The sequence below is a fragment of the Streptomyces sp. S465 genome, from assembly GCF_026898115.1.
Taxonomy (GTDB): domain Bacteria; phylum Actinomycetota; class Actinomycetes; order Streptomycetales; family Streptomycetaceae; genus Streptomyces; species Streptomyces luomodiensis.
Genome location: NZ_CP114036.1, coordinates 569770 through 683928 on the forward strand (window position 1 = coordinate 569770; position 114159 = coordinate 683928).

The window sequence follows — 114159 nt, forward strand, 5'->3', positions numbered from 1 at the left end:
GTCCGGGTCCAGGCCGGCCGCTCTGGACGGCTCCCGTACCAGCGCGGTCACATGGTGGCCGTGGGCACGGAGCAGCGGGACCAGGGCACGGCCGATCACCCCGGTGGCCCCGGCGACCAGGACACGCGCCGTCATTCCTGGCCCCCGATCCCCATGAGCAGCCGGCAGGCGGGGTCGCCATCCCGCAGGCACGCGGTCGCGCAGTTGCGGGTGAGGTCCACCCCGAGCCCCTCGGACCAGCCGGCGTGGATGTCGGTGCACGGGCATGCGTAGCCGTCGAGGGAACCGGCCATCCGGACCATGGTCACGGCGAAGTTCTGCCGCATGGTCAGCTCGATCTCGCCGCCGGGCAGCACCGCGGTCCCGCCGTCGCGCAGTTCGCCCGGGAACATCCACTCGGCGCAGGCGTCGTACCGGCAGCGGAGTTCCTCAAGGTTCGCTGCGGGCCGTCCGCCGAACTGGCGGGCGATCCGCTTGCCCACCTGGACGGCCACGTAGTGCAGCGCCTCGGCGTTGATCTCGTTGGCCACCGTGTGCCCGAACCTTTTCGCCACCCCCTGGTACCAGCGCGCGTCGTGCAGCCACCACTGCCGGTACACATCCATGGTCCTCGGGCGGGGGCTCGTTGGGTCGGCCGTGGTCATCGCGCCCTCCCGTCCCGTTCGCCGCCCGCCACCCGTGCCTGGAAGCGTCGGCGCATCTCCCGCTTGAGCACCTTGCCGGTGGCTCCCTTCACCACGTCGCCGGCGTCCATCCGCAGCGCCCCGGTGAGCGGCGGCAGGTCCGCGGCGGCCAGCACCCGGTTGACCTCGGCGGTCCAGTGGGCGTCGGCCGTCTCCGCCGCGTCCGCGCGCAGCTGGAGCAGGGCGTAGGCGTCGGCCGTCCCGTCGCCGTCCCAGTCCGCGCGCACGCCCTCCGGCGCGACCGCCACCACCGTGCAGTCCTCCAGCTCGGGCAGTTCGCGCAGCAGCAACTCCTCGGTGCGGGTGCTGAACACGATGCCCGCGCGGGTGCGGATCGCGTCCGGCACCCGGTCCAGGTGGTAGAAGTTGCCTTCCTCGTCCCGGTAGGACAGGTCGCCGGTGAGCCAGTAGCCGCCGAGCCGCAGCTGGTGGAAGGTCAGCGAGTCGTTCCAGTAGCCGGGGGTGAGCGTGGGCGAGCGCACGCCGAGGCGGCCCACTTCGCCGGGCGGCAGCGGGGTGCCGTCCTCGGAGAGCACCGCGGCCTCGGCGAAGCTCATCGGTTTGCCGACACAGCGGGAGTAGGACGACTGGCCGGGCCGGTGTCCGTTGTGGAAGAGCGAGTAGCCGGTCTCCGAGGAGCCGAGTCCGTCGGTGAAGACGGATCCGGGGACCCGGCGCCGCTTCAGGTCCCGGCCGACCGTCTCATGGCTGCCCAGTGCGATCAGCGCCTTGATGTGCGCCTCGTGGGCGGCGTCCCCGGTGTTGTACCACGCCTCCACGCTGGACAGATCGCGGGCGGAGAGGTCCTGGGCCGCCATCTCCCCGTAGGTTCCGGCGAACGCGAACACGGTGGTGGGGCGGAACGACTCCATGGCGTCCAGGACGTCGCCACCGCGCTGGCTGGACAGCAGCAGCACCGGTGAGCGCAGCAGGAAGCCGAAGAGCATGACCGAGATGGCGGCGTTGTGCGAGCCGGGCAGCGCGACCAGCAGCCTGCCCATCGCGGAGCCGACCGACAGCTTCAGCCGGTGCAACTGCGCGTACAGCAGGGTTTCGTGGGTGTGCGGCACGGCCTTGGGCATCCCGGTGGTGCCCGAGGAGTGCGAGATGATGATCGGGTCGGTGGCGTGGTGGGCGTACGGATAGCCGGCCGGGAGGGGCTCGCGGACCCGCGGGATGTCGGCCGCCGTGACGCAGAAGCGGAGGCCCAATTCGGCCCGGTCGGCGGCGAAGACCTCGTGGTGGGCCTGGTCGGTGAGGACGCCCACCGCGCCCTGGCGGCGCACGTACGCCCGGGCGACGTCGGGGCGGAGATTGCCGTTGACGAAGGAGGGGATCGCGCCCAGGGAGGTGAGGGCGAGGAAGTTGACGGCGAACTCGGTGCTGGAGAAGGTCTGGATCGCCACCGGGTCGCGGGGCCGTACGCCCTGTGCGTGGTACCAGCTCGCATAGATCTCGACGACCTCGTGCAGTTCGCCCAGGGTCAGCACCTCGGGGTGGCCGCCGTCCGGGGCCTGCCAGGTGCCGTCGGTCCACAGCGCCTGCTCGTCGAGCGGTCTGCCGTACGCCTTCAGCCGGTGGATCACGTTCCCGGCGCCCAAGGCGGCGTCCTGGCTGATCTGCGCGCGCTCCTGCTTGGTGATCATGGATTCGTTCCTTGGACTCGGGCGGCCAGCTCGACCAGGCCGCGAAGGGCGCCGTACTCGGCCGAGGGGCCGGACGGGATGTCGGTGAGGAGTCGGCGGAGCGGGTCACCCCGGTCGAGCACGATCGCCACGGCCAGGTCCCCGGCGGGCGGGCCGGTGCGCAGCTCGCGGTGGGCCGCGGCGGTGCGCTCGGTGCCGGTCAGCTCGACCCCGATGAGCACCACGCGGTCCAGCTCCGCGTCCTCCAGCAGCAGTTCCGCGGTGGCCAGCAGCTCACCGGCCGGGTCGGCGACGGTGGACAGGCTGAGCAGCGGTCCGGTGACGGCGAAGGTGACGCTGAGCTGTCCGAGGACCGCGTTCGCGGTGCTCTGCATGAACAGCAGCGGATTGTGCGCCTGCCCGGCGACCAGCCGGCGGCTGCCGAGGTCGAGGGTGGTGGCGTCGCCCATGGTGCTGGCCAGGACCATCGCGGTCCTGGAGCCGTCGCCGGGCCGGGCGGTCAGACAGCGCTCGACGGCCTGGTGGACCATCGGGCTGAAGACGGACTCCACGAAACCGGCGACCGGCGGCGCGGAGGCGTCGCAGATCGCGGCGATCATACGCGCTCCAGGAGCAGTGCGGTGTTGGCGCCGCCGAACGCGGCGTTGAGGGTGAGCGCCCGCCGGATGTCGGCCTTGTGCGGCCGGTTCGGCACATAGTCGAGGTCGCAGTCCGGATCCGGTTCGGTGAACCCGGCGGTGGGCGGCAGTACGCCGTCCCGCAGCGCGAGCAGGGTGATCACGAGCTCCACCACTCCGGAGGCCTCCAGCAGATGTCCGGTCGTGCTCTTGGTCGAGCTCACCGGCACCCGGTCCGCGTCCGCGCCGAGGAGCGTGCGCAGCCCCCGGGTCTCGGCGGGGTCGTTGTACTTGGTCGCGGTGCCGTGCGCGTTCACGTAGTCGATCCGCGGGCCGCCCGCCCGCCGCAGGGCCCGCGCGGCGGCGGTGACCAGCCCGGCGCCCTCCGGGTGCGGCCGGGCGATGTGGTGGGCGTCGGAGGCGGCGCCCCAGCCGGTCAGCGCGGCGAGCGCACGCGCCCCCCTGCGCCGGGCGCCCTCGGCCGACTCCAGGACGACGGCGGCGGCCCCGTCCCCGAGGAGCAGTCCGCTGCGGTCGGCGCAGAACGGCCGCATCATCCCGTCGCGGGACAGGGCGAATCCCGAGCCGAACTTGGCCAGGTTCTCCTCCTCCACCAGGTACGCCCCCGCGCAGATCGCGATGTCGGCCCGGCCGGAGGCGATGAGCAGACAGGCGTGCGCGACCGCGGTGGCCGAGGCCACGCACGCGCTGGTGAACGCCAGCCGGGGGCCGCGGACGCCGAGCGTGTCCGCGAGGGTTTCGGCCTGCCACGCGGGCACGGTCTCCGCGGCGCCGACCGGGGGGCCGGGGAGGCCGGGTGGTTCCGTGCCGCGCCAGAAGCGGGTCAGACCGGTGAAGTCACCCGCGGTGCCCACCAGGACGGCGGCCTCCGCGCCGTCTCGCAGCCCGGCCATGCCGACCGCCGCCCCGGCGACATCGGCCAGCACCTCCCGCAGCGGGGCGGCCCCGCCGCCGGTGGCGGCCACGTGGGTCCGGTACGGGCCGGTGTCGAAGCGGGTGATCCGCGCGAACGCGGGACGCCCGTCGAACACGCCCTCCCGCAGCGGGTCCGCCCCGGTACCGAAGGCCGTGCGCACCCCGAACCCGGTCAGCAGCACCTCACGGCTCATCGACGTCCGCCAAGTACGCGGTGATCCGGCGGATCGAGGTGAATTCGGCGAGGAACGCCTCGCTCGGCTCGACCTCCACGCCGTAGCGCAGCTCCAGCTGGTGCAGGAACCACACCAGCCCCAGCGAGTCCAGGGCGAGGTCGGCGTCGTCGTCCAGGTCGGCCGGCAGATCGGAGAAGATCTTGGGGTCGGACAGCAGCTCCCGCACCGCGTCGGCGGTGATCCGCGGCCGGGTCTCGGATTCCGCGGTCATGCCGTGCCGCCCCGCTCGACGACCTCGTTGACCAGGTCGCCCAGGTTCATCGCACCGGCCTGCTCGATATCGCTGTCCGGGAACTTCACACCGAATCGGCGCTCCAGCCGCAGGACCAGTTCGATCAGGCCCAGCGAGTCGATGTCGATTCCGCCGGTGCCCATGGGACTGTCGTCGGTGATCTCATCGGTGTCGAGCGGATGGTTCATGTCCTCGCTGATCGTGCTGAGCACGAATTGGCGGATCTCCTTCTGCAAGGCCGTCTGCATGGTGCGAAACCCTTCTGAGTCGACAAGAAAAAAGAGGCGTCAGCGTTGGGGAGAGCGGGCGAGCAGGGCCTCTCGGCGCCTGATGAGCTTTCCGTTGGAGGTGCGGGGCAGATCGGTCAGGACGTGGACCACGCGGGGCACCTTGTAGTCGGCCAGCCGGTCCCGGCACCAGCGCAGCAGGTCCCCGGCCGCGGGGCCGTCCGGTCCGGTGGCCACATAGGCTTCGGTGGTGCCGGCGTGCACGACCACGGCCCCTCGGACGCCGGGGTGTTCCCGCAGCACGGCTTCCACCTCGGTCAGATCGACCTTGAGGCCGCCGATGACCACGAGGGAGTCGCCACGGCCCAGCAGCCGCACGGCGCCGGAGGCGTCCAGCTCGGCCCGGTCCCGGGTGCGCAGCCAGCCGTCGGCGTACCGGTCGCCGCCGGAGGCGTGCAGATACGGTGAGCCGTCCGGCAGCCACACCTCCAGCTCACCCTCGCGGACGCGGAGCCGCACACCGGGCGCCGCCGGGCCGACGGTGGGCCGCGAGGCGCCGCTCACCTCCATCGCGATGACGCCCGTCTCGGTGGTTCCGTACGATTCGCCGACCCCGACGCCGAACCGGCCGGCGAACCGGGCGGCCGTCTCCGGCGGCATGATCTCCCCTCCGGAGACCGCCGCGCGCAAGGCGGGCAGGGCGGGCAGATCGCGGGCGGTGCTCAGCAGTTCGTAGTGGAACGGCGTGCCGAAGATCGCGTGGACGTCGTGGTGCCCGGCGGCGGCGAGAATGTCCTTGGCCGACACCCGTCGGGCGAACACCGCCGATACGCCCGCGGCCAGGGAGTGCAGCACCCCGGCGATCAGGCCGAAACTGTGCGCGGTCGAGCTGAGCAGCAGCACCCGCTCACCCGCGGTCGGCATCCCCTCGATCCGGGTGAACCGGTCGATCTCGGCCGCCAGGGAGGCCGGGGTCCGCCCGATCACCTTGGGCAGCCCGGTCGAGCCCGAGCTGAACTGCACCAGCCGGTGCTCGGTCGCCGCGGCGCGGCCGCCCGCGCACCGCGAGGTGACCACCTCGTACCGGGGCTCGAAGCTGAGCGGCGAGCGGCCCGCCGTACCCGCGCTGACCAGGAACTGCGGATGGCACAGCGCGCGCAGGGCGTCCACTTCGGACGGTTTGAGCCGGTGGTCGACCAGCATCACCTGGGTACCCAGCCGCCACAGCGCGAACAGCACCTCGATCTGGGTGAGGCTCGGCGGTATCCGCAGCATCACCGTATGCCCCTCGCCGATGCCGTGCCCGGCGAAGACGCCCGCCTCCATGGCCGCGGCGTCCCGGACCTCGGCCCGGCTCACCGGGCGCTCGCCGTGCACGAGGTAGGGCAGCTCGCCGGGATGGGCGTCGAACAGCGTATCGACGAGCTCGCTCATGCCCGCGGCCATCAGTTTTCCTTGCAGAACTCGCCGATGGGAAAGCCCACATGGCGCTGGTCGGTGGCCAGGTAGCCGAGCAGTTCGTCGCCGGGCCGCAGCTCGGTGACGTTGTGCACCTTCCCGCCCGGCCCGAGCACCCGCACATGCCAGTCGTCCTGGACGGTCAGGCTCACCACGACGTCCTCGGCCGACCGCGCGGTGATGGTCAGCAGCGGCCGGGACTCCAGCTTGGCCCGGCCGACGGTGACCGGCCGGGTCCTGCCCTCGGCGTTGACGGCCAGCGTCGTGCTGCCCGAGCGCAGCTCGCTCAGGTAGTTGGTGCGGTTCTCCGGACCGAGCACATAGGAGTGCAGGGCGCCGGCGTTGACCCGGAACGGGCGGGTCGGCATGTACGGCAGCGGATGGGTCTCACTGCAGCACAGGATGAAGCCGGTCGAGTAGGAGCCGACCAGGATGCCCTCGTCCTCGGCGAAATGCGTGCAGGTGTCCACGCACACCCGGTCGCCGAGCCCGTGGTGGTCGATGCCGTCGACGTACAGCGTGGTCAGCCGCAGAGGCTCGGAACCGGCCTCCAGCAGCCGGGCCAGCGCGAACACCTCGTCGGCGTCGGAGGGGGCCAACAGGACGCCGTCCGAGCCGCGTTCCAGCACGTCCAGCACGGTGGCGGCTTCTTCCAGGTCGGCGCAGACGGTGACCAGCTTGCCCGCGGAGCGGTCCGCGGCGGCGAGCACGATCTCCAGGGGGATCTTGGTCGGGTCGGCGAAGCGGACCACGGTGAAGGGCAGTGCGACGGCGGCGGCGCACGCCAGCCGCAGCGACGGTTCGTCGTGTACGTCGACCCAGCCGGCGGTGTCGGCGCCGAGGTCGTGCAGTTGGCCCTCCTCGGTCACCGTCGTGGTGGTGACGGCGGTGACGGTCGGGGGCAGCGACTTCAGGACGGATTCGTCGTCGCAGAGCACACCCCGCATCCGGGTGTGGATGGCGGCGTCCACGACGGACTCCAGCCGTGCCTGCGGAACGCTTCGGAGGTCGATCCATGCGAACTTCATGCGGCTCCTGTCGCAATCGTCGGGGGGTGGGGGGCCGTTCCGGCGTCGACGGCGTGGACGACGGCGGCGAGCCTGCTCACCAGCGAGGCGGGGGAGGGTGCGGAGAAGATCCGGCGGCCGACCGCGAGGCCCCGGCAGCCGGCCAGCATCAACGAGGTCCCGTGACCGATCAGGTCCGAGCCGTCGGGCGGGCCCCCCGCGGCGAGGACCGGCAGGGGGCTGGAGTCCACCACCTCGGCCATCCGTTCCAGGGGCAGCGCGACCGAGGTCTTCACCAGGTCGGCACCGAGGTCCGCGGCGATGTTGACCGCGTGGGCGAGCAGCGCCGGGTCGTGCGGATCGGCGATCCGCGGCCCTCTCGGATAGATCATCGCGAGCAGCGGCATGTTCCAGACGTCGCACGAGGCCGCGACGGTCCCGAGGTCGGCGAGTTGCCGGTGTTCGGTGTCCGAGCCGAGATTCACATGCACGCTCACCGCGTCCGCGCCCAGCCGCACGGCCTCTTCGACCTCGCCGACGAGCACCTTGGCGTCGGCGTCGGCCGCGTGCGCGGTTCCGGCGCTCAGGTGCACCACCAGGGCGCAGTGGCGCAGGATGGCCGGTGCGATGGTGCGCGCCCGGCCCTTGTGCACGATGACCGCGTCCGCGCCGCCGTCCACCACCGCCCGCAGCAGCCCGTTCCAGCGGGCCTGGGGCACCACCGGTCCATCGGACACACTGTGGTCGAGCGGGACGAAGAGATGTCTTCCGTCCCCCACGGCGGAGAGTCTCCGCATCCGGAATGATTTACCAATATCGGTCATGTTCCAGACACACCTCTCCCAACGGGTGGACGGCGCTTCGGGATTACCGGGCCAGAATGACACGCCCTTGCGAAAGCGAGTGGATATTGAATCTCCATAACTTCGCGGTTATGCGGCTCTGAGAAAGTTCTGAGATTTCTCTGACAGGCTGTCCGGCGGCTATTCCGCAAGCGCCGGAACCGCTTTTCCGAGGAGACTGGTATGTCCGCCTTGACCGACCCGGTACACCTCGCGATCGCCTGTCACGGCGGCCGCGGCCACACCGCCAGGCTGGGAGAGGCGGTACGAGCCGGAGCGAGCCGGGTTCCGCACACCGAGGTCACCACCATCCGGGTCGACCGGATCAGCGACCAGGAGTGGCAGCGGCTCGACGACGCCCACGCGATCGTCTTCGGCGCACCCACCTACATGGGCACCGCCTCGTCGGCCTTCCACACCTTCGCCGAGGCGAGCGCCAGGCGCTGGCTCAGCCGCCGCTGGCAGGACAAGCTGGCCGCGGGCTTCACCAACTCCGGCTCGATGGCCGGGGACAAGGCCGGCACCCTGGGCTACTTCGCCACCCTCGCCGCACAGCACGGCATGCTCTGGGTCAGCCTGGGCCTGGCCCCCGGCTGGAACTCCTCCTCCGGCAGCGAGTTCGACCCCAACCGGCTCGGCTTCTACCAGGGCGCGGCGGCGCAGTCCCCCGTGGACGACAGGTCGGGCGCGGTGCACACATCCGACCTCGCCACCGCGGAACACCTCGGACAGCGGGTCGCGGAGCTCACCCGGACCGTCGTCGCGGGCCGGCGAGCGCTGGAGTCGTGAGCCACCGGCCCATGGCGCCGGCCGCCCCCACCGCGGGCGGGCCCGGCGGCGCGGCCGCCCCGGCGCGGCCGTGGTGGACGGTGGCGGTGGCGGTTCTGGCGCAGACGCTGGTCCTGCTGGACAACACGGTCCTCAACGTGACGATGGAGACCCTCGCCGACCCAGTTCGCGGGCTCGGGGCCGGCTCCGCGGACCTGGCCTGGGCCAACGCCTCGTACTCGCTGGTCTTCGCCGCGGGCAGCTTCACCGGAGGCGCTCTGGCCGACCGCTACGGGCCGCGCCGCGTCCTGGTCGCCGGGCTGGTGGTGCTGGCCGCCGCCGCCACGCCGGCCGCGTTCTCGCCCGGGGCCACGGAACTGACCGTCACCCGCGGCTTCATGGGCGCGGGCGGGGCGCTGATCACCCCGGCGACACTGGCGATCGTCACCCGCGGTACCGCGCCCGCCCACCGGACCCGGGCGATCGCCATCTGGGCCTCGGCGGGCGGCGCGGCCGTCGCGCTCGGACCGGTGGTGGGCGGGGCGCTGCTGACCCGGTTCTGGTGGGGATCGGTGTTCCTCGTCAACCTTCCGGTGGTGGCGGTGTGTCTGGCCGGCGCGGCTCTCCTGGTGCCCGAGGTGCGCTATGCCGAGCGCAGGGTGCTCGACGCGTCGGCCCTGGTGCTCTCCGTCCTGGGGCTGGGGCTCGTGGTGTACGGCGTCATCCGGGGCGGCCGCCCGGCCGGCTGGACGAGCCCGGCCGCCCTGCTGCCCCTCGCCGTCGGCCTCGCCCTGCTGGCGGCGCTCGTGGTGACGCAGAGCCGCCGGGAGACACCGGGGTTCGATGTGCGCCTCTTCGCCGAGCCGCGCTTCGCGGGCGGCAGCGTGACCCTGCTGCTGCTCTTCTTCGGCCTGGCCGGACAGCTCTTCTACTGCGCCTTCTACCTGCAAGGGGTGCACGGGCTGTCGGCGCTGGCCGCCGGGGGCGTGATGGCGTCCGCCGCGGGCGGCATCGTCCTCGGCAACCAGGTCTCCCCCGCCCTCTGCCGGCTGCTGACCGTCCGCTGGTGCGCGGTCGCCGGGATACTCCTGGCCGGCCTGACCTTCGGCGGTTACGTGTTCTTCACCGCGGACACCCCGGTGGCCTGGATCGCGGGGGTCCTCTTCGCGCAGGGCGCCGGTATCGGGCTGGTGGTCGCGCCGATGACGGCCGAGATGATGGCCGCCCTGCCGCGGCGGTACACCGGCGCCGGCGCGGCCGTCAGCGCCGCGACCCGGCCGGTGGGCAGCACCCTCGGGGTCGCGGTGCTCGGCTCCGTGCTCGCCACCGCCTACCGCGGGAACATCCGGCCCGCGCTCGACGGACTGGCCCCGGGGACACGGGACCGGGCCATGGACTCCGCGGAGGCCACCCGGGCGGTGGCCAGATCGCTGAACCGGCCCGATCTCCTCGCCGCCGCGAACCGCGCGTATCTGCACGCCATGTACGTCACCGCCACCTGGACGGCGCTGCTGTCCCTGGCCGGCGCCGTACTCGTCATCGGATATTTCCGGCCGCGACCATCACAGACGGAGGCAGCAAGTGGAGATGGATCTGCGCCACCTGCGGATCGTGCTCACCGTAGCTGAGGCGGGCAGCATCAGCCACGCGGCCACCAGACTGAACATCGCGCAATCCGGACTGTCCACGCAGCTCAGACGCATTGAGCAGGAATTCGGCGGTCCGCTGTTCCGCCGCCGCCCACAGGGCGTGGTGCCGACCGAACTCGGCGTCCATGTGCTGGGGCGGGCCCGGGAGCTGCTCGACGAGTTCGGCGATCTGCTCACCACGGCGCGGACGCTGGCCCGGCCGGCCGAACCGCCGCAGGCCGTCGCGCTGGGCGGAGTGGACAATCCGTGGGTGCCGCGGATCGCCGCGCTCATCCGGGAGCGGCTGCCGCACCACGAACAGCTCACCTATCTGGAGCCGTCCTCCCAGGCCGTGCTGGAGCTGCTGCGCACCGAGAAGATCGCGCTCGCGGTCGTCAGCGAGTTCCCGGACGTGGTGGCGCCCCCGGTCCGCGACTTCACCGTCCGCGACCTGGACACCGAACCGGTGCTGATCGGGCTGGCCCCCGGTCACCGGCTGGCCCACCGGCAACGGCTCACCCTCCAAGAACTGGCCGAGGACGTCTGGGTCGCGCCCGGTGACCGCTCGGACGGTCTCGGCCTGAGTCTGCGGATCGCCTGCGAACGCGCCGGGTTCACCCCTCGGTTCCGGTACTTCGGCGCCGACCAGACCACCACGGCGGCCATCGTGAGCGCCGGGAACGCGGTCGGGGTCTTCCTCTCACCGGGCGACCACTGCCAGGGGATCGTGTGGAAGCGACTGGCGAACGGCCGGCTGTGGCGGCGGACGCGGCTGGTGTGGGACGCCGCGTCGCCGCTGGCCGGGCTCGCCGAGGACATCGACAGCGGCGCGCTGGACTGGCGCGGACGGCGCGCCTCGTGAGCCCGGCCACGCGGTCGGTCACCGGCCCGGCCGTGGAACCACCGGCCACCGGCCGGCTCGTGAAACCACCCGTCACCGGCCAGGCGGTGACCGGTCAGGGGCCGGGGGCATCCGTACCCCGGGCGCCCGCGGGGAGGCACGCCGCGCTCGGCCGCGGTCGCGGGATCGTCTCCGCCACCCGCGCCGTCGGCAGTTCGACGGTGAACAGCGCGCCGTCCCCCGGGCGTCCCTCGGCGGTGATCCGCCCCCGATGGCTCTCGACCACCTCACGGGCGAGCGCCAGGCCGAGCCCGAACCGTCTGCCCCGGCCACCGGCGGTGCCCCTGGCGAACCGCTCGAAGATGCGCTCGGCCTCCTCCGGCGGGAACCCGACGCCGGTGTCGCGTACGGACAGCGACACGGTGCCGGGGAGCGGGGCGTCCACGGACACCACGACCTCCCCGCCGGGCGGGGTGTGCCCCATCGCGTTGTCGACCAGCGCGGCGATCACCCGGCGCAGGGCCGGCGCGGTGCCCATCACCACATGCCGCTCCGGCCCGCACCGCAGACGCACGGTCAGCCCCATCGACTGGGCTCGCGCGTCCTCGGCGGTCACCGCCTCCTCCGCGAGGATGTCGAGGTCGACGGGCTCGCAGGAGCCCGGCGACCGGGAGAGCCGCGCGGACAGCAGCAGGTCGTCGATGATGTCGCCGAGCTGGCGCGTTCCGGTCACCAGCCGCTGGAGGTCACCGGCCAGCTGCTGGGGGCTCGCCGAACCGGAACGGCGGGCCAGGAGCTGCGCGCGGGTGTGCAACTGGGTCAGCGGAGTGCGCAGTTCGTGGCTGGCGTCCGCGACGAACCGCCGCTGCCGGTCCAGGGCCTCGGACAGCGGTGTCATGGCGCGCCGCGCGAGCAGGCCGCTGGCGACCGCGACGAGCACCAGGCCGACCGCCTCCGCCGCCGCGAAGGCCAGCAGCAGGTGGTTGCGGTCGGCGCGCTGGAAGCGTTCCCCGTACGCCGCCTGGACGAGCTCCGAGCCGCGCCACGCGGTGCGCACCGTGTACTCCTCACCCCCTCGCTCCACCCGTTCCAGCCTCGGTGAACCGCCCTCGCGGACCGCGTCCAGGCTGGAGGTCACGGGCAGTCCAGCCGGGATACCGGGGGTGCTGCGGACCAACCCGTCCCGCTCCACGGTCATCCACACGCAGACCGGCGGGCTGTCGACGGTGTTGTGCTCGACGCTCCACTGGGTCTCGCGCTCCGCGTCGGCGCGTTGGGCGACCAGGACGACGCAGTAGACGATGGCCCCGACCAGCAACATGATCACCGACATCACCAGCGAGATGCGCAGGGTGATCGTCCACTGGGCGGAGGCGAGCCTGCGCTGTTCGGGGCTGCGGGCCGTACGGCGCGGGAAGAGGGCCGGAAGCGACATCACAGCGTTCCCATCTGGTAGCCGCTCCCGCGTACGGTGCGGACGACATCGCGGCCCAGCTTCCGCCGCAGGTAGTAGACGTAGGTGTCGACGATGGAGTCCGCCGAGGTGTCGGGAAACACGCGTTCGCGCAGGTGTGAGCGGCCGTACACGGTCCTGGGGCCGTCCGCCAGCGTGTGGAGCAACGCGCATTCCCGCAAGGACAGCTCGACGCACCTGCCGTCGGCGAGACGGACCTCGCGGCGCTGGAGGTCGAGCTGTCCGTCGCCGAGCGGAAGGACTTCGGCGTCCGAGAGGCCGCGCCGGTGCAGCGCCCGCACCCTGGCCAGCAGTTCGTCCACCTCGAACGGCTTGACCAGGTAGTCGTCCGCGCCGGAGTCGAGACCGCTGACCCGATCGCCCAGTTCCCCCAGTGCGGTCAGCATCAGGACCCGGGTGGTGAGGCCGACCCGGCGCAACCGCTTCACCAGGTCGAGGCCGTCGATGCCGGGGAGCATGCGGTCGATGACCATCACCTGATGTCGTCGGCTGAGACCCAGATGAAGCCCCCGATGGCCGTCGAACGCCACATCGACGCGGTAACCCTCCGAACTGAACAGTTCGGTCAGCATGTCTGCGGTTTCCCGGTCGTCCTCGACCAGTAACAGCCGTGTCTGATCCGCAGTCGACTGGTCTGTATCGGCTGGATAGATCATCCACTCATCTTGGCAGTCCGGACGCACGGGCGGCGCGCCATGTCCCGGCCACACCAGGATCCGTGCTACACGGCGGGCGCCACCGGCGACAGCTGGGCGTCGCGCCGTACCAGTGCGGCGTAGCGTCCGTCCTTCACCAGCAGCTCCTCGTGGGTGCCGCGCTCGGCGACTCGGCCGCCGTCGAGGACCACGATCTGGTCGGCGTCGCGCACGGTGGACAGCCGGTGGGCGATGGTGATCGTGGTGCGGCCGGCCGAGAGCGCGTCGATGGCCTGCTGCACGGCCTGTTCGGTGCGGGTGTCCAGGGCGCTGGTGGCCTCGTCGAGGATGAGGACGGGCGGGTCGCGCAGAATCGTGCGGGCGATGGCCAGACGCTGCTTCTCGCCGCCGGAGAAGCGGTAGCCGCGCTCTCCGACGAGCGTGTCGTAGCCGTCCGGGAGGGAGGCGATGTGGTCGTGGATCTGGGCGGCCTCGGCCGCCGCCACGATCTCCTCGTCGGTGGCGTCGGGCTTGGCGAAGCGCAGGTTCTCGGCGACCGAGGCGTGGAAGAGATAGGTCTCCTGGGAGACGACGCCGACGGCCCGGGAGAGGGTGTCGAAGTCGAGGTCGCGGACGTCCACCCCGTCGATCAGCACCCGGCCGCCGGTCACGTCGTAGAGCCGTGGCACCAGATAGCTGAGGGTCGTCTTGCCGGAGCCGGTCGGTCCGACGACGGCCAGGCTGCCGCCCGCGGGAACGGTCAGCTCGATGCCGCGCAGGGTGCCCTTCGACGTACCGGGGTTCTCGCTGTCGTAGTCGAAGTCGACGCCGTCGAAGCGGACTTCGCCGCGCACCCGCTCCAGCCGCACCGGTTCGGCGGGCTCGGCGATGTCGATCGGCAGGTCGAGGTATTCGAAGATGCGGGCGAAGAGGGCGAGGGAGGTCTGCATCTGCACACCGGTGGACAGCAGGCTCACGGTGGGGCGGAGCAGCCCCTGCTGGAGCGAGACGAAGGCGACGAGCGTGCCGATGGAGACGGCCGGACCGCCGGCCTGGAGGGCGATTCCCGCGGCCCAGTAGATCAGCGCGGGCATCGCCGCCATGACGACGCCGATGGTGGACATCCGCCAGCGGCCGGCCATGTTGGAGCGCACTTCCAGGCCCACGAGGCGCTCGGACTCCTGGGCGAACTGCTGGGTGAGCGACGCCGACCGGCCCATCGTGCGGCCGAGCAGGATGCCGCTCACCGAGAGGGACTCGGTGACCATCGCGGACATGGCCGCCATCTGCTTCTGGCGCTGTGAGGTGATCTTCTTGCGCTCGGTGCCGACGCGCCGGCTGATCCAGACGAACAGCGGCAGCAGGAGCAGCGAGACGACGGTCAGCCGCCAGTCGAGCGCGAGCATCGCGACGACGGTGGCGACCACGCTGGTGAGGTTGGAGACCAGCGAGGTCGCGGTGGAGGTGACGGTGGCCTGCATACCGCCGATGTCATTGGCAATCCGGGACTGCACCTCGCCGGTGCGGGTGCGGGTGAAGAAGGCGAGCGGCATGCGCTGCAACCGGTCGTAGACGGCGGTGCGCAGATCGTGCATGACCCGCTGGCCGACGGTGGTGGAGATCAGGGTCTGCACGACGCCGAAGACGCTGTTGACGACGGCCGCGGCGATCATGCCGAGGGCGAGCAGGGTGAGCAGACCGGTGCGGCCGTCGGGGATGGCGGTGTCGAGGATCTCCCGGAGCAGGAACGGTGAGGCGACCGAGACCAGCGCGGAGGCGGCGACCAGCAGGCCGACCAGGGCGAGGCGGCCGCGGTAGGGACGGAAGAGGCGGAGGATGCGCCGCACTTGGGCGGGCTGCTCGGACTCCCGGGCGGACGGGGTCCATGACGGGGTGTCGGGGTGCATGGGCTCCTTCTGGAGGCAGGGAGGGCGCCATGGGTGACGGCATGGTGGAGCCGTGGACGCGGCGGCGCGGACTTTCGGAGCATAGCTCATTGTTACCTATGCTCACAATGAACCAGGTCCTGATAAGCTGCGATCATGTCCACCCCCGAGACCTCCGGCCTCCTCGCGGAGCGGCTGCTGCACCTGACCCGCAGACTGCACCGCGCCCAGAAGCGCCATATGGAGCCGCTGGGCATCACCCCCGCCCAGTCCCGCCTGCTGCGCACCGTCGCCCACGGCGACCAGCCGCCGCGGATGGCGGACCTGGCGCGGCGCCTCGAGGTGGTCCCGCGCGCCGTGACGACGCTGGTGGACGCCCTGGAGACGCATGGCTCGGTGCGCCGCGTACCGGATCCGTCCAACCGCCGGGTGGTGCGCGTCGAGCTCACCGACACCGGGCGTGCCACGCTGCGCGCACTGCGCGAGGCACGCCGCTCCGCCGCGGAGGACATCCTGGCACCGCTCAGCGAGCGGCAGCGCGAGGCGCTGGGTGAGCTGCTGGACGCCCTGTCCGGAGCCCCGGACCACCGCTGCTGAGGTGCCGTGCCGCGCTCAGGCGGCCAGATGCGCCTTGTCCCCCATGACCACCACCGGGTGCAGCTTGGGGTCGAGGTTCTTCAGCAGATACTCCATACCGGACTTGGAGAGGCTGACGCAGGCCGAGGTGCCGCTGCCGTGATCCATGTGCAGCCAGATGCTGCCGCCCTTGCTCTGCCCCTCGGGCCGGGTCGGATCGAGCGGTGAGGTGCCCTTGACGCGGTTGTAGTCGATGGCGATGACGTAGTCGAAGTCGGTCCAGTGGGACTTGGGCCAGTAGTGGGGCGCCGCGAAGGAGCCGGAGGAGGTGTACGGCAGCCGGGCGCCGGGGTCGGGCAGCACACCGCCCGCGTCGCTGAGCGTGTAGACGCCGACCGGGCTGCGCTTGTCGCCCTCATGATGGTTCGTCGTCCAGCCGCGCTTGCCGTTGTGCGCCGTCCAACTGCGGGTCCGCTTCCATGCCGTGCCCTCCTTGGTGTAGAGGACCACGGTCGCGTCCGCCGAGTTCACCCCTTTGCCGTAGACCGCCACGACCTGACGGGACTGGTCCGGGATGCGGGACTGGAGCCGGTCTCCCACCTCCGGGATACGCGTGGGATCCGGTGTGGACGCCCCGCCGCGCAGCGCTTGTTTGCCCTGGTCTCCGCCCTTGTCTCCGCCGCTGTCCCCGCCGCCGTCGCCGCAGGCCGAGAGGAGGACGAGGGCAGCGGCGGCCGCGGCCGCCGCGCGCATGGGCATCGTGCCGGAGATTCGCATGTCCCCATGATCCCACCTGCAACGGACAGCGCCGCGTGCGGATTGGCGTGTTCCGGCCGCTCCCCGGAAAACCAGTTGAATTCCACGCCGTGGGAACGTCAACCTTTCACGTCTCCTCCCGGCCCTCCACCGCCCCCGACCTTGGGACGTCATGCACATTCGCGATCTTCCGTATCCCGACCCCGGCCGCCCCGACGTACGGTCAGGTCCGCGGTTACTCCTCTGGCTGGGCAGGAACCAGCTGGGCGGGCAGTGCAAGGCGGCCCTCTGGGGTCTGGTGCACATGGCGGCACTGGTGTCCTTCCCCCTCGCCATCGGCTTTGGTGTGCAGGCGGTCGTGGACCGCTCCGGCGCCCGGCTGGCGATGGCCGGAGCGCTGATGGGGGGACTCACCGTGCTCACCGCGCTGGGGGACGTCATGCTGCACCGCGCGGCGGTCACCAACTGGATCACGGCGGCGGCGCGGCTCCAGCAGCTGCTGGCCCGCAAGGCGGTGGAGCTGGGTTCCGCCCTCACCCGGAAGGTGGCGGCGGGCGAGGTCGTCGCCGTCTCCACGGGCGATGTCGAGAAGATCGGCTGGTTTGTGGAGGCCCTGTCCCGGTTCACGGCGGCCGCGATCACCACCGTCGCGCTCTGCGTGGCCCTGGTGCTCTACCAGCCGGCGCTGGGAGTGGTGGTGGCGGTCGGTGTGCCCGCGCTGGCGCTGGCCGTGCTGCCGCTGCTGCCACGTGCGACGCGCCGGGCCGATGAGCAGCGGGAGAAGGCGGGCCGGGCGACCGAGCTGGCCTCGGACACCGTGGCCGGGCTGCGGGTGCTGCGGGGCATCGGCGGGGAGGAACTGTTCCTGCGCCGCTACCGGAAGGCTTCGCAGGAGGTGCGGAGCGCGGCGGTGCGCAGCGCGCGGATGTGGGCGCTGATCGCGGCCGTGCAGGTCGCGCTGCCGGGGCTGCTGCTGATCGGCGTCGTCTGGTACGGGGCGGCGCTGGCCCGCGACGGCCGGATCGAGGTGGGCGAGCTGGTCACCGTGTACAGCGCGGTGACCTTTCTGCTCTTCCCGCTGCGGCACTTCGAGGAGATCGCCATGGCGTACTCCTTCTCCCGGCCCTCCGCGCGGCGCGCGGCCCGGGTGCTGGCGCTGCGGCGCTCCGCCCCGGAGGGCGGGGCCGCAGCCGCGGGGCACGGGAACGAGCGCCGGGCGGAGCGGGCGGACGCCGCGCCGCTCGGCGGGAATCTGTACGACCCGGCGAGCGGGCTGCTGGCGCCCAGCGGACTGCTGACCGCGGTGGTGTGCGGTGACCCGGACGCGGCGGGGCGGCTGGCGGACCGGCTCGGAGGGCATTCCGCGCAGGAGAGCACGAACGGCACGGACGACCCGGACCGTGCCGGGGCACCGTCGGCGCTGCTGGGCGGGGTCGCCCTGGACGAGGTGGCGCTGTCCACGGCGCGCGCCGCGGTGCTGGTACAGGACAAGGACCCGGTGCTGTTGTCGGGAACGCTCGCCGAGCTCCTGGATGTGCCCAGGTCCGGTGAGGTCTCGGCACAAAAGGCGCTCGAGGCGGCCCAGTGCGGCGATGTGCTGGACGCGCTGGCCCAGGCGTCGGCGGCGGAGTCGGGCGACGCCGACCCCATGCGCACCCGGATCACCGAGCGCGGCCGCTCGCTGTCGGGTGGCCAGCGGCAGCGGCTGGCACTGGCCCGCTCGCTGGTGACCGATCCGGAGGTGCTGGTGCTCGACGAACCGACCTCCGCGGTGGACTCGCACACCGAGGCCCGGATCGCCGAGGGGGTGCGGCGGCTGCGGGCGGGCCGGACGACCGTCGTCCTCACCTCCAGCCCGCTGCTGCTGGACCGGGCCGACCGGGTGGTGTTCGTGCACAAGGGCGTGGCGGCGGCGGTGGGCACCCACCGTGAGCTGCTGGCCACCGATCCCGCGTATCGCGCGGTGGTCACCCGCGAGCCGGACGGCGAGGCCGCCGCGCGGAGGGCCGGGCGGGGCACCGCGCCGACCGGCCACGGTCTCGAGGGCATCGGACGGATCGAGGAACACATCGAGGAGTCGGCATGATCGGCGTGGCACCGCCCGCCTATGACCCGGCGGCACCGGAGTCGGCGACGACGCTGCCGGTCGGCACCCCCAGCACCGTGCGGGCCTATGTGCGTGAGCTGCTGCGGCGGCACCGGGGCGCGTTCACCGTGCTGATGGTCGTCAACGCGACCGCCGTGCTCGCCTCCATGGTCGGCCCGCAGCTGCTGGGCGGCCTGGTCGAGGACCTCTCCACGGGCGAGCGGAACCTCCACATCGGGCGCACTGTGGCGCTGTTCGCCGTGGCGCTGACGGTGCAGACCGTGTTCGTCCGGATGGTCCGGCTGCGCGGGGCGGTGCTGGGCGAGCGGATGCTGGCGGATCTGCGGGAGGACTTTCTCGTACGGTCGGTGAGGCTGCCTCCGGGGGTGCTGGAGCGGGCCGGGACCGGGGATCTGCTGTCCCGGATCACCACCGATATCGACCGGCTGGCCGATGCGATGCGCGAGGCCGTGCCGCAGCTCGCCATCGGCGTGGTGTGGACCGGGCTGCTGCTCGGCGCGCTGACCCTGACCGCTCCTCCCCTGGGTCTGGCGGTGCTGGTGGCGCTTCCGGTGCTGGTGATCGGCTGCCGCTGGTACTACCGGCGCGCGCCGAGCGCCTACCGCTCGGAGGCGGCCGGCTACGCGGCGGTGTCCGCGTCCCTCACCGAGAGCGTGGACGCCGGGCGGACCATCGAGGCCCACCGGCTGGGCGACCGCCGGATCGCCCAGTCCGAGCTGCGCATCCGGCAGTGGACGGCGTGGGAGCGCTATACGCTCTGGCTGCGCTCGGTGCTCTTCCCGGTGATCAATGTCAGCTACACCCTGATCACCGGCTCGGTGCTGGTGATCGGCGGCATGTGTGTGATGCGGGGCTGGATGTCGATCGGCGATCTGACCACCGGGGCGCTGCTGGCCCAGATGCTGGTCGATCCGATCGGGCTGATCCTGCGCTGGTACGACGAGCTTCAGGTGGCACAGGTGTCGCTGGCCCGGATGGTGGGGGTGCGGGAGATCGAGGAGGGCCCCGCCGACGAGGGGGTGGTCCCCGGTGGCCGGGAGGTGCGGGCGGACGAGGTGCGGTTCGGCTACCTCGAGGGCAGCGATGTGCTGCACGAGGTGTCCCTCAAGGTGCCCCCGGGGACGCGGCTGGCGCTGGTGGGCCCGTCCGGGGCGGGGAAGTCCACCCTGGGGCGGCTGCTGGCCGGAATCTACTCCCCGCGCACCGGCAGGGTGACCCTGGGCGGGGCGGAGCTGGCGCGGATGCCGGCCGAGCGGGTCCGCGAGCATGTGGCCCTGGTCAACCAGGAGCACCATGTCTTCGTGGGCTCGCTGCGGGACAATCTGCTGCTGGCCCGCGCCTCCGCCGAGGACGCCGAGCTGTGGGCGGCGCTGGGCGCGGTGGACGCCGACGGCTGGGCCCGCGCGCTGGACGAGGGACTGGACACCGAGGTGGGGTCGGGCGGTTTCGCGCTCACCCCCGCGCAGGCACAGCAGATCGCGCTGGCGCGGCTGGTGCTCGCCGATCCGCATACGCTGGTGCTGGACGAGGCCACCTCGCTGCTGGACCCGCGGGCGGCACGCCATCTGGAGCGGTCGCTGGGCCGGGTGCTGGAGGGCCGGACCGTGGTCGCGATCGCCCACCGGCTGCACACCGCGCATGACGCGGATGTGATCGCCGTGGTCGAGAGCGGCCGGATCACCGAGCTGGGCAGCCATGAGGAACTCCTCGCGGCGGACGGTGCCTATGCCGCGCTGTGGCGCTCCTGGCATCAGTGAGCGGGGCCGGGTCCCGGTGCGGGCGCCCCGGCCCCGCCCGGGGCTCAGATGATGCCGAGGGCGGCCAGCCCGCTCATGCCGCCGAGCACCATGAAGACCGGCATCAGCACCTTCAGCTCGACCCAGCTGCCGGCCCGGAACCGCATCCCCTTCGGCGGGCCGACCGGGTACCAGCGCTTGCGGCCGATCGGGATGGGCCACAGGATCGGGCAGCCGGAGACGGTCAGCGCGTCCCCGATGTCGTGGACCAGGGCGCCGAGGATGATCGGCAGCCCGAGCCAGAGGTACTCCTGGCCCGGTGAGCCGAACAGCCAGTCCGAGCCGTTGCCCGGCTGGTGCAGCACATCGGCGAGGATCCAGGCGCTGGCCGCCCCGAGCAGCCACACCAGGACGTCGCTGGAGACCCGCGCCGCGCGCCACAGCAGTCCCTCGACGGCCAGCACCATGTGGACGAAGAGGATGCCGAGCACCGCCCAGCGGCCGCCGACCATGGCGAGCGCCGAGGCTCCGGCGCCGATCAGCACCGCCCATACCCAGGTGTGGGTGAGCGTGCGGTGGCCGCCCGAGCGGCGCGGGTCGCCCGGCTTCCTGGTGGCCTTGTAGACGGAGTGCGAGATCTTGTCGATCACCTCGCACAGCCCCCGCGAGATGGGTCCGAAGGCCCGCGAGATGGTCGCCGCCTTGTGGTCGAGGTCGGGGGCGAGCGCCGCTCCCGCGCAGATCAGCGCGCCGGCGACCAGCACCGGCCAGGGCATCGCGTGGCCGGCCGCCGCGGCCGCCGCCCCCACCCCCAGCCAGGCCGCCGCTCCGGACAGCGAATGCGCCGGTCCCATCATGGTCGTACCCCGCCCCTGTTCTTTCCCGCGTCCGCACGGGAGTTGACTGCTTCGGCCCGGCCCAGCCTAACGGCGGACGATCTTCGTCCGCACAGCCGGTTCCCGTCCCGGCGGGGAAACCAGGCAGTATAGGGACGTGACTCTTATCGATCAGCTGCCGAGCGACGCCGACCCCGACGCACTCTTCGAGGCGTTCTCCACCTGGGTCGAGGAGCGGGGCATCTCGCTCTACCCCGCCCAGGAGGAAGCGCTGATCGAGGTGGTGTCCGGGGCGAATGTGATCCTGTCCACCCCCACCGGCTCGGGCAAGAGCCTGGTCGCGGCGGGCGCCCACTTCGCCGCGCTCGCCCGGGACGAGGTCACTTTCTACACCGCGCCGATCAAGGCCCTGGTGTCGGAGAAGTTCTTCGAGCTGTGCAAGCTCTTCGGCACCGAGAACGTCGGGATGCTGACCGGGGACGCGTCGGTCAACGCGGACGCGCCGGTGATTTGCTGTACGGCCGAGGTGCTGGCGTCCATCGCCCTGCGGGACGGCAAGGACGCGGATATCGGCCAGGTGGTGATGGACGAGTTCCACTTCTACGCGGAGCCGGACCGGGGCTGGGCGTGGCAGATCCCCCTGCTGGAGCTGGAGCAGGCGCAGTTCATCCTGATGTCGGCGACGCTCGGAGATGTGAGCCGGTTCGAGGAGGACCTGACCCGGCGCACCGGGCGGCCCACCGCGGTCGTACGGTCCGCGACCCGGCCGGTGCCGCTGAGCTACGAATACCGGACGACGCCGCTGACCGAGACGCTGACCGAGCTGCTGGAGACGCAGCAGGCGCCCGTCTACATCGTGCACTTCACCCAGGCGGCGGCGGTCGAGCGGGCCCAGGCGCTGATGAGCATCAATATGTGCACGCGCGCCGAGAAGGACGAGATCGCCTCGCTGATCGGCAACTTCCGCTTCACTACCAAGTTCGGCCGGAACCTGTCCCGTTACGTCCGGCATGGGATCGGCGTGCACCATGCGGGCATGCTGCCCAAGTACCGGCGGCTGGTGGAGAAGCTGGCGCAGGCCGGACTGCTCAAGGTCATCTGCGGTACGGACACCCTGGGCGTGGGCGTCAATGTGCCCATCCGCACGGTGCTGTTCACCGCGCTGACCAAGTACGACGGCCAGCGGGTGCGGACGCTGCGGGCCCGGGAGTTCCACCAGATCGCGGGCCGGGCCGGACGGGCCGGCTTCGACACCGCGGGCTTTGTGGTGGCCCAGGCTCCCGAGCATGTCATCGAGAACGAGAAGGCGCTCGCGAAGGCCGGGGACGATCCGAAGAAGCGGCGCAAGGTGGTGCGCAAGAAGGCGCCCGAGGGCTTCGTCAACTGGGGCCAGAACACCTTCGAGAAGCTCATCGCCTCCGAACCGGAGCCGCTCACCTCCCGCTTCCGGGTCACCCACGCCATGCTGCTGTCGGTCATCGCCCGTCCCGGCAACGCCTTCGAGGGGATGCGCCACCTGCTGGAGGACAACCACGAGCCGCGCAAGAACCAGCTGCGGCACATCCGCCGGGCGATCGCGATCTACCGCTCGCTGCTGGACGGCGGGGTGGTCGAGCAGGTGGAGCCGCAGGGCGCCGACGGCGAGAAGGGGGACGGGCCGGTCATCCGGCTGACGGTGGATCTCCAGCAGGACTTCGCGCTCAACCAGCCGCTGTCCACCTTCGCGCTGGCCGCCTTCGAGCTGCTGGACCCCGAATCCCCCTCCTACGCCCTGGACATGGTCTCGGTCGTCGAGTCGACGCTGGACGATCCCCGGCAGATCCTGGCCGCCCAGCAGAACAAGGCGCGCGGTGAGGCGGTCGCCGCGATGAAGGCGGACGGCGTGGAGTACGAGGAGCGCATGGAGCGGCTCCAGGACATCTCCTACCCCAAGCCCCTGGAGGAGCTGCTGTCCCATGCCTACGGGCTCTACCGCAAGAGCCACCCATGGGTGGGCGACCATCCGCTGTCGCCCAAGTCGGTGATCCGCGACATGTACGAGCGGGCGATGACCTTCACCGAGTTCACCTCGTTCTACGACCTGGCGCGCACCGAGGGCATCGTGCTGCGCTACCTGGCCAGCGCCTACAAGGCCCTGGACCACACCGTGCCGGACGATCTGAAGTCCGATGACTTCCAGGACATCATCGCCTGGCTCGGCGAGATGGTGCGGCAGGTCGACTCCAGCCTCCTCGACGAGTGGGAGCAGCTGGCCAACCCGGAGGAGGAGTCGGCGGAGGAGGCGCAGGAGCGCGCCGACCAGGTCAGGCCGGTCACCGCGAACGCCCGCGCCTTCCGCGTGCTGGTCCGCAACGCCATGTTCCGCCGGGTGGAGCTCGCCGCGCTGGACAAGGTCGCCGAGCTGGGGGAGATGGACGCCGACTCCGGCTGGGACGAGGACGCCTGGGCGGAGGCGATGGACGGGTACTGGGAGGAGTACGCGGAGCTCGGCACCGGACCGCAGGCCCGCGGGCCGAAGCTGCTGCGGATCGAGGAGGACGCCGAGCACGGGCTGTGGCAGGTGCGGCAGACCTTCGACGACCCGAACGGCGACCACGACTGGGGCATTTCGGCCGAGGTCGACCTCGCCGCTTCCGACGAGGAGGGCCGGGCGGTGGTCCGGGTCACCGAGGTGGGCCAGTTGTAGCCTCCTGGAGGCGATGCGCGCCGGGGACCGGCCCGGCCCCCTCAGTGAAGGAGCACCACCGATGACCAATCCCGCCGAGCGTCTGGTCGATCTGCTCGATCTGGAACGGATCGAACTGGACATCTTCCGCGGCCGCAGCCCCGATGAGTCGCTGCAGCGGGTGTTCGGCGGGCAGGTGGCGGGCCAGGCGCTGGTGGCCGCCGGGCGGACCACCGACGGGCAGCGCCCGGTGCACTCGCTGCACGCGTACTTCCTGCGGCCGGGGCGGCCGGGCGTGCCCATCGTGTACCAGGTGGAGCGGGTCCGGGACGGGCGCTCCTTCACCACCCGCCGGGTCGTCGCCATCCAGCAGGGTCGTACGATCTTCAATCTGACGGCTTCCTTTCATTCTCCTGAGCCGGGGATCGAGCAGCAGCTGCCGATGCCCGAGGTGCCCGGACCGGAAGATCTGCCGACCCTCGCCGACGAGGTTCGCTCCCATCTGGGCTCGCTCCCCGAGGCGTTCGCCCGCATGGAGCGGCGACAGCCCTTCGACATCCGCTATGTGGAGCGGATGCGCTGGACGGAGGAGGAGCTCAAGGGCGTGGAGCCGCGCAGCGCCGTGTGGATGCGCGCGGTGGGGCCGCTCGGGGACGATCCGCTGGTGCACACCTGCGCGCTCACCTACGCGAGCGACATGATGCTGCTGGACGCGGTGCGGGTACCGGTCGAGCCGCTGTGGGGCCCGCGGGGCTTCGACATGGCCTCCCTCGATCACGCCATGTGGTTCCACCGGCCGTTCCGCACCGACGAGTGGTTCCTCTACCAGCAGGAGTCGCCCGTGGCCACGGGCGGCCGGGGACTGGCGCGCGGCCAGATCTACGACCGTGCGGGCCGGCTCCTGGTGTCGGTGGTGCAGGAGGGGTTGTTCCGCCCGCTGCCGCCCGGCGCAGGGCCGGCGGACGGCGGCTGAGCCCACCGTGGTGTGCCGCGCCGTGCCTCATCGCCTGCCGACCAGCTTCTGCCACAGGCTCCGCGGGAGGCCGGGAGCCCGGGTGCGGTCATCGAGCGGTCGCTCCGCCCCGGCGGCCGGGCGCGGCGCGGGCCGGGCCCGGCGGGCGTCGTCCAGGGCGGAGGCGAGGGCGGCCCGATAGCGCCGGATCTCCCGTGGATCGTCCGCCGTGACCACCGTGTCGATGACGTCCCGGACCGCGCCGGCCTCGGGGCGCATCCGGACGAGCGCGGGGCGCAGCTCCCGCAGATGGGCCCGCTCGTACGGATCGGACACGGCCGAGGCCAGTTCGACGGAGCCCAGCACGCAGGCCAGGACCGCGGCCCGCTCCCAGGGGTCCTCGGTCTGGGTGAGCAACCCGCCGACCCTGCGGCGGCGCCATTTCGCGGCCCGCCAGTCCTCCCCGGCGGCCAGTGCGGCGCTCAGCCCCGGCGGGGTGCGGCCGCTCAGCAACTCCGGCTGCCTGACCGCGAACTCGGTCAGCTCCGTGGCCGGATAGAGCCATACGACGGCCCGGTAGCGGTTGACATAGAACCGGACCGGGGCGAAGAAACCCCCGCGCGCCAGACGGGTGAGCCGGCCCTGACTGATGCCCAGCAGCTCCGCTCCCTCCGCCGTGCCGACCACGCGGAGGCGGGCGATGAGCGCCTCCGGGAAGCCCTCCGCGGCGGTCACCCGCCTCAGCTCCTCGCACGCCACCCGCCGACCCAGACCGGTGGTGACGGTACGCACCTCTCCCAGCTGCACGGCCAGCTCGAACTCACGCGGTTTGAGCCCCAGCGCCCGAGCCGCCGCCTCGAACGCGACGCTCTCCCCCGATGCGCCCGGCCCCGCCGGTCCGCGAGGATCTCCCGGTCCGCTCGCCTGCCCCGGCCCGCTCGGCTCTCCGAGCCCTTCCAGGCCCCACGGCTCCCAGCGCTCCCGCAGTTCCTGATCCACCCGCACTGCCATGGCGACGTCCTCCCCCGCACTGCCTCAATCACTGACAGTGACGACGATAGCCGCGAAGCAAGACGGTCCGTCAGGCCTGTGGATAACTCCCGCGCGGCATCATCCGGGTGTGCCGCTCTCCTGCCTGGCCTCGACCCCCAGATGCTCCCCCACCCGGTTGACCAGCAGCGTCATCTCGTAGGCGACCTGCCCCACATCGGCGTCCGGACCGGTGAGCACGCACAGGCAGCTGCCGTCCCCCGCCGCCATGACAAAGAGGACGCCCTCGTCGAATTCGACCATCGTCTGCCGTACCCGGCCCGTCCGGAAGTGGTGCCCGGACCCCTTGGCGAGGCTGTGCAGCCCGGAGGCCACCGCAGCCAGATGCTCGGCGTCCTGGCGCACCAGAGTGGAACTCGCCCCCGTCACCAGCCCGTCGTTGGACAGCACCAGCGCATGCCGTATCTCCGCGATCCGCTCGGTCAGGTCGTCCAGTAACCAGTCGAGCCCCTCGTTCAGTGCCATTCCCGATTCCTCCCCTATTCCCCTTCGGCTGCGTGCCAGCCTTTCTCACTGCCGCCGTCCGGGCAACCCACCCCGCCCGTCAGCTCTCGGTTGTGTGCTGATTGACGCAGGATGGGGACATGGCACAGAACATGACCAAGGATCAGTGGCAGAAGTTCCTGATGGAGGGCACCCGCACCGCGAAACTGTCGACCGTGCGGGCCGACGGAAGCCCGCACCTGGCCCCCGTGTGGTTCCTGCTCGACGGTGACGACCTCGTCTTCAACACAGGTCAGGACACGGTCAAGGGACGCAACTTGGCCCGGGACGGCCGGGTCGCCATCTGCGTGGACGACGACAGGCCGCCGTTCGCCTTCGTCACGCTGCGGGGGCACGCCGAACTCATCGACGACCTGAAGCAGGTCCGCGACTGGGCCACCCGGATCGCCGCCCGTTACATGGGCGAGGACCGGGCCGAGGAGTACGGCGCCCGCAACGGTGTGCCGGGCGAGCTGCTGGTCAGGGTCCGTATCGACAAGGCGCTCGCGCTCTCCGGCGTCGCCGACTAGCGAGATTCGACCGGAATCCATCCCTTCATGCCGCACCCCCGCCCATCCGACGTTCAGGGGCGCATGAGGACCTTTATCGCACCGTCCTCCTTGTGCTGGAACATCTCATAGGCGCGGGGTGCCTCCTCCAGCGGCATGCGGTGGGTGGCGAACGCGTCCACGCCCAGCGGATCCTCGTCCGTCAGCAGCGGGAAGATGTCGTCGACCCAGCGCCGCACGTTCGCCTGGCCCATCCGCAGCTGGATCTGCTTGTCGAACATGGTCATCAACGGCAGCGGATCGGCCATGCCGCCGTAGACCCCGCTGAGGGAGATCGTTCCGCCGCGCCGCACCAGCGCGATGGCCAGCCGCAGCGCCGCCAGCCGGTCCACCCCGGCCTTCTCCGTGAGCTTGGCGGCCCAGTCCCGCGGCAGGAAACCCGTGGCCCGCTGGGCGGTCCGGCCGACCGGGCTGCCGTGGGCCTCCGTTCCCACCGCGTCGATGACCGCGTCCGGTCCGCGGCCGTCGGTGGCCGAACGGACGGCCTCGACCAGGTCCTCCTGATGGGAGAAGTCGTTGAGGTCGTAGACCTCGACGCCGTCGGCGCGCGCTCGGCGCAGCCGTTCGGGGACCAGGTCCACACCGATGACCCGGTCGGCCGCTCCCCGTGTCCTCGCCACCCGGCAGGCCATGCTTCCGATGGGTCCCAGCCCCAGGACCGCGAGCGTGCCGCCGCGCGGAACCGCCGCGTACTCGACCGCCTGCCATGCCGTGGGCAGCACGTCGGACAGATAGACCCAGCGGTCGTCCTGGACCCCTTCGGGCACCTTGATCGGACCGTATTGGGCCTGCGGCACCCGCAGATACTCCGCCTGACCGCCGGCCACCGCGCCGTAGAGCTTGGTGTAGCCGAAGATCTCCGCGCCCATACCGTGCTCGACGACCTGGGTGGTCTGGCACTGTGTGGGCAGACCGGAGCGGCACATCCAGCAGTGCCCGCAGGCGATCTGGAACGGCACCACGACACGGTCGCCGGGCCTGAGGTTCGTCACTTCCGGGCCGGTCTCCTCGACGATGCCCATCGGCTCATGGCCGAGGATGTCGCCGGGGGTCATAAAGGGTGTGAGCACCTCGTACAGATGGAGGTCGGAACCGCACAGTCCGGTGGTGGTGATCCGGACGATCGCGTCCGTCGGCTCCTTGATGATCGGGTCCGGCACCGTCTCCACCGTCACCTCACGTCGACCCTGCCACGTCACCGCTCGCATCGCCGTGTCCCTTCGCCGTGGTCGTCGGCATCGTCTTCCGAGGGGTGTTCCGGGTACCCGCGCGGACCCGGCCGAACCGTCGGCGGCGGGACCACGGTCCGCGCCCGCGGTCCACCAGGGCCACGAGCCGGTCGGTCTCCTCGGCGACCACGGCCGGGTCGGCGCCCACGGTGCCCAGGACGGCCAGACACGCGCCGTCCGCCAGCGCGGCGGCGAAGAGGGCGCCCGCCGCCGTCTCGATCATCGTCTGCCGGGGCGAGCCGCCCCGTCCCCGGCGGCCTGTGCTTGCGGCGAGGTGGTGGAAGCCGGAGGCGACGGCGGCCAGGTGCTCGGCCTCCTGACGAGAGAGTCCGCGGGACGCGCTGACGCTCGCCCCGTCGCGGGAGAGCACCACGGCATGGCGTACACCTGCGGCCTGGCCCACGAGATCGTTCAGAATACGGTCGAGATCGGCCATGGAGCGTGCGGCAGCGCTGCGAGGCTTGGTCATGGGCGGTCTCCCTCGGTCGGGATGCGCCGCGCCGGGCGGCGCTCCAGATGTCCCCCTGGGCCAGGGACGCTAGACCCGGTGGGGGCGCACATTGGGGGCGCATTACGGAACCCGTTGAAATTTGACAGAGTCAGATGCCAGAGCGATCGATCGGCGTCCGAATCTGCACTCGATGCGGCGTAGGCTGCTTGCCCATCGCATCGCTTCACCGTCGTATCCGTCACATCCGTTGCATCTGTCGTATCTGTCGTATCTGTCGTATCCAAGGTGTCCCAGGAGTTCCCGTGCCACATGAGCCCTCCCACGGAAACAGCGCGGCCGACGTGAGGGACTTCTTCACCCCCCGGGCGGCCGGCTGGGACAGCCGCTTCCCGGACGACGGCCCCGCCTACGCCGCCGCCATCGCCGACCTCGGGCCGCGCCCCGGCGACGCGGTACTGGACGCGGGGTGCGGTACGGGGCGGGCGCTGCCCGCGCTGCGCGCCGCGGTCGGCCCCGGCGGGACCGTCCTCGGCGTGGACCTCACACCCGCCATGCTGGACGCCGCCGTACGCGAGGGCCGGGACGGCTTCGCCGACCTGGTCCTCGCCGATGTGGCGCGGCTGCCGCTGCGCGACGGCTGCCTCGACGCGGTGTTCGCCGCCGGGCTGATCTCCCATCTCGCCGATCCGGTGGACGGTTTGCGCGAACTGGCCCGGGTGGTGCGTCCCGGTGGGCGGCTCGCGCTGTTCCATCCGGTGGGGCGGGCCGCTCTCGCCGCCCGCCACGGCCGCCCCCTCACCCCTGACGATCTGCGGGCGGAACCCCGGCTACGGCCGTTGCTGGCCGGCGCCGGCTGGCGTCTGGAGTCGTACACCGACGAGGCGACGCGCTTTCTCGCGCTCTCCGTCCGCGAACCGGGCCAGGCCGGGCGGAACGGCCCGGACCGGAACGCTCAGGGCTGAGCCACGACCGCCGCCGCGAAGCCGGGGGCGTTGTCGAACATCACGTTGTGTCCCGCCCCGGGCACGGTGCGGACCGCCACTCCGGCCGCCGTCAGCTCCTCATGCCCGGGGAGCTTCCCGGTGTGCCCGCCGATCAGATAGGTGCGGGGAACGTCCAGACCCAGAAGCATCTCGCGCATGGTCGGCCGGGTGCCGCGGACCAGCGCGCACGCGCTGCGGTGCAGGGCGGTCGGGTCGGCGAGCCGCATCGTCGCCCGCCACACCGGTCCGACCCGTTCCAAGGTCTCCTCGAAACCGCCGCCGCGCACGAAAGCATCCTCCGTATACGCGGCGATCTTGCTGCTGCCCGCCGCCGACGGCGGGTGCGGATCGAGATTGGCCTCGGTGAGCACCAGACGGGACACCAGCTCCGGACGGCGCACCGCCAGCACGATGGCGACCGATCCGCCCATGCTGTGCCCGATGAGCTCGGCGCCCCGCACCCCGGCCGCGTCGAGGGCCGAGGCCAGCGCGTCGGCGTGGTCCTCCAGTGTGTAGCCGAAATCGGCGGGACGGTCGCTGATCCCATGGCCGGGCAGGTCCACGAAGAGCGACCTTCGGCCGGCGAGGGCCGGTACGGCGGCGATATGGGCGTGATAGACGGCCGATGTGGCGCCGAGCCCATGGACATACACGCGCGCCGCGCCGCCGTCCCCGTCCCCCGCCGTGCCGGTCCATCCGATGAGGGCCCCCTCCGGGCCGAATGAGGCGTGCTGCATGGCCTTCCTCCCGCCTTACGGTTCGCGTCGGACCGGAGAATACCTCGGTTGCGATGTATTGCGCCTGCGAGGTACCACGGTCATGCGGCACAATGCGGCCATGCTCGAACTCGCCATCCTGGGCTTCCTGCACGACGCACCGCTGCACGGTTATGAGCTGCGCAAGCGGATCGCCGCGCTCACCGGACATGTGAAACCAGTGGCCGAGAGCACCCTCTATCCGGCGATCAAACGGCTGGAGAAGGCCGGTCTGCTGGCCCGCCGGCCCCAGCCGGGCGCGGGGGCAGCGCCCCGGCACGTCCTCACCCTGACCGCCGAGGGCCGCGCGGAGCTGCGCCGCCGACTCGCGCATCCGCCCGACAACGCCATCACCGACGAGAACCGCTGGTTCACCGTGCTGGCGTTCCTGCGGCACCTGGACGACCCGGCGGCACAGGCGGAGCTGCTGGAGCGCCGGATGGCCTTTCTGCGGCAGCCGTCGAGCTTTTTCTACGAGGGCGACCGGCCGCTGCGGGCCGAGGAGGTGGAGGACCCCTTCCGGCGTGGCATCCTCACCATCGCCCGCGCCACCAGCCAGGCCGAACTGTCCTGGCTGCGGCGCACGCTGGACACGCTCCGGGCGGCCGCCGACGACTGAGGACCGGCCGCGGCCCGATCTCTCGACTCCATGGCTACTGGGTGGTTAAGGTGCGCCGACGACGGATCGTCCCTTCGGATCCGCGAGCCCAGGAGGAGGCTGCCGTGCCCGCCACGGAGGAGTCAGGCGACGAGGCGCTGTATGTGCTGACCGCGGTGCTGCTGACACCCGCTCAATTTCCGAGCGTGCTCGGCGACGACTATCCCGAGGCGTGTGCCGTGCTCGGGCTGGAGCCGTACGAGACGGGCTACGGACTGGTGCTGGGTCAGGACGGCGACGGTGCCCGCTGGACGGTGGTCACCGACGACGTTTCGCTCGTGGCCTGCGCCATCGCCACCTGGGACTGCGGGATGGAGTACGCCCTGGCCATCGACGACCGGACGGTGGTCGCCTCGCTCCCCGGCTGGCCGCTCGCGGTGGCCGTGGCCGCCCCCGGCATACCGGCCCCCCATGACCCCGCTCCCGGTCCCGAGCTGGGGGACGCCGCCAGGGCACCGCTGGCGCCGCCGGACGCCGAGCGGTGGGGCCCGGCTCAGCGACGGCTCGGCGCCGATGAGATCGCGCTCCAGTGGGCGATCTGGCGCGAGCAGGTCGACAGCGACGTGACGTTCGTGTCCCCCGGCGAGAAGCCGCACACCGGCGTGCGGCGGGTGCTGGAAGAAGCGCGCGGCTATCTGGAGTCGCCCCCGCCGCCGGGCCGGATCCGCTCGGCGTTCGCCTCCGGTGACGCACGGACGCTCCGGGCCGACGGGCCGGGCTGGAGCATGGTGGCGCGGACCGATGACATCGCGTTCGTGCTGCTGGACGACGCGCCGGGCGAGGTGCTGCCGGTGGGCCGCGGCCCCGAACTGCCGGGGCTGCTGACGGCGCTGGACGAACTGGCCGTACGCCCCCTCTGAGAGCCGGTCCCCACCCGGGCCGGTCGCGGCGCCGCCTGCGAGACCCGCCGCCCGCGCGGTCGCCGCTGCCCTCTCCGCTCTGGGCCCGAGGTGCCGCCCTGGGCCCAGGGGGCCGTCCTGGGCGCGGGGTGCCGTCCCGGGCCTGAGCGGTCATGGCCCCCGCTCCCCAGCCGGCCGGACCCTCAATGGGTCGCGGGCGGTCCGCGATCGGTGCTGCGCGGTCACTCCCGGGTGCGCACCGCCCGTGATCACGAGTCCGGCCGGCAGCCTTCCGCGGCCGCGCTGGGCGACCCGCTGCCTCAACGACCTGGTTGCCTCAACCACCCGGCTGTTTCAATGAGCGGGCTGTTTCAACGGCCCAGCTGCTTACGGGAGACCCTGCGCAGCCTGCGGCGCTGGGAGGGGTCCAGCAGCAGATAGGCCACCGCCGGCACTCCCACGATCACCAGCACCGCCGCCCAGAAGGGCAACACCCACAGCAGGGCCACACCCACCACCACACCACCGGCGGCGACCTTCGCGCGCGTGGACATCTCACCCGCCTCCTTCACGGCCCATAGCCGTACTCACTCCACACAACGGACACCGGCGGCGCCCGGTTCCTCCTCGCGCCGTCGTCCTGTACCCTCGGGCGACTCGGGCTCCACTAGTCAAATTTGAGGAATGCTCAGCGCTGTGACTCCACCCTCCGCGGCAACACCTTCCGACGTCGCCGAACTCTGCCGCTGCACCGCGGTCTTCCTGCCCGGCGACCCGGCACGCACCGGCCGGGTCGCCTTCTGGCGGCCGGACGGGGCGCCCCCTTCCGGCCCCGACACCGGCTCCGCCGAGGAGCTGACGGTCGTCGTCCCGGACGGCCCCGACACCGGCCCCACCAGCCCCACCGGCCCCGCCGTCCGAACCCGCACCGTACGGGCGCTCGTGCTGCCCCTGGGCGAGGCGCTGCCGGTGCTCACCCGGGCACGGGCGCGGGCCGCCCAGGCCGGTCCCGGAGAGTGCGACCCCGCCACGGCCTTCTGGGGCGCCGCCGCCGTGCTCGCCCTCCAGCTCGCGGCCCGCGGCAGGCTGCTGCCGGGACTGACCGCCACCGACCACGACGCCTGGCGCGTCGGCCCGCTCACCCCCGACGATCTGACGCGGGTGCGTGAGCTGGCCGCCGCCATGCCGCCCACCGCGCACGCGACGCCGCTGCCCGCCTCCGATCCGGTGCTGCTGCCCGAGCCCGAGCGGCTCGTGCGCGCGTTCCTCGACGCGGTGGCGGACGGGCTGCCGCGCTCGCCCGCCGCGTCACTGGCCGCGGGCGGCCCCGCCTTCGCCGCCACCCCGCCCCGGCGGCTGCCCGAACAGCGTGCCTGGGCCGCCGATGTGGCCGCCGGGCACGACACGGGGGTGCGGCTGTCGCTCCGTATCGAGCTGCTGCACACCGGCGGCGGGGACGGTAAGGCGGACGGGCCGCGCTTCCGTGCCGTCCTCCAGCTGCACAGCCTCACCGACCCGGCACTGGTCGCGGACGCCGCCGAGGTCTGGGCGGGCACCTCACCCATCGCCCCCGCCCTCGGTCCGCGCGCCCGTATGGACGCACTGCTGACCCTGCGGCGCGCGGCCCGCGCCTGGGCGCCGCTCGCCCCGCTGCTGTCGGCCGCCGTACCCGACACCATCGACCTCGCCGACGAGGAGGTCACCGAGCTGCTCGGTGAGGTGGCCGGCGCGCTGGACGCCGCCGGAGTCCAGGTGCACTGGCCCAGGGAGCTGGTCCGCGGGCTCACCGCCCGTGCCGTCATCGGCCCGGACGACGACGCCCAGGACGGTGCCGAGCCCCGGTTCCCGGCCTTCCTCTCCGCCGACGCGCTGCTCCGGTTCAGCTGGCGGTTCGCCGTGGGCGACCAGGAGCTCACCCGCGCCGAGCTCGACCGGCTCGCCGAGGCCAGCCGGCCGGTGGTGCGGCTGCGCGACCAATGGGTCCTCCTCGACCCCGAGGCGGTGCGCCGGGTCCGGGACCGGCAGGACCGCAAACTCACCCCCGCCGACGCCCTCGGCGCCGTCCTTACCGGTCGCACGGAGGCCGACGGCACCGATGTCGAGGTGCGGCCCACCGGCTGGCTGGCGGCCCTGCGGGACCGCCTCGCCGACCCCGAGGGGACCGGCGGTGCCCAGCGGCCGCCCGTGCCGCAGCCCGCCGCCCTGGCCGCCACGCTGCGCGACTACCAGCTACGCGGCCTGGACTGGCTGGTCCGTATGACCTCGATCGGCCTCGGCGGCTGTCTCGCCGACGACATGGGGCTCGGCAAGACCATCACCCTGATCGCGCTCCATCTGCACCGCCGAGACGTCCCCGAAGCGTCCGGACCCACCTTGGTGGTCTGCCCCACCTCCCTGATGGGCAACTGGCGGCGCGAGATCGAGAGGTTCGCGCCGGGCACCGCCGTGCGCCGCTACCACGGGCCCGCGCGCAGCCTGGACGGCCTCGCGGACGGCGAGTTCGTCCTCACCACCTACGGCACGATGCGGCTCGACGCGCGGCGGCTGGCCGACGCCGGGCCGTGGGGCATGGTGGTCGCGGACGAGGCGCAGCATGTGAAGAACCCGTTCTCGGCCACGGCGAGACAGCTGCGCACCATTGGCGCGAAGGCACGCGTGGCGCTCTCCGGAACCCCGATCGAGAACAACCTCTCCGAGCTGTGGGCGATCCTCGACTGGACCACGCCGGGAGTGCTGGGCACCCATGGCGCGTTCCGCAGCCGCTACGCCCAGGCCGTGGAGAGCGGAAGCGACCCCGAGGCCGCCGCGCGGCTGGCGAAACTGGTCCGTCCCTTTCTGCTCCGGCGCCGCAAGTCCGACCCCGGCATCGCCCCCGAGCTGCCGCCGAAGACCGAAACGGACCGGGCCGTCGCGCTCACCGCAGAGCAGGCCGGGCTCTACGAGGCGGTGGTGCGCGAGATCCTCGCCGAGATCTCCGGCACCGGCGGTCTCGCCCGGCGCGGGCTCATCGTCAAGCTCCTCACCGGTCTGAAGCAGATCTGCAATCACCCGGCGCAGTATCTGCGGGAGGACCGCCCCGTGATCCCCGGGCGCTCCGGCAAGCTGGAGCTGCTCGACGAGTTGCTGGACACCATCCTGGCCGAGGGCGCGAGCGTCCTGGTCTTCACCCAGTACGTCCGGATGGCACGGATCCTCGAGACCCATCTGGCCGCCCGCGGGGTGCCGGCCCAGCTGCTGCACGGCGGTACGCCGGTGGCGCGGCGCGAGGAGATGGTGCGGCGCTTCCAGAACGGCGAGGTCCCGGTGTTCCTGCTGTCGCTGAAGGCGGCGGGCACGGGGCTCAACCTCACCCGGGCCGGGCATGTCGTGCACTACGACCGCTGGTGGAACCCGGCCGTCGAGGCGCAGGCCACCGACCGCGCGTACCGCATCGGCCAGACCCAGCCGGTGCTGGTCCACCGCATCATCGCGGAGGGGACCGTGGAGGACCGCATCGCCGCGATGCTGACGCGCAAGCGGGAGCTGGCGGATGCCGTGCTCGGCTCCGGCGAGGCCGCGCTGACCGAACTGACCGACGCCGAGCTGGCGGAGCTCGTGGAGCTGAGGGGGACCGAGCGATGAGCCGTGCCGAGTACATCCACGACGGACCGGACGGGGACGGCGCGCGGGCAGCGGCTCGCGCCGGGGGCTCCGGCTCCCACGGCGCCGACAGCGAGGGCACGCGCCCCGAGCGCACCCTCGCCGCGCTGCCGCCCGCGCGCGGCCGCGGCTTCGCCCGCACCTGGTGGGGCCGGGCGTGGCTGAAGGCCCTGGAGGATACGGCGCTGGACGGCGAGCAGCTGAGGCGCGGCCGCAAGCACGCGCGCGAGGGGGCGGTGGGCGCGGTGTGCGTGCGTCCGGGCCGGATCACCGCCGTGGTGCGGGACCGCGACCGTACGCCCCACCGGTCCGACGTCCTGCTGCGGGAGTTCGGCGAGGCGGAATGGGACCGACTGCTGGAGGTGATCGCGGACCGCTCCGGCCATATCGCCGCCCTGCTGGACCGCGACATGCCCCCGCAGCTGGCCGAGGACGCGGCGGCCGTGGGCGTCGAACTGCTGCCGGGGATAGGCGATCTGGAACCGGAGTGCGGCTGTGAGGCGTGGGACCACTGCCCGCACACCGCCGCGCTGTGCTACCAGCTCGGCCGGCTGCTGGACGAGGATCCGTTTCTGCTCCTGCTGATGCGCGGACGTGCGGAGCGGGAGCTGCTGGACGAGCTCCAGGCGCGCAGCGTGGCACGGGCCGCCGGGCACGTCCCGCGGGCGGTGCGGGACGCCTCTCCCCCGGCCCCGGAGGGCGTACCGGCCCGGGAGGCGTTCGCCGCGCCCGGTCCGCCGCCGCTGCCCGCGCCGCCGCCCGCCGTCGCCACGCCCGGCCGGCCTCCGGCACTGGCGGGCGGCGGCACGGACCCGGCCGGGGCACTGGACGTCGCCGCACTGGAGTTCCTCGCGGCGGACGCCGCCGTACGCGCCCGGCGGCTGCTGGCCGAGGCACTCGCGCCCGGCCACGCCACCTCCCCGGTCCCGGCCGCGCCGACGGTGTGGCAGGACACGGTGCGGCTGACCGCCGCCGCTCCCCCGGCCCCGATCGCCGCCCGGCTCGCGGCGGGCTGCGGGCGCGACCGTACGGATCTGGCGCGCGCCGTGCGCGCCTGGGAGCACGGCGGGGCCGCCGCGCTCGCCGTCCTGGAGGAGGAGTGGACACCGGACGCGGAGACGCTCGCCCGTGCCCGCGTCCAGCTCGCGGCCGCCTGGGAGGAGGACGAGCGGGCGCCCCGGCTGCGCGCCACGGGGAACCGCTGGACAGTGGTGGGCGCCGATCTCCAGGTGCGCTACGGACGCGACGGCCGCTGGTGGCCGTACCGCAAGGAGCGCGGCCGCTGGTGGCCGGCCGGTCCGGCCGCGCCCGACCCGGCCGCCGCGCTGGCAGCTCCCGGCTCCGACGGCTGACGCGGCGCCTGGCCGGTGGCGGCATGCCTTCCGCCGCCGGCCACGGGCGGGGAGGGGGCCCTGGTGCCGACGGCGCTGCCCATGGGAAGAAGCGGCCCATGAGAAGCAGCGGGCCATAAGAAGGAGCGAGCCGTAAGAAGGAGCAGTCCGGCCGTAAGGATCGCCGCCCGTGCGGAAGGAGCGGGTCCCGGGCCGTCGCCCCGGCCCGGGGCGCTGCCGGAACACGGCTCGGCGGCGGGCCTCCCGGTCCGTCCCACGCGGCCGGCGACGGCAGATGGGACGGGCGGGGGGTCCAGCCGGGCCGGTGCCTGGGGACCCGACGGGCGGAAGAACCAGCAGACCGGTCACCGAAGACGAGACGGCCCGGAAGAAGCCGCCCGGCGGACGGCGGCGGGGCGGCAACCTTCGGGCGTGCCGTGGAGACCGTAAGGCGTCAACCTCCTCGGCACGCCCCCACGGGATGGAGTCAGCGACCATGCCCCTCACCCCACGGCGCCCCCGGCGGCGCCGCCCCGCTCCGCTCATCGGCTCCCTGGCCCTGGCCACCGGCGTCGGGCTCGCCGCCGCCCCGGCCGCCGGCTGGCTCGGCGACGGCGTCCGGGCCCACGCCGCCACGCCCACGGCCGCGGCGGCCACCATCGTGGTGGCCAAGGACGGCAGCGGCAACTACACCACCGTGCAGGCCGCCGTCGACGCGGTGCCGGCGAACAACACGTCCGCCGTCACCATCTCCGTCAAGCCCGGCACATACCGCGAGACGGTGAAGATCCCCGCCAACAAGCCGCACATCCGACTGGTCGGCACCACGAGCAGCAAGAACGACGTGACGATCGTCTACAACAACGCCTCCGGCACCGCCAAGCCCGGCGGAGGGACCTACGGCACCAGCGGCAGCGCGACCGTCGCCGTCGAGGCCGACGACTTCCAGGCCCGCAATCTGCAGTTCGTGAACGACTTCAACGAGTCCACCAGCAGCATCACCGACAAGCAGGCGGTCGCGCTGCGCACCGCGGGCGATCAGATCGTGCTGGACAACATCGGCGCGGTCGGCGACCAGGACACCCTGCTGCTCGACTCCGCGAGCAAGGACAAGACCGGCCGGGTGTACATCAACAACGCCTGGATCCAGGGGAATGTCGACTTCATCTTCGGCCGGGCCTCCGCCGTCATCAACAAGTCGGCGATCCGGCTCGTCAAGCGCTACGACGGCAGCTCCGGCGGCTATGTCGCGGCGCCCTCGACGGCGGCCGGCAAGAAGGGCTTCCTGTTCATCAACAGCAACATCACCGGGGATGTCAGCAGCCGCTCGTTCTACCTCGGCCGTCCCTGGCACGCGGGCGGCGATGCCAGCCTCGATCCGCAAGCGATCGTCCGCAATACGGATCTGTCAGCCGCGATCAAGACCACACCGTGGACGGACATGAGCGGCTTCTCCTGGAAGGACGACCGCTTCGCGGAGTACAAGAACACCGGCGCCGGGTCCGGTGCGGCGAGCACCGACCGGCCGCAGCTGACCGACGCCCAGGCCGCGGACTACGAGATCGCCGACTGGCTCGGCGGCTGGCAGCCCTCCTGAGCCGATGAGCCCCCGGGCGCCGGTCCCGTCGGGGGGCGGGACCGGCGCCCGGACGCGGTCAGCCGCGTGCGGCGAGCAGATGGTCCATGGCGAGCTGGTCGAGGCGCTCGAAGGCCATGGCGCGCCCGGCGGCCGCCTCGACATCGAAGTCCTCGAAGGCGGTGCGGTCCGCCAGCAGCGCCGCCGGGGTCTCGCCCTCGTTCAGGGTCGGCTCGCCCAGCTGGTCCAGGCGCGAGGCGCGCAGCGCCTCCTGGACCTCGGGGTCGGCGCGGAAGGCGGCCGCCCGCTCCTTGAGGATGAGGTAGTTGCGCATGCAGCCCGCCGCCGAGTCCCAGACGCCCGCGATGTCCTCGGTGCGCGGGGGCTTGAAGTCGAAGTGGCGCGGGCCCTCGTAGCCGCCCGTCTCCAGCAGGTCGACCAGCCAGAAGGCGGCCCGCAGATCGCCCGCGCCGAACCGCAGGTCCTGGTCGTACTTGATGCCGTTCTGGCCGTTGAGGTCGATGTGGAAGAGCTTGCCGGCCCACAGTGCCTGGGCGATGCCGTGCGGGAAGTTCAGCCCGGCCATCTGCTCGTGGCCGACCTCGGGGTTGACGCCGTACAGCTCGGGCCGCTCCAGCCGCTCGATGAAGGCCAGGGCGTGGCCGACGGTCGGCAGCAGGATGTCGCCGCGCGGCTCGTTGGGCTTGGGCTCGATGGCGAAGCGCAGATCGTAGCCCTGCTCGGTGACATAGGCGCCGAGCAGGTCGAACGCCTCCTTCATCCGGTCCAGCGCGGCGCGCACGTCCTTGGCGCCGCCGGACTCCGCGCCCTCGCGGCCGCCCCAGGCCACATAGGTCTTGGCGCCCAGTTCGACGGCGAGGTCGATGTTGCGCATGGTCTTGCGCAGCGCGTAGCGGCGTACGTCGCGGTCGTTGGCGGTGAACGCGCCGTCCTTGAAGACCGGGTGGGTGAAGAGGTTGGTGGTGGCCATGGGCACGGTCATCCCGGTCGCGTCCAGGGCCTGCCGGAAGCGCTTGATGTGCGATTCGCGCTCGGTCTCCGAGGCGCCGAAGGGGATGAGGTCGTCGTCGTGGAAGGTCACGCCGTACGCGCCGAGTTCGGCGAGCCGGGTCACGGACTCCACGGGGTCGAGCGCCGGGCGGGTGGCATCGCCGAACGGGTCCCGGCCCTGCCAGCCGACCGTCCACAGTCCGAAGGTGAACCTGTCCTCGGGGGTGGGGTTGTAGCTCATCACGGCTCCCTCGCCTATTTCGTCATGGCGCTTTACAAATTAGTATGCGCGAGCATTCCGGGGAAGCCCCGTACCACCCGCACACCGCACGACCCAAGGACACAAGGGAGAGCGCGAGATGGCAGCAGCAGCCGTGCCCGTGCCGCAAGGACCGCTCGTCGTCGGCGTGGACAGCTCCACGCAGTCGACCAAGGCGCTCGTCGTCGACTCCGCGACCGGCGCGGTCGTCGCCCGGGGACAGGCCCCGCACACCGTCGGCGGCGGTGACGGCACCGGTAAGGAGTCCGTCCCCGAGCAGTGGTGGGAGGCGCTGACCGAGGCGCTGCGCCAGTGCGGGACCCCGGCCCGGGAGGCGGCCGCGGTCTCCGTGGGCGGCCAGCAGCACGGGCTGGTCACGCTGGACGCCTCGGGCCGCTCGGTGCGGCCCGCCCTGCTGTGGAACGATGTGCGCTCCGCGCCGCAGCGCGACCGGCTCATCGAGGAGCTGGGCGGCCCGAAGACCTGGGCGGAGCGGATCGGCAGCGTGCCCCCGACGTCGTTCACCGTCACCAAGTGGGCCTGGCTGATGGAGAACGAGCCGGAGGCGGCGCGCGCCACCGCGGCCGTCCGGCTCCCTCACGACTATCTCACCGAGCGACTCACCGGCTACGGCACCACCGACCGCGGCGAAGCCTCGGGCAGCGGCTGGTGGGCCTCGGGCACCGAGTCCTACGACGAGGAGATCCTGGACCTGATCGGGCTCTCCCCCGAGCTGCTGCCGCGCGTGCTGCGCCACGGCGAGGCCGCCGGGACCGTGCGGGAGCTGCCCGATCTGCCGCTGCCCACCGGCGCCCTGGTGGCCACCGGCACGGGCGACAACATGGCGGCCGCCCTGGGGCTCGGCCTGCGCCCGGGACAGCCGGTGCTGAGCCTGGGCACCTCCGGCACCGTCTACGCGGTCTCGGTACACCGGCCCGCCGACCCCACCGGGGTGGTCGCCGGCTTCGCCGACACGCGTGACGCATGGCTGCCGCTGGCCTGCACGCTCAACTGCACGCTCGCGGTCGACCGGATCGCGGCACTGCTGGGCCGCGACCGGGAGGCGGTGGAGCCGGGCGGCTCGACCGTGCTGCTGCCGTTCCTCGACGGTGAGCGCACCCCCAACCTGCCGCACGCCTCCGGGCTGCTGCACGGTCTGCGCCACGACACCACACCGGGCCAGGTGCTCCAGGCCGCCTACGACGGCGCCGTCTTCGCCCTGCTCACCGCGCTGGACCAGGTGCTGGACGAGGACGCGGCGCCCGACGCCCCGCTGCTGCTCATCGGCGGCGGCGCCAAGGGCACGGCGTGGCGGGAGACGGTCCTGCGGCTGAGCGGACGCCCGGTACGGGTGCCCCGGGCCGAGGAACTGGTCGCCCTCGGGGCCGCCGCGCAGGCCGCGGGGCTGGTACTGGGCGAGGACCCGGCGGCGGTGGCGCGGCGCTGGCAGACCGCCGAGGGGCCGTCCTTCGATCCGGTACCCCGCGACGAGGCGGCCCTGGAGCGGCTCTCCCGGGTGCTGTCCGACGCGGACGGCCTGCTGCGCCGCGGCTGAGCACCGCGCGTGGCGGCCGGGCGGCCCCGGTGTCGTACCGGCCCGGCACAATGAGCGGATCGGGCGAGAGGAGACGGATTCAGGTGGCAGCGCCACTGCCCAACACCCAGCAGGCGATGCGCCGGCGCAATCTCTCCCTCGTGCTGCACGCCGTGGCCGCCCACGGCCCGCTGTCCCGTGCGTCGGTGGCGGCCCGGGTGGGGCTGACCCGGGCCGCCGTCTCCACGCTCGTCGACGAGCTGATCCGGGACGGCCTGCTGGTCGAGCTGGGCCCCTCCCGGCCCGGCACGGTCGGCCGTCCCGGCAGCGCCCTGCAACTCAATGAGCGCGGTCCGGCCGGGCTCGGCGCGGAGATCGGGGTGGACCACCTCGCGGTGTGCGCGGTGGACCTGACCGGGCGGGTGCGGGCCCGTACGGAGGTCGCGTCGGCCAACCGTGACCGTTCACCGGCCCCGGTGCTCGCCCAGCTCTCCGCCCTGGTCGGTGAGGTCGCGGCGGAGGCCGGACGGGACGGGCTGCGACCGGTGGGGCTCGCGGTCGCGGTGCCCGGTCTGGTGGCACGGGACGCGTCCCTGGTCGTGCGCGCCCCCAATCTCGGCTGGGAGGGGGTGGACATCGGCCCCGGGCTGCGCGCGGCGCTGCCCGGTCTGCCGGTGGCCGTCGACAACGAGGCGAATCTGGGCGCGCTCGCCGAGCTGTGGCGGGGCGGCCACGACCCGGCTCCCCGGGACTTCGTCCATGTCTCGGCCGAGATCGGCATCGGCGCCGCGGTCGTGCTCGACGGACGGCTGCTGCGCGGCACCCACGGTTTCGCGGGTGAGCTGGGCCATGTGCCGGTACGTCCCGAGGGGCCCGCGTGCGCCTGCGGCGGACGCGGCTGTCTGGAGCAGTACGCGGGCGAGGAGGCGGTGCTGCGGGCGAGCGGCCTGTCCCCCGAGCAGGCCGCGGCCGAACACCCGGGCCCCGGCGGTCGTATCGCCCTGCTGGCCGTGCGGGCGGCGGGCGGCGACCGGCAGGTGCGGCGCGCGCTGCGCGGGGCGGGCTCGGCGCTCGGCATCGCCCTCGCGGGCGCGGTGAACCTCCTGGACCCGGAGAGGGTGGTGCTCGGCGGCGCGCTGACGCCGCTGGCGCCCTGGCTGCTGCCCGCCCTGGAGCGGGAGCTGGGCCGGCGGCTCGCCGACCCGGCCCGTCCGGGCGGCGGGGCGGTGACGGTCTCCCGGCTCGGCCCGGACGGTCCGCTGCTGGGCGCGGCCAGTTCGGTGGTGCAGGCGGTCCTCGACGATCCGGCGAGGTTCAGGGACCTCGCCGGGGACGGGGCCGGGCTCAGAGGAAGCGATGCATGATGTGCAGCCCCACATAGCCCTTGGTGGGGTGGTCGAACGCCTGGGGAACGGTGCCGATCACCTCGAAGCCGAGTGAGCGCCACAGCGCCACCGCCCGGGTGTTGCTCTCCACCACGGCGTTGAACTGCATTGCCCGGTAGCCCTCGGCGCGCGCCCACTCCAGGACGTGCTCACCCAGCGCCCGACCCACACCGCGCCCGCCGTGCTCGGGGGCCACCATGAAACTGGCCCCCGCGACATGCGCGCCGGGCCCCATCTGGTTCGGGTTCATCTTGGCCGAGCCGAGGACCACGCCGTCGGAATCGGTGGCGACGACGGTACGGCTCGGGGGCTTCAGCATCCAGATGTCGCGGGCCCGGTCCTCGGCCATGTCGCGGGGGTAGGTGTAGGTCTCGCCCGCGGCGACGATACGGCGCAGGAAGGCCCATATGGCGGGCCAGTCCTCGGCGGTGGCGGTCCTGATCAACATGCGGCCCAGGATGGCGGCGGACCCGGTGGACCCGCGAACGGTTTTTCAAGGCCGCGCTCGCTCCAGGCACACCCACCGCTTCGACCTGCTTCGATCATGTGCGCCCCTGAGACCGCCGGCCGGGCAACAGCCCCGCCTGCCACGGCGAGGGGAAACACCTGCAATCCCATCGGCATCCAGACGTGAAATCACCGCAGTGACACCAGAAAACCCAATGGCCGATTGGACGCCAGAACATATGCGACAAAATTCCATCGATCGGGCGCGAATCCGTCGGCGCGCAAACCGAGGCAACGTCCGCCAGCTGCCAGCAGGCTCAATCATCACGCCGAGAGTGCTCGCGCGCCGAGAAAACAGATCGAGACAATCACGGCAGTTTACGCCGATGTAACCCAGAGTAGCTGTGTGCGATCATTCCGCAGGCGAGGATGGCGGCTGAAAGGATCATTCGGTCACGCCGATTCCGGGGGTATTGATGCAAGAAAATAAAACGCTGGTCACTTCTGCGCGGGGGAGCGTGGACTTACCGTATGCGGCCCTGGCACTGGAGGCGGCCGAGGAAGGCGCCAAGGCCATTGATGAGCACGCCGCGGAATTCCTCCAGTCGGTGACCAGCAAGGGAGCCCGCTACGACCTTGTGACGCGCGCCGACAAGGAAGCGGAGCGCGCGATCATCCACCACCTCTCGACCCGAAGCCCGAGCGACGGAATCCTCGCCGAGGAGACCGGATCGCGGGAGGGGACCTCTGGGTTGCGGTGGGTGATCGACCCGATCGACGGGACCACGAACTTCGTGCACGGGCGACGCGACTTCGCCGTCTCGGTCGGGCTCGAGTCACGCGACGGGATCTTCGCGGGTGCCGTGGTCCGGCCCGCTCACGGCGACTGGGCCGCGGCGGAAGGAGACCGGGTCTTCTCCAGCGCAGGACACCGGATGTCGGTCTCCTCGGTCCGGGTGAACGAGGCCCTGGTCGCAGTCGGCCTCTGCCACGACGCCACCGCACGGGCGTTCACCCTGCGGCAGATCGTGCCGGCCCTGGTCGCCCAGGTCCAGGACTGGCGCTGGGTGGGATCCGCCGCCTGCGATCTCTTCTCGGTGGCCGACGGCTCACTCGACGGCTACGTCGGAATCAATCTCAGCATCTGGGACATCGCAGCCGGTATCGCTCTGGTGAAGGCCGCCGGGGGTCAGTGCGAAACCGTTCGGGCCGGGCAGATCGACGCTTTCCTCGCGGGATCTCCCGAAGTCGTCGCGGGACTGAAGCACGCCCTCATCAACCTGTGAACTCCTGGGAAACGGTGCAGAAAGGAATCCCATGGTGCAACTGCTCAACGAGATCAGCTCCCCGGAAGACCTGCACAAGCTGTCCGAAGGGGAGTTGGAACGCCTTGCCTCGGAGATACGCACCTTCCTCATCGAGCACGTCTCACAGACCGGTGGTCACCTGGGTCCCAATCTCGGCGTAGTAGAACTCACATTAGCGCTGCACCGGGTTTTCGATTCTCCCAAGGATTCCATCGTGTGGGACACCGGACACCAGTCCTATGTCCACAAGATCGTCACGGGGCGCCGGCACATGTTCCCCACGCTCCGCACGAAGGGCGGCCTCTCGGGCTATCCGTCACGAGCGGAATCCGCACACGACCTGGTCGAGAACTCCCATGCCTCCACGGCCCTCGCCTACGCCGACGGATTGTCCAAGGCGTACGCGCTGCGGGGCGAGGTCGATCGGTGCACGGTGGCAGTCATCGGTGATGGTGCCTTGACAGGCGGCATGGCATGGGAGGCTCTGAACAACATCGCGTCGGCGGGCAGCTCCAGGCCCCTGGTGATCGTCGTCAACGACAACGGCCGCTCCTACTCGCCCACGGTCGGAGGGCTGGCGCGGCACCTCTCGGCGCTGCGGACCCTGCCGGCGTACGAGAGGTTCCTGGCAGCCGGTAAGGAGCTCCTCGACCGTACGCCCGTCGTCGGCAATCCCGTCTACGGGGCCCTGCACGGCGTCAAGCAGGGACTCAAGGACATCGTGGCACCGCAGGCGCTCTTCGAAGATCTCGGTATCAAGTACGTCGGGCCGGTGGACGGACACGACGTCACCGAGTTGGAGAACTCCCTGCGCCTGGCCAAGGGGTTCGGAAGTCCGGTCATCGTCCACTGCATCACGGAGAAGGGACGCGGATACAGCCCTGCCGAACGGGACGAAGCCGAACGGTTCCACGCCGTGGGAAAGATCGACTCCCGCACCGGGGAAGCGTCGTCGGACGGTTCCCAGAGCTGGACGTCCGTCTTCGCCGCGGAAATCGCCGAGATCGGTGCGGAGAACCCGAGCGTCACCGCCATCACGGCGGCCATGCAAGGTCCGGTCGGACTGGGTGAGTTCGGCAAACGCCACCCCGACCGGTTCTTCGACGTCGGGATCGCGGAACAGCACGCGGTCACCTCGGCGGCCGGCATGGCGATGGCTGGTCTGCATCCCGTCGTCGCCGTGTACTCCACCTTCCTGAACCGGGCCTTCGATCAGCTCCTCATGGACGTCGCCCTGCACCGGTGCGGCGTGACGTTCGTACTGGACCGCGCCGGCATCACCGGCAGTGATGGTGCCAGCCACAACGGCATGTGGGATCTGTCCCTGCTCAACATGGTTCCCCACCTGCGCGTGGCCGTCCCCCGGGACGCCGACACCCTTCGTGAAGAACTCCGCGAGGCCGTCGACGTCACGGACGCGCCGACAGCCCTGCGCTTCCCCAAAGGCGCGGTCGAGCCCACCGTGCCCGCGCTCGAACGCAGGCACGGCGTCGACGTGCTGTACGCATCCGAGCAGCGCGGCGTACTGATCGTCGGTGTGGGCGCCATGGCAGGTCCGTGCGTACGCGTAGCGCACCGGCTCTCCGACGACGGCGTCGACGCCACGGTCATCGACCCGAGGTGGGTCAAGCCGGTTCCCGAGGGACTCGTCCGGCTGGCCCGTGGATATCGTCATGTCGTCACCGTGGAGGACAGTGGACGCATGGGGGGCGTGGGGGCAGCCGTGACGCAGGCGCTGCGTGATGCCCGTGTCGCCGTTCCGGTGGACGTCATCGGCATTCCCCAACAGTTCCTCGACCACGGGTCGCGCGGTGAACTCCTCGCGGAACTGGGACTCGCCGAGGACGCCCTGCACCAGGCCATCTACGGCGCCGTGGACCTCGGCCCGAGCAGGAACGGGGGCCGGCGCCGGGGAGGGGGAATCCCGAGCAACCTGGTGCCGATCGCCGACAACGCCTGATGAGGCGGCCACCGGGCCTCGTACGCCACCGCGGCCAACGAGGTGACGGAGCCCGCTCACGGTGAGACAGGTGCCATGCGGAAGGGGTGCTCCTCGATCAGGGGCACCCCTCTTCGTGTTCCGCCGGTGGCCGCCCGGGAGCCGTACGGCGCGTCAGTGGGCGTCGCGCAGGAAAACCTCCAGCCCCGCCAGGTCGTCGGTGTTGAGGTAGTCCACATCGGCGGCCAGGAGCTCACGCCACAGGGCGTCGCGTTCCGGCCCGGCCACGTCCGGGGTGGCCCAGAAACGCACGGCCTGCCGGGCGGCGTGCGCGGAGGCGACCAGGCGGCGCAGCGTCTCGCGCTCCGCCGGCGGTATCGGCCCGGCTCCCGTCCAGGTGAAGGACTTGGTCCAGTCCGCGCTGATGAGCGGGACGAAGGAGGCGGGCACGCCCGTGCCGAGGTCCTCCAGGCGTCCGTCGTAGAAGGCGTGGCGCACCTTCTCGGCCTCCATGGGGGCGCGTGCGCCGCGGTCGCCGGAGATGACGGCGGTCACCGCGCCGCGGCGCACCCGGCCGCCGACCCCGCCGTAGGCGGCGCTGAACAGGTGGCCGTAGCGGCGCAGCCGCTTGGCCAGTTCCCGATAGGTGGGCTCCCCGGCGGTCTTGATGTCGATCAGCAGTTGCAGGGACAGGTCGTAGCCGCGGTAGACCCGGCCTCCGCCCGCCTTCACCCGCCGGGCCAGCGGGTCGAGGTAGAGCGACTCCAGGGTGCGGGTGGGGTCCAGCTCGGTGGCGTCGTGGGCGACCAGCAACTGGCCGTCGACCAGCCAGATGTCGGCCTCCACACTGCCGAAGCCGTGGGCGAGCGCGTCGGTGAGCGGGTGCGGGTGCTCGTAGTCGTTGTGGGCGTGGGCTCTGGCCAGCGGCCGCTCGCCCTTCGAAGCGGACGTGCTCGCGAACGCGGGCGCGGCCGCGCCGCCCGCCAGAGCTGCTCCGAGGGTGAGGACAAAGGCACGGCGTGTACGGCGGACCATGGGGCCTCCCGGCTCTCGTCCCGGCGTGATGCCGGATACGCACGATGGACGCCAGTGAGTATCGGGGGCCCGTGCGCCCAAGGGGCAGTGGTGTGCGAAGAGTTCCACGGGTGGTCCCCGGCCATTTCCTCGCCGTTCCCGAGGTGCCGGGGCGGTGGCGGCGGTGCCCGCCCGCGGGGCGCGGGGCGGACGCGCGGGCGCCGGGTGCACGGCGGCTGTCCGTCCTCCGGGACAATCCGTCCGTCCTCCGGGGCAATCGGAGTGTTTACCCGTCCGCGGCGGTGGTCATTACCGTATCCAGGCACTCTTTTGAGTGAATGCATCGCCCAAAATCCGCTGATAGCTTGGCAGTTGCTCGAGCGCGGAATTACTCCTCAGGGTGCGTACAGGGATGGGTGAGCATTCACGATGACGACGTCCGTTGGACCGGGTTCCGGTACCGATATTTCACAGCCGCCGTTGAGCCTGGGCACGGCGGCCGCACGGAATCTGGCGACGACGACCAAATCCGTTCCGCAGATGCAGGGCATCACCTCCCGATGGCTGCTGCGCATGCTGCCGTGGGTGCAGGTTCCGGGTGGTTCCTACCGGGTGAACCGCCGGGCGTCGCACACGCTCGGCAACGGCCGCGTGGAGTTCACCACCACCGGGGCCGCGGTGCGGGTCATCCCGGTCGAGCTGCGCGAGCTGCCGCTGCTGCGCGCTTTCGAGGACACCGCGGTGCTCGAGGCCCTGGCGGACCGCTTCACCCAGCGGGAGTTCGCGCCCGGCGATGTGCTGGTGGAGGCCGGGCGTCCGGCCGATGAGCTCCTCCTCATCGCGCACGGCAAGGTCGACAAGCTGACCGAGGGCGCGTTCGACGAACCCTCGGTGGTCGGTTCGGCCGCCGGCGGCGACCACATCGGAGAGCCGGAGCTGGCCGCCGCCGAGGCGGGCACCTGGGGCGTCACCGTGAAGGCCGTGACGTCCTGCACGGTGCTGGCCCTGCCGCGGCAGGAGTTCGAGGAGCAGCTGGACCGTTCCCCGGGGCTGCGCGCACATGTGGAGGCGGTGCGCTCGGCACCGGAGGCCGAGCAAAACGAGCACGGGGAGGCGGACATCGCCCTGGCCTCGGGCCATTCGGGCGAGCCGGTTCTGCCGGGCACGTTCGCGGAGTACGAACTGGCCCCGCGCGAGTACGAGCTGAGCGTGGCGCAGACCGTGCTGCGCGTCCACACCCGCGTCGCCGACCTCTACAACGAGCCCATGAACCAGGTCGAGCAGCAGCTCCGCCTCACCATCGAGGCCCTGCGCGAACGCCAGGAACACGAACTGATCAACAACCCCGAGATCGGGCTGCTGCACAACGCCGACCTCTCCCAGCGCATCCACACCCGCAGCGGACCCCCCACCCCCGACGACCTCGACGCGCTGCTGGCCACCGTCTGGAAGGACCCGGGACTGATCCTGGCGCATCCACGGGCCATCGCGGCGATCGGCCGTGAGTTCAACAGCCGCGGCATCTCCCCGCAGCCCACGCAGGTGAACGGCCATTCATTGCCGGCCTGGCGAGGTGTGCCCATCTTCCCGTGCAACAAGATTCCGGTGACCCGGAGCGGGGTGAGCTCGATTCTCGTCCTGCGCACCGGGGAGGAGAACCAGGGGGTCATCGGACTGCACCGCACCGGAATTCCCGACGAATACCAGCCAAGTCTCTCGGTGCGGTTCATGGGAATCAGCGAGCAGGCCATCATCTCGTATCTCGTCAGCGCCTACTATTCCGCGGCCGTGCTCGTCCCGGACGCGCTCGGAATTCTGGAGAACGTGGAAGTCGGACTCTGACGTCCGCCCGACCGGGCCCGTGGCCTTCGCATCCCTTCCCGATGATCTACCGAAATGGGTGATGAGCACATATGACCACCTCCGTGGAGTCCGGTGAGCAGCCGCTGAGTCTGGGCACGGCCGCCGCACGGAATCTGGCGACCACCACCAAGTCCGTTCCGCAGATGCAGGCCATCTCCTCCCGGTGGCTGCTGCGGGTCCTCCCCTGGGTCCAGGTGTCCGCCGGCACGTACCGGGTGAACCGCCGGCTGACCTACACGGTCGGGGACGGGCGGGTGGAGTTCATCACCACTGGATCGCAGGTGCGGGTCATCCCGCCGGAGCTGGGTGAGCTGCCGACGCTGCGCGGCTTCGAGGACACCGCCGTGCTGGAGGCGCTGGCCGACGGCTGTGTCCAGCGCGAGTACGCGCCCGGGGATGTGCTGGTGGAGGCGGGCCGCCCGGCCGACCAGGTGTACCTGATCGCCCATGGCAAGGTCCGGCAGATCGCCCCCGGCGCCTATGACGAGGGCAGCACGCTGGCGGTGCTGGCCGATGGGGAGTACTTCGGCGACGCCGCCCTGACCGGCCCGGAGCAGACCTGGGAGTTCACCGTCCGGGCCGTCACCCGGACCACGGTGCTCACCCTCCCCCGGCGCGCTCTCCAGGAGGCCGCCGACCGCTCCGAGTCGCTGCGCGACCATCTCCAGGGGCTCGCCGACCGGCCCGCACCCGCTCAGAACCGGCGCGGTGAGGCCGATATCGCCATCGCGTCCGGCCACTCGGGCGAGCCGGTGCTGCCGGGCACGTTCGTGGAGTACGAACTGGCCCCGCGCGAGTACGAGCTGAGCGTGGCCCAGACCGTGCTGCGCGTCCACACCCGCGTCGCCGACCTCTACAACGAGCCCATGAACCAGGTCGAGCAGCAGCTCCGCCTCACCATCGAGGCCCTGCGCGAACGCCAGGAACACGAACTGATCAACAACCCCGAGTTCGGCCTGCTGCACAACGCCGACCTCTCCCAGCGCATCCACACCCGCAGCGGACCCCCCACCCCCGACGACCTCGACGAACTGCTGGCGCGGCGCCGCAAGACCCAGTACCTGCTGGCGCATCCGCGCACCATCGCGGCCTTCGGGCGCGAGTGCAACAGCCGTGGTCTGTATCCGCAGGGCGTCGAGGTGGCGGGGGTGGCGGTGCGGGCGTGGCGCGGGGTTCCGCTGCTGCCCTGCAACAAGATCCCGGTCAGCGAGTCCGGCACCAGCTCCATCCTGGCGATGCGCACCGGGGAGGAGAACCAGGGCGTCATCGGTCTGCACCAGACCGGTATCCCGGATGAGTACGAGCCCAGTCTGAACGTCCGGTTCATGGGCATCAGCGAACAGGCCGTGACGTCCTATCTGGTCTCCGCCTACTACTCGGCGGCGATCCTGGTGCCCGATGCGGTGGGTGTGCTGGAGGACGTCGAGATCGGCCGCTGAGCCGGGCCCGGAGGGGCCGCCCGCCGCGGACGTGGATCAGGGACGGACACTGCTGACCACGTCCGCGGTGGCGGCGAGCCCCTCGGAGATGGTGGGCGCCACACTGCTGCTCGCCAGGTAGAAGCCGAGCGTCACACAGACCAGCGCATGGGAGATGCGCAGTCCGCCGCTGCGGAGAAAGACCACCGTCAGGATCAGAAGCAGCAGGACCACGGAGATGGAAATGGCCATGGGTAGCCTCCTCGGCCGCTACGAAGCATCGGAATCCGGCCGTCAGTGTGGCTCACCATCGCCCGTGGACCGCCGTGACCTGGTGCTCCATACGGGTGCCGTTCTGCTGTCCGATTACTCCGCAGCGGTTTACTCCCCGGCGGCCGTACCGCCCCGGCGGCGTGATCGCGGAGCGGGGGCGGGTTCGCCGGACCGGCCGGTCAGCCGGTGGGGGCCGCCAGGTCCACCAGCCCGGCGAGCGTCTCCCGGTGGCGGCCGGGGGTGCCCAGCGCGATCTGGTCGCTCTTGGCCCGCTTGAGATACAGATGCGCCGGGTGTTCCCAGGTCATGCCGATACCGCCGTGCAGCTGGACGCACTCCTCGGCCGCGTGCACCGCCACCTCGGCGCAGTGCGCCTGGGCCACGGCCACCGCGACCGGTGTGTCCGGGCTGTCCGTGGCCAGTGCGTCGGCCGCGTAGCGGGCGGTGGCGCGCGCCGAGACCAGTTCCAGCCACAGCGCGGCCATGCGGTGTTTGAGCGCCTGGAAGGAGCCGATGGGGCGCCCGAACTGATGGCGCTCCTTGGTGTGCCGGACGGTCTCGGTCAGACACCATTCGGCCACGCCCAGCTGCTCGGAGGCGAGCAGGCCGGCCCCGGTCAGCAGCGCCCGCCCGATGGCGGCCCCGGCCCGGTCGGGCCCGGCCAGCCGGCGCGCGGGGGCGCCGGTGAGGGTCACGGTGGCGAGCGGCCTGGTGAGGTCGAGTGAGGTGAGGGGTTCGACGGTGACGCTGGTCTCCGCGGTCTCCACGGCGTACAGCCCGTATCCGTCCGTACCGGCGGCGGGGACGAGCAGCACATCGGCGCCCGGGGCGTCCGCGACACCGGAGACCTGGCCGCTGAGCGTTCCGTCGCCGTCGGCCCTGACGGTCGCGGCGGGTGGGGCGGAGGCGCCGGCCGCGGTGGACAGCGGCACCGCGAGGGCGCCGACCGTGCGGCCCTCGGCGAGCGCGCCGAGCAGCCGGGCCACGGCCGGTTGGCCGGTGTCGCAGCCGAGCAGCGCCGCGACGGCGAGGACGGCGCTGGTGAGGTAGGGCACGGGGGCGACGGCGCGGCCGAGCTCCTCCATGACGACCGCCGCCTCGCGCGCGGTGGCGCCCTGACCGCCGAGCTTGTCGGGCACCAGCAACCCGGCGGTGCCCATCTCGGCGCCCAGCGCGCGCCACAGCGCCGCGTCGTACGCCCGGCCGCTCTCGGCCTCGGCGAGCACCGCGGCGGGCGGGCAGTGGTCGGTGAGCAGCGACCGTACGGCCGCGCGCAGATCGTCCTCCGCCTCGGAGTAGAGCAGGTCCGGGGTGCTCATCGGGGCAGGTCCTTCCACGGGAGGTCCTTGTCGGTGCGCGGCTCGGGCGGCAGGCCCAGGACGCGTTCGGCGATGATGTTGAGCAGCACCTCCGAGGTGCCGCCCTCGATGGAGTTGCCCTTGGCGCGCAGATAGCGGTAGCCGGCCTCGCGCCCGGTGAAGTCCACCAGTTCGGGGCGGCGCAGCGTCCAGTCGTCGTAGCGCAGGCCCTCCTCGCCCAGCAGCTCGACCTCCAGCGCGCTGATCTGCTGGTTGAGGCGGGCGAAGGCGAGCTTCATGGCCGAGCCCTCGGGGCCGGGCTGGCCGACCGCGAGCTGCTGGCGCAGCCGCTCGCCCGCGAGCCGGGCCGCCTCGGACTCCACCCACAGCCGCAGCAGCCGCTGGTGGAGGTCGTGGGTGCGCAGTTCGGGCCGTTCCCGCCAGGTGTCGGCGACCAGGCCGATCATGCCGCCCTCGCGGGGGACGCGGCCGCCGCCGATGGCGACCCGTTCGTTCATCAAGGTGGTCTGGGCGACGCGCCAGCCCTCGCCGATCTCGCCGAGCCGCCGGCTGTCGGGGATCCGCACACCGGTGAGGAAGACCTCGTTGAACTCCGCCTCGCCGGTGATCTGGCGCAGCGGCCGGACCTCGACACCGGGGTCGGTCATATCGCAGACGAAGTAGCTGATGCCCCGGTGTTTGGGCTGGTCGGGGTCGGTGCGGGCGATGAGGATGGCCCAGCGGGCGAGATGGGCGCTGGAGGTCCAGACCTTCTGCCCGTCGACCACCCAGTCGTCGCCGTCGCGTACGGCCCGGGTGGCCAGGGCCGCGAGGTCGGAGCCGGCGCCGGGCTCGCTGAACAGCTGGCACCACACCTCCTCGCCGGTCCACAGCGGGCGCAGCAGCCGCTGCCGCTGCTCGTCGGTGCCGAAGCCGAGGATGGTGGGGGCGGCCATGCCCAGGCCGATGCCGATGCGGCGGGGGTCGTTGTCGGGGGCGCCCGCGGCCTCCAGTTCGGCGTCGACGACGGCCTGGAGCGCACGCGGGGCGTCCAGGCCGCCGAGTCCGGCCGGGTAGTGCACCCAGGCGAGTCCCGCGTCGAAGCGGGCGCGCAGGAAGTCCAGGCGGTCGGTGGTGGCGGGTGGGTGGGCGTCGAGGAGGTCACGGACGCGGCGGCGCAGCTCGTCGGCGTCCACGGCGGGGCGGTGCCGGGTGGCGCTCATCGGGTCCCTCCGGCGGCCTGTCCGGGGAGGACCACCACACGGCCGGTGGTGATGCCGTCGGCGACGCGCTGCACGGCGCCGGCCGCGCCCTCCATCGGCACGCGCTCGCTGACCAGCGGTGTGACGGTGCCCTGTGCGGCGAGCTTGGTCAGCTCCTCGTGACAGGCGCGGACGGCGGCCGGGTCGTGGGTGTTGTACAGGCCCCAGTGCAGACCGAGGATGGCGTAGTTCTTGACCAGGGCGTGGTTGAGGGCGGCCTTGGGGATGACGCCGCTGGCGAAGCCGACGACCACCACGCGGCCCTCGAAGGCGACGCATTTGACGGATTTGGCGAAGGCGTCGCCGCCGACGGGGTCGTAGACGACATCGGCGCCGCGTCCCGCGGTGGCCTCCTTGACGGCCGCCACGATGTCGTCGGTGCGCCGGTCGAGGACGAGGTCGCAGCCCAGTTCGCGGGCGACGCGGGCCTTGTCGTCGCCGCCGACGACCCCGATCACGGTCGCCCCGGCCGCCTTGCCGAGCTGGACGGCGGCGCTGCCGACCCCGCCCGCGGCGGCGTGCACCAGGAGCGTCTCGCCGGACCGCAGCCCGGCCCTGCGGTGCAGGCCGAACCAGCCGGTCTGGTAGCCGATGTGCAGCGCCGCGGCCTCGGCGTCGTCCAGTGCGTCGGGCGCGGGCAGGGCGGCCTCCGCCGCCACCGGCACCAGTTCGGCGAAGCCGCCCGCCGGAAGCGTGGGCGTGGCCAGGACGCGGGAGCCCACCTCGCCGTCGGCGCCCTCGCCGACGGCGACGACCTCACCGCACAGCTCGACGCCGGGGGTGAACGGCAGGGGCGGCCGCACCTGGTACTGGCCGCGGCAGAGGAGGGCGTCGGGGAAGTTGACGTTGACGGCCCGGACTCGCAGCAGCAGCTGTCCCGGTCCCGCCGCCGGATCCGGCACCTCTTCGAGGCGCATGACCTCACCCGGCTCGCCGTTGTCGTGCACTCGCCATGCCTGCATCCGCTGGCCTCCACTAACGGGTCGTAAGGACGCGGTACCGCGCCGGGCGGAACATACTAACCAGTCGGTACGAGGAGGGGAACCGCCACGGCCGTCAGCCATCCCGCCCCGCCCGCCCGGCGGTCGATGAACTCTTGTGCAACTCTGGAGGCACCCTTGAGCCCGGCGCGTCGGCAGGTAAAGAGTGGACGGCGACATATCGGCTCGTTTCACGGCGGGCCGATGCCGGAACGGGACGGGAGATGACGACTGTGCCCGACGACAAGGCGATCAGCGAGGCCGAGATCGAGGCCCGGCTGCACGGCATCTGTTTCAAAACCGGGCCGCCTCGCCGTATCGGAGTCGAACTCGAATGGCTCATCCACGACCCGCACGACCCCGCACGACCCGTCGAGGCGGCCCGGCTCGAAGCCGCGGTGGCCGCTCTGCGCGGACTGCCGCTGCGGTCCGCCATCACCTTCGAACCCGGCGGCCAGGTGGAGCTCAGCTCCCTGCCGGCCGACTCCCTCTCCGCGTGCGTGGAGTCCGCCGCCGCCGATCTGGTTCTCGTACGTTCCCTGCTCACCGGGCTCGGCCTCGGGATCGCCGGCCACGGCCACGACCCCTGGCGCCCACCCAGACGCTTCCTCACCACGCCCCGCTACGAGTGCATGGAGACCTACTTCGACCGCCGGGGGCCGGCCGGTCGCTCCATGATGTGCAGCACCGCCTCGGTGCAGGTCTGCGTGGACGCCGGGCACGAGGAGCCCGGCCCGCTCGGCATGGCGCGGCGCTGGCGGCTCGCCCATCTGCTGGGCGCGGTGCTGACCGCCGCATTCGCCAACTCGCCCCTGCGCCAGGGCCGCCCCACGGGCTACCGCTCCACCCGGCAGGCGCTGTGGACGGCGATGGACCCCGGCCGCACCCACGCCCCGCGCGACGGCGGGAATCCCCGCGCGGACTGGGCCGATTACGTGCTGGACGCGCCCGTGATGGCGATCCGGGACGAGAAGGCGCCCTGGACCGTGCCACGGGGGGTGACCTTCCGCCAGTGGGCCCGGACCGGGCTGCCCCGGCCGCCCACCCCCGACGACCTCGACTTCCACGTCTCCACGCTCTTCCCGCCCGTGCGCCCACGCGGCCATCTGGAGCTGCGCATGATCGACGCGCAGAGCGGTGCGGACGGATGGATCGTCCCCCTGGCCGTCACGGTCGCGCTCTTCGACGATCCGCAAGCTGCTGAAACGGTGTACCGGGTGGTGAAACCGCTCGCCGAGACGGCGGGCGCCCGCCCCGCGCCGGGCAATCCGCTGTGGCGGGCCGCGGCCCGCCACGGGCTGGCCGACCCCGAGCTGCGCACCGCCGCCATCAGCTGCTTCGCCGCGGCGCTGGACGCGCTCCCCCGCATCGGCGCCTCCCCCGCCGTCATCGCCGCCGTGGCCGCCTTCACCGACCGCTACGTGGCCCGTGGCCGATGTCCCGCCGACGATCTGCTCGCTCCTCTCACCGGTAAGGAGGGACGGTCATGACCGCTCTCGACTCCGACCTCACGATCGATCCCGAGGCGCTGCGCCGGCGCGCCGAGAAGGCGCTGCGCACCGCGCGCGACCGCACCCACACCCTCACCACGTGTGTGGACGAACCCGACCTGACCGCCCAGCACTCCCCTCTGATGTCCCCGCTGGTCTGGGATCTGGCGCACATAGGCAACCAGGAGGAGCAGTGGCTGCTGCGCGCGGTCGGCGGATGTGACGCCCTGCGGCCCGACATCGACCCGCTCTACGACGCCTTCGAGCATCCACGCGCCGAGCGGCCCTCGTTGCCGCTGCTGGCGCCCGCCGAGGCCCGCGGCTATGTCCACGAGGTGCGCGGCCGGGTGCTGGACATCCTGGAGCGGGTCGAGCTGCGCGGTGCCCCGCTGGTCGACGCGGGTTTCGCGTTCGGCATGATCGCGCAGCATGAGCAGCAGCACGACGAGACGATGCTCATCACCCACCAGCTGCGCCGCGGACCCGCCGCGCTGACCGCCCCGCCGCCGCCCGACACGGCCGACGGCGCGGTGCTGCCCGAGGAGGTGCTGATCCCGGGCGGCCCGTTCACGATGGGCACCTCGGCCGAACCCTGGGCCCTGGACAACGAGCGGCCCGCGCACCACCGGCTGGTCCCGGCCTTCCACATCGACACCACTCCGGTGACCAACGGCGCGTACCAGCGGTTCATCGCGGACGGCGGCTACGCCGAGCGGCGCTGGTGGACGGCCGAGGGCTGGGCGTACATCCGGGAACACGGGCTCGCCGCCCCGCTGTTCTGGCGGCGCGAGGGCGGGCAGTGGCTGCGCCGCCGGTTCGGGGTGACGGAGCCGGTGCCGCCCGAGGAGCCGGTGGTGCATGTGAGCTGGTACGAGGCGGACGCCTACGCCCGCTGGGCGGGGCGGCGGCTGCCCACCGAGGAGGAGTGGGAGAAGGCCGCCCGCCACGACCCGGACAGCGGCCGGTCCCGGCGCTATCCATGGGGCGACGCCGACCCCACCCCCGACCGGGCCAACCTCGGCCAGCGCCATCTGCGGCCCGCACCGGCCGGAAGCTATCCGCGGGGCGCCTCCGCGCTGGGGGTGCGGCAGCTGATCGGCGATGTGTGGGAGTGGACCTCCAGCGACTTCCTGCCCTACCCGGGGTTCCGCGCCTTCCCCTACCGCGAGTACTCGGAAGTCTTCTTCGGCCCGGCGTACAAGGTGCTGCGCGGCGGCTCCTTCGCGGTGGACGAGGTCGCCTGCCGGGGCACGTTCCGCAACTGGGACCTGCCGGTCCGCCGCCAGATCTTCTCGGGGTTCCGCACCGCCCGGGACGCGTCCTGATGTGCCGGCACCTGGCGTACCTGGGGCCGCGGACCGCCATCGGCGACGTGGTCATCGCGCCCCCGCACAGCCTGTTCCGGCAGTCGTGGCAGCCCCGGCGGCAGGCGCACGGCACGGTCAACGCCGACGGGTTCGGCGTCGGCTGGTACGCGCCGGGCGACCCGGTGCCCGCGCGCTACCGCCGCGCCGCGCCCATCTGGGGCGATCTGTCGTTCGCCGACCTGGCCCGCGTGGTGCGGACCGGGGCGCTGATGGCCGCCGTACGGGACGCCACCGAGGCGGGCGCGGACGGGGAGGCGGGCGCCTCGCCGTTCGCCTCCGGAGCCTGGCTGTTCAGCCACAACGGGGTGATCCGCGACTGGCCGCACACGGTCGCGGACCTCGCCGCGTCGCTGCCGCCGGCGGATCTGCTCGCCCTGGAGGCGCGGTGCGACTCGGCGTTCGTCTGGGCCCTGGTGCTGCACCGGCTGCGGCTGGGCCACGAACCGCCGGAGGCGCTGGCCGAGGCCGTCGACCAGCTCGCCGGCGCGTCCCCCGGCTCACGGCTCAATCTGCTGCTCATGGACGGGGAGACCATCGCCGCCACCGCCTGGGGCGACACCCTGTGGTACCTCGCCGACCCGGGCCGGGGCGTGGTGGTCGCCTCCGAGCCGTACGACCAGGACCCCGGCTGGACGGAGGTCCCCGACCGCACCCTGCTCACCGCCACCCGCACCGATGTACTGCTCACCGCACTCAAGGAGGCTTCCCGTTGAGCCCCTTCACCGTCACCCGCACCCTGCCCGCCGACGCCACCGCGGCCGCGCTGCGCGCCGATGTGGCCGACGGGCTGACCAGCACGCCCAAACACCTTCCGCCCAAGTGGTTCTACGACGCCCGGGGAAGCGCGCTCTTCGAAGAGATCACCCGGCTCCCCGAGTACTACCCGACCCGCGCCGAGCGGGAGATCCTCCTGGCCCGCGCGGCGGAGATCGCCGACGCGACCGGGGCCCGCACCCTCGTCGAGCTGGGCTCCGGCTCCTCCGAGAAGACCCGCCACCTGATCCGGGCACTGCCGGACCTGCGCGTCTACGTCCCCGTCGACGTGAGCGAGAGCGCGCTGGAGCCGGCCGGGGAGGCCCTGCTGGCCGAGCGTCCACACCTGACGGTGCACGCGCTGGTCGCGGACTTCATGAACGGGCTCACGCTGCCCGACGACACCCCGGGGCCGCGGCTGCTGGCCTTCCTCGGCGGCACGATCGGCAATCTGCTGCCGGCCGAGCGGGCCGTCTTCCTGGCCTCGGTGAGCGAACTGCTCGCCCCCGGTGACGCGCTGCTGCTCGGCACCGACCTGGTGAAGGACGAGGCCACCCTGGTCGCCGCCTACGACGACGCCCAGGGGGTCACCGCGGCGTTCAACAAGAACGTGCTGGCGGTGCTCGACCGCGAGCTGGGCGCCGACTTCGACCCCGCCGACTTCGACCACCTGGCGGTGTGGAACGCCGAGGAGGAGTGGATGGAGATGCGGCTGAGAGCCCGTAAGGAGCTGACCGCGAAGATCCCCGCCATGGATCTCGCGGTGCACTTCACGGCCGGGGAGGAGCTCCGCACGGAGGTGTCCGCCAAGTTCCGCGAGGAGAAGGTGCGGGCCGAACTGACCGCCGCGGGGCTGGAGCCGCGGCGGTGGTGGACCGACGCGGCGGGCCGCTTCGCGGTGTCGCTGGCCGTCCGCGGGTAGCGGCCGGGAGGCACCGCACGCCGCCGCCCGGGGCTCCGGTCCCGGGCGGCGGTTCGCATGCGGGGGAAGGCGGTGTGGCGCGACGCCAACCCAGCGGTGACGCTGGGCCGTTGGCGGCCATACTCCCGAACGAGCCGTGCCCCACCACGCCCCGAAAGAACACAGCGTGTCCGAAGGACCCACGCCCCGCACCGACCGGCCGCACGCCTGGTACTGGTTCCCCGACAGCCTCCCCTCCGGCTCTCCAGGCTCCGGTGTCGTCTGGCGCGGCCTCCCGGCGTGGACGCCCGAGTCCGATCCGCGACGGTGCCGCGCGCGCCGCGCACCGCAACGACGTGCCCGTCCTCGGGAACGTCCTCCTGCCGCCCGCGGCGTACGGAGGCCGGCCGCGCTGGGCCCTGGACTCGGCGGACGGCGGCTTCCCGGCCGCGGACAAGAGCCCGCCGCCGTCTCACTCGTCTGGTAGCCGTCAGACCGTCACGCTGCGTTTCGCTCGCACAACCGACGGAAATCATGTGATGCGCATCACATAAACGGAAAAGGGCCGCAGCACAGCGCGCTACGGCCCGCCCACTGGGCGCGCTCCCTCTTGTTGTGGCCAAATCCGTGCCCATATCTTTGGCGCGCCTGGCAGCTCGCCGCACCCCGGCAGCAGGAGGAGGAGCCGTCCATGCCCTTACGGGGACGCCACCGCCGTTACAAGGCCAACCGCATCTCCCGCGCCTCGCTGAGCGTGACCGCGGGCGGCGCCGGAATCGCCCTTCCGCTCATCGGTGCCGCGGGCGCCTCGGCGGCCTCGGGCGAGACCTGGAACAAGGTCGCCCAGTGCGAGTCCACCAGCCATTGGGACATCAACACCGGGAACGGCTTCTACGGCGGACTACAGTTCACGCAGAGCACCTGGGCGGCGTACAGCGGCACGGCCTACGCGGCACGCGCCGATCTGGCCACCAAGGACCAGCAGATCGCGGTCGCGGAGAAGGTGCTCGACGCCCAGGGGCCGGGTGCCTGGCCGGTGTGTTCGGGGAAGGCCGGCCTGACGCGGACCGACGCGGCGCCGCAGAGCGCGCCGAAGGTCCTCAAGGCGTCCGCCGCACCGGCGAAGGAGGCACAGCGGCCCCAGAAGGCCCAGCGGACGGCGGCGAGCAAGCCCACGCCCACCAGCCTCCCGGGCGCGTCCGCCAAGTCCGGCCGCTACGTCGTCGTCAGCGGCGACTCGCTGTCCGGTATCGCCGACTCCCATGACGTCAGCGGCGGCTGGAAGACGCTGTACGAGACCAACCGCGGGACGGTCGGCGACGATCCGGATCTGATCTACCCCGGTCAGAAGCTCTCGCTCACGGGCGGCAAGGCCACCGCCAAGCCCAAGGCGAAGACCGAGACGCCCGACAAGGCCGAGGCCAAAGCCAAGGCCAAGGCGAAACCCGCGCCGCGCCAGAAGGCCGCCAAGCCCCAGCCCAGCCGGGAGCGGGCGGCCAAGCCCGCCGCCTCCTCGGGCTTCATCGCCCCCGTCAGCGGCGTCAGCCCGAGCACCGCCTACCGGGCGGCCGGTTCCAGCTGGTCGAGCGGCTATCACACGGGCGTGGACTTCCCGGTGTCCATCGGCACCTCGGTGAAGGCCGTCGGCACCGGCCAGGTGGTCTCGGCGGGCTGGGCCGACGCATACGGCTATCAGGTGGTCATCCGGCATCCGGACGGCAAGTACAGCCAGTACGCCCATCTCTCGCAGCTGTCGGTGCGCACCGGGCAGAGCGTCAACGTCGGCCAGCAAGTGGGTCGTTCGGGCGCCACGGGAAACGTCACCGGACCGCATCTCCACTTCGAGATCCGCACCGGTCCCGGCTACGGCTCGGACATCAACCCGCTCACCTATCTGCGGTCACACGGCGTCAGCCTCTGACGGGGCCCGGGGGGCCGGCCCCGGACCGGCGGGCGGTGTCGGAGGGGCGTGCCACACTCGCGCTCATGCACCCCCGGACCGTTCTCACCCCGCTCGGCATCCGCCACGACGACCCGCGGCTGCGCTACCGGGGCGCGGTGTCCCTGCGGCGCGGCCCCGGGTGGACCGCGCCCTGGCGGCTGCCGCACGAGGACGCGGCGCTGTACCTCCCCGAGGGCGGGCTGGGCCGGGCCGCGATGCCGTCCGGGGTGCGCGTCACACTGCGCACCGACAGCGCCTCGCTGGTCTGCCGCTACCAGGCCGACCCCGCGCCCAGGCTGAACGGGCCCGAGGAGCGGGCCCGGCTCGATGTGCTGTGCGACGGGCGGCGGGCGGCCACCGTGGAGCTGGAAACCCATGGTGGGGACGCGGAGTTCCGGTGCGACGGTCTGCCGGGGCGGATGGTGACGGTCGAGCTGTGGCTGCCCTTCTACCACCAGTTCCGGCTGTGCGGGGTGTCCGTGGACGCGGGCGCGACCGTGGAGCGCGAGGCCCCCGGGCGGCAACCGCGCTGGGTCCACTGCGGCAGCTCCATCTCGCAGGGGCGTGGCGCGGCCTCCCCCAGCCGGACCTGGACCGCCCTGGTCGCCCGGCGCGCCGGCTGGGACCTCACCTCCCTCGCCCTGGGCGCGGCCTGCTGTCTCCAGCCCATGACGGCGCGGCTGATGCGGGATCTGCCGGCCGATCTCCTCACCCTGTGCGTCGGGGTCAACGTCCAGGCGCTCGGCAGCCACAACCGCGACGCGCTCGTCTCGGCGCTCGTCGGTTTCGTCCGCACCGTGCGCGAGGGCCACCCCACGACGCCGTTCGCCGTGATGTCCACGATCACCGCACCCGAGCGGGAGAAGGTCCCAGGGCCTTCGGGGATGACCATGCGCGAGTGCCGGGCGCACATCCGCCGGGCCGTGGCCCTGCTGCGCGACCACGGGGACACACGGCTGCACTACCTCCACGGTCCCGAGGTCTTCGGGCCCGCCTGTACGCGGCTGATGCTGGAGCCGGAGGGCTCGGACCGGCTGCATCCCGCGGCGGCCGGCCACCCCGTTCTGGCCTCGCGCTTCGTCACGCTCCTGCGCCGGGCCCGCTGTGTGCCGTAGGCGCTTCCCGGGGGCCACCCGGACCGTGCACGCAGTTCTGCACGCTTGCGGCTATTGACTGCACGAAAGCGTGCGGATGAGACTCTCTCCATTACGGAGCCCCCGACCGGGCCATCGGCCGGCGCCGCCCGACCGGTGCCCTGGCGGACCGGACCGGCGGACGAGGGCTTTCGCGCATTCGCGGACCGCCCGTGCCCTGGCACATCGATGTGCCCGGACGTGGCAGCTCCGCACCGGCACACGAGGACGTCATATGCACCCCCAGCCCGAAAGCGGAACCGGCACGACTGCCGGTCTCCCGGCCACGGCCGCCGGCCGCACCTCCAGCGCTCCCCCGTCCGGCCCCGCCCCGGCCGGCGCCCCCGACGACGGGCGCATGACGTGGTACGTCTACCTCGCCGTCGTGATCAGTACGTTCGGCGGGCTCATCTTCGGCTACGACACCGGAGTGGCCGGTGGCGCGGCGGGCTTCGTCGCCGACGACTACGGCCTGTCCAGCTTCATGGAAGGCGTGGTGGTCAGCACCTCCCTCTTCGGCGGGATGGTGGGGGCCATGGCCGGGGGCCCGCTCGGCGACCGTTACGGGCGGCGGCCGGTTCTGCTGCTGTCCGGACTGCTGTTCACCGCCGGGGCCCTGATCTCGGCGTTCGCCCCCGGGCTCGCCGTGCTGCTCGCTGCGCGTGTGGTGCTGGGGGCCGGCGTGGGCGCCGCCTCCGTACTGGTGCCCGTGTACATCGCCGAACTGGCCCCCGCCCGCATCCGGGGCGCCCTGGTCTCCGGTTACCAGCTCCTCACCACCCTGGGCATCGTGCTCGCCTACGGCGTCAACGCCCTCTTCGGGGCGGGCCAGGCGTGGCGCTGGTCCCTGGGGCTGGCCGCGGTGCCGGGTCTGCTGCTCGCCGGGGGCGTGCTGCTCGTTCCCGAATCGCCCCGGTGGCTGGTCTCCCGGGGCCGGCTGGGGGCCGCCCGCGATCTGCTGCGCCGCGTGCGCGGACGGCACGACGTGGAGGCCGAGCTCCACGAGATTGAGGCCGTGCACCGGCAGGAGGCGCGGGCCGGCTCCGCCGGCTGGCGGGAGCTGAACGCGTCCTGGGTGCGGCCGATGGTGCTGGTGGGCGTGCTGGTCGCGTTCTTCGCCAACGGCTGCGGCATCAACCTGGTCATCTACTTCGCCCCGCAGATCCTCCAGTCCGCCGGGATGGGTTCCAGCTCGTCCCTGCTGGCGACGGTGGGGCTCGGCGCCGTCAATGTCGTCTTCACGGTGGTGGGCATGGCCCTGGTCGACCGGGTGGGCCGCAAACCGCTGCTACTGGCCGGGGCCGTCGGTATGACGGTCACGCTGGGCGCGCTGGCCGTGGTGGTGTCGGTGCCCGGCCTGCCCGGCGCCAACTGGCTGTCCTTCGCCTGTCTGAGCCTGTACATCGTCATGTACGCCGTCAGTCCGGGCCTGGTCGCCTACGTGGTCATCTCGGAGATCTTCCCCCTGCACGTGCGGGCCAAGGCGACTGGTGTGGCCACCTTCGTCATCTTCGCGACCAATCTGGTGATCGGCCTGACCTCGCTGCCGATGCTCGACCGGCTCGGCACCGCCACCACCTTCTGCCTGTTCACCGCGGTGTGCGTGCTCTTCGTGCTCTTCTGTCTGCGGATGCCGGAGACCAAGGGCCGCACGCTGGAGGAGTTGGAGGCCCGGTTCCGTGCCGCGGCCGACAGCCGGGCCCGCGCCCGGGTCTCCCGCGACGTCTGAGGCCCGGCGGCCGCTGTCGACGGCGGACACCGTGCACGCGTTGCACACTGCCGCGCAACGCGTGCACGGTAGTGTTGTCTTGCCGAACGACGCCGCGCAGGAGGGGTGAGTCGTGTCCGAGTCCTCGGCCGATCGACGCCGGGCCATATTGGAGAACGTGCGTGCCCTGGGGTACGCCGGGGCGGGCGAGCTGGCCCGCACCTTCTGCGTGGACAGCTCGACCATCCGCCGCGACCTGGCCCAGCTCGAACGGGCCGGACTGGTGCGGCGCACCCGCGGCGGCGTGCTGCCGGCCGACCCGGCCGAGGCCGTCGACACCCCCTACGACGTGCGCCGCGCCCAGCACGCGGAGGCCAAACACGTGCTGGGCCAGGCGGCCGCCGAACTCGTCGAGGACGGCCAGTCGGTCATCATCGACAACGGTTCGACGATGTACCAGGTGGCCCAGGCGCTGCGGCGGCGGCACCGCCTCACCGTCATCACCAACGACCTGATGGTCGCGCTGTGCATGTCCGAGCACGCCACCCACCAACTCCACATGACCGGCGGCGTGCTGCTGGACACGGTCTACACGCTGGTGGGTCCGGGCGCCGTGGCCTCGCTGCGCGGACTGCACGCCGACTGGGCCTTCCTGGGCGCGGAGGCGGTGCATCCGCAAGCCGGTGTCACCAACGTCAACGTCGTCGAGATCGCCGTCAAACAGGCGATGATCGAGGCGGCGGAGCGGGTGGTGGTCGTGGCGGACAGCTCCAAGCTCGGCCGCCGGTCACTCGCGCCGGTGTGCGGCCTGGAGAGCGTCCACGCACTCATCACCGACGACCGGCTGCCACCGTCCGAGCGGACCGCGTACGGTCCCGCGCTGCGGTGCGTACCCGCGCCCGCGGACACACACCGGTAGCTCCGCGGCCCCGTACCGCGCCGCTCCGGGCACGCCCGCCCATCGGTCCGGAGGCCGAGTGCCTCCGGACCCGTTGCGTGCGACAAAGCCTGCACGCTTTCGCGTATTGACTGCACGGTTGCGTGCGTGATGGTCTGGTGCGGTCCGGATGGCCACGTATGCGCCGCAGACCCGGACCCGCGTCGGCCGGGACGTACGCTCCCTGGGCCGTCCGCTGTCGAAGCGCCCCACTCCGCCCGCCGCACGGCGGTCCTCACACCCGTTCCCGGAAGGATTCCCCGATGACCGACCCGGCCCGCTCGTCCGACGGCTATCTCGCGGACATCGCCGCGCAGCCCGATGCCCTGCTCAGACACGCGGATTCCGAGCTGCCCGCCACCCTGGCCGGGCTGGACCTCGGACAGTACGACCGCATCGTGCTGACCGGCATGGGCTCGTCGCTCCACTCCTTCGTACCGGTCGAGCGCGCCCTGGCCGCCGCCGGTCTGCCGGTGTGGCGGATCGACTCCGGGCAGCTGCTCGACACGCCGCAGCGCATCACGCCCGGCACGCTGCTGTGGGCCACCTCGCAGTCCGGACGCAGCGGCGAAATCGTCGCCCTGCTGGAGGCCCTCACCCCCGCCACCCGACCCCGCACCCTGCTGGCCACCACGGACGACCCCACCAGCCCACTGGCGGCAGCGGCGGACATCCTGGTGCTGCTGCACAGCGGCCCGGAGGCCACCGTCAGCACCAAGAGCTACCTCAACACCCTGGCCGCCCATCGCAGGGTCCTGGCCGCGCTGCGCGGTGCGGACGACCTGGCCGTCACGGAGGACCTGCGCCAGTGCGCGGGGGCGCTGCGCCGCCTGCTCGCCGGCCCGCCCGCGATCGCCGACGTCGCCAAGCGGGCACTGTCCGCCACCCACCCCAGGTTCGCCCTGGTCGGAACCGGTGACGACGCGGCCACCGCGCTCACCGGCGCCCTCATCACCAAGGAGGCGAGCCGGGTGGCCGCGGAGGGATACGTCGGCGGCGCCTTCCGGCACGGCCCGCTGGAACTGGCCGGCCCGGGACTGACCGCCGTGCTGTTCGGCCCCGGCGACGCGCAGGACCCCGTGCTGCCCGCGCTCGCCCATGACCTCTCCGGGACCGGCTCCACCGTGATCACCGTCGGACCGCGCGCCTACCCGGGCAGCGAGCTTCTGGCCACCCCCGCCGACCGCGGCACGTTCGGCCGGCTGGCGATCGGTATCGCGCAGGTCCAGCTCCTCACGGTGGCGCTCGCGCAGACTGCCGGGAACGTACCGGGGGAGTTCCGGTTCGGTCGCAAGATCACGGACACGCTGTGACCGGGCGAGCGGCGGGAGACGCCGCGGACCGCGCGCGCACCGGCGCGGACCGGCCCGGTCCGCGGACCACACCGGCACATCGCCCATCGGCCACCGCATCGGCCGCCCCCTCCGTCGGCGTGGACCTCGGCGGCACCGGGGCCCGGCTCGTGGCCTGGCAGGACGGCACCGTGCTGGCGGCGGCCGACGCCCTCTCCGCCGACCTCGGCACCGGAGAGGTGCCCGAGCGCGTCGACCGGCTGGCCCGCGTCATCTCGGGGCTGCTGCCGACCGGCGTCCGCCCGGCCGCCGTGGGCATCGGGGCGAGCGGTCCCGTGGACGTGACCGCGGGTGTCGTGCACAACCACGACACGCTGCCGTGGTTCTCCGGGTTCCCCCTCACCGAAACCCTCGGCGCGCGTCTGTCGGTCCCCGTCGTCATCGACAACGACGCCGTCACCGCGGCCCTGGGCGAGCACGCCGCCGGTGCGGGCCAGGGCTGCGACCGGATGCTCATGGTCACCCTCGGCACCGGCATCGGCACGGCCATGCTCGTGGACGGACATCCGGTGCGCGGGCTGGACGGCAACCACCCCGAGGGCGGCCACCTGCCGGTCACCGACGACCCGGCCCGCTGCTACTGCGGCCTGACCGGCTGCTGGGAGCAGGCCGCCTCGCGCAGCGCCCTCCAGCGCATGCTGGCCGCCCGGCTCGGCGACGGTCCCCCGGGCCGCCGGACACTGGAGCAGGGCGTGCGGGCAGCCCGCACCGATCCCGCGGTACGCGAGGTGTTCACCGCGTACGGCACGCTCCTCGGGCGCGGCCTGGCGGCTCTGCACGCCCTGTACCAGCCACGGGTGACGGTTCTGGGCGGCAGCGCGGCCACCTGCCTGCCGCTGTTCGCAGAAGGCATGCGCCGGGCACTGCGCCGCTCCCCCGAATACGACGTGCCCACCGACATCCGCCCCGCCCGGCTCGGTGACAACGCCGGCGCGGTCGGCGCGGCCATCCTCACCCACCGCGTCCCGCCCGCGGGCGGATGACCCGCCCCCGAACGGGACCCGCGCCCGGAGGCGCACTTGATCCGGGAGCGCCTTTCGGGCGAGACTTCTACAGCCCTGTAGATTGCCGCCGGGTGGCCGGTACGCCGTATCGGCCCTCAGCACCGGAAGAGAGCAGACCTGATGTTCGGCTTGAGCGAACTCGCCGTGATCCTCATCGTCGTCGTCGTGGTCCTCGGCATCAAGAAACTGCCCGAGCTGGTGCGTTCCGCGGGCCAGGCGACCCGGATCTTCAAGAGCGAGACCAAGGCGCTCAAGGAGCAGGACGCCCCGTCCGCACCGGCCGGTCCGGGGCAGGTCGTCTCCGGCACCGTGATCAACCGGGACGAGCCGCCCCGCTCCTGAACGCGCGGCCCGGATGCCGGGCTCCGTCGCACAGGAGGGAGACGCCGGGGTAGCCGGGTCCCGCACCGTCGGTCTCCCAGGCGGTGACATGCGCCGCGTCCCGAGCCCGTACGCGGGCGCGTCGGGGAACTCCACCAGGGTGGTGAACTCGCGCTGCTGGGCGGGGCGCAACAGCGTGCCGTCGAAGAGCGCCCGCTCGAACCGGCAGTCGCAGCAGCACCGTGGAGACGAACGCCTCGGTGTTGCCGGCGGTCCGGAACCGCCCCGCACGGGCCGGCCGGCGCGGGTGATCGACGACCTGGGAGCTGGTGGACCGGATCGTGGCCGAGGCCCGCCGAGGCCCCGGACCGGCGGCCCCGCGGTCGTACAGTGGGGTGAAAGCGGCCAGACCATGACACGGGTAATGGGAGGTGGTCATGGCCGACCCCAAGGGTTTCCTCACCACACCCCGTCGTCTTCCGCCACTCCGTCCGGTGGACGAGCGGGTGCGGGACTGGAACGAGGTCCACGCGCCCGGCGGACTGCTGCCGATCATCAACGCCCAGGCGAACCGCTGCATGGACTGCGGCATCCCGTTCTGCCACGACGGCTGTCCGCTGGGGAACCTCATCCCGGAGTGGAACGACCTGGTCTCCCGGGACGACTGGCTGCGCGCGAGCGAGCGGCTGCACGCGACCAACAACTTCCCCGAGTTCACCGGCCGGCTGTGCCCGGCCCCCTGCGAGAGCGCGTGTGTGCTGGCCATCAACCAGCCGGCGGTCACCATCAAGAACGTCGAGGTGGCCATCGCCGACCGGGCGTGGCGATGCGGATATGTGACCCCCAGGCCACCGGAGCGGCTGACCGGCCGCACCGTCGCCGTCATCGGCTCGGGACCCGCGGGTCTGGCCGCGGCCCAGCAGCTCACCCGCGCGGGCCACACCGTGGCGGTGTACGAGCGGGACGACCGGGTGGGCGGACTGCTCCGCTACGGCATCCCCGAGTTCAAGATGGAGAAGCGCCACCTGGACCGGCGGCTGGAGCAGATGCGCGCGGAGGGCACCAGGTTCCGCACCGGCGTGGACGTCGGCACCGACGTGGACGCCGCCGAGCTCAGGGCGCGCCACGACGCGGTGGTGATCGCGGTGGGGGCGCGAGCCTGGCGCGAACTGCCCGTCCCTGGGCGGGAGTTGGCCGGGATCCATCAGGCGATGGAGTATCTGCCGATGGCCAACCGGGTGCGGGAGGGCGACTACGCCCGGCCACCGATCACCGCCGAGGGCAAGCACGTGGTCATCGTCGGCGGCGGGGACACCGGGGCGGACTGTCTGGGCACCGTACTGCGGCAGGGCGCAGCCTCCGTGACCCAGCTGGACATCCACTCCCGGCCCGGCGACGAACGGCCCGAGAGCGAGCCCTGGCCCACCTATCCCAAGATCTACCGGATGTCCGCCGCCCATGAGGAGGCGCGGGAGCTGGCGGCCTCCCCGGAGGCGGATGTGGACGCCCGGGTCTTCTCCGCGACCACCGTCCGGTTCGAGGGGACGGCACCGGACGCGGAGCGGCCGGGGGGCGGTGTGCGGGCGCTGCGCCTGATCGGGTCCCCTGCCGACGGGCGGCCCGGACCGGACACGGAGCGGGTTCTCCGGGCGGATCTGGTGCTGCTGGCCCTCGGCTTCCGTGGCCCGGAGCGGGACAGCGGACTGTTCGACCAGCTCGGCCTGGAGCTCGACGAGCGCGGCACCGTCGCACGTGACGCCTCCTTCGCCACCAGCGTGGACGGGGTGTTCGTGGCGGGCGACGCGGGCCGCGGCCAGTCGCTGATCGTCTGGGCGATCGCCGAGGGCCGCTCCGCCGCGGCCGCCGTGGACCGCTATCTCGGGGGCTCCACCACGCTCCCGGCACCGGTCGGACCGGCCGACCTCCCCATGACCGCCTGACGGTACGGCAGCATGGCGGTGTGACGGCGCGACATCCGGTGGCCGGGACGGGTACCAGGACGGCAGGCCGCCTGCCGCGGGCGCGCCGCGCGGGAATAGTGTGCGTCCATGAGTTCGCAATCGCCCCTTCTCACCGTGGCCGACGGTGTGCACGTCTGGTCCCCCACCCCGAGTGCCGGATGGGGTCTGGCCAACTGCGGTCTGATCGTCTCCCCCGATGGCGCCGCCGCCTGGATCGACACCCCCTACGACCGGCGGATGGCCGGTGACTTCCTGGCGCGGAGCCGCGCCCTGCTGCCCGACGGGGGCCGGATCGAGCGGGTGATCGTCACCCATGCCAACGGCGACCACCTGTGGGGCGCTGAGGTCGTGCCGGACGCCGAGATCGTCGCCACCCGCGAGGCGCTCGGCCATATCGAGTACGAGCCCTCCCCGCAGCAGTTGCACGCCCTGGTGCACGGCAGCGACCCGGCGACCCCGCTCGGCTGGTATCTCCAGCGGCACTTCGGGCGGTTCGACTGGGCCGCCACCGAGGTCGTCGAGCCGACGCTCACCTTCGTGGGCGAACTCGACCTGCGCGTGGGCCAGGTGCCGGTGCGGGTGTTCAGTCTGCCGTCCGCGCACACCGCCGGCGATCTGGTGGCGTATCTGCCACGGCAGAAGGTGGCGTTCACCGGCGATGTCATCTTCGCCTCCGGCCCTGAGGACCCCGGTGACCACGCGGTGCACTGGGCGGGCCCGCTGGACAACGTGATCGCCGCCTGTGAGCGGGTGCTCGCGACCGGGGCCGAGGTGATCGTCCCCGGCCATGGCCCGGTCCTGGACCGGGCGGGGGTGCGCGGCCACATCGGCTATCTGGAGCATGTCCGGGACCGCACCCGGCAGTTGCACGCGGCAGGGGTACCGGCCCTGGAGGCCGCCCGTACGCTCATCGCCGAGAACGCCCATCCGTCACTGGGCCTGCCCGAGCGGCTGGTGATCACGGTGGGTTCGGAGTACCGGCATCTGAACGGCGGCGACGAACCGGCGGATCTCATGGCCACCATGGCCGATCTCGCCCAGGTGGCATGGGAGCGACGCGAGGCCGCGCCGCCGGCCTCGGCCTGAGCACCGCGGCGGGACGCGGGGGCGGCGCGCCCACGGCACGTACCCGCGCCCTGCCCGGCGTTCGTCCCGCCGCCCGAGGGCAGGCCGGACCAGCCCTGGAGCGCCCGCCCTCACATGTTGATCATGTGTCCGGCGAGCCCGTGGACGGCCTCCTTCACCGCCTCGCTGAGGGTCGGATGGGCATGGACGTTGCGGGCCACCTCGTGCACGGTGAGATCCCACTGCTGGGCGAGGGTGAGTTCGGGCAGCAGCTCGGTGACCTCGGGGCCGATGAGATGGCCGCCCAGCAGCTCGCCGTGGCGGCCGTCACTGACGAGCTTCACGAAGCCGACGGGGTCACCGAGCCCCTGGGCCTTGCCGTTGGCGGTGAACGGGAACTTCGCCACCCGGACGTCGAAACCGCGCTCCCGCGCCTGGGCCTCGGTCCAGCCGAAGCTGGCGATCTGCGGCTGGCAGAAGGTGGCGCGCGGGATCATCACATAGTCGAGCTCCATGGTCTCCGCCCCGGCGATGGTCTCCGCCGCGACGATGCCCATGGCCTCGGCGGCATGTGCCAGCATCAGCTTGGCGGTGACGTCGCCGATGGCGAAGATGTGCGGCACATTGGTGCGGCACCGGCCGTCGACATCGATGGCGCCGCGTTCGGTCAGCGCCACGCCGGTGTGCTCCAGCCCGTATCCGCGCACCCGCGGCCGGAACCCGATGGCCTGGAGCACCCGGGCGGCCTGGAGGGTCTGCCGCTGACCGCCCGTGGTCACCATGACCTTGACCGCGGGGCCCGCGTCGTTGATCGCCTCCACCCGGGTGGAGGTCAGGATGTTGATGCCGAGCCTGCGGAAGCGGCGGGTGAGCTCGGCGGAGACCTCCTCGTCCTCCAGGGGCACGATCCGGTCCATGAACTCCACCAGCGTCACCTGCACCCCGTAGCTGTGCATGATGTACGCGAACTCCACACCGATGGCGCCCGCGCCCGCGATCAGGACGCTGCCGGGCAGGGTGGGGGCGAGGATCTGCTCCTCGTAGGTCACCACGCGCTCGCTGAGCGAGGTGCCGGGCAGCAGATTGGTGATCGAGCCCGCGGCGATGACGCAGTGGTCGAAGCCGAGCGTCTCCGTACCGCCGTCGGCGCGGGTGACCCGCAGCTCGTGCGGGCCGGTGAAGGCACCCCGCCCCTCGTATTGGGTGATCTTGTTCTTCTTCATCAGATAGTGGACGCCCTTGACCCGTCCGTCGGCCACCTTGCGGCTGCGCTCGAACGCCTGCCGGTAGTCCACGGTGACATCGCCGTTCACCCGGATGCCGAAGTTCTTGGCCTCATGGAGGAACAGATGGGTCAGCTCGGCGTTGCGCAGCAGGGCCTTGGACGGGATGCAGCCCACGTTCAGGCAGACGCCGCCCCAGTAGCGTTCCTCGACGATGGCCGTGGTCAGGCCCAGCTGGGCGGCGCGGATCGCGGCGACATAGCCACCCGGCCCGGCTCCCAGGACCACGACGTCGAAATGTGCGCTCATGCGTCGCACCTTAGACATTAGAGTCGGGGTATGGCTTCAGACGAGGGGTCCGTACGGGTGGACAGCTGGATCTGGTCCGTGCGGCTGACCAAAACGCGGTCCATGGCCGCTTCGGCCTGCCGGGCGGGGCACGTCCGGGTCAACGGCGAGCGCGTCAAACCCGCCCAGGCGGTGCGGCCCGGTGACGAGGTGCGGTTGCGCCACGCGGGGCGCGACCGGGTCGTGGTGGTCTCACGGATCGTGCGCAAGCGGGTCGGGGCGCCGGTCGCGGCCGAATGCTACGTCGACAACAGTCCTCCTCCGCCACCGCGCGAGCACACCGTGCCGATCGGGCTGCGCGACCGCGGGGCGGGCCGCCCCACCAAGCGCGACCGACGTGAGATGGAGCGGCTGCGCGGTATGCCCGGCGGCCTCGGCTAGCCACCGCGGGTCCCTCCCGCCCGGCTCCGCCGGAAGGGCCCCCGGCCGGTCAGCCCGCCGTGATCCGTACCGGGCCGCCGTGTGCGTCGGCCCGGTCGATCCAGTCGGCGGACAGATGGCACGGCCGGTTGGGTGCCACGGTGCGGGGCAGGCGTCCGCGGTGCAGGGTCCGGCCGTCCTGGCTGACGGTGAGCACCGGCCGGGTCAGGAACCCGGCGGTGCGCAGGATGAGGCGGCCGCGCGGCGGAGGGGGCCCGTGCGGGGCGACCCGGTTGGGCCAGACCCACAGCAGCGGCGCCTCGACCCGCACGGGCAGCGGTCCCGGAGCCCACGGCCGGCCGGCGAGATGGCGCAGCACGGGCCCGGCGGCGCACCGGCCGTCGAGGGCGGCGATATCGGCGGTCTCGACGGGGTGCAGCAGATTGCCGACGGCGAAGACGCCGGGTTGGCCGGTGCGGAACTCGGCGTCGGCCGCCGGGCCGCGGGTGCCGGGGTCGAGGGCGATCCCGGCGCTTCTGGCCAGTTCGTGGTCGGGGATCCAGTCGCCGGTGAACACCACGGTGTCGCAGCCGACGGCCGCGGTTCTGCCGTCCCGGTGCCGCAGACGCAGGCTCTCCAGCCGCCCCGAGCCGGTCAGTTCGGTCACGGTGGCGTCGGTGACCAGCGGAAAGCCATGGCGCAGCCGGGTGCCGAAGTGGCGCGCCGGATGGATCTGGTGGCGGGGCTGGTCGGTGACCATGGCGACCACCTCGGCTCCGGCCTGACGCAACGTGGCCACCGCGGAGTAGCTGACCGGTTCGGCGCCGACGATGACGGCGCGGCGCCCCACGTCCTGGCCGTGCAGATGGACGGCCTGCTGTAGCTGTCCGGTGGTGAGGACGCCCGCCGGCCGGGTGCCGGGCACCAGCCGGGCGCTGCGCGGGCGTTCCCGGGCGCCGGTGGCCAGGACGACGGCCGTGGCGGTGATCCGCTCCAGGCCGGCCGGCCCGGTGAGGTCCACGGTCCTCGGGCCCGCCCAGCCGGTGGCCGTGACGCCGGTGCGCAGCACCGCGCCGGCGCGGACGGCGGCGGCGATGTGGTGGCGGGCGTAGTCGGGGCCGGTCATCATCCGGCGCAGGTCGCGCAGTCCGAATCCGGTGTGGTGGCAGTGGCGGGGGATGCCGCCCGCCCGCTGTTCGCGGTCCAGGACCTCGACCCGTTCCACCCCGGCGGCGGCCAGCCGCGCGGCGACCGCCAGCCCGGCCGGTCCGGCCCCGATGACCAGCACGTCGACGGTCCGGTGGATGCGGTCGGTGGGGGTCATCGCCGGGCCTCCGTCCGGTCCTCGGCCGTGGTGGCCTCCTCGAACTGGGCGCGCACGGCGGCGCCGCAGAAGAATCCCTGGCAGCGTCCGCCCAGGGCCCGGGTGCGGCGTCTGAGGCCGTCGAGCGAGGACGGTGGCACGGTGGCGGCCAGCGCGTCGCGGATCTCACCCCGGGTGACGCGTTCGCAGTGGCAGACCACGGTGCCGTAGGCGGGGTCGGCCGCGATGAGATCGGCTCGCTGGTAGGGGCGCGGGAACGCCTCGCCGATGGTGGGCATCCGCACGGGCTCGATCTCCCGCTCCGGCCCCAGGTCCAGCCCGCAGCCGGCGAGCAGTCCCGCCACATGCGCGGCGATCGCCATCGAGGCGGTGAGGCCGGTGGAACGGATGCCGCCCACGGCGACATACCGCCGGTCCGGGTCCGCGTGGATCTGGTAGTCGCCGTGCTCGGTGGCGGCGCGCAGCCCCGCGTAGACCGCGGTGACCTCTTCCTCCAGCAGTCGCGGCATGATCCGTGCGCCCTTCTCCCGGAGCGAGGCCAGTCCGTCGGCCGACGATCCGGTGGCGGTCTTGTCGTCCAGGTCCTCGGCGGTGGGGCCGAGCATCACATTGCCGTACACGGTCGGCGCCACCAGCACGCCCTTGCCGAGCGCGGTGGGCACCGGCAGCAGGATGTGGTCGACCAGACCGCGGGCGAACTTGTCGAAGACGATGAGCTGCCCGCGGCGCGGGGTCACGGTGAACTCCCGGTGGCCGAGCCGGCGGTTGATCTCATCCGAGTACAGCCCCGCGGCGTTGACCAGGTGACGGGTGCGCAGCACCCCGCGCGGGGTGGCGATCTGGTGGTGGTGCGCATCCGTGGTGATGGCCCCGGCCGGGCAGTTCAGATGGAGGGCGACGCCCGCGCGCACCGCCTGGGTGGCGTAGGCGAGCGTCGTCGTCCAGGGGCAGATGATGCTCTCCCCGGGTACTTCGAGCGCGCCGAGGGCGCCCGGCCCCAGATGGGGTTCGCGGGCGCGGACCGCGTCCGCGTCGAGGATGCCCGTCCGGTCGTAGCCGTTGCGCGCGGCCTTCTCGGCGAGTGCCGGCAGCGCGGCGAGCTGTTCCGCGTCCCAGGCGACGAGCAGCGCGCCGAGCGGTTCGAGCGGGATGCCGGTCTCGGCGGCGTACGCGGTCAGCAGCTGGTAGCCCTCGCGCACCAGCCGGGCCTCCAGGGTGCCCGGCGTGGCGTCGAACCCGGTGTGCAGGATCGCGGTGTTGGCCTTGGAGGTGCCGTTGCCGACATCGTCGGACGCCTCGACGAGGGCGATCCGCAGCCGGTACCGGGCCAGTTCGCGGGCGATGGCGGTGCCGACCACCCCGGCGCCGACGATGGCCACGTCGTAGACCTCGTCGGGGAGGTCACCCGTGGTCGTAACGGTCATTGTGGTCCCTTGCTCGGTGGTGCGCGTGGCTCTGGGTGCGGGGCCGGTGCTCAGGCGTGGGCGGCGGGCGGCGGCGCGTGGTCCAGCAGCGCGGCCACCGCCGAGCGGAAGCCGGCCAGGCGCTCGGCGGCCCGCTCCGCGCTGATCCGCGGTTCGTAGACGGCGGCGGGCCGCCACGCCGGAACCGCCTCCTCGACCGTCAGATCCGGATCGAGTCCCAACCGCGCGGCGGCGCCCACGCCCAGCGCCGTGACGTCCGGCAGCGCCGACACCTCCACCGGCCGTTGCAGCAGGTCGGCCTGGGTCTGCATGAGCAGCGCCGAGCGGGTCAGCCCGCCGTCGACCCGCAGGACGGTCAACGGCGCGCCCAGATCGGAGGCGGCCGCCTCGGCGATCTCCACGACCTGGGCGGCGATGCCCTCGCACAGCGCGCGCACCAGATGGCCGGCGGTGGTGTCGAGGCCGAGCCCGGTCAGCGAGCCCTTGAGGTCGCCGCGCCACCACGGCGCGGCGAGCCCGGCGAGTGCCGGTACGAAGGTGACGCCCCCGGTGTCGGGCACGGTCCGCCCGACCCGGTCGAGGTCCTGGGGGCCTTGGATCACCCCCAGGTCGCCGAGCCAGCGCACCGCGGAGGCCGCGGTGTACACCTGCCCGTCCAGGCAGTAGCTGGTGCGTCCGCCGAACCGCCAGGCCACGCAGGAGACCAGGCCGTGCGGGCCGCGCCGGGGCCGGTCCCCGGTCTGGGCGAGGAGGAAGGCGCCGGTGCCGTAGGTGCACTTGGCGCTGCCCGGCTCGGTCACCCGCTGCGCCAGCAGGGCGGCCTGCTGGTCGACGAGCAGTCCGGTGAGCGGGATGTCGCCGCCGAAGGCCGTGGTGGTGCCGACGGCCTCGGCGGCGTCGACGATCCGGGGCAGCCGTTCGGCGGTCAGTCCGTACAGGTCCAGCGCCTTCGGGGACCAGACGACCCGGTCGAGGTCGAGCAGCCCGGTGCGCCCCGCGGTGGCGGCGTCGGTGACGAAGGCTCCGGTGAGCCGGTGGACCAGCCACGCGTCGCTGGTGGTGACCACTCCCTGGTCGGTCAGATGGCGCCGGATCCACGCCATCTTGGGGGCCGCGAAGTACGGGTCGAGCGGCAGTCCGGTGAGGTCGCGCAGTGTCTCGGCGTGGGGCGCGAGCCGCGCGCACACGGTGTGCGCCCGCCGGTCCTGCCAGACCAGCGCGTCGGTCAGCGGGTCTCCGGTGACGGGGTCCCAGGCCAGTACGGTCTCGCCCTGGTTGGCCAGCCCGACCGCCACGACCGGTTCCCCGGCGGCCGCGAGGGCCTGGCGGCCGGCCTGGAGCACCGAGGTCAGCAGTGCGGCCGGGTCGGCCTCGACCAGTCCGCCGGGCAGATGGCGGGGGCGCACCGGGACCTCGGCGGAGCCGATCACCCCGCGTTCGGGGCAGAGCACCAGCGCCTTGGTGCCCGAGGTGCCTTGGTCGATGGCGAGGACCGGGCCGGTCGCGGGGTCGGCCGGGGTGCGGTGGCGGCGCTCTACAGGCAGCATGTCCGGTTCTTCGCTCGGGACTCGTGTTCTTCGCTGGTTCTGCGGTTCTTCGGTGGTTCTTCGGGTCTTCGGTGGTTCTCCGGGTCTCCGCTGGGGACGGGTGGACCGGTCAGCTCGCCACATCGCTCAGGGCTCGGGGACGTCGGCGGGGGGATCTTGCCGGAAAGCCTGGTGCAGCCGCGGGCCGGGCGTCAAGACGGCCCGGCCCCCCGTCAGCCGCCCGTGGTCCCCCTTTCCCGACAGGCCCCGGCGGGACTATAAGATCCCTGCAACCATCTCCCAGGCCCGTCGTTTCCCCGCGTCCGGTACGTTCAGCTCCGTACGAAAGTCAGCCGATGCCCGAGGAAGAGTTCCGCCCGGTGTACCACCCCGCGGGGTATGACGGCGGACTGCGCGTCGCGTTGCAGGATCTGCGCGCCGGACGCTGGGTGTCGATGCGCGATCTGCTGGCGGAGACCCCCACCTGGTCGCTGTGGACCCAGCGCACCCAGGTGCTGGCCGCGGGCGCCGCCGGGTCGAACGTGGTGGACGCGTGGCGGGCCGAGGAGCCGCGGAGCGTCGCGGCGCTGGTGATGCACACCAGGGTCGCGGTGGAACGCGCGCTGCGCGCACACCGCGAGGGCCATCCCCGCACCCGCGAGCTGTGGCGGGAGGCGTGGCAGTCCTGCCAGCTGGCCGCACACCGCTCCCCGGCGGATCCCGTGCCGTGGGTGTGTCTGCTGGCCCTGGCCCAGTTGGACACGGGACTGCGGCAGGAGGAACACCGGGTGCCGCCGCCCGCTCCGCTGCTGTTCCCCGGCCCCTGGGGGCTGCTGGCGGAGGCCGACCGGCGCGATCCGCACAACCGCGAGGCCTACCACCGGATGTTGCAGTTCGTGTACGCCCGCCGGGCCGGCGGTTCCCTGGCGGAGGCGGTCAACTTCGTGCAGTGGGTGGTCTCGGGCGCGCCCGAGGGATCCGCTCTGCTGGTGCTGCCGCTGTACGTCCATGTCGAGCGGTACCGCGAGGAGCGTGGCTACGAGAAGGCACTCGACCTTCACTGGGCCACCGAGGACGCCATCCGGGACGCCCGGAAGGCGCTGCGCGGCTGGTTCGACCACGCGGATGTCGCGACGAGTTCGCTGCTGGATCTCAACCATCTGGCGCACGCCCTGTGGGGTGCGCTGCTCTTCACCGACGCGGCCCGGGTCTTCGAGGCGCTGGGGCCGTACTTCACCCCACTGCCCTGGGCCTATCGCACCCATGATCCCGCCGACCTCGCTGTGGCTGAAGAAATGTTTCTGCGCGCCCGCGTCCGCTCGCTGGCCGGCGCCCGTGGGCCAAGACCCGGGGCGAACGGCTGAACCGGGGTCCCCCCGGCACTCCCCGATCACCGCTCTCCCCGTCCTTCCGGAGGTGCATTCCATGTCCACGGCATGGTCGAGTTCGGGTCCCGCTCCCCACCGGGACGAAGAACGACGGCTGCGTGAGCTCGGCTACCAGCCCGTACTGGCCCGCCGTATGGGCGGCTTCGGCAACTTCGCCATCAGTTTCTCGGTCATCTCCATCCTCTCCGGATGCATGACGCTGTACGGCTTCGGGCTGAACACCGGAGGCCCCGCGGTCATGATGTGGGGCTGGGCCGGGGTGGGGCTGTTCGTGCTGTGCGTCGGGCTCGCCCTGGCGGAGGTGACCAGCGCCTATCCCACCTCGGGAGCGCTGTACTACATGGCCGACCGGCTGGGCGGACGGACCTGGGGCTGGTACACCGGCTGGCTCAATCTGCTGGGACTGCTCGGCGCCATCGCCGGGATCGACTACGGCGCCGCCCTGTTCACCGGCGCACTCCTCAACCTCCAGTGGGGATTCGATCCCACCCCGGAGTCGACCATGGTGATCTTCGTGTGCGTCCTGCTGCTGCACGCGGCGCTGAATCTGTTCGGGGTGCGGCTGGTCAGCGTGCTCAACTCGGTCAGTGTGTGGTGGCATCTGGCGGGCGTCGCCATCATCGTCGGCGCGCTGGCGATCGTGCCCTCCCACCACCAGTCGCCCGAGTTCGTCTTCACCGCATTCGTCAATGACACCGGCTGGTCGAATCCGCTGTATGTGAGCGCGATCGGACTGCTGCTCGCCCAGTACACCTTCTCCGGCTACGACGCCTCCGCGCATCTGTCCGAGGAGACCTCCAACGCCTCGGTCTCCGCCGCCCGGGGGATCGTCCGCGCCATCTGGGTGTCCTGGGCGGCCGGGTTCGTGCTGCTGGCGGGACTGACCTTCGCCATCCAGGACTACGCGGGTACCCAAGCGAGCGCCACCGGAGTACCGCCGGCGCAGATCCTGATCGACGCCCTGGGCACGGGCGGTGCCACCGCGATGCTGCTCATCGTCATCGTGGCGCAGCTGTTCTGCGGGAACGCCGAAGTGGCGGCGGCCAGCCGGATGGTGTTCGCGTTCAGCCGGGACGGCGCGCTGCCGGGGTCACGGCTGTGGCGGCGGGTCAGTTCCGCTACCCAGACGCCGGTGCTCGCGGTCTGGCTGTCGGTGGCGGTCGCGTGTGTGCTGGCCCTGCCGTCCCTGTACTCCGAGACGGCCTACGGCGCGGTGACCGCCATCAACGTCATCGGGATCACCCCCGCCTACGCCATCCCCATCCTGCTGCGGCTGCGCGCCGGGGACCGGTTCCGGCCGGGCCCGTGGCACCTGGGCCGCTGGAGCAAGCCGGTGGGCTGGGTCGCGGTGGTGTGGGTGGCCCTGGTGACGGTGCTGTTCTGTCTGCCGCAGTCCAGTCCGGTGACGGTCGACTCGATGAACTACGCCTCGATCGCGCTGGCCGTGGTGCTGCTGCTGGCCACCATCTGGTGGTTCGTGGCCCGCCGCTCGTACGGCACACCCTCCGCGTACGGCACCGCGCGGGAACAGGCGGAGATCGCCGAGGGCATCGTCTGAGGGATTCTCACCCGTGCGGAGCCGGATGCGGAGCCGGATGCGGAGCCGATGGAAGCCGGATGGGGCGAAGCCTTCCGCACCCGGCTCCGCACGCCGGGCAGGTCTCAGCGGGAACGGCGCACCGACACCGCCGGGGGTCGCTCCCGGCCCGCGCCGTAGGCCAGGAAGTACGCGGGTGCCCGCTTCAGCCACGGCGCCCTGGTGAGCACCTCGGCCAGCCGCAGCGGCTCCCCTCCGGCGACCGGTGAACGCCCCTGGAGCAACGGCTCGATGACCCGCGTATGGGCGATCCGCTGGAGTTTCTGCGTCGCGGCGGCGGTCGGCCACCGGCGGCGCTGGACGGCGCGTACGTCGCCGAGCCCCACGGTGCCCGCGCGCAGCGGCCCGGCCAGATGGCGGGCGGCGGCGACCGCGTCCTCGACGGCGAGGTTGATGCCGATGCCGAACACCGGCGACATCGCGTGGGCCGCGTCCCCGATGCACAGCAGTCCGGGGCGGTGCCAGCGGCGGAGCCGGTCCATCCGTACGTCCAGCAGCTTCACCTCGTCCCAGGACCGCGGCCCCGGTTCCCGGCCGTCCTCCCTCATCCACGGGGTGGCCTGTGCGAACGAGGACAGGAACCGGTCGAGCCCCTCGGCGCGGTACTCGGCGTCGGCCCCCTTGGGGATCAGCACGGCGCACTGCCAGTAGTCACCACGGTCGATCATGGCCGTGAGAAAGCGCTCGCCGGCGTTGCCCACCAGCCCCTGGGGGTCGCTCTCCCGCCGGGGCAGCCGGAACCACCAGACGTCCATCGGGCAGGGGAACTCGCGCAGCCCCAGCTCGGGCAGGGCGCGGGCGAGCGATCCCCGGCCGTCGCAGGCCACGGTGAGGGTGGCGCACAGCTCGCCGGTGGAGCCACCGGCGCGATCGCGGTAGCGCACTCCGGTGACCCGTCCGCGCTCGGTGACGAAGGAGGTCACCTCGGTGTTCATGCGCAGGCGGAACGAGGGCTCCCGCGCGGCCTCGTCCGCCAGCAGATCGAGCAGGTCCCACTGCGGCACCATCGCGACGTAGTTGTACTTCCCCGGCAGGGAACCGATGTCGCCGACCGTGAACAGCTCGCCGTCCCGTCCGATGGGCAGCTGGACGGAGTGCACATGCCGCTGCGGCAGGGCCGCGAACCGGTCGGCGAGGCCCAGGTCGTCCAGGAGCCTCAGGGTGCTGGGGTGGACCGTGTCGCCGCGGAAGTCGCGCAGGAAATCCCCGTGTTTCTCCAGGACGGTGACCTCCACGCCGGCTCGGGCCAGCAGCAGGCCGAGGACCATCCCGGCGGGCCCGCCGCCCACCACACAGCAGGTGGTCCGCTCCCTCTCGTGGCCCATCTCATGGCTCCCTTCGACGTCCCCGTGGCCATGGGCACCCTCTCAGGACGGATGGCCCGGCGGCACCACGCCACACCGGTGCCGCGGGGCGTCCGGCCGCCGCACGGCGATCGGTTCGAGTCTTCCCCGCCGCGCCTCCGTACCCACGCGTGAGGGTGTGGGCGCATGAGAAGGGCCCGAACCCATCGTTCCCCGGCCGGACCCGGCGCGGCGGTCGCCCCCCTCGGTGGTACTGACGGTGGCCGCGGTTATCCCGCGGCGCCGAAAACCTGGGTCCAGTACGTGCCGGCGCGGCTGCCGGTGGCGTAGCCGACGCCGATATGGGTGAAGTCGGGCTTCAGGATGTTGGCGCGATGGCCGGGGCTGTCCATCCAGCCGCGCACCACCTCCGCCGGGGAGCGCCAACCGCATGCGATGTTCTCCCCGATGCCGCGGTGCGCGGCCCCGGCGGCGCGGGCCCGGTCCCAGGGCTGGTGCCCCTCGGGTCCGGTGTGGGAGTAGAAGTCGCGGCCCACCATGTCGTCGCTGTGCGCCTGCGCGGCCGCCGTCAGCCGCGGGTCCGGGGCGAGCGGTGCCAGCCGGGCGGCGGCGCGCTCCGCGTTGGTGCGGGCGATGACGTCGGAGACCAGGCGCGACAGTCCGTCCGGGGTGAACGGCCGGGCCCATACCGCGGTCCAGTAGACATCCCCGGTGGTGGGGCCGTCGGCCCGGCCGATGCCCAGGTGGAGGAGGGCCGGATCGTGGAACGGGCCCCGGCGCCCGGTGCCGTCGAGGCAGTAGTCCACGAACTCCCGCGGGGTGCGCGGCCCGGAGACGATGTGCTCGGCGATGGTCAGCGGGCGGTATCCGTGCGCGGCGATCCGGTGGAAGAGCGACGTGCCGTCCGGGCTCTCCAGCGCCAGGGCCCCGTGGGCGGCCATGGCACGGGCATGCGCCTCGGCGGCCGCGGCCAGCCGTCCGTCGAGGGCCACCGGAGGGGCCCCGGCCCGTGCCCGCGCCGCGTTCACCACGTCGAGGGCGTGGTGCGCGGGGCCGCCGGCGGCCGCCGGGGCGGAATGCGCGGGCGCGGCCGGGGCTGCGTCGTCGGCGATGTCGACGCCGAAGTCCCGGGCCACACCGGCCAGTCCGTCGGCGTAGCCCTGGCCGATCGCCCGCACCTTCCAGCCGCCGCCGCGGCGGTAGACCTCGGCGAGCAGCAGCGCCGTCTCCCGGGAAGGGGGCGGAGGGGCGAACCGGGCCAGCAGCGATCCCCGGTCGTCCAGGACGCTCAGCACGGGGGCCGGCAGCCGCCCGAGCGGGGTGTCCGGGTCGGCGGGGCTGACGACGAGGGTGACCCGGCCGGCGCCCGGCCGCAGCCCCCGCGGCCGCAGGGTGATGGTGTCACCGTCCAGCCGGGCGCCGGGCGCGGTGGGCTGGTTGAAGAAGACGAAGTCACCGTCCCCCGCGACCTTTCCGTCCGCCCCGCTGATCAGCGCGGACAGGTCGAACGGGCCCGGCACCCGGATGGTCAGCGCACCGTCCGGCAGCGCCTGGTTCCCGCCGGGCACCAACTCGCCCATGTCCGCTCCTCACCGCCGCCGGGTGTCTGAGGACAACGCCCGGGTGCCCGTGGCGGTTCCGGCGAGGGTGGCGGACCGGCGGCTCAGACCGGCATCGCGACGTACTTGTACTCCAGGAACTCGTCGATGCCGACCCGGCCGCCCTCGCGGCCGAGCCCGGACTGCTTGACGCCGCCGAAGGGGGCCGCGGGGTTGGAGACCAGACCGGTGTTGAGGCCGACCATGCCGACCTCCAGCCGCTCGCTCACCCGCAGCGAACGGTTCAGGTCCTGGGTGAACACATAGCCCACCAGGCCCCATTCGGTGCTGTTGGCGGTGGCGACGACCTCGTCCTCGTCGTCGAAGGTGAGGACGGCCGCGACCGGCCCGAAGATCTCGGTCTCCATCAGCCGGCTCGCCGGGGAGACCCCGGTGAGCACCGTGGGCGGGTAGAAGCAGCCGGGGCCCTCGGGGGTGCTGCCGCCGACCAGGACCTCGGCGCCGCGCGCCACGGCGTCCGCGACCAGCTCCTCGACCTTGGTACGGCCGGCCCGGTCGATGAGCGGCCCCACCTCGACCCCGGGCCGGCTGCCGGGGCCGACGTCCAGCGCGCCCATGCGGCGGGCGAGCCGGTCGGCGAACTCGGCGGCGACGGAGGAGTGGACGAAGAACCGGTTGGCGGCCGTGCACGCCTCTCCCATGTTGCGCATCTTGGCGGTCATGGCACCCTCGACCGCGGCGTCGAGGTCGGCGTCCTCGAAGACGATGAAGGGGGCGTTGCCGCCGAGTTCCATGGAGGTGCGGACCACCGCGGGCGCACACTGCGCCAGCAGGGTGCGGCCGACCTCGGTGGAGCCGGTGAAGGAGAGCTTGCGGACGTGCCCGCCGGTCAGCAGCGGTTCCACGACCTCTCCCGCGCGGGAGGTGGTGACCACGTTGAGCACCCCGGCCGGAAGTCCCGCCTCCGCCAGGATGCCGGCGAGCGCGAGGCTGGACAGCGGGGTCTGCGGGGCGGGTTTGAGCACCATGGTGCAGCCCGCGGCGATCGCCGGGCCGATCTTGCGGGTGCCCATGGCCAGCGGGAAGTTCCACGGGGTGACGAGCAGACAGGGGCCGACCGGGCGGCGCATCAGCAGCATGCGGTTCCGGCCGTCCGGCAGGGTGGCGTACCCGCCCTCGATGCGCACGGCCTCCTCGGAGAACCAGCGGAAGAACTCCGCGGCGTAGGCGGCCTCTCCCCGCGCCTCGGCCAGCGGCTTGCCCATCTCGGCCGTCATCAGCGCGGCGAGCGCGTCGGCGCGCTCCATGATCAGCTCATAGGCGCGGCGCAGGATCTCGCTGCGCGCGCGGGGCGCGGTGGCCGCCCACTTCTCCTGGGCGTCCTCGGCGGCGGCCAGGGCGCGCTGTCCGTCCGCGGGCGCGGCGTCGGCGACCTCGCACAGCACCTCACCGGTGGCCGGGTCGTCGACCGGCATGGTCCGGCCGCCGGCCGCGTCGGACCACGACCCGGCGATGAACAGCTGCTTGGGCACCGTCGCGAGGACGTCGGCGGCCGAGGGGTAGGAGGGGGTGGACATAGGGGCAATCTCCTTCGTGACCGCCGCCGGCCCGAAGGGTTCGGACCGGCGGGCGGATCGGCTCCCGATGGGTGAGGTGCGGTGCGTCAGGAGTCCGCCGTGCCGGCGCTGACGGCGGCGGACCAGGCGCGCAGACCCTCGTCGATCGCCGCTTCGTCGACGACGAGGGCGGGGATCATCCGGACCACATGGTTCCAGGCCCCGCACAGGAGCAGCAACAGTCCTTGGTCCACGGCGGCGCGCTGCACCCGGGCCGCGGCGGCCGGGTCCGGTTCACCGTCCTCGGTGACGAACTCGCTGGCCAGCATGAGGCCGAGGCCGCGGACATCGCCGATGGCGGGGGTCTTGGCGGCCACCTCCTCCAGTCCGCCGCGCAGCCGCGCCCCCATGGCCTCGGCGTTGGCGACGAGGTTCTCCTCGCGGACCACGTCGAGGGTGGCGACGGCCGCCGCGCAGGCCACGGCGTTGGCGCCGTAGGTGCCGCCCTGGGAGCCGGGCCACGCCTTGCTCATCAGCTCCTCGGAGGCGGCGATGCCGGACAGCGGGAAGCCGCTGGCCAGTCCCTTGGCGGTGACCAGGATGTCGGGGCGGATGCCGAAGTGGTCATGGCCCCAGAACCGTCCGGTGCGGCCCACCCCGGTCTGCACCTCGTCCAGGATCAGCAGGAAGCCATGGCGGTCGGCCCGCTCCCGCAGGCCCTGGAGGAACCCCTCGGTGGCGGGTACGTAGCCGCCCTCGCCGAGCACCGGCTCGACGATGATCGCGGCGGTGTCGTCCGGCGGGGAGATGGTCTGGAGGACGTAGTCCAGCTCGCGCAGGGCGAACCGGGTCGCGGTCTCCTCGTCCCAGCCGTACCGGTAGGCGGTGGGGAACGGGGTCACCACGACGCCGCTCATCAGCGGCGAGAAACCGGAGCGGAACCGGGTCCCGGAGGTGGTCATGGAGGCGGCCGCCACGGTGCGGCCGTGGAATCCGCCGTGGCAGACCAGGACGTTGGGCCGGCCGGTGGCCTGGCGGGCGAGGCGCAGGGCGGCCTCCACCGCCTCGCTGCCGGAGTTGGTGAAGAACAGACTGTCGAGGCCCGCGGGAAGCACCTCGCCCAGCTTCTCGACCAGCCGCCGCAGCGGTGGGTGCAGGACGGTCGTGTACTGGCCGTGGATGAGGGTGGCCACCTGCTCCTGGGCGGCGGCGACGACCCGCGGATGGCAGTGTCCGGTGCTGGTGACACCGATGCCCGCGGTGAAGTCGAGGTATCGCCGCCCGTCCTCACCGTCGACGTAGGCGCCCTCTCCACGGACGGCGACCACCGGAGTGGCCTGACGGAGCTGCGGCGACAGATTGGTCATGTTCTCTCCCACACCCACGGATCGGCGATGCGCTCGGACACTTCGAGGGTGCGGGGACGAACCCGGTCAGGACAATGATCACTGTGTCGCGGGGTGATGATCGCTATGGACGGTCTGTCAACGAGCTCGGGCATGGATCGTGTCAAGAGGCCCGGCGGGGGCATGGTTGCGCTCGGCGCGCGGCCTTGCCAGAGTGAGCGGCATGAACGGCTCGGGCGGCACCGCGTACGGCGCTGCCGGACGGCCGCCGTCCCGCCCCGCCGGGCCGCCGCGGGCCCCGGGGCGTTCACCGCTCAGCCTCGCCGAGGTGCTGCGGCTTCCGGTGCTGGCCGCCGGGGCGCCCGAGGTGGTGTCCGGCCATGGGCAGCTGTCCCGGCCGGTCCGCTGGGTCCACATCACCGAACTGCTCGACCCGGCGTCCTTCCTCAAGGGCGGGGAGCTGGTGCTGACCACCGGTATGCCGCTGCCCGAGGACCCGGCGCTGGTCCGCCGGTATGTCGAGGAGCTCGCGGACGTGGGCGCCGCCGGGCTGGTCATCGAGCTGGTACGGCGCTACCACCGGCCGCCGTCGGAGCTGGTGCGGGCCTGTCTGGCGCGGGACTTCCCGCTCGTCCTGCTCTCCCGGACCGTGAACTTCGTGGAGGTGACCCAGGTCCTCCACTCCCTGATCGTCGGCAGCCAGGTGGAGAGCCTGCGCCGGGCCCAGGACGTCCATGACACCTTCACCGCACTGACCCTGCGCGGCGCCGGGCCCGACGAGGTGGTGGGCATGGCGGCCGAGCTGAGCGGGCACCCGGTGGTGCTGGAGAACCTGGTCCACCAGGCCGTGCTCTGCGGTCCGCCGGGGCGCGGGGTGGAGGGGACGCTGACCGCCTGGGAGCGGCGGTCGCGCGCCACCCCCTCGCCCGACCGGACCGGGCTGAGCGGTCCCGAGGACTGGCTGGTGACCGCGGTGGAGTACCGGGGCGAGCGGTGGGGGCGGCTGCTGATGCTCCCGGACGCCGCCGGAGACCCGGCGATCGGCCCCGAGGACGCGATGGTCCTGGAGCGCACCGCCACCGCCCTGACCATCGCCCGGCTCACCCATCACACCCGCTGGGAGCGGCGGGCACAGCGCACGCTGCTGCTGGACCTGGTGGAGCAGCGCTGCCGTTCCAGGGGGGAGGCCCGCGCCAGGGCCGAGGCGCTGGGCATGCCGGTCGCGGGCCGCCGGCTGCTGGTCGTGCTGGTCAGTCCCGGCCCCGGCGCCGGGGAGACGACCGCCGGGGAGACGACCGAGTTGGAGGACCGGCTGACGGACGAGCTGGCGGCGGCCGGGGCCGGCGTGCTGGTCGGCGCGGTGCCCGGTGACCACATCGGGGTGCTGCTGGCCCTGCCCGCGGCCACGCCGTGGCGGCCGCTGGTGGAGCGGCTGAGCCGGTCGGTGCGGGAGTCCCGGCCGGGCGCGATGATCAGCGTCGGCTCCGAGGTGTCGGACCTGTCACAGACCGCCCGGTCGTTCCAGCAGGCGGCGCGGGTCGCGGACGCCGCCGTTCCGGGCACGCGGGACAAGCCGTTCCACGAGCTGTCGGACATCGGGCTGCGGCAGTTGCTGTACGCGCTGCGCGGCGATGTGCGGCTACAGGAGTTCGTGGAGCGGCAGCTGGGGCGGCTGGTGGACTACGACGAGCGGCACGGCACCGATCTGCTGACGGTGCTGCACACCTTTCTGGACGCGGCGGGCAACAAGACGGTGGCCGCCCGGCGCGCGAATCTGTCCCGGCAGGCGTTCTACCAGCGGCTGCGTTCACTGGAGCGGGTGCTGGGCTGTGATCTGGAGTCGGGTGAGCAGCGCACCCAGCTGCATGTGGCGCTCACCGCCTTCCATCTGCTGCGGCTGCCCCGGGGCCCGGCCCCGCCCTGAGGCGGCAAGGCGCTACGGCCGACCCGGTGCCGGATCGGCCGTAGCGGTGTGTCGACACCCGCGGAGCACGCGTCACTTGACGAAGTCATCGACGACCTTGGGTGGCCAGCAGCCGACGTTGAGCACGCCGATGGAGTAGGCGCGGGAGACGAGGGCCGCGCGGTTGGGCACCCGCAGCTTCCGCAGCAGCCGTGTCACGTGGTACTCGACGCCCTGCCGGCTGAGGTAGAGCCGGGAGGCCAAGGGGATCGTGGAGAGCCCGGCGGCGATGCCCTCCAGTATGCGCGCCTCGGTCTCGGTGAGGAGCTTCTTACGGTTGGTGACGATGTCCACCTCCTCGCCACCGGCCGTGGGTCGCAGCACCACGAGGATCGAGGCGACATGGGCGGTGCCCTCGCGCACGGCGACGGCCGTGAGGGCGCTGGTGAAGGCGGTCCCGTCGGCTCCTACGGCCACCACATGAGTGGTGAACCGGTGGCGGGAGCCGTCGAGGAGCCGGATGAACTGCCGCTTGAGCGCCTGCCGGACGCTGGGGTGCACCAGGTCGCAGAAGTCGCGGCCGCACACGTCCGCGGAGGCGTCCTCGAACTGCCGGAAGAATTCCCGGTTGGCCTGTTGGACCGTGAGCGATGGGTCGAGGCAGACGACACACGCCCCTGGCTGGTCGAACTGGCGCAGTAGATCCGTGTACTCGGTCTGCTCGTGTCCAAGCTCGTGGGGGGTTGGCCGAGCCGAATCCGCTAGTAAAGGCAATGCCAAGGGACTGCCATCCCTTCCTTAATTCACAGTCTTCGGAATTGAATGTCGATATTCAATTCCAAAAGTTGATTTCAGAATTGAGACTAGGGATCTCCGAGTGCGTAAGTCAACGTGAACAGGGGTGTCGCCGCCCAATCCCGTGGTGGTCCGGTCCGAGGGTTCGGTCCGGACCCCACCGCTTCGGTGGGCCGTACGGTCGGTTCATCATTACTCGCCAAACTCTGCTGAATTATCGCCGTTAACGCGTTGTTCACGAATCCATGCGGGGCAGCAGCTCGATGAGCTCGCGCCGCCCGGAGACGCCCAGCTTGCGATAGGAACTCGTCAGATGCTTCTCGATGGCGCGGGAGCTCACCCCCAGCTCGGCGGCGACCTCCTGGTTGGTCAGTCCGCGTCCGACGAGGGAGGCCACGGTGCGCTCGGTGCGGGTGAGAGACGCCTCGGGCCGGGCGGCGGCCGCGCCACCGCCGGCCACGGTGCGGATCCGGTCGACCAGCCGGGGCGCCCCGCACGCGGCGGCCAGGGCCGCGGCCTCCCGGAGCACGGCGTCCGCTTCGCTGCCCCGCCCCAGCCATTGGCCCATCTGGAGCAGCGCGCGGGCGAGTTCCAGTTCGTTGGCCGAGGCCCGCAGCACGTCGACCGATTCCCGCAGCAGTCTCATCCCCTGGTCACCGCCGAGCAGCCCGGCCTTCAGCCGCAGCGCTCGGCCGAGCGCCACCGGGGCGCCCCAGTTTGTCGCCCGCTGCAACTCCTCCTCGGCCAGCGCCATGGCCGCGCAGGCGTCCCCGACGCGGTACTGAAGGGTGGCCGCCCAGGGCCGCCACGCGAAGAGCACGGGGTTGCGCCAGCCCGTCGCCTCCAACTGCCGGCCGCTGGCCAGGAGGGTCTCCAGGGCACTGCTCCAGCGTCCGTTGTCGGAGTCCTGCGCGGCCTTGAGGAACTGGAGCGCCGCGGTCAGGACCAGGCTCGCGGACCGGCGCCGACCGGGGCCGTCCAGAATGCGCTCGACCAGCGCGGAGTCCTCCAGGTCCAGGGCCACGCCGGTGAGGGCGAGGGTGGAGACGACCCCGGCCTCCTGCCAGTGCACCTCGGCCAGCCGTGCGGCGCGCTCGGCGTACTCCCGCGCCTGGGCCACGCGCCCCCGGGCGCTGAGCACCATGGCCTGCTCGACGTTGACCAGCGCGTCGACGACCGTGCCGCTGTGCCGCCGCGCCCGCTGTTCCCTCGCGAGCCAGGAGCTGATCCCCCGTACCGAATCGGCGGCGACCAGCCCGATCACCACCAGCGGCAGCGGGGAGTGGACCTGTTCGGAGGTGGCCGGTTCGCGCTCCAGGATGCGGATCGCCAACCGGGCGACCTCGGCCGCGGGGCGACGCGCGGTGAGCATCGCCGCGTTGAGCAGCACCGCCGTCAGCTCACGCTCGGCGGCGGTGTCCAGCGCCGGGTCCGCCCCCAGCGCGGACAGCCGCTCCACCGCCGCGGCCAGCTCCGCCGCGTCCTCGTGCCCGGCGTGCCGCAGCCGCGCCTCGAGCCGCAGGGCCACATCGCGCGCGGTGCCCTCCAGCGTGTCCGCGGGGCCCAGGTCCTCGGCGACCTGGTGCAGCAGGTCGATGACCGACGGAGGCGCCAGGCCCACGATGGTCGGGGAGATCCGCAAGGCCGCGGCGGCCCGGAGCCTGGCCGTGGTCAGCAGGGGTATCGCCTGCGAGATATGGCGTTCGCAGGCGGCCGGGTCGAAGCCGCGCTCCGCGGTGGCCAGATCGATCAGCAGCCGGGCCCGGCCCTCCCCCGCCAGCGAGCCGTCCAGGAGCGCGCGGCGCAGATAGCGGGCGGCGGTACGCGGCGCGCCGCAGCGCAGCGCGGTGTCCGCCGCGGTCCGCAGCACCTCCACCGCCCAGGGGTGGTCCGAGGCGGTGACGGCCATGAGCTGGGCGGCGACCAGTTCCGCGGGGCGCCCGTTGTGGTACAGCAGGGCCGCCGCGGCGTCGTGCAGCCGCTCCCGTTCCGCCACGGTCATCGAGGACTCGACCGCGTCCTGCACCACCTGGTGGAGGAAGCGCGGCTCCCGCTCGGCGGCGAGCAGCCCCAGCCGGTGCAGGTCGCGCAGCGCGGCCAGGAAGCCGATCTGGTCCAGTCCGGCCAGCCGGGCCAGGAGGTCCGGTTCCGGCTGGTCGCCGAGGACCGCGATGGCCGCGGCCAGGTCCCGCACCGGCCGGGGCTGGGCGCGCAGGGAGCTGGCCAGCCGCTCGCGCAGCTGGGCGGGGCGCTGCGAGCGGGCCTCCTCGATCCGCTCGGCGGTGGGCCGGTGGCCGCCCGCGACCAGTCCCGCCAGCACCGACGTCAGCAGCAGGGGGTTGCCCGCGGAGATCTCGTGACAGGCGCGGGCGAACTCCTCGTCCCCCGGCACGCCGAACTGCTCGTGGATCACCTCCTTGACGGCGCCCAGCGACAGCGGCCTGGGGCGCAGCACCGGCCGTGCCGCCTCGACGATCTCCCGCAGCATCGGCTCCCCGGGGCGCCGGTAGCCGTCCCGCAGGGCGCAGACGACCACGGCGCGCAGTCCGGTCAGCCGCTTGACGAGGAAGGCGAGCCAGCGCAGCGACGGGGAGTCGACCCACTGGAGATCGTCCACGAGGATCAGCAGCGGACCGTCGGCGCTGATGTCGGCCAGCACCGAGCGCAGTCCGTACAGCGTCTCCTCGGACATCGCGGCGGTGCCGCCCTCGTCGAGGAGCGTGGCGTCGTCACCGAAGACGGTCCGCCAGGAGCCGTCCTCCTGGCTCAGCCGGCGCTCGCGGAGCTCTTCGGGGATGCCGGTCAGCAGGCTGTCGAAGAGCTGGCGGACCACGCCGAGGGCGAAGTCCTGTTCCATCGGCGCGGCGTTGGCCCGCAGGACGTGGACCTCCTTGCCCTCGGCGAGCGTCGGCAGCTGCTGGAGCAGCGCGGTCCGGCCGATGCCCAGGGGGCCGGTGAGCAACAGCAGTGACGAGGTGCCGGCCGCCGCGGCCCGCAGGGCGTCCGCGATCCGCGCCAGCTCGGCCTCCCGTTCAAGCAACATCCGTTCCGCATCCCTCCGCCGCCCGCAGCAACGCGATCAGCTCCGCGCGACCGCCGATCCCCAGCTTCCGGTACGCGCCGCTGAGCCGTAGCTCGACGGTGCGTCTGGTGACGGAGAGCGTTTCGGCGATCTCCCGGTTGCCCTGGCCGAGTCCGGCGAGGGCCGCGGTGCGCCGCTCGGGTTCGGTCAGGGTCGCCCACGCCGGGTGCGGGAGGCGTCCGCGAACGGCGGGCACCCCCGTCCGCTCGGAGAGCGCGCGCGCCCGTGCGACCAGCCGGCTGGAAGACCGGTGGGTGGTGACGAAGGAGAACAGCTCGGTCACCAGGGGGTCGGCGGCCTGTGGGTTCCCCGCGTCCAGTTCGGCCTTGGCCAGCTCCGCCAGGGATCCCGCGTAGGCGAGCCGGGCGGGGGCGTCGCGCAGGGTGGCCACCGCCTCGCGGAGCCGGTCGGCCCGCCCCTCGCGGGCCACCCGTCCGACCCCCAGCTGCGCCCAGCCGAGCGTGCTTGGGGCGCGCCACAACCGGGCCAGCGCGAGCTCCTCCTCGGTGAGCCGACGCGCCTCCTCATGGTCGCCGAGGGCCGCGCAGACCCGGGCGGCCGCCGAACGCCACGGCATGAGGGCGGGGTTGATCCGCCCGCGGCTCAGCTGCCACCTGCCACAGGAGCGGAACAGCTCCAGCGCCTCGGGCAGCCGGTCGTCCCTGACGGCCACCAGCGCCTTGGCGAAGAGCAGATGGCCCCAGGAGGCGCCGTCCCGCGACTCGGCGGGGGTGGGCGCGTCCGCGAGCGCGCCGGCCTGGTCGGCGTCGCCGTTCTCCAGGGCGGCGACGATCCGCACGGCCGTCAGATAGGGGGCGGCGTACGGGTGCCAGAGCGAGGGGGGCAGTGACCGCTCCGCGGCGGCCAGGTCCCGTTCGGCCATGTCGAGCCGGCCGCGCCGCAGGTTGAGCTCGCCGCGGACGGTCAGGGTCATGGCGGCGGCCGCGCGGGCGTGCCGCCGCCGCAGGTCGGTGTGGAGCACGTCCAGCCGGACCTCGGCCTCGTCCAGGTCGTCGGTCAGCAGCAGGGTCCGGGCGGCGACGATCCGGGGCAGGATCAGCGCCCCGGCGCCGCCGTCGACGGTGAGGGCGCGCCGGGCCAGCGCCCGGGTGGCGGACAGGTCCGCGCCGCGCAGGGCGAGGTGCCAGGCGCGCGCCGCGGCCTGCGCCGGGCAGGAGGGGTCGGCGGGCAGCGGGGGTATTCCGTCCGGGCCGAGGTCGGTGTCGTCGTCCTGCTGGTGGGTTCCGGTGAGCCAGAACAGCCCGGCCAGGGCGCCGCGTTCGTCGCGGTCGGCCGCGGGCAGCACATCGGCGACGGCACGGCGCAGACCGTTGTCGCCGCCTCGGGAGAGTCCCAGGTCGGCGGCGCGTACCCGGATCCGGCCGGAGCCGCCGTCGCCGCTGCGGATGATCTCCGTCAGCCGGCGGTCCGCGGCCTCGGGGGCGGCCAGCACCTCGATGGCGGCGAGTTCGAGGCCCAGCTGGGCGCGCGGCGCCGGTTCCAGCGGCTCTTCCAGGGCCCGCGACAGACAGGCGATCGCCTGGGCGGTCCGGCCGGCGCGCAGTGCGGCGGCGCAGGTGCGGCGCAGCAGGGGGATCACCCAGGGCTCGCCGACCGGGTGGGCGGGGAGCAGCAGCCGGGCGATGTCCTCGTCGGGTACGGCCGCCCGGTACGCCAGTTCGGCGGCGCGGGCGTGCAGTTCGGACCGTTCGTCACCGGGCATCTCGGCCAGGATCCAGCCGCGCGCCTCGGGCCGGCTCAGGCGGAGCCCGGCGCCGGAGGCGGTGACGAGCCCGTTCTCCAGCAGCAGCGCGGTCAGTCCGGGCTCGCTGGTGGCGCGGGGGCCCGCGAGCGCGTACACCAGGGACAGGTCCAGCAGGTCGCCGCAGACGGCGAGCGCGCGCACGACCGCGACGGCGGTGTCGGACAGCAGGCCGAGCACGCGCACGGTGTGGTCACCGCCGACGGCCTCGGTGATGGTGCGCAGCTCCGGCACCCGCCCGGCGATCGGTGCGTATCCGCGCTGGGTGAAGTGGCGCAGTGCCTCGGAGAGCACCTCGGGGTTGCCCGCGCTCGCCTCCAGGGCCGCCGTGGTGAAGGCCCGCTCACCGGGACGGCCGCAGATCAGCGCCACCGTGGCGGCGACGTCCCGGGCGGTCAGCGGGGCCAGTTCGAGTTCGACGGTGGTCACCGGCACCGGCCCGGAGGAGATCGGGCAGGAGCCGGGGCGGTGCCGGCCGGTGCTGCTCACCAGCAGGGCGATCCGGGCGTCGGGCAGCCGCCGGATGAGCGCCCCGAACCAGCGCACCGAGGCCGCGTCCAGCCATCCCACGTCGTCGACGACCAGCAGTGTGGGCCGCTCGCGGGCGGTTCGCAGCAGCTCGGTCAGCCCCGGTGATCGGGGTTCGGGCCGTCGGCTGGTCAGGGCCTTGAGCGAGCCGTCGGTGAGTCCGTCCATGGGGGCCAGCAACTGTCCCACCACGCCGTAGCGCACGTCCTGTTCGCCCGGGGTCGCCTTGGCGCGCAGCACGCGTATGCCCTGGCTCTCGGCCAGTTGGGCGGTCTGGCGCAGCAGCCGGTCCTGTCCGTAGCCGGGCTTGCCGAGCACCGTCACCACCGAGGGACGGCCCCGGCCGAGGTCGGCGACGGACTGGGCAAGCGTGGCCTGCTCTCGTTCACGCCCGGGGAACGGGAGCCCGTTGAGCTGCATGGTGTGACTATAAGCCGGGGGTGAGGCGCGACGGTGCCACCGCGCTCCCGCGCGCGCCCCTCAGCGCCGGTCGCGGGAGGCGAAGACCCACGCCGGTGCTTGTGGGTCGGGGAGGCTGGGGGTGTTCAGCACCGTGGCCAGCTCACCGCGCTGACTGACGCTCAGCTTGCGGTAGACGCTGGTGAGGTGGGTCTCGACGGTGCGCAGGGTGACGAACAGCGACTCGGCGATCTCCCGGTTGCCCGCTCCGCGCGAGGCCAGTTGGGCCACCTTGTGCTCGGTGCCGGTGAGCAGGTCGACCGGTGAGGCGGTGATCTCGCGCATCCGGCCGCCCGCGGCGACCAGCCGGTTGCGGGCGTCCCGGGCGAGCGCGAGCGCACCGCAGCCCTGGGCGAGGTCGGCGGCCGAGCGCAGCCGCTCCCGGGCCTCGCGCGGCCGGCCGGCGTCCAGCAGCGCGCCGCCGAGCAGGAACTCGGCGCGGGCCTGCTCGGCGCGGGCGGGCGAACCGGAGAGGTGCTCGACCGCCTCGGTGAGCAGGGCGATGCCCGCTTCGCCGGGGGTGGTCACGCCGCGGGCGAGCGCGGCGAGTCCGAGGGCGCGCGGGGTGTTCCAGCGGCGGGCCAGCTCGGCGCCGTGCTCGACGAGGTCGCGCGCCTCGTCCGCCCGCTTCTCCGCCGCGAGCACCCAGGCCGCCTCGGCCCACCAGGGCACGAACACCGGGTTGGCGATCCCGGACTCCTCCAGGGAGGCGCCGCAGTCCAGCAGCAGCCGCAGCGCGGCGGCGCCGTCGCCGAGTGCCCATCGGGCGCGCGCACGGGCCATGAGGTACCAGTGGTACTCCATCACGAACCCGTCCAGGTTCGGCCGGGTGACGGCGGCCAGCAGTTCCTCGGCCCGCTCCGGTTCGCCGCGGTCGATCAGGACCGTCGCCAGCGCGGTCTGGGGCATGGTCACATGGGCGTTCCAGCGCTCCCCGCCGATGATCTCGACGGCGGTCTGGGCGTCGGCGAGCGCGTCGGGGATCGCCCCCACGCCGTGCAGCAGCAGAGCGCGGGTGGACAGGGTGACCACGTACGACCACACCGCGGCGTTGTCCTGGCCCTGGCGCAGCCCGCGGTCCAGCGCGTCCAGCGCGCCCTCGACCTCGTCGGCCAGGCCCAGGGTGAACGCGGAGAAGAGCAGGGACCAGTTGTCGAGCTCCCGGTCGGGTGAGCTCAGGGCGCGGCGGGCCCGTTCCACCGTCCGCCGCACCAAGCGGCCCTCCATCGCGGACAGGACGGTCATCATGGCGAGCAGCTGCCGCTGCGCGGGGGTGTCCCCGGGCGGTTCGGGGATCCGCGCGAAGCGCTCCCGGACCGTGTGGATGGTGGCCTTCTCGTCGGATCCGCTGATCAGCAGCGCCGATTGGACGAGGGTGCGCAGTTCGCGGTCGCGCGGATCGGGCGCGGGCCCCAGTTCGGCCTCGAGTTCGTCGAGCACCTCGCTGAGCACCCGTACGGCGGCCGGCGACTGCTGGACGGTGAGGCAGGTGAGGCCGAACTGCACGGCGATGGGCGCCTTGGTGCGCACGTCGGGGGCCAGGGTGAGGGCGCGCCGGAGCAGGCGGAGGGCCTCGGCGGGGTTGATCTCCGCGAGCGCCTTGGCGAGCGGGACATGGGCCGACAGGCTGTCCGGCTCCGCCTCCAGGACCCGGTGGAGATAGCGGGCGGCGGCCTCCGGGGCGCCGCGGTGCTCGGCCTGGGCAGCGGCCTCCCGCAGCACCCAGCACATCCATGGCTGGGGGGCGCCGGGCACCAGCAGCACCTGGTTGGCGACCTCCTCGGCGGGCCGTCCGGCGTCGCTCAGCAGCAGGGCCGCCCTGGCGCGCAGCTCGGCCAGCGGCTCCTCCCCGACGGCCTCAAGCACCGCCGAGCGCACCACGTCATGGGCCAGGTCCGCCCGGTCCGGCGCCATCACCTCGGCCCAGCGCAGCAGGTCCACGGCCTCCGCGACGCGGGCGGCGGACACTCCGGCCAGCGCGCCGATGTGCTCCGGGTCCTCCTCGCCGAGCACCGCGATGGCGGTGGCCACGTCCCGGACCCAGTCGGGCCGGGCGTCGAAGAGGGCCCGCACGGACAGGGCGACCACGTACTGTCCGACCTCGGCGATTTCGCGGATGCCGGTCTCGTCGGGGGTGACGCCCTTGGCCCGCAGCTCACGCAGCAGCCGGGTGGTGGTCAGGGGGTTGCCGCCGCAGATGGCGGCGGCGCGCTCGGCGAAGGAGGGCGCGACGGGCTCCTCGAAGACCTGACGGGCCATCTCGGCCACTTCGGGGCCGGCCAGCGGGCCGAGGCGGATCACCGAGGAGCGCGGCTGGGCGAGGATGTCCGCCAGGGCGGCGGGGGCGACCGGTTCCGCCTCGGTGCGCTGGGCGAGCACCACCAGCAGCGGCAGCTGGTCGGCCCGGCGCAGCAGGAAGTCGATCCAGCGCAGCGACCGCTCGTCGCACCAGTGCACATCGTCCAGGACGAGCAGGAGCGGGTCGTGGGCCATCAGGTTCGCCGTGAGCCAGTACAGGCCGTGCAGCACCGGGTAGACGGTGGCGGCCTGGGACGGCTCCTCCCCGGCCGGGCAGGGAATGAGCGCGGGCAGGGCACGGCGGGCGCTGCCGCGCAGCAGCGGGGAGTCCTGGGCGTCCTCGGCCGTGAGCCCGAGTCCTTTGAACAGGGCGCGCACCCCGCCGTATCCGGCGCCGGCCACCACCTCGCCGCAGGTGCCGTGCAGCACGGTCATCTTCCGGCAGGCGTCACTGCCGAGGAAGGCGCGCAGCAGGCTGGTCTTGCCGATTCCGGCCGGGCCGGACAGGACCACCAGTCCGGACCGCCCGGCACGGGCGGCTTCCGCGTGGGCGGTCAGCGCCTGGAGTTCGGCGGCGCGCCCGACCAGGGCGCCGGGTAAACCGGAATCGACTGCCCGGTCCGCCACGGCGGCCTCCTTGAGCCACAAAGTGCGAAATTTCAGAAAAGCATGCAAGTCGTCGCGATCATCAGGCTACACGAGCCAAATGACAGCGATCAAACTCGATCAGTGACGCCCGGAGTCCGCTCAGTCCACCCGGCCAGGCCCCTCATGAGGCCCACCCTGGCCCGCGCGGTGGAGCCCGGAGGCGGAAGGCGTGGTGAGGGTGTTCACCGTTCCGTCCCCGGGCCGTTCGCTATCACTGTGTGGGTACGAGGCGTGGCGTCGGCTACGGCATCTCCTTTCGTCAGTTGACGGCTTCCAGGACGGCCGGAGGGGCGTGGAGCTCGAACCAGACGACCTTGCCCGCCGCTGTGCGGCTGGATCCCCAGCAGCGGGAGAGCAGGTCCAGCAGATGGAGTCCGCGCCCGTGCTCGTCCTCGCCGCCCGTCCGGCACACCCGGGGCTGCGCCGGGTCCCCGTCCTCGACCTCGCACCGGAAGGCGTGGTCGGCGGAGCACAGGGAGAACGTCAGCCGGATGGGGCCGTCCGCGTGCCGCAGGGCGTTGGTGACCAACTCGCTGACGAGCAGCTCCGCGTCGTCGGCGAACTCGTGCAGCGCCCACACCGCCAGCTGGGCGAGCATCAGCCGCCGTGCTCGGGGCACCGAGGCGGGCTCGGAGGGAAGCAGCCAGGACGTCCCGCCGCCGGCGGCGGGAGGCCCGGACCCGTCCGGCGGGCGCTCGGTGCTCACCGGGGAGCCGAGCGCGGGGGTGAGGGTGGTGGCGTTCATGCCGACTGCCCGGAACGGATCCGAGGGGCGGGGAGGACGCGCCCGTCGGGCAGGAGTCCGCCCGTGTCCGCGAAGACCACGACTCCCTTGCGGAGCAGGCTCCACCTCTGCTCGGGGTGGGTGGCCAACACCCGCGCCGACTCGTGATCCGGTGCGTCGGCCGGCGGACAGGGGGGCTGGTGGAGGCACATGCTGCGAACCTTCGATCTTCCGCCGTGGACCGGCGGAACTCGTCACCGAGACCCCCATCGTGGCTGGGCGGAGCGGTGCGTGAGGAGGGGAGATATCCCCGCATCGGTACCCGAACCCGCTCCCGTCCACCCGGTCAGGTCACCGACCGGCGACGGTCGCTCACCCTCGGTGGGTCCCCCGCCCCGGCGGACGGGCCCCGCACCCCGTGAGGGAGGCGTGCGGCGGCTCCCGGCACGGGCGGGCATAGCCTTGAAGGAGGGATGCGGTCCGTGCGGGCAGGGCGTCGGCCCCGCCCACCCGGGCCCGGTGCGAGGCATCGATGGGTGTGTTGGTGACGAGCACCCCGACCGGGCGGCAGACAGGCAGGCTGCCGGCCGAGGTGACGAGTTTCGTGGGACGTCGGCAGGAGACGGCCGAGGTCAAACGTCTGCTGTCCGCGTCCCGCCTGGTCACCCTGACCGGGGTCGGCGGGGTCGGCAAGACCCGGCTGGCGCTGCGGGTCGCCGACGACGCCCGCCGGGCCTTCCCCGACGGCGTCTGGCTGGCCGAACTCGCCGAGCTGGACAACCCGGCGATGCTCGCCCAGGGCGTCACCGAGGCGCTGGAGATCAGGGACCGCTCCTCCCGCCCGGCGATCGACGTCCTCGTCGACCATCTGCGGGACCGGGAGACCCTGATCGTCCTCGACAACTGCGAACACCTCCTGGAGGGGTGCGCCCGGCTCGCCGACCGGCTGCTGCGCGCCGCACCCGGGCTGCGGCTGCTGGCCACCAGCCGTCAGGCGCTGGGCACCGCCGGTGAGCAGAGCCTGGCCGTGCCCGCCCTGGGGCTGCCGGACGCCGAGGCGCCGCGGCCGTCCCTGGGGGCGCTCGCGCAGTGCGACGCGGTACGGCTGTTCATCGAGCGGGCCGTGGCCATCGTGCCCGGCTTCCAGCTCGGCGAGGACAACCGGGACGCGGTCGAAATGATCTGCCGCCGGCTCGACGGCATCCCGCTGGGGATCGAGCTCGCGGTCGTACGGCTGCGCGCCCTGTCCGTGCAGCAGCTGCTGGACCGCCTCGACGACCGGTTCCGGCTGCTCACCACCGGCTTCCGGACGGTCCTCCCCCGCCACCGGACACTGCGGGCGCTGATCGACTGGAGCTACGAACTGTGCACCGAGCGGGAGCGGCTGCTGTGGGCCCGGCTCTCGGTGTTCGCCGGAAGCGTGGACCTGGAGGCGGCCGAGGCGGTCTGCTCGGACGGGGGCATCGAGCGCGCGGAGATCCTGGACCTGGTGACCGAGCTGGTGGACAAGTCGGTGCTGCTCAGGGAGGAGCACCGGACGGCGGTGCGCTACCGGATGCTGGACACGCTGCGGAGTTACGGCCGCGAGCGGCTGGCGGCGTCCGGCGAGGAGGCCGCGCGGCTGCGGCTCCACCGCGCCTACTACCGCCGGCTCGCCGCCGACGCGCGGGCGGCGCTGTTCGGACCGGCCCAGGTGCAGTGGTTCACCCGGCTCAAGCTGGAACACGCCGATCTGCGCACCGCCCTGGAGGGCTGTCTGGCCGATCCCGCGCAGACCAGCTGCGGTCTGAGCATGGCCGCCGATCTGCTCTACCACTGGATCACCAGCTACCACCTCGGCGAGGGACGCCGCTGGCTGGCCCAGGGCCTGGCGCTCTGCCCCGAACCGACCGAGGTCCGGGCGCGGGCCCTGTGGACCGACAGCTGGCTGGCCGTCATCCAGTCGGACACCGACGCCGCCGCGGCCCTGCTCGAGGAGAGCCGGTCCATCGCGACCCGGCTGGGCCTGGACTCCGTGCTCGCCTACACCGCGCTCTACTCCGGCATGGTCGCCATGTACCGGGGCGCGACCCAGGAGGCGATCGCGCTCTATGAGGAGGCCGTGGCCCGCCATCGCGGCACCGGCGATCCGGTGGGGCTGTCCCTGGCGCTGATCCGGCTCTCGCTCGCCCGCTCCTTCATCGGCGACTCGCCGGGCGCCATCGCCCTGGGCGAGGAGTCGCTGGCGGTGTGCGACGCGTACGGGGAGGGCTGGCACCGGGCCTACACGATGATGGCGCTGGGCGTGGACGTCTGGCGCCAGGGCGACACCGCGCGGGCGGCCCGGCTGGAGCGGGAGAGTCTCACCTTCAACCGCTCGCTGGACGACCCGCTGGGCGTCGGGGTCAATCTGGAGGTGCTGGCCTGGATCGCGGCCACCGACCGGGACTACGCGCGGGCGGCCAGGCTGCTGGGGGCCCTGCGGACCATCTGGCACACCATCGGCGCCCCGCTGTCCGGCTACGGCCATCTCGTCCATTACCACGAGGAGTGCGAGGCCACGGTGCGGCGGGCGCTGAGCAAGCCGGCCTTCAACGCGGCGGCCCGGCAGGGCGCCCGGCTCTCCTACGACGAGGCGCTGGAGTACGCGCTGGAGGACGAACTGCCCGGCGGTCAGACGGCGGCGGGCGAACGGCCGTCGCCGCTGACGCCACGGGAGTCCGAGATCGCCGAGCTGGTCGCGCGGGGGCTCAGCAACAAGGAGATCGCCTCCTCCCTGGTCATCGCCCAGCGCACGGCCGAGGGCCATATCGAGCACATTCTGAGCAAGCTCGGTTTCACCTCGCGTGCCCAGGTGGCGGTCTGGGCAGCGGAACAGCACCGCACCACCGGGTTCGAGGGCGAACGCACGCCGGAGGGCAGGGTCTGAAGACCGCGCCACGAAGGGCGGGTTGCGCGAAGGACGAGTGCGGGAGTGTATTCCAGGCGGACGCGCATGTCCTGGGAGTTTTCATAAGCCCCACGAAAATCCGCGCCCGCCCCGGCTGCGGGGGATCATGCGTCAGGCTCGAGGGACGAGCCGCAACGGCCGTGTCGGCGCGTCGACGCGACCCGTGCGACCGAGGAGGTCCCGCCGTGACTGTTGCCGCAGTCGGCCATACCGGTGATGCCATGGAACTCTTCCGCGGCACCGCGCCCAGCCCGTCGTTCCTCGCGCTCCACCGCGCCGGGCTCACGGGTGGCGGACAGGAGCTCGTGGACTTCCGCGTCCCCTGCAACCCGTACTTCCCCACCCCCGCGATGTTCGCCGTGATGGCGGTCAGGCTGCGGGACATCCTCACCTCCTACCCGAGCTCCGCGGAGACCATCACCGCCGAACTGGCCGATGTGCTCGGGCTGCGGCCGCAGACCATGGCGATGGGCAACGGCTCGACCGAGCTCATCACCTGGATCGACCATCTCCTGGTGAAGGAGAGCCTGGCCGTGCCGATCCCCACCTTCGGCCGGTGGACCGACCAGCCGATGGAGACCGGCAAACGGGTCGACATGTTCCAGCTTCCGGAAATGAGCGGGTTCGCCCTCGATCCGAACGCCTTCGTCACCTTCGTACGCTCCCGGGGCTCACGGGCCGCCGTGATCTGCAACCCCAACAATCCCGACGGCGGACTGCTCTCCCGCCGGGCCGTCATCGGCATCATGGACGCCCTGGCCGACCTCGACCTGATCGTGATCGACGAGTCGTTCCTGGAGTTCGCGGACGCCGAGGCGTATCCGAGCGTCGTCGACGAGGCGGTGCTGCGCCCGAACGTGATCGTGCTGCGCGGCCTCGGCAAGAACTTCGGGCTGCACGGTGTGCGGTTCGGCTATCTGGTCGCCCATCCGGCGCTCGCCGCGCAGATCCGCTCCCGGCTGCCGAAGTGGAACCTCAACTCCTTCGCCGAGGTCATCGTCTTCATGCTGAAGCGGTACCGGCACGAGTACGCCGAGAGCCTGCGCATGATCGGCCGCGACCGGCAGCTGATGACCACCCAGCTGGCCGGACTGCCCGGCGTGACGGTCTACCCCTCCCAGGGCAACTTCGTCTTCGTCAGGCTGCCGGGCGGAACGGACGGCAGCTGGGTCCGGGACCAGCTGCTGTCCCAGCACGGCGTGCTGGTGCGCGAATGCGGCAACAAGCTCGGCAGCAGCAGCCAGTTCATGCGCCTGGTGGTGCGTTCCCAGCCGGATGTGCAGCGGCTGCTGACCGGACTGAGCACGGTGCTGTACGGAACGTCCTTCTACGCTCCGCGAGTCGGCTGGGAGCAGCAGCCGTCACTGGACGCGGGCCCATCGGGGCATGCGGGCTACTCGGACTCTGCGGGTTACCCCGGTTATGCGGATGGTGCGGGTGCTTCCGGGTACGGGGTGTCCGCCTCCGCGCAGCGGCAGCCGCTGGACCTGCCCTACCAGCAGCCGCCCGCGGAGCTGGCGCCCGCGTATGTCGCGATGCCCCCGGCCCAGCCGCCCCTGTACCAGGTTCCGGCCGCGCTGCCGCAGCCCCCGATGGTCCAGTTCCAGGCCGCCGCGGGACAGGGGGAGGCGGCCGGGTACGGCCGGGTACGACCGGAGGAGACGACGATCGAACAGTTCCCCGTCCAGGGCCGGCAGCCGGATGCCGGTGCGCCCCAGCCGTCGCCGACGGAGCGGACGCGGACCATGACCTACGACCCCGCCGAGCGGGCCGACGACCCGATGGGGCAGGCTCCGGCGCTGCGGCGCTACCCGCGCCCCGCGGCCTACCTCCAGGACGACTCGATGGCATGACCGCCTTGAGGTCACGATCCCGGCGGCCGGTCGCCGCCCGGCCAGGCCGGGGAGACCCCGGCCGCCGCGCAGACCGCGATGTGCAGCAGCAGGGGATGGGTGTACGGCTCTCCGTCGCCGGGCCAGTGCACCACCCGAGGCTCCTCCGTCCCCGTGGGGCCGGTCCGCCCTCCGGGCGGGCCGGTCACCATGGCACCGGCCGCGTAGACGACCGGTGCGGGCCAGTCGACCCCGACGTCCGACTGAGGCGGCACGATCCACCACCAGCGCCCCGCACCGGCGAGGACACATCCGGCCCGGGGCAGCAGAGCCATGACGCCGGGGCCGTGCCGCTCGGTGATCCCCACCGCGTCATAGGCCCGGTCCCCGCGCAGCGCCGACGGCAGCTGAAGGCGGTGGCGGCCGGGCACCGGGCGGAGTCCACGCCGGACGAACCGGCCGCGGACGAAGCCGGTCAGCGCATCGGCGAAGGCGTACGTCATCTATCGGCACATCACAAAGGTCGGGCCGCTTGCGCCTGCGGTCACTGCGGCAGGGCGCGGTAACGGGATCATGACGCCACTATGCGCACCGCCCCGCACACTTGGCAAGGGTCACTCTGAAAAGTGCAGAGTTGTAAGTGCAATGTGTTCGTTCCGCTCTGGCCATGGCACACTGCGAACATCAGCGTTGGGGAGGTCAGGGAGGGATTCAGGTGAGCGAACCGCGGTCGGCGCCGACCGTGGGTCAGGTCGTCCTCGGCAAGAGGCTCCAGGATCTGCGGGAGAAGGCGGGGTTCAAGCGGGACGAGGCGGCCAGAGTGCTGCGGGTCGCACCCGCCACCGTCCGCCGCATGGAGACCGCCGAGGTCGCACTGAAGGTTCCGTATGTGCAGATGCTGCTGGACGCCTACGGCATCACCGGTGAGGAGCTGGATTCGTTCATCACCCTGACCGAGGAGGCCAACAAGCCCGGCTGGTGGCAGCGGTTCCACGACATCCTCCCGGACTGGTTCAGCGTGCACGTCAGCCTGGAGGGCGCGGCCGAAATGATCCGGGCGTACGAGCCGCACTTCGTCCCCGGACTGCTCCAGACCGAGGACTACGCCCGCGCGGTGATGCAGACCGGTGCCATCGGCCAGGCCGGCCCCCAGCAGGCGGAGCGCCATGTGGCGCTGCGCATGGAGCGGCAGTCGCTGCTCACCCGGAGGGAGCCGCCCCGCCTGTGGGTCGTGATGGACGAGACCGTGCTGCGCCGGCAGGTGGGTTCGGCGACGGTGATGCGCCGCCAGATCGACCGGCTGCTGGAGTCCACCGAGATGCCGCACGTCACGCTCCAGGTCTCGGAGTTCTGCTCCGGGCACCATCCGGGCACCTATGGGCCCTTCGTCCTCTTCCGCTTCGCTGTTCCCGAACTGCCGGACATGGTCTACGTCGAGTACCTGACCGGCGCCGTCTACCTCGATGAGCGCATCGAGGTGGCCTCCCACCTGGAGGCCATGGACCGCATGGCGGCCCAGGCGGCAACCGCACGACGCACAAAGGAAATCCTGCGCGATTTCCGCAAGGAGCTCTGATCGGAATGGACCGCATTCACAACGGCATGCGCGCGACCGACCTCGGCAGCGAGGGCTGGCACAAGCCGTGGAGCGGTGGCAACGGCGGCAACTGCGTCGAAGCCATGAGGCTGGACGACGGCCGGGTCGCGATCCGTCAGTCGACCGATCCGGACGGTCCGGCGCTGATCTACACCCGCAACGAGATCGTCGCGTTCATCCAGGGCGCCAAGGCCGGCGAGGCGGACTTCCTCGTCTCCTGACGTGCCGGGCCGCCGCGTGTCCTCGCACGCGGCGGCCATGGCCGCCGGCCCGGCGGCCGTCTGACTCCGGCCGTTACGAGGCGTCCGCCGCGAGCGCCCGCAGCAGACCGATGGTCAGCGCGGTACGGGACGGGATCGGGGCGAGCACCGTGTGCTCGTGACGGGCGTGGGCACCGGAGCCCAGGGCACCGAGCCCGTCGAGGACCGGGCGGCCGAGCGCGGAGACGAAGTTGCCGTCGCTGGCCCCGCCGACCGCGGTCTCCGTCAGCTCCCAGCCCTGTTCCGCGGCGACGGCGTGGGCCCGCTGGAACAGCCGGCGGGAGGCGTCGCCCGGCACCATCGGCGGACGGTTCCACTCACCGGTGACGGTCAGCCGCACCCGCTGGTCGGAGGGGGCGAGGGCGTGCAGCGCGGCGTCGATCCGCGCCATCTCCTCCGGTTCGGCGATCCGGATGTCGATTCCGCAGCTCGCGCGGGCGGCGATCACATTGCGCCCGGTACCGCCGCTGATCAGCCCCACGTTCACCGTGGTCCCCCGCTCCGGGGCGCTGAGCCCGGCGATCCGCGGGACGACCTCGGCCAGCGCGTGGATGGCACTCGCCCCCGCGAACGGGTCGAGACCCGCATGCGATTCGACACCGTACGCGGTCACGTCGAACAGCCCGACCCCCTTACGGACGGTCTTGAGCGCACCGTCCAGCGATGCCTCGAAGACCAGCGTGGCCAGGACGTCCTCGCTCAGCCGCTCGATATGGCGCCGGGAGGCGGGGCTGCCGATCTCCTCGTCGCCGTTGAGCAGCAGCCGCACCGTGGGATGCGGCAGCTCCAGCTCGCGCAGCAGCCGCAGCGCCCAGACGGCCTGCACCAGCCCCGTCTTCATGTCGAAGACACCGGGTCCGCTCGCCCGGCCGTCCTCGATCTCGAAGGGCCATTCGGCGAGCGTCCCGGCCGGCCAGACCGTGTCGTAGTGGCACAGCAGCAGCACCGTGCCGGGTGCGGTACCGCGATAGGTCACGGTCAGCACATCGCCGTGGGGTCCGCAGTCGTGGCGTTCCGTCGCGTCCGGCTCGCCGAGCCGCTCGACGAGCCAGCCGCTGATCGTGGCGAGCCCGGCGTCCAGCAGCCGCTTGTCATTGCTCGGCGTCTCCAGCTCCACCAGCGTCCGCAGGTCCTGGATCATCTCGGGCAGCGCCTGACGGGTGGCGGCGGTGAGGTCGGAGGGGGTCATCGAGGGGTCCTTCCCGGGCGGCGTGGGTGAGGGAGCGGCTGGGGGCCAACGGACGGGCGCGCCGGGGCCGAGGGGAATGCCCAGCGGCCACCAGACGCGCCGGCCCGCCACCCCTCGGCGCGCTACGTCTGGGTCGTCGCGGGCACCTCCTCGGTCCTCCACCACGGTGTTCCGGGACGAGGACGGCCTGGCCGAGCTGCCGGTCCGGTCAGCGCGACGCCGTCACTCCCCCGGCGGCGTCCCGTCCCACTCCAGGACGGCCACGTCGTCGCCCACGGCCAGTTTTCCGGTGCGGGTCACGGAGAACTGGCAGCCGAAGAACGGGCTGCCACCGTCGTCCCCCCGCCGGTAGCCGGCCAGGGTGCGCAGGGGCTCCGGGCCCGCCTTGGCGCCCGTGTCCTGGTCCACGAGCGTCACCGCGCACCGGTCGGTGAGCTTGGCGAAGCCCAGTTCGGCACCGCCGACGGCCACCTTGCGGACCCGGTCCTCCCAATGGGGTTCGTCCCATCCGTCGATGACGATGCCGGGACGGAAACGGCTCATCGGCACGGCCGCGCCGCCCGCCCCGGTGATCCGCCGGTTCAGCCCGTCCAGACTGGCCCGGGAGACGAGGTGCACCGCGCCGCTGTCGGCGTAGCCGCAGGTGCCGGGGATCCATCCGTCGGTCACCCGGTCGTGCTCCGGGGGCACCCGCACCAGCCTGCTCGGTGCGCCCAGCACCCGCGAGAACCACGCGGCGGCCTCCTCGCCCTGGTCGATGCCGAGGTAGGGCGTGTGGAACACCTTGACCTCGCGCCGGGCGGAGGTGGTGTCGATGTCGAGGGCCAGCTCCCCCTCACCCGGAGCCGACAGGGTGAGCCGGTCGCCACCGGGGCCGACGACCGGGCGAATGACGGCGAGCCGGGGATCGGTCCGCTGGGTGCGGCACACCCCGTCCTCGTCGACGACCATGAACGCGCGGTCGTGCGGCAGACCCGCCTCCGTCAGCAGCGCTTCGGTTACGGGCACGCCCGCACAGCCCTTGATGGGATAACAGGTCAACTCAACGACGGTCGCCACCCGGGCACCTTACCCCAGGGGGGAGCGCCGCACCGGTTCGCCGGCCGGGGCGCTCACGCGTCATCTCCCGGTGTCCGACCGGCGTTTCATGGCACGCGTCAGCTCCGCCGTGCGCCCCCGGACCGGCGTCCAGCGGCAGGGCGTAGTACGGAGTACGCCGGATGACCCATCGAGCACGGCCGGTCGCCACCGGCGCGGACCGTAGATGCGCTACGCCTCCCGCGCAGGAGAAGCCGAATCGCACCATTTCCACGAAGCGGCGGACGAGACCGCGGGAAAAGCGCGGCCGCGGCGTCGCCCGGGGGCCCGGACAGGCGGGGTGCGGATGATGATTCCCGGGGCCGCTCCGGCGAGCGGCCCGAAGGAAGGAAGTCGATGTGGGGCAATGGTATGCGCGGCGGCGCGGTTCCCGCTATACACGGACCGCGTGATTCTCCGCCAGTTCCCCGCCGCCATGACGACCGGCCCTTTTCGGAGAACTGCCGCGGTACCCGGGCGGTCGGCGAGGCGATGCGCGACAAGAGATACGGTAAACGCCGAGTCAAGCCGACTGATCCGCCTCGGAGTCGGTCCGGGCACCACGCGGCTCACCCCCTGTTCCACCTGGCATACCGGATGGGAGAGGGCGCGGAGTCGAGACCCACGGTTCTTCGCCCGGCATCCTCGGTCCCCCGCCGTCTCCCCGCCCGTACCGGACCGGCCCCACCCCCGTGAACGCGGCCGTCGGCGGCGCGGCCCCCGTGGATACCTCCCCGTCGTCCGCCGCGCCGGGAAAAGCAGACGGTCCCGCCCGGCGCGTTCGCTCATGCGTCCCTTCTTCCTCCGCACCGCCGCAAGTCCGTCCTATTTCCCCGCCCCGCCCGCTTCCCGGTCCTCTCCTCCGCTCCCGGCATTCTCCGGTTGCCGGCAGCCGACCGGAACGGCCGCTTCCACAGCGGTGCCGCGCGGTTACGGATGCCCCCTCCGGTCCGGCCGCCGAGCGACGGATCTTGGCCGGGCGGCGCCGCAATAGCACCGGGGAAGGTCCCGCGCTCCGCGCCCGGCCCGCACCGGGCCCCGTATTGAGCCGCCCGCCGCCCGTCTCCGCCCCAACCGTCCGTGCCCCGGCCCGAATTCGCCGGACCGGCCGACCGGGATCGGTCACCGATCACCGGGAAACCAATGCGGCGGAATAGCGTTCCGCCCCGTCCGCCGCCCCGGAGAATCATTTCCCGCCGTACCGGAGCGTCCAGCGCGGTGATCGCCCGCACGATCCCCGTGATCCGCCGGACCGGCCCGGCCGGCGTCCGTGCGCCCCCGGCCCTCCATGCGCCTCCCACCGCTCAGCCGACCGGGCACCGCCCGGTCCCGGAGCGGAACCGGGCGGCGCGCGGCGGCCCATGAGGCCCCCTGCGCCTTGTGACCGGCGGGGCCGGGCTGCGGTACTCGTACAGCCCGCCGGGTCCGCCGGAGGGCACGTCGAGAGCCGTTGTGGAGAGGAACCAGCCTCATGGCCGAACGAGGAAGTCACCGACGCCCCGCATCGCCCAGCCGGATCTCCCCGCTGTGCGCGGCCCTCACCGCGGGCGGCGTCGGCATCGTCCTGCCGCTCCTGGGCACCGGCACCGCCCACGCGGCCCCGGTCGACACCTGGGACCGGGTCGCCACCTGCGAGAGCGGCGGCAACTGGCGCATCAACACCGGCAACGGCTACTACGGCGGGCTTCAGTTCTCCCAGCACACCTGGGAGGCGTTCGGCGGCACCGCGTACGCCCCACGGGCCGATCTGGCCTCCAAGGCCCAGCAGATCGCCGTGGCGGAGGCGGTCCTGCGCGAACAGGGTCCGGGCGCGTGGCCGGTCTGCTCCGTCCGCGGCCGGCTGACCCGGTCCGGCCCGGCCGCCGGGGCGGCTGGCCGCGGCGCGCCCCGAAGCGCCGCACCACGCGCCGAGCACCCGGCCAAGCCCGCCAAGAAGCGGGCCAGGTCCGCCGCGAAGTCCCGGGCCCGGCAGCACACCGCGCGGCGCGCGGCGGCCGGCTCCTACACGGTGGTCCGCGGCGACACGCTGTACCGCATCGCCACGCGTGCGTCGGTCAGCGGCGGCTGGCAGGCGCTGTACCGCGCCAATCGCGGGACCATCGGCGCCAATCCGCATCTGATCCACCCGGGGCAGCGGCTGGCCCTGTCCTCCGGCGCCCGGCAGCCGCGCAAGGCGGCGCCGCGGCGCGGCGCCCCGGCCGCCGCGAGCCGCACGGCGGCCCGGAAGCCGGCCGCCCACCGGCTTGTGGCCCCGGTCGGCGGGCCGGTCGGCACCGCGTACGGCATCCGCGACCCGCGCCGGCCCGGGGGCCACCACACGGGTGTGGACTTCGCGGTCCCCACCGGCACCTCCGTGCGGGCGGCCGCCCCGGGCACCGTGGTGGCGGCGGGGTGGGACGGCACCTTCGGCTACCAGGTGATCATCCGCCACGCCGGGGGCCTGCACACCCACTACGCGCATCTGTCGGCGCTGGCGGTGCGCACCGGGCAGACCGTCGGGGCGGGCCGGCGGATCGCCCGGTCCGGTGACACCGGGAACGCCGCCGGACCGCACCTGCACTTCGAGGTCCGCACCGGCCCGCACCACGGGTCGGACATCGATCCGCTCGCCTATCTGCGCTCACACGGCGCCGGCGGCTGACGGCTCGCACCGGACGCGTCGCGTCCGGCGAAGGTCCATCTCCTGGGGGTGGGGGAAGGGGAGGCCGCCCGAGGCACGGCTCGGGCGGCCTCCCGCCATCCGCGACCGCCCACCGTCCGCGACCGCCCACCGTCCGCGCGGGAAGCCGTCGCGGGGAGCCGTCAGTACCAGATCGCGACGGGGAGCCCCGTGCCCGCCGCCGTCTCCGGCGGGTCGGGAAGGCTCCGGGCGGTCCCGAGCGCGATGCGCCGCGCGCTCCAGGCCGCCGCCGCGGCGTCCAGGACGTCGTCGGGCGGCACCCGCCCGGCCGGTCCGAGGTCGTCGGGCAGAGCGATGCCCCAGTCCGCCAGCAGCCGGCGCCGCACGGCCTGGCCGTTCCAGCTCTTCTTGCTCCAGGCCACCGGCCGCCCCTCGTTGACGGCGGCGAAGGAGACCTCGGGATGGACCTCGTACAGCCGGTGGTCGCCCCCGTCCCGGCAGGCGTTGGCCTCGCGCAGCTTCACCGCCAGCCCCCAGGACTGACGGCTCATTCCCCGGCCGGTCAGCCGACGGCAGCGCGCGTTGGCGTCGGCGTAGTCCGCCGCCTCCCAGACCTCGCGCGGCGGCACGGAGAAGACCCGGGAGCGGTGCGGGGCCACCATGGCGACGGCCAGGCCGTCCGCCGCGCGCCGCTCGGACGTCGGCAGCCCCAGCGGCATGTCGACCGCCACCACGGCGGCCTCCGGTATCCGGCCGAGCAGCTCGCTCAGCCCGCCGGCCGTATCCGCCCCGGCGAAGCGGCCCTGCGCACACAGGGCCACGGCGACCCAGCCGGTGCGGCAGGCATCCACCCCCACGACGGGCGATTCGGCGCATCCGGACGCGGGAGGGGTGTGAAAAGCGGCGCGGCGGGAACCCATGCGCCGTATCTGACCACACGGGCCGACCAGCATGGAACCGAACGGCACGGAAGGACGGGCGATGGGCGTACGTACATGGATCCGGGACTGGCCCGTCTACCGCCAGCTGACCGGAAGCGACCCGCTCGGGCGCGGCGCCGCCGCCACCTCGGCCGCCACCCGTGCACAGCGCCCCCGCACCGCCACCGCCGACAAGGTGGTGAAGTCGGTGTGCCCGTACTGCGCGGTGGGGTGCGCCCAGAACGTCTATGTGAAGGACGGCCGGGTGGTGCAGATCGAGGGCGACCCGGACTCACCGGTCAGCCGCGGCCGGCTGTGTCCCAAGGGCTCGGCGACCCTCCAGCTGACCACCGGTGAGTCCCGCCGCCACGAGGTGCTCTACCGCCGCCCGTACGGCACCGCATGGGAGCGGCTGGATCTGGACACCGCGATGGACATGGTCGCCGACCGGGTGGTCCGCACCCGCCGCGAGACCTGGCAGTGGCAACAGGACGGGGTCGACGTCAACCGCACCCTGGGGATCGCCAGCCTCGGCGGCGCCACCTTGGACAACGAGGAGAACTACCTCATCAAGAAGTTGCTGACCGGGCTCGGGGTGGTCCAGGTGGAGAACCAGGCCCGGGTCTGCCACTCCGCCACGGTCGCCGGGCTCGGCACCTCCTTCGGCCGGGGCGGCGCCACCACCTTTCTCCAGGACATGCAGAACTCGGACTGCATCGTGATCGAGGGCTCCAACTTCGCCGAGGCGCACCCCGTGGGCTTCCAGTGGGTGATGGAGGCCAAGGCGCGCGGCGCGAAGGTCATCCATGTCGATCCGCGGTTCAGCCGCACCAGCGCGCTGGCCGATCTGTACGTGCCGATCCGGGCCGGCACCGACATCGCCTTCCTCGGCGGCATCATCAACCACGTCCTGACCGGCGGCCACGACTTCCGCAGTTACGTCCTGGAGTACACCAACGCCGCCACCATCGTCGGCGAGGATTTCCAGGACACCGAGGACCTGTCCGGGATCTTCTCCGGCCTCGACCCGGAGACCCGCCACTACGACGTCTCCACCTGGACCTATGAGGGCGGCCAGGTCCAGGCCCCGCAGGGCGCGCCCGACGAGCTGTACCAGGAGCGCACCCGCCGTGGCGCGTCCCTGTCGACCGCCGCCTTCTCCGAGTCCCACGGCTCCGGCGGCGCGCCCGTCTCCGCGCAGGTCCCCACCGACCGCACCCTGGAGCACCCGCGCTGCGTGTACCAGATCCTCAAGCGCCACTTCTCCCGGTACACACCCGAAATGGTCGAGGAGACCTGCGGGATCCCCCGGGACACCTTCCTGGAGGTGTGCCGCGCGCTGGTGGAGAACTCCGGCCCGGACCGCACCTCGGAGTTCGTGTACGCGGTCGGCTGGACCCAGCACACCGTGGGCTCCCAGTACATCCGCACCGCGAGCATCCTCCAGCTGCTGCTGGGCAACATCGGCCGGCCCGGCGGTGGCATCCAGGCGCTGCGCGGCCACGCCAGCATCCAGGGCTCCAGCGACATCCCGACCCTGTTCAACGTGCTCCCCGGTTACATCCCCATGCCGCACGCCCACGCGCACGAGGACCTGGACACCTTCATCGAGGCCATAAAGACCGACAAGGGGTTCTGGGGGGAGATGCGCTCCTACGTCGTCAGCCTGCTCAAGGCGTACTTCGGCGACGCGGCGCGCGCGGACAACGACTACTGCTTCGGCCATCTGCCCCGGCTGACCGGCTCCCACAGCACCTACCACACGGTGAAGGAGATGCTGGAGGGGCGCTGCAAGGGCTACTTCCTGATGGGCGAGAACCCCGCCGTGGGCTCGGCCAACACCAAGATGCAGCGGCTGGCCATGGCCAACCTGGAGTGGCTGGTGGTCCGCGACTTCTCCCTCATCGAGTCCGCCACCTGGTGGCAGGACGGTCCGGAGATCGAGACCGGCGAGCTGCGCACCGAGGACATCGCCACCGAGGTGTTCTTCTTCCCCGCCGCCGCCCACACCGAGAAGTCGGGCTCCTTCACCAACACCAACCGCATGCTCCAGTGGCACTTCGCCGCCAAGGAGCCCGACGGCGAGGCGCGCAGCGATCTGTGGTTCATGTACCACCTGGGACGGCGGATCAAGGAGCGGCTGGCGGACTCCACCGACCCCATGGACCGGCCCGTCCAGGATCTGGCCTGGTCCTACCCCACCGAGGGGCCGCACGCCGAGCCCAGCGCCGAGGCGGTCCTGGCCGAGATCAACGGCCGTGACGCGCGGGGCGCGCCGCTCAGCGCCTACACCCAGCTGAGGGACGACGGCTCCACCTCCTGCGGCTGCTGGATCTACTGCGGGGTGTACGCCGACGGCGTCAACCAGGCCGCCCGCCGCAAACCCCACACCGAGCAGGACTGGATCGCCGCCGAATGGGCCTGGTCCTGGCCCGCCAACCGCCGCATCCTCTACAACCGCGCCTCGGCCGATCCGTCCGGCGCCCCGTGGAGCGAACGCAAGGCGCTGGTGTGGTGGGACGCCGACCGGCAGCGGTGGACCGGCCATGACATCCCCGACTTCGTCCCCGACCGGGCGCCCTCCTACCGGCCGCCAAAGGACGCCAAGGGCCCGGACGCGCTCAGCGGGGTGGACCCGTTCATCATGCAGGCCGACGGCAAGGGGTGGCTGTACGCCCCGGCCGGGCTGGTGGACGGCCCGCTGCCGACGCACTACGAGCCGCAGGACTCCCCGGTGCGCAATCCGCTCTACCCGGAGCAGCAGCGCAACCCGGTCCGGGAGGTGCTCCCCGATGAACACAACCTCTTCCATCCCAGCGGGGGCGAACCGGGCAGCGAGGTGTTCCCGTACATGATCACCACCTATCGGCTCACCGAGCACTTCACGGCGGGCGGGATGAGCCGCTGGACGCCGTACCTCGCCGAGCTCCAGCCGGAGTTCTTCTGCGAGGTCTCCCCCGAGCTGGCCGCCGAGCGGCGTCTGGAGCACACCGGCTGGGCGACGCTGATCAGCGCCCGCGGGGTGATCGAGGCCCGGGTGATGGTCACCGAGCGGATGTCCCCGATCAGGGCCGGGGGCCGCACCGTGCATCAGATCGGGCTGCCGTACCACTGGGGCCCCAATGGCTACACGCGCGGCGACGCCGCCAATGAGCTGTCCGCCATCGCCCTCGACCCGAATGTCCACATCCAGGAGGTGAAGGCGCTGAGTGCCGACATCCGTCCCGGCCGCCGACCCCGCGGCCCGGGGCTGACGGCCCTGCTCGACAGCTACCGGCGGCGCGCCGGTATCACGGTGCGGACCGGAACGGAGGTGCGGGGATGACCGAGACCTCCGGGCGGTCGTCGCTCATCGGCCGCAATCTGCTGGCCGGAGCCGAACCGGACGTCGCCGGGGACGCCGGACACCAGGGGCATCCGCCGCGGGCCGGCTTCTTCACCGACACCTCGGTGTGCATCGGCTGCAAGGCGTGCGAGGTGGCCTGCAAGGAGTGGAACGCCATCCCGGAGGACGGGCTGGACTTCACCGGCATGTCCTTCGACAACACCCAGGGACTGGGCGCCTCCACCTGGCGCCATGTGGCCTTCATCGAACAGAACAAGCCGCTGGGCCGGACCGAGGTGGCGGTCGACCACGGCGATGTCGATGTACTCGCCCTCGCCTCCCAGGGCTCCGGGACCCCGGTCGAACAGGCGGCGATCACCCCCACCTCCCCCGCGCCCGCCCCGTCCCAGGACGGGCAGACCGGGCTGCGGTGGCTGATGGCGTCGGACGTGTGCAAGCACTGCACCCATGCCGCGTGTCTGGACGTCTGCCCGACCGGTGCGCTGTTCCGCACCGAGTTCGGGACCGTGGTGGTCCAGGACGACATCTGCAACGGCTGTGGCTACTGCGTGCCCGCGTGTCCGTACGGGGTCGTCGATGTGCGGCCCGAGGACGGCGGGGCCCACAAGTGCACCCTGTGCTACGACCGGCTGGGCGCCGGCCAGGAGCCCGCGTGCGCCAAGGCGTGTCCCACCGACTCCATCCAGTTCGGCCCCCTGGACGAGCTGCGCGAGCGCGCCGCCGCCCGGGTCGAGGAGCTGCACCGGCTGGGGGTCGAGGACGCCCGGCTGTACGGGCACGACCCGGAGGACGGCGTGGGCGGCGACGGCGCCTTCTTCCTGCTGCTGGACGAGCCGGAGGTGTACGGGCTGCCGCCGGACCCGGTGGTCACCACCCGGGATCTGCCCTCGATGTGGCGGCACGCGGGCGCCGCGGCGCTGACCCTGCTCGGCGGCGTGGCCGCGGTGTTCGCGGCGCAGGCCGGCGTGAGCGGGCGCCGTACCGGAAGGAGGCGCTGATGAGCG

92 protein-coding genes (2 of these 92 cut by a window edge) are annotated in these 114159 nt (G+C 72.8%); 46 read left to right on the forward strand and 46 right to left on the reverse strand.

What is annotated here, in order from left to right; all coding sequences use genetic code 11:
- The 10 genes in view from N6H00_RS02660 to N6H00_RS02705 are tightly spaced (at most 39 nt apart) and all read right to left on the reverse strand, a layout consistent with a single transcriptional unit that may run on beyond the window.
- On the reverse strand, window positions 1-135 hold the beginning of the coding sequence (locus tag N6H00_RS02660) for an NAD-dependent epimerase/dehydratase family protein (protein WP_268969885.1). It extends 789 nt beyond the left edge of the window; only the first 135 of its 924 coding nucleotides appear in the window; the start codon lies at window positions 133-135; its stop codon lies beyond the left edge, outside the window.
- Window positions 132-644: a hypothetical protein gene (locus N6H00_RS02665; RefSeq protein WP_268969886.1), complete on the reverse strand. Its 513-nt coding sequence runs from the start codon at window positions 642-644 to the stop codon at window positions 132-134. The genes N6H00_RS02660 and N6H00_RS02665 overlap by 4 nt, the downstream gene beginning before the upstream one ends.
- Window positions 641-2329: a class I adenylate-forming enzyme family protein gene (locus N6H00_RS02670; protein ID WP_268969887.1), complete on the reverse strand. Its 1689-nt coding sequence runs from the start codon at window positions 2327-2329 to the stop codon at window positions 641-643. Before N6H00_RS02670 ends, N6H00_RS02665 begins: the two co-directional genes overlap by 4 nt.
- Complete coding sequence (locus N6H00_RS02675) at window positions 2326-2928, reverse strand: beta-ketoacyl synthase chain length factor (RefSeq protein ID WP_268969888.1); 603 nt, start codon at window positions 2926-2928, stop codon at window positions 2326-2328. The genes N6H00_RS02670 and N6H00_RS02675 overlap by 4 nt, the downstream gene beginning before the upstream one ends.
- Entirely contained in the window at window positions 2925-4076 is a 1152-nt protein-coding gene (locus N6H00_RS02680; RefSeq protein ID WP_268969889.1) for a beta-ketoacyl-[acyl-carrier-protein] synthase family protein, read from the reverse strand. The genes N6H00_RS02675 and N6H00_RS02680 overlap by 4 nt, the downstream gene beginning before the upstream one ends.
- Window positions 4066-4329, reverse strand: a complete 264-nt coding sequence (locus N6H00_RS02685; RefSeq protein WP_268969890.1) for a phosphopantetheine-binding protein — start codon at window positions 4327-4329, stop codon at window positions 4066-4068. Before N6H00_RS02685 ends, N6H00_RS02680 begins: the two co-directional genes overlap by 11 nt.
- The gene (locus N6H00_RS02690; RefSeq protein ID WP_268969891.1) at window positions 4326-4598 is read right to left on the reverse strand and encodes an acyl carrier protein; all 273 of its coding nucleotides are present in this window, start codon (window positions 4596-4598) and stop codon (window positions 4326-4328) included. The genes N6H00_RS02685 and N6H00_RS02690 overlap by 4 nt, the downstream gene beginning before the upstream one ends.
- A 39-nt stretch (window positions 4599-4637) precedes the next feature.
- On the reverse strand, window positions 4638-6023 hold the full coding sequence (locus N6H00_RS02695; RefSeq protein WP_268969892.1) for a class I adenylate-forming enzyme family protein: 1386 nt from the start codon (window positions 6021-6023) through the stop codon (window positions 4638-4640).
- Entirely contained in the window at window positions 6023-7063 is a 1041-nt protein-coding gene (locus tag N6H00_RS02700; protein ID WP_268969893.1) for a 3-dehydroquinate synthase II, read from the reverse strand. The genes N6H00_RS02695 and N6H00_RS02700 overlap by 1 nt, the downstream gene beginning before the upstream one ends.
- Window positions 7060-7866 carry a 2-amino-3,7-dideoxy-D-threo-hept-6-ulosonate synthase gene (locus N6H00_RS02705; protein WP_268969894.1) on the reverse strand — a complete coding sequence of 269 codons (807 nt, stop codon included), beginning with the start codon at window positions 7864-7866 and terminating at the stop codon, window positions 7060-7062. Before N6H00_RS02705 ends, N6H00_RS02700 begins: the two co-directional genes overlap by 4 nt.
- A gap of 201 nt (window positions 7867-8067) precedes the next feature.
- On the opposite strand from N6H00_RS02705, the gene N6H00_RS02710 reads away from it, so the two are divergent.
- The 3 genes from N6H00_RS02710 to N6H00_RS02720 are packed head-to-tail and all read left to right on the forward strand — an operon-like array spanning window position 8068 to window position 11142.
- Window positions 8068-8673, forward strand: a complete 606-nt coding sequence (locus N6H00_RS02710; protein WP_268969895.1) for a flavodoxin family protein — start codon at window positions 8068-8070, stop codon at window positions 8671-8673.
- Complete coding sequence (locus tag N6H00_RS02715; RefSeq protein ID WP_268969896.1) at window positions 8670-10280, forward strand: MFS transporter; 1611 nt, start codon at window positions 8670-8672, stop codon at window positions 10278-10280. Before N6H00_RS02710 ends, N6H00_RS02715 begins: the two co-directional genes overlap by 4 nt.
- On the forward strand, window positions 10240-11142 hold the full coding sequence (locus N6H00_RS02720) for a LysR family transcriptional regulator (RefSeq protein WP_268969897.1): 903 nt from the start codon (window positions 10240-10242) through the stop codon (window positions 11140-11142). Before N6H00_RS02715 ends, N6H00_RS02720 begins: the two co-directional genes overlap by 41 nt.
- Window positions 11143-11236: 94 nt before the next feature.
- Here N6H00_RS02720 and N6H00_RS02725 read toward each other — a convergent pair whose 3' ends face one another.
- From N6H00_RS02725 to N6H00_RS02735, 3 genes are all read right to left on the reverse strand, one after another.
- The gene (locus tag N6H00_RS02725) at window positions 11237-12556 is read right to left on the reverse strand and encodes a sensor histidine kinase (RefSeq protein ID WP_268969898.1); all 1320 of its coding nucleotides are present in this window, start codon (window positions 12554-12556) and stop codon (window positions 11237-11239) included.
- Window positions 12556-13251 (reverse strand): response regulator transcription factor, encoded by a 696-nt coding sequence (locus N6H00_RS02730; protein ID WP_268969899.1) that lies wholly within the window; start codon window positions 13249-13251, stop codon window positions 12556-12558. The genes N6H00_RS02725 and N6H00_RS02730 overlap by 1 nt, the downstream gene beginning before the upstream one ends.
- A gap of 65 nt (window positions 13252-13316) precedes the next feature.
- A complete protein-coding gene (locus N6H00_RS02735; protein ID WP_268969900.1) occupies window positions 13317-15137 on the reverse strand; it encodes an ABC transporter ATP-binding protein in 1821 nt (606 codons plus the stop codon).
- A gap of 135 nt (window positions 15138-15272) precedes the next feature.
- Between N6H00_RS02735 and N6H00_RS02740 the strand changes: the two genes are divergently transcribed.
- Window positions 15273-15713: a MarR family winged helix-turn-helix transcriptional regulator gene (locus N6H00_RS02740; protein WP_268969901.1), complete on the forward strand. Its 441-nt coding sequence runs from the start codon at window positions 15273-15275 to the stop codon at window positions 15711-15713.
- A 15-nt stretch (window positions 15714-15728) separates the two neighbouring features.
- Here the strand turns inward: N6H00_RS02740 and N6H00_RS02745 are convergent, their stop codons facing one another.
- The gene (locus N6H00_RS02745) at window positions 15729-16469 is read right to left on the reverse strand and encodes a L,D-transpeptidase family protein (RefSeq protein WP_268969902.1); all 741 of its coding nucleotides are present in this window, start codon (window positions 16467-16469) and stop codon (window positions 15729-15731) included.
- Window positions 16470-16620: 151 nt separating this feature from the next.
- Between N6H00_RS02745 and N6H00_RS02750 the strand changes: the two genes are divergently transcribed.
- Both N6H00_RS02750 and N6H00_RS02755 read left to right on the forward strand, forming a co-directional pair.
- Complete coding sequence (locus N6H00_RS02750; protein ID WP_268969903.1) at window positions 16621-18534, forward strand: ABC transporter transmembrane domain-containing protein; 1914 nt, start codon at window positions 16621-16623, stop codon at window positions 18532-18534.
- Window positions 18531-20312, forward strand: coding sequence for an ABC transporter ATP-binding protein (locus N6H00_RS02755; RefSeq protein WP_268969904.1), 1782 nt, complete (start codon window positions 18531-18533; stop codon window positions 20310-20312). Before N6H00_RS02750 ends, N6H00_RS02755 begins: the two co-directional genes overlap by 4 nt.
- Before the next feature lie 44 nt (window positions 20313-20356).
- Here N6H00_RS02755 and N6H00_RS02760 read toward each other — a convergent pair whose 3' ends face one another.
- Window positions 20357-21148 (reverse strand): metal-dependent hydrolase, encoded by a 792-nt coding sequence (locus tag N6H00_RS02760; protein WP_268969905.1) that lies wholly within the window; start codon window positions 21146-21148, stop codon window positions 20357-20359.
- Between the two features lie 136 nt (window positions 21149-21284).
- Between N6H00_RS02760 and N6H00_RS02765 the strand changes: the two genes are divergently transcribed.
- Window positions 21285-23813: a DEAD/DEAH box helicase gene (locus N6H00_RS02765; RefSeq protein WP_268969906.1), complete on the forward strand. Its 2529-nt coding sequence runs from the start codon at window positions 21285-21287 to the stop codon at window positions 23811-23813.
- A 61-nt stretch (window positions 23814-23874) separates the two neighbouring features.
- Entirely contained in the window at window positions 23875-24765 is an 891-nt protein-coding gene (locus tag N6H00_RS02770) for an acyl-CoA thioesterase (RefSeq protein ID WP_268969907.1), read from the forward strand.
- Between the two features lie 27 nt (window positions 24766-24792).
- On the opposite strand, the gene N6H00_RS02775 is transcribed toward N6H00_RS02770, so the two are convergent.
- Both N6H00_RS02775 and N6H00_RS02780 read right to left on the reverse strand, forming a co-directional pair.
- The gene (locus N6H00_RS02775; RefSeq protein WP_268969908.1) at window positions 24793-25755 is read right to left on the reverse strand and encodes a DUF6397 family protein; all 963 of its coding nucleotides are present in this window, start codon (window positions 25753-25755) and stop codon (window positions 24793-24795) included.
- Between the two features lie 99 nt (window positions 25756-25854).
- Window positions 25855-26259, reverse strand: a complete 405-nt coding sequence (locus tag N6H00_RS02780) for a roadblock/LC7 domain-containing protein (protein ID WP_268969909.1) — start codon at window positions 26257-26259, stop codon at window positions 25855-25857.
- Window positions 26260-26378: 119 nt separating this feature from the next.
- Between N6H00_RS02780 and N6H00_RS02785 the strand changes: the two genes are divergently transcribed.
- Window positions 26379-26807 (forward strand): PPOX class F420-dependent oxidoreductase, encoded by a 429-nt coding sequence (locus N6H00_RS02785; RefSeq protein ID WP_268969910.1) that lies wholly within the window; start codon window positions 26379-26381, stop codon window positions 26805-26807.
- 53 nt (window positions 26808-26860) lie between these two features.
- Here N6H00_RS02785 and N6H00_RS02790 read toward each other — a convergent pair whose 3' ends face one another.
- Both N6H00_RS02790 and N6H00_RS02795 read right to left on the reverse strand, forming a co-directional pair.
- Entirely contained in the window at window positions 26861-28054 is a 1194-nt protein-coding gene (locus tag N6H00_RS02790; protein WP_268969911.1) for a zinc-dependent alcohol dehydrogenase, read from the reverse strand.
- On the reverse strand, window positions 28023-28544 hold the full coding sequence (locus N6H00_RS02795; RefSeq protein ID WP_268969912.1) for a roadblock/LC7 domain-containing protein: 522 nt from the start codon (window positions 28542-28544) through the stop codon (window positions 28023-28025). The genes N6H00_RS02790 and N6H00_RS02795 overlap by 32 nt, the downstream gene beginning before the upstream one ends.
- A gap of 284 nt (window positions 28545-28828) precedes the next feature.
- Here N6H00_RS02795 and N6H00_RS02800 point away from each other — a divergent pair, with 284 nt between their 5' ends.
- On the forward strand, window positions 28829-29488 hold the full coding sequence (locus N6H00_RS02800) for a class I SAM-dependent methyltransferase (RefSeq protein WP_268969913.1): 660 nt from the start codon (window positions 28829-28831) through the stop codon (window positions 29486-29488).
- On the opposite strand, the gene N6H00_RS02805 is transcribed toward N6H00_RS02800, so the two are convergent.
- The gene (locus N6H00_RS02805; RefSeq protein WP_268969914.1) at window positions 29479-30246 is read right to left on the reverse strand and encodes an alpha/beta fold hydrolase; all 768 of its coding nucleotides are present in this window, start codon (window positions 30244-30246) and stop codon (window positions 29479-29481) included. The two genes, N6H00_RS02800 and N6H00_RS02805, sit on opposite strands and share 10 nt — an antisense overlap.
- Before the next feature lie 100 nt (window positions 30247-30346).
- Here N6H00_RS02805 and N6H00_RS02810 point away from each other — a divergent pair, with 100 nt between their 5' ends.
- Both N6H00_RS02810 and N6H00_RS02815 read left to right on the forward strand, forming a co-directional pair.
- Window positions 30347-30883: a PadR family transcriptional regulator gene (locus N6H00_RS02810; RefSeq protein ID WP_268976832.1), complete on the forward strand. Its 537-nt coding sequence runs from the start codon at window positions 30347-30349 to the stop codon at window positions 30881-30883.
- 104 nt (window positions 30884-30987) lie between these two features.
- The gene (locus tag N6H00_RS02815; protein WP_268969915.1) at window positions 30988-31782 is read left to right on the forward strand and encodes a hypothetical protein; all 795 of its coding nucleotides are present in this window, start codon (window positions 30988-30990) and stop codon (window positions 31780-31782) included.
- 350 nt (window positions 31783-32132) lie between these two features.
- Here the strand turns inward: N6H00_RS02815 and N6H00_RS02820 are convergent, their stop codons facing one another.
- The gene (locus N6H00_RS02820; protein WP_030833957.1) at window positions 32133-32315 is read right to left on the reverse strand and encodes a hypothetical protein; all 183 of its coding nucleotides are present in this window, start codon (window positions 32313-32315) and stop codon (window positions 32133-32135) included.
- Window positions 32316-32445: 130 nt separating this feature from the next.
- Between N6H00_RS02820 and N6H00_RS02825 the strand changes: the two genes are divergently transcribed.
- The 3 genes from N6H00_RS02825 (at window position 32446) to N6H00_RS02835 (ending at window position 38328) form a co-directional block, all read left to right on the forward strand.
- Window positions 32446-35382, forward strand: a complete 2937-nt coding sequence (locus N6H00_RS02825; RefSeq protein ID WP_268969916.1) for a DEAD/DEAH box helicase — start codon at window positions 32446-32448, stop codon at window positions 35380-35382.
- Window positions 35379-36752: an SWF or SNF family helicase gene (locus N6H00_RS02830; protein WP_268969917.1), complete on the forward strand. Its 1374-nt coding sequence runs from the start codon at window positions 35379-35381 to the stop codon at window positions 36750-36752. Before N6H00_RS02825 ends, N6H00_RS02830 begins: the two co-directional genes overlap by 4 nt.
- 475 nt (window positions 36753-37227) lie before the next feature.
- The gene (locus N6H00_RS02835; protein ID WP_268969918.1) at window positions 37228-38328 is read left to right on the forward strand and encodes a pectinesterase family protein; all 1101 of its coding nucleotides are present in this window, start codon (window positions 37228-37230) and stop codon (window positions 38326-38328) included.
- A gap of 58 nt (window positions 38329-38386) precedes the next feature.
- Here N6H00_RS02835 and xylA read toward each other — a convergent pair whose 3' ends face one another.
- Entirely contained in the window at window positions 38387-39559 is a 1173-nt protein-coding gene (gene xylA / locus N6H00_RS02840; RefSeq protein WP_268969919.1) for a xylose isomerase, read from the reverse strand.
- 118 nt (window positions 39560-39677) lie between these two features.
- Here xylA and xylB point away from each other — a divergent pair, with 118 nt between their 5' ends.
- Both xylB and N6H00_RS02850 read left to right on the forward strand, forming a co-directional pair.
- Window positions 39678-41132, forward strand: a complete 1455-nt coding sequence (gene xylB, locus N6H00_RS02845; RefSeq protein ID WP_443072895.1) for a xylulokinase — start codon at window positions 39678-39680, stop codon at window positions 41130-41132.
- Between the two features lie 50 nt (window positions 41133-41182).
- Window positions 41183-42475: an ROK family transcriptional regulator gene (locus N6H00_RS02850; protein ID WP_268969920.1), complete on the forward strand. Its 1293-nt coding sequence runs from the start codon at window positions 41183-41185 to the stop codon at window positions 42473-42475.
- On the opposite strand, the gene N6H00_RS02855 is transcribed toward N6H00_RS02850, so the two are convergent.
- Entirely contained in the window at window positions 42456-42944 is a 489-nt protein-coding gene (locus tag N6H00_RS02855; protein WP_268969921.1) for a GNAT family N-acetyltransferase, read from the reverse strand. The two genes, N6H00_RS02850 and N6H00_RS02855, sit on opposite strands and share 20 nt — an antisense overlap.
- Before the next feature lie 517 nt (window positions 42945-43461).
- Here N6H00_RS02855 and N6H00_RS02860 point away from each other — a divergent pair.
- Entirely contained in the window at window positions 43462-44229 is a 768-nt protein-coding gene (locus N6H00_RS02860) for an inositol monophosphatase family protein (protein WP_268969922.1), read from the forward strand.
- Window positions 44230-44263: 34 nt separating this feature from the next.
- Complete coding sequence (gene dxs, locus N6H00_RS02865; protein ID WP_443073191.1) at window positions 44264-46210, forward strand: 1-deoxy-D-xylulose-5-phosphate synthase; 1947 nt, start codon at window positions 44264-44266, stop codon at window positions 46208-46210.
- Between the two features lie 153 nt (window positions 46211-46363).
- Here the strand turns inward: dxs and N6H00_RS02870 are convergent, their stop codons facing one another.
- Window positions 46364-47224 (reverse strand): phosphatidylinositol-specific phospholipase C/glycerophosphodiester phosphodiesterase family protein, encoded by an 861-nt coding sequence (locus tag N6H00_RS02870; RefSeq protein ID WP_268969924.1) that lies wholly within the window; start codon window positions 47222-47224, stop codon window positions 46364-46366.
- Between the two features lie 408 nt (window positions 47225-47632).
- Here N6H00_RS02870 and N6H00_RS02875 point away from each other — a divergent pair, with 408 nt between their 5' ends.
- Entirely contained in the window at window positions 47633-49045 is a 1413-nt protein-coding gene (locus N6H00_RS02875; protein WP_268969925.1) for a family 2B encapsulin nanocompartment shell protein, read from the forward strand.
- A gap of 71 nt (window positions 49046-49116) precedes the next feature.
- A complete protein-coding gene (locus N6H00_RS02880; RefSeq protein WP_268969926.1) occupies window positions 49117-50505 on the forward strand; it encodes a family 2B encapsulin nanocompartment shell protein in 1389 nt (462 codons plus the stop codon).
- Window positions 50506-50541: 36 nt separating this feature from the next.
- On the opposite strand, the gene N6H00_RS02885 is transcribed toward N6H00_RS02880, so the two are convergent.
- From N6H00_RS02885 to N6H00_RS02900, 4 genes are all read right to left on the reverse strand, one after another.
- The gene (locus N6H00_RS02885) at window positions 50542-50736 is read right to left on the reverse strand and encodes a hypothetical protein (protein WP_020866016.1); all 195 of its coding nucleotides are present in this window, start codon (window positions 50734-50736) and stop codon (window positions 50542-50544) included.
- A gap of 200 nt (window positions 50737-50936) precedes the next feature.
- On the reverse strand, window positions 50937-52076 hold the full coding sequence (locus N6H00_RS02890) for an acyl-CoA dehydrogenase family protein (protein ID WP_268969927.1): 1140 nt from the start codon (window positions 52074-52076) through the stop codon (window positions 50937-50939).
- Window positions 52073-53278, reverse strand: a complete 1206-nt coding sequence (locus tag N6H00_RS02895) for an acyl-CoA dehydrogenase family protein (RefSeq protein WP_268969928.1) — start codon at window positions 53276-53278, stop codon at window positions 52073-52075. The genes N6H00_RS02890 and N6H00_RS02895 overlap by 4 nt, the downstream gene beginning before the upstream one ends.
- Window positions 53275-54279, reverse strand: a complete 1005-nt coding sequence (locus tag N6H00_RS02900) for an NADPH:quinone oxidoreductase family protein (RefSeq protein WP_268969929.1) — start codon at window positions 54277-54279, stop codon at window positions 53275-53277. The genes N6H00_RS02895 and N6H00_RS02900 overlap by 4 nt, the downstream gene beginning before the upstream one ends.
- A 242-nt stretch (window positions 54280-54521) precedes the next feature.
- Between N6H00_RS02900 and egtA the strand changes: the two genes are divergently transcribed.
- From egtA to N6H00_RS02970, 13 genes are all read left to right on the forward strand, one after another.
- Entirely contained in the window at window positions 54522-55787 is a 1266-nt protein-coding gene (gene egtA / locus N6H00_RS02905) for an ergothioneine biosynthesis glutamate--cysteine ligase EgtA (protein WP_268969930.1), read from the forward strand.
- Complete coding sequence (egtB, locus tag N6H00_RS02910) at window positions 55784-57112, forward strand: ergothioneine biosynthesis protein EgtB (RefSeq protein ID WP_268969931.1); 1329 nt, start codon at window positions 55784-55786, stop codon at window positions 57110-57112. Before egtA ends, egtB begins: the two co-directional genes overlap by 4 nt.
- Window positions 57112-57867, forward strand: a complete 756-nt coding sequence (gene egtC, locus N6H00_RS02915; protein ID WP_268969932.1) for an ergothioneine biosynthesis protein EgtC — start codon at window positions 57112-57114, stop codon at window positions 57865-57867. The genes egtB and egtC overlap by 1 nt, the downstream gene beginning before the upstream one ends.
- Window positions 57864-58829: an L-histidine N(alpha)-methyltransferase gene (gene egtD / locus N6H00_RS02920; RefSeq protein ID WP_268969933.1), complete on the forward strand. Its 966-nt coding sequence runs from the start codon at window positions 57864-57866 to the stop codon at window positions 58827-58829. Before egtC ends, egtD begins: the two co-directional genes overlap by 4 nt.
- Window positions 58830-59499: 670 nt before the next feature.
- Window positions 59500-60729, forward strand: a complete 1230-nt coding sequence (locus N6H00_RS02930) for a transglycosylase family protein (protein WP_268969934.1) — start codon at window positions 59500-59502, stop codon at window positions 60727-60729.
- Between the two features lie 65 nt (window positions 60730-60794).
- Complete coding sequence (locus tag N6H00_RS02935) at window positions 60795-61865, forward strand: GDSL-type esterase/lipase family protein (protein WP_268969935.1); 1071 nt, start codon at window positions 60795-60797, stop codon at window positions 61863-61865.
- 253 nt (window positions 61866-62118) lie between these two features.
- A complete protein-coding gene (locus N6H00_RS02940) occupies window positions 62119-63612 on the forward strand; it encodes a sugar porter family MFS transporter (protein ID WP_268969936.1) in 1494 nt (497 codons plus the stop codon).
- Between the two features lie 112 nt (window positions 63613-63724).
- Window positions 63725-64510, forward strand: coding sequence for a DeoR/GlpR family DNA-binding transcription regulator (locus tag N6H00_RS02945; protein ID WP_268969937.1), 786 nt, complete (start codon window positions 63725-63727; stop codon window positions 64508-64510).
- Between the two features lie 281 nt (window positions 64511-64791).
- The gene (locus tag N6H00_RS02950; RefSeq protein ID WP_268969938.1) at window positions 64792-65841 is read left to right on the forward strand and encodes an SIS domain-containing protein; all 1050 of its coding nucleotides are present in this window, start codon (window positions 64792-64794) and stop codon (window positions 65839-65841) included.
- Window positions 65838-66863 (forward strand): ROK family protein, encoded by a 1026-nt coding sequence (locus N6H00_RS02955; RefSeq protein ID WP_268969939.1) that lies wholly within the window; start codon window positions 65838-65840, stop codon window positions 66861-66863. The genes N6H00_RS02950 and N6H00_RS02955 overlap by 4 nt, the downstream gene beginning before the upstream one ends.
- A gap of 141 nt (window positions 66864-67004) precedes the next feature.
- Window positions 67005-67226, forward strand: coding sequence for a twin-arginine translocase TatA/TatE family subunit (locus N6H00_RS02960; protein WP_268969940.1), 222 nt, complete (start codon window positions 67005-67007; stop codon window positions 67224-67226).
- A gap of 416 nt (window positions 67227-67642) precedes the next feature.
- Window positions 67643-69145 (forward strand): glutamate synthase subunit beta, encoded by a 1503-nt coding sequence (locus tag N6H00_RS02965; RefSeq protein WP_268969941.1) that lies wholly within the window; start codon window positions 67643-67645, stop codon window positions 69143-69145.
- A 108-nt stretch (window positions 69146-69253) separates the two neighbouring features.
- The gene (locus N6H00_RS02970) at window positions 69254-70252 is read left to right on the forward strand and encodes an MBL fold metallo-hydrolase (protein WP_268969942.1); all 999 of its coding nucleotides are present in this window, start codon (window positions 69254-69256) and stop codon (window positions 70250-70252) included.
- A 110-nt stretch (window positions 70253-70362) separates the two neighbouring features.
- Here N6H00_RS02970 and lpdA read toward each other — a convergent pair whose 3' ends face one another.
- Window positions 70363-71763, reverse strand: a complete 1401-nt coding sequence (gene lpdA / locus N6H00_RS02975) for a dihydrolipoyl dehydrogenase (protein ID WP_268969943.1) — start codon at window positions 71761-71763, stop codon at window positions 70363-70365.
- 30 nt (window positions 71764-71793) lie between these two features.
- Here lpdA and N6H00_RS02980 point away from each other — a divergent pair, with 30 nt between their 5' ends.
- Window positions 71794-72183, forward strand: coding sequence for an RNA-binding S4 domain-containing protein (locus N6H00_RS02980; protein ID WP_268969944.1), 390 nt, complete (start codon window positions 71794-71796; stop codon window positions 72181-72183).
- 49 nt (window positions 72184-72232) lie between these two features.
- On the opposite strand, the gene N6H00_RS02985 is transcribed toward N6H00_RS02980, so the two are convergent.
- From N6H00_RS02985 to N6H00_RS02995, 3 genes are read right to left on the reverse strand one after another with little or no spacing between them, the layout of a single operon-like run.
- Window positions 72233-73486, reverse strand: coding sequence for an NAD(P)/FAD-dependent oxidoreductase (locus N6H00_RS02985; protein WP_268969945.1), 1254 nt, complete (start codon window positions 73484-73486; stop codon window positions 72233-72235).
- A complete protein-coding gene (locus tag N6H00_RS02990) occupies window positions 73483-74910 on the reverse strand; it encodes an NAD(P)/FAD-dependent oxidoreductase (RefSeq protein ID WP_268969946.1) in 1428 nt (475 codons plus the stop codon). Before N6H00_RS02990 ends, N6H00_RS02985 begins: the two co-directional genes overlap by 4 nt.
- A gap of 50 nt (window positions 74911-74960) precedes the next feature.
- Window positions 74961-76457, reverse strand: coding sequence for an FGGY family carbohydrate kinase (locus N6H00_RS02995; protein WP_268969947.1), 1497 nt, complete (start codon window positions 76455-76457; stop codon window positions 74961-74963).
- 335 nt (window positions 76458-76792) lie between these two features.
- Between N6H00_RS02995 and N6H00_RS03000 the strand changes: the two genes are divergently transcribed.
- Window positions 76793-77800, forward strand: coding sequence for a hypothetical protein (locus N6H00_RS03000; protein WP_268969948.1), 1008 nt, complete (start codon window positions 76793-76795; stop codon window positions 77798-77800).
- A 61-nt stretch (window positions 77801-77861) separates the two neighbouring features.
- On the forward strand, window positions 77862-79382 hold the full coding sequence (locus tag N6H00_RS03005) for an amino acid permease (protein ID WP_268969949.1): 1521 nt from the start codon (window positions 77862-77864) through the stop codon (window positions 79380-79382).
- 104 nt (window positions 79383-79486) lie between these two features.
- On the opposite strand, the gene N6H00_RS03010 is transcribed toward N6H00_RS03005, so the two are convergent.
- The 4 genes from N6H00_RS03010 to N6H00_RS03025 all read right to left on the reverse strand — a co-directional run bounded on the left by N6H00_RS03010 (window position 79487) and on the right by N6H00_RS03025 (window position 85207).
- Complete coding sequence (locus N6H00_RS03010) at window positions 79487-80746, reverse strand: FAD-dependent oxidoreductase (protein ID WP_268969950.1); 1260 nt, start codon at window positions 80744-80746, stop codon at window positions 79487-79489.
- A 248-nt stretch (window positions 80747-80994) separates the two neighbouring features.
- Window positions 80995-82305: a CAP domain-containing protein gene (locus tag N6H00_RS03015; protein ID WP_268969951.1), complete on the reverse strand. Its 1311-nt coding sequence runs from the start codon at window positions 82303-82305 to the stop codon at window positions 80995-80997.
- Between the two features lie 83 nt (window positions 82306-82388).
- Complete coding sequence (locus N6H00_RS03020; RefSeq protein WP_268969952.1) at window positions 82389-83861, reverse strand: NAD-dependent succinate-semialdehyde dehydrogenase; 1473 nt, start codon at window positions 83859-83861, stop codon at window positions 82389-82391.
- 86 nt (window positions 83862-83947) lie between these two features.
- Window positions 83948-85207 carry an aspartate aminotransferase family protein gene (locus N6H00_RS03025; protein WP_268969953.1) on the reverse strand — a complete coding sequence of 420 codons (1260 nt, stop codon included), beginning with the start codon at window positions 85205-85207 and terminating at the stop codon, window positions 83948-83950.
- Window positions 85208-85409: 202 nt separating this feature from the next.
- On the opposite strand from N6H00_RS03025, the gene N6H00_RS03030 reads away from it, so the two are divergent.
- Window positions 85410-87110, forward strand: a complete 1701-nt coding sequence (locus tag N6H00_RS03030; RefSeq protein WP_268969954.1) for a PucR family transcriptional regulator — start codon at window positions 85410-85412, stop codon at window positions 87108-87110.
- Between the two features lie 72 nt (window positions 87111-87182).
- Here N6H00_RS03030 and N6H00_RS03035 read toward each other — a convergent pair whose 3' ends face one another.
- From N6H00_RS03035 to N6H00_RS03060, 6 genes are all read right to left on the reverse strand, one after another.
- Window positions 87183-87788, reverse strand: a complete 606-nt coding sequence (locus N6H00_RS03035) for a LuxR C-terminal-related transcriptional regulator (RefSeq protein ID WP_268976834.1) — start codon at window positions 87786-87788, stop codon at window positions 87183-87185.
- A gap of 331 nt (window positions 87789-88119) precedes the next feature.
- On the reverse strand, window positions 88120-90927 hold the full coding sequence (locus N6H00_RS03040) for an ATP-binding protein (protein ID WP_268969955.1): 2808 nt from the start codon (window positions 90925-90927) through the stop codon (window positions 88120-88122).
- A complete protein-coding gene (locus tag N6H00_RS03045; protein WP_268969956.1) occupies window positions 90917-93676 on the reverse strand; it encodes an AAA family ATPase in 2760 nt (919 codons plus the stop codon). Before N6H00_RS03045 ends, N6H00_RS03040 begins: the two co-directional genes overlap by 11 nt.
- Before the next feature lie 60 nt (window positions 93677-93736).
- Window positions 93737-96640 carry an ATP-binding protein gene (locus tag N6H00_RS03050; RefSeq protein WP_268969957.1) on the reverse strand — a complete coding sequence of 968 codons (2904 nt, stop codon included), beginning with the start codon at window positions 96638-96640 and terminating at the stop codon, window positions 93737-93739.
- 280 nt (window positions 96641-96920) lie between these two features.
- Window positions 96921-97406, reverse strand: coding sequence for an ATP-binding protein (locus N6H00_RS03055; RefSeq protein WP_268969958.1), 486 nt, complete (start codon window positions 97404-97406; stop codon window positions 96921-96923).
- Window positions 97403-97597 (reverse strand): DUF5999 family protein, encoded by a 195-nt coding sequence (locus N6H00_RS03060; RefSeq protein ID WP_268969959.1) that lies wholly within the window; start codon window positions 97595-97597, stop codon window positions 97403-97405. Before N6H00_RS03060 ends, N6H00_RS03055 begins: the two co-directional genes overlap by 4 nt.
- 392 nt (window positions 97598-97989) lie before the next feature.
- Between N6H00_RS03060 and N6H00_RS03065 the strand changes: the two genes are divergently transcribed.
- The gene (locus N6H00_RS03065) at window positions 97990-100293 is read left to right on the forward strand and encodes an ATP-binding protein (protein ID WP_268969960.1); all 2304 of its coding nucleotides are present in this window, start codon (window positions 97990-97992) and stop codon (window positions 100291-100293) included.
- Between the two features lie 242 nt (window positions 100294-100535).
- Window positions 100536-102167 carry a pyridoxal phosphate-dependent aminotransferase gene (locus N6H00_RS03070; RefSeq protein WP_268976835.1) on the forward strand — a complete coding sequence of 544 codons (1632 nt, stop codon included), beginning with the start codon at window positions 100536-100538 and terminating at the stop codon, window positions 102165-102167.
- An 11-nt stretch (window positions 102168-102178) separates the two neighbouring features.
- On the opposite strand, the gene N6H00_RS03075 is transcribed toward N6H00_RS03070, so the two are convergent.
- Window positions 102179-102649 (reverse strand): hypothetical protein, encoded by a 471-nt coding sequence (locus tag N6H00_RS03075; RefSeq protein ID WP_268969961.1) that lies wholly within the window; start codon window positions 102647-102649, stop codon window positions 102179-102181.
- Between the two features lie 212 nt (window positions 102650-102861).
- On the opposite strand from N6H00_RS03075, the gene N6H00_RS03080 reads away from it, so the two are divergent.
- Both N6H00_RS03080 and N6H00_RS03085 read left to right on the forward strand, forming a co-directional pair.
- On the forward strand, window positions 102862-103722 hold the full coding sequence (locus tag N6H00_RS03080) for a helix-turn-helix domain-containing protein (protein WP_268969962.1): 861 nt from the start codon (window positions 102862-102864) through the stop codon (window positions 103720-103722).
- 5 nt (window positions 103723-103727) lie between these two features.
- Complete coding sequence (locus N6H00_RS03085; protein WP_268969963.1) at window positions 103728-103964, forward strand: DUF397 domain-containing protein; 237 nt, start codon at window positions 103728-103730, stop codon at window positions 103962-103964.
- A gap of 73 nt (window positions 103965-104037) precedes the next feature.
- Here N6H00_RS03085 and N6H00_RS03090 read toward each other — a convergent pair whose 3' ends face one another.
- Window positions 104038-105192, reverse strand: a complete 1155-nt coding sequence (locus N6H00_RS03090; protein ID WP_268969964.1) for a M20 family metallopeptidase — start codon at window positions 105190-105192, stop codon at window positions 104038-104040.
- Window positions 105193-105414: 222 nt separating this feature from the next.
- The gene (locus N6H00_RS03095) at window positions 105415-106251 is read right to left on the reverse strand and encodes an MOSC domain-containing protein (protein WP_268969965.1); all 837 of its coding nucleotides are present in this window, start codon (window positions 106249-106251) and stop codon (window positions 105415-105417) included.
- Window positions 106252-107740: 1489 nt separating this feature from the next.
- Here N6H00_RS03095 and N6H00_RS03100 point away from each other — a divergent pair.
- Entirely contained in the window at window positions 107741-108910 is a 1170-nt protein-coding gene (locus N6H00_RS03100; protein WP_268969966.1) for a transglycosylase family protein, read from the forward strand.
- A 161-nt stretch (window positions 108911-109071) separates the two neighbouring features.
- Here N6H00_RS03100 and N6H00_RS03105 read toward each other — a convergent pair whose 3' ends face one another.
- Window positions 109072-109809 carry a DUF429 domain-containing protein gene (locus tag N6H00_RS03105; protein ID WP_268969967.1) on the reverse strand — a complete coding sequence of 246 codons (738 nt, stop codon included), beginning with the start codon at window positions 109807-109809 and terminating at the stop codon, window positions 109072-109074.
- 61 nt (window positions 109810-109870) lie between these two features.
- Between N6H00_RS03105 and fdh the strand changes: the two genes are divergently transcribed.
- The 3 genes in view from fdh to nrfD are tightly spaced (each overlapping or abutting the next) and all read left to right on the forward strand, a layout consistent with a single transcriptional unit that may run on beyond the window.
- Window positions 109871-113134 carry a formate dehydrogenase gene (fdh, locus tag N6H00_RS03110; protein WP_268969968.1) on the forward strand — a complete coding sequence of 1088 codons (3264 nt, stop codon included), beginning with the start codon at window positions 109871-109873 and terminating at the stop codon, window positions 113132-113134.
- On the forward strand, window positions 113131-114153 hold the full coding sequence (locus N6H00_RS03115) for a 4Fe-4S dicluster domain-containing protein (RefSeq protein WP_268969969.1): 1023 nt from the start codon (window positions 113131-113133) through the stop codon (window positions 114151-114153). The genes fdh and N6H00_RS03115 overlap by 4 nt, the downstream gene beginning before the upstream one ends.
- A protein-coding gene (nrfD, locus tag N6H00_RS03120; RefSeq protein ID WP_268969970.1) for an NrfD/PsrC family molybdoenzyme membrane anchor subunit crosses the window boundary here: on the forward strand, window positions 114153-114159 show its beginning. Its footprint extends 1058 nt past the window's final position; 7 of the gene's 1065 nt are visible here — the first part of the coding sequence; its start codon is at window positions 114153-114155; its stop codon lies off the right edge, out of view. Before N6H00_RS03115 ends, nrfD begins: the two co-directional genes overlap by 1 nt.

Excerpts from the sequence above, each read along its gene's own strand:
- N6H00_RS02685 (WP_268969890.1), bottom strand. The coding sequence starts at position 4,329 with ATGACCGCGGAATCCGAGACCCGGCCGCGGATCACCGCCGACGCGGTG.
- N6H00_RS02730 (WP_268969899.1), bottom strand. The coding sequence starts at position 13,251 with ATGATCTATCCAGCCGATACAGACCAGTCGACTGCGGATCAGACACGG.
- N6H00_RS02710 (WP_268969895.1), top strand. The coding sequence starts at position 8,068 with ATGTCCGCCTTGACCGACCCGGTACACCTCGCGATCGCCTGTCACGGC.
- N6H00_RS02760 (WP_268969905.1), bottom strand. The coding sequence starts at position 21,148 with ATGATGGGACCGGCGCATTCGCTGTCCGGAGCGGCGGCCTGGCTGGGG.
- N6H00_RS02850 (WP_268969920.1), top strand. The coding sequence starts at position 41,183 with ATGAGCGGATCGGGCGAGAGGAGACGGATTCAGGTGGCAGCGCCACTG.
- egtB (WP_268969931.1), top strand. The coding sequence starts at position 55,784 with ATGACCGCTCTCGACTCCGACCTCACGATCGATCCCGAGGCGCTGCGC.
- N6H00_RS02785 (WP_268969910.1), top strand. The coding sequence starts at position 26,379 with ATGGCACAGAACATGACCAAGGATCAGTGGCAGAAGTTCCTGATGGAG.
- N6H00_RS02950 (WP_268969938.1), top strand. The coding sequence starts at position 64,792 with ATGACCGACCCGGCCCGCTCGTCCGACGGCTATCTCGCGGACATCGCC.
- N6H00_RS02890 (WP_268969927.1), bottom strand. The coding sequence starts at position 52,076 with ATGAGCACCCCGGACCTGCTCTACTCCGAGGCGGAGGACGATCTGCGC.
- N6H00_RS03015 (WP_268969951.1), bottom strand. The coding sequence starts at position 82,305 with ATGGGCGAGTTGGTGCCCGGCGGGAACCAGGCGCTGCCGGACGGTGCG.
- N6H00_RS02670 (WP_268969887.1), bottom strand. The coding sequence starts at position 2,329 with ATGATCACCAAGCAGGAGCGCGCGCAGATCAGCCAGGACGCCGCCTTG.
- N6H00_RS02705 (WP_268969894.1), bottom strand. The coding sequence starts at position 7,866 with ATGACCGATATTGGTAAATCATTCCGGATGCGGAGACTCTCCGCCGTG.
- N6H00_RS03060 (WP_268969959.1), bottom strand. The coding sequence starts at position 97,597 with ATGTGCCTCCACCAGCCCCCCTGTCCGCCGGCCGACGCACCGGATCAC.
- N6H00_RS02780 (WP_268969909.1), bottom strand. The coding sequence starts at position 26,259 with ATGGCACTGAACGAGGGGCTCGACTGGTTACTGGACGACCTGACCGAG.
- N6H00_RS02825 (WP_268969916.1), top strand. The coding sequence starts at position 32,446 with ATGCTCAGCGCTGTGACTCCACCCTCCGCGGCAACACCTTCCGACGTC.
- N6H00_RS03085 (WP_268969963.1), top strand. The coding sequence starts at position 103,728 with ATGGACCGCATTCACAACGGCATGCGCGCGACCGACCTCGGCAGCGAG.
- N6H00_RS02965 (WP_268969941.1), top strand. The coding sequence starts at position 67,643 with ATGGCCGACCCCAAGGGTTTCCTCACCACACCCCGTCGTCTTCCGCCA.
- N6H00_RS03000 (WP_268969948.1), top strand. The coding sequence starts at position 76,793 with ATGCCCGAGGAAGAGTTCCGCCCGGTGTACCACCCCGCGGGGTATGAC.
- N6H00_RS02940 (WP_268969936.1), top strand. The coding sequence starts at position 62,119 with ATGCACCCCCAGCCCGAAAGCGGAACCGGCACGACTGCCGGTCTCCCG.
- N6H00_RS03040 (WP_268969955.1), bottom strand. The coding sequence starts at position 90,927 with ATGTTGCTTGAACGGGAGGCCGAGCTGGCGCGGATCGCGGACGCCCTG.
- N6H00_RS02935 (WP_268969935.1), top strand. The coding sequence starts at position 60,795 with ATGCACCCCCGGACCGTTCTCACCCCGCTCGGCATCCGCCACGACGAC.
- N6H00_RS02985 (WP_268969945.1), bottom strand. The coding sequence starts at position 73,486 with ATGACCCCCACCGACCGCATCCACCGGACCGTCGACGTGCTGGTCATC.
- N6H00_RS02755 (WP_268969904.1), top strand. The coding sequence starts at position 18,531 with ATGATCGGCGTGGCACCGCCCGCCTATGACCCGGCGGCACCGGAGTCG.
- N6H00_RS02870 (WP_268969924.1), bottom strand. The coding sequence starts at position 47,224 with ATGGTCCGCCGTACACGCCGTGCCTTTGTCCTCACCCTCGGAGCAGCT.
- N6H00_RS02745 (WP_268969902.1), bottom strand. The coding sequence starts at position 16,469 with ATGCGAATCTCCGGCACGATGCCCATGCGCGCGGCGGCCGCGGCCGCC.
- N6H00_RS02820 (WP_030833957.1), bottom strand. The coding sequence starts at position 32,315 with ATGTCCACGCGCGCGAAGGTCGCCGCCGGTGGTGTGGTGGTGGGTGTG.
- N6H00_RS03010 (WP_268969950.1), bottom strand. The coding sequence starts at position 80,746 with ATGGGCCACGAGAGGGAGCGGACCACCTGCTGTGTGGTGGGCGGCGGG.
- N6H00_RS02770 (WP_268969907.1), top strand. The coding sequence starts at position 23,875 with ATGACCAATCCCGCCGAGCGTCTGGTCGATCTGCTCGATCTGGAACGG.
- N6H00_RS02725 (WP_268969898.1), bottom strand. The coding sequence starts at position 12,556 with ATGTCGCTTCCGGCCCTCTTCCCGCGCCGTACGGCCCGCAGCCCCGAA.
- N6H00_RS03115 (WP_268969969.1), top strand. The coding sequence starts at position 113,131 with ATGACCGAGACCTCCGGGCGGTCGTCGCTCATCGGCCGCAATCTGCTG.
- N6H00_RS02795 (WP_268969912.1), bottom strand. The coding sequence starts at position 28,544 with ATGACCAAGCCTCGCAGCGCTGCCGCACGCTCCATGGCCGATCTCGAC.
- N6H00_RS02790 (WP_268969911.1), bottom strand. The coding sequence starts at position 28,054 with ATGCGAGCGGTGACGTGGCAGGGTCGACGTGAGGTGACGGTGGAGACG.
- N6H00_RS02980 (WP_268969944.1), top strand. The coding sequence starts at position 71,794 with ATGGCTTCAGACGAGGGGTCCGTACGGGTGGACAGCTGGATCTGGTCC.
- N6H00_RS02875 (WP_268969925.1), top strand. The coding sequence starts at position 47,633 with ATGACGACGTCCGTTGGACCGGGTTCCGGTACCGATATTTCACAGCCG.
- lpdA (WP_268969943.1), bottom strand. The coding sequence starts at position 71,763 with ATGAGCGCACATTTCGACGTCGTGGTCCTGGGAGCCGGGCCGGGTGGC.
- N6H00_RS02805 (WP_268969914.1), bottom strand. The coding sequence starts at position 30,246 with ATGCAGCACGCCTCATTCGGCCCGGAGGGGGCCCTCATCGGATGGACC.
- fdh (WP_268969968.1), top strand. The coding sequence starts at position 109,871 with ATGGGCGTACGTACATGGATCCGGGACTGGCCCGTCTACCGCCAGCTG.
- N6H00_RS03005 (WP_268969949.1), top strand. The coding sequence starts at position 77,862 with ATGTCCACGGCATGGTCGAGTTCGGGTCCCGCTCCCCACCGGGACGAA.
- N6H00_RS02900 (WP_268969929.1), bottom strand. The coding sequence starts at position 54,279 with ATGCAGGCATGGCGAGTGCACGACAACGGCGAGCCGGGTGAGGTCATG.
- N6H00_RS02740 (WP_268969901.1), top strand. The coding sequence starts at position 15,273 with ATGTCCACCCCCGAGACCTCCGGCCTCCTCGCGGAGCGGCTGCTGCAC.
- N6H00_RS03105 (WP_268969967.1), bottom strand. The coding sequence starts at position 109,809 with ATGGGTTCCCGCCGCGCCGCTTTTCACACCCCTCCCGCGTCCGGATGC.
- N6H00_RS03020 (WP_268969952.1), bottom strand. The coding sequence starts at position 83,861 with ATGTCCACCCCCTCCTACCCCTCGGCCGCCGACGTCCTCGCGACGGTG.
- N6H00_RS02735 (WP_268969900.1), bottom strand. The coding sequence starts at position 15,137 with ATGCACCCCGACACCCCGTCATGGACCCCGTCCGCCCGGGAGTCCGAG.
- N6H00_RS02830 (WP_268969917.1), top strand. The coding sequence starts at position 35,379 with ATGAGCCGTGCCGAGTACATCCACGACGGACCGGACGGGGACGGCGCG.
- N6H00_RS02970 (WP_268969942.1), top strand. The coding sequence starts at position 69,254 with ATGAGTTCGCAATCGCCCCTTCTCACCGTGGCCGACGGTGTGCACGTC.
- N6H00_RS02885 (WP_020866016.1), bottom strand. The coding sequence starts at position 50,736 with ATGGCCATTTCCATCTCCGTGGTCCTGCTGCTTCTGATCCTGACGGTG.
- N6H00_RS02990 (WP_268969946.1), bottom strand. The coding sequence starts at position 74,910 with ATGACCGTTACGACCACGGGTGACCTCCCCGACGAGGTCTACGACGTG.
- N6H00_RS03030 (WP_268969954.1), top strand. The coding sequence starts at position 85,410 with ATGAACGGCTCGGGCGGCACCGCGTACGGCGCTGCCGGACGGCCGCCG.
- N6H00_RS02960 (WP_268969940.1), top strand. The coding sequence starts at position 67,005 with ATGTTCGGCTTGAGCGAACTCGCCGTGATCCTCATCGTCGTCGTCGTG.
- N6H00_RS02750 (WP_268969903.1), top strand. The coding sequence starts at position 16,621 with ATGCACATTCGCGATCTTCCGTATCCCGACCCCGGCCGCCCCGACGTA.
- N6H00_RS02675 (WP_268969888.1), bottom strand. The coding sequence starts at position 2,928 with ATGATCGCCGCGATCTGCGACGCCTCCGCGCCGCCGGTCGCCGGTTTC.
- N6H00_RS02665 (WP_268969886.1), bottom strand. The coding sequence starts at position 644 with ATGACCACGGCCGACCCAACGAGCCCCCGCCCGAGGACCATGGATGTG.
- N6H00_RS03070 (WP_268976835.1), top strand. The coding sequence starts at position 100,536 with ATGGAACTCTTCCGCGGCACCGCGCCCAGCCCGTCGTTCCTCGCGCTC.
- N6H00_RS02930 (WP_268969934.1), top strand. The coding sequence starts at position 59,500 with ATGCCCTTACGGGGACGCCACCGCCGTTACAAGGCCAACCGCATCTCC.
- N6H00_RS02895 (WP_268969928.1), bottom strand. The coding sequence starts at position 53,278 with ATGAGCGCCACCCGGCACCGCCCCGCCGTGGACGCCGACGAGCTGCGC.
- N6H00_RS02855 (WP_268969921.1), bottom strand. The coding sequence starts at position 42,944 with ATGTTGATCAGGACCGCCACCGCCGAGGACTGGCCCGCCATATGGGCC.
- N6H00_RS03100 (WP_268969966.1), top strand. The coding sequence starts at position 107,741 with ATGGCCGAACGAGGAAGTCACCGACGCCCCGCATCGCCCAGCCGGATC.
- N6H00_RS03055 (WP_268969958.1), bottom strand. The coding sequence starts at position 97,406 with ATGAACGCCACCACCCTCACCCCCGCGCTCGGCTCCCCGGTGAGCACC.
- N6H00_RS02810 (WP_268976832.1), top strand. The coding sequence starts at position 30,347 with ATGCTCGAACTCGCCATCCTGGGCTTCCTGCACGACGCACCGCTGCAC.
- N6H00_RS03090 (WP_268969964.1), bottom strand. The coding sequence starts at position 105,192 with ATGACCCCCTCCGACCTCACCGCCGCCACCCGTCAGGCGCTGCCCGAG.
- N6H00_RS02995 (WP_268969947.1), bottom strand. The coding sequence starts at position 76,457 with ATGCTGCCTGTAGAGCGCCGCCACCGCACCCCGGCCGACCCCGCGACC.
- N6H00_RS02690 (WP_268969891.1), bottom strand. The coding sequence starts at position 4,598 with ATGCAGACGGCCTTGCAGAAGGAGATCCGCCAATTCGTGCTCAGCACG.
- xylA (WP_268969919.1), bottom strand. The coding sequence starts at position 39,559 with ATGAGCTACAACCCCACCCCCGAGGACAGGTTCACCTTCGGACTGTGG.
- egtC (WP_268969932.1), top strand. The coding sequence starts at position 57,112 with ATGTGCCGGCACCTGGCGTACCTGGGGCCGCGGACCGCCATCGGCGAC.
- N6H00_RS02775 (WP_268969908.1), bottom strand. The coding sequence starts at position 25,755 with ATGGCAGTGCGGGTGGATCAGGAACTGCGGGAGCGCTGGGAGCCGTGG.
- N6H00_RS02720 (WP_268969897.1), top strand. The coding sequence starts at position 10,240 with ATGGATCTGCGCCACCTGCGGATCGTGCTCACCGTAGCTGAGGCGGGC.
- N6H00_RS02695 (WP_268969892.1), bottom strand. The coding sequence starts at position 6,023 with ATGGCCGCGGGCATGAGCGAGCTCGTCGATACGCTGTTCGACGCCCAT.
- egtA (WP_268969930.1), top strand. The coding sequence starts at position 54,522 with ATGACGACTGTGCCCGACGACAAGGCGATCAGCGAGGCCGAGATCGAG.
- N6H00_RS02835 (WP_268969918.1), top strand. The coding sequence starts at position 37,228 with ATGCCCCTCACCCCACGGCGCCCCCGGCGGCGCCGCCCCGCTCCGCTC.
- N6H00_RS02700 (WP_268969893.1), bottom strand. The coding sequence starts at position 7,063 with ATGAAGTTCGCATGGATCGACCTCCGAAGCGTTCCGCAGGCACGGCTG.
- xylB (WP_443072895.1), top strand. The coding sequence starts at position 39,678 with ATGGCAGCAGCAGCCGTGCCCGTGCCGCAAGGACCGCTCGTCGTCGGC.
- N6H00_RS02880 (WP_268969926.1), top strand. The coding sequence starts at position 49,117 with ATGACCACCTCCGTGGAGTCCGGTGAGCAGCCGCTGAGTCTGGGCACG.
- N6H00_RS03075 (WP_268969961.1), bottom strand. The coding sequence starts at position 102,649 with ATGACGTACGCCTTCGCCGATGCGCTGACCGGCTTCGTCCGCGGCCGG.
- N6H00_RS03045 (WP_268969956.1), bottom strand. The coding sequence starts at position 93,676 with ATGCAGCTCAACGGGCTCCCGTTCCCCGGGCGTGAACGAGAGCAGGCC.
- N6H00_RS02680 (WP_268969889.1), bottom strand. The coding sequence starts at position 4,076 with ATGAGCCGTGAGGTGCTGCTGACCGGGTTCGGGGTGCGCACGGCCTTC.
- N6H00_RS03025 (WP_268969953.1), bottom strand. The coding sequence starts at position 85,207 with ATGACCAATCTGTCGCCGCAGCTCCGTCAGGCCACTCCGGTGGTCGCC.